Here is a 106,354-nt window from a genome sequence, read left to right as displayed (position 1 = left end):
ACCCAGCACCGTCATCGACCTGCTCGGCGAATAGGCACCGGCGGACAGAGACCGACGGACAGGCACCAACGGACAGGCACCTCGGTGGGCCCGGCGTGCCCTCGCGTCACCACGCAGGGCACGCCGGTGGGCACACGACGTCGCACAGGCGGAACCGAGGGCGACCAGCCGGGAACAGAATCGGCTTTGCCGGCACGAAAAACGGCTCGGCTGGCACAGAAGGGTGGGGTCGGAAACACGAACGACCCCAACCTTTCACCAACGCTGGTGGTGGAATGGCGCACGCCACGTTACGGTGTGCGCCATGCCGCTGTCGGGACTCGCCTGGCAGACTCTCCCGGATGCGGGGGCGTTGGCCCTGGTCGACACAAGTTCACGGCGGGCTGCAGCACTTGCCCGTCCCCATCCCAACGAGCTCCCCATGATTGACGTGGTCGACGTCGAACGCCTTGTCGTGGCGTGGCTGTCGCCACACACCCGGTATGCCGCCGAACAACACCTGGCCGAACGGGCCGATGACGATCCACACCGAACGATGGGGGCGTTGTGCTGGCTGCTCGCCATGTGGACGGTCACGATCCACCTGCGCACCGGGCAGTCCCCGTCCGCGGTGATCTCCGCGATGTCCTACCGGACGGTGTGGCGCAGCCCGGAGGCGCCGGAGTCGGAACGGGTCTGGGAGATCCTCACCGACCGGATCAGGCTCGGCACCCTGGCCGCCCTGACCGCGGACCGTGACACCGCCGTCGAGTTCCACTCACGCGTCGACAACCCGCGCGGGCTGGCGCCCGTGCTGCTGCGCCACGCACTCGGCGTGATGGCGGGTGTCGTCGATGACATGAACATCATCGGCGTGGACCCGCAGGACATGGCGGGCACCCTCGCGCTCTACACGATCGACCCCGACGGGCCGACCGTGCCGTGCTTCCGACCGCTCACCTGAACGGACAGGGCGCGCGCCGCGCCGCCCCGGGCGACCATCCGCGCGGCGACGGATCCCGTGGTGACGCTCCACGACGGCCGGGCCGGCCGCCCGTTTCCTGTGCGGGCGGCGCGCCCGCCACGGCCGCCCCGTGCCGCCACCGACCGCCAGCCGCCGGTGCGGGCCGCCCGGGGCGCCGGCTGCGCACCGGCGCCGTGCGGGCTCGCGGGCGGGGAGTCGATGTAGACCGCTCTCGTCATCCCGGCGTGGCCGTGGATGGCGAGCAGCGTCTCCATCGACGGATAGATCGCGACCGACCCGTGCTCGGAGTTCCACCACAGGACGCAGGTGCCATCGGGAGCCTGCGCCCCGAAGGCGACCGAACCCGTGCCGGACACTCCGGACACGTCGACATCACGCTCGAGATGAAACCGCCGTACCTGGCGAGCGGACATACTGGCCGACCTCCTCGCGGGTCACATCGCCGTGCCCCTGAGCGTTGCCCTACACCCCACCGGCGGCCACCCGGCCACCGGCTGGTCGGGCCACCGTAGCCGCCGGTGTCGGCGGCGGTCACCCGTTTCGCCGCGCCGGGCCGCGGCGCGCCCGCACGTGCAGGGCGTCGCCGCAGGTCACACGCGCACGCCCACCTGATCAGACCACAGCAGTGTCCACCCTGACAGCCCTGGCACATCATGGGCTCCCCAAGCTCCGCGGACGCCGTGGGCCCTGGCGGGCTCCGAAGGTACGGACCCCGAAGGCCCGCGGAGCCCGCGGGCGCTCAACCGGCGGCGTGGAACAGCGCCTCGGGAAACCGGCGGGCGGCGGCCGGGGTGAGGAACGAGTCGTAGGTGGTGGCCCCGAGCAGCCGGCGCTCCAGGAACGCCACCGTGTAGTAGGTCGTCAGGCGGTGGGCGCGGTCGATGTCGACAGCCGGCGGCCGGCAGGTCACCTCCGCCGTCACCTCCAGCCGCACCCGCACGCCCTCGGGCACCGGGCGGTCGCGCACCGCCGCGGCCTGGGCGCAGATCTCGGTGAACGAGTTGTGCATCCCGCCCGTCACCGTGACCAGGTAGCGCGGGTGCGCGCCGTGGAGCCCGTCGAAGGTGCGCCCGGCGTTGCGCTCCACCGGCGCCGCCAGGTCGTCGCTGCCGCCGACGAGCAGCACCGGGACGCGCACCCGGTCGAGTTCCCGCTCCGGTACGACCTCGGTGGCCGGCGCGATCCCGACCACGGCCCGCACCCGCGGGTCGGCCGGCGCCCGCAGGAAGCCCACGGTCGAGACCGCCGAGGTCAGCCCGCCGAAGGAGAACCCGACGACGCCGACCTCGTCCGCGCGCACCATCCGCGACAGCGGGCAGTCCGGCTTCGTGAACGCGCTGATCACCGCCGAGACGTCGAGCAGCCGGTCGCTGGCGAGCTCGACGAGCGGGGCCTGCCGGCCCTCGGCCGCCTCGATCATGGTGTCGCCGGGATGGTCCGGCGCGGCCACGACGAAGCCGTGCGTCGCCAATGCCTCGGCCAGGTAGGCGAGCTGCACCCGGCTGCCGGCGCTGCCGTGCGATACGACCACGAGTGGGAAGCGGCCCGGCGCCACCGGTATCTCCTCGTGGGCCAGCGCCGACGACACGTCCACGCCCGGCACCACCGGGTAACGCGCCACCGGGTACTGCGCGGCCGGGTACTGCGCGGCCGGGGGCAGCGCCACCGGGCCGAGGCGCGCTGGAGCGCCCGGGTACCAGACCGAGGTGGTCAGCAGCCGGCCCGGGCGCCCCGGATCCGAGACGGTCAGGGTCTGGTAGCCGGCGGTGAACGGGCCCGGCTCATCGGGCGCCGCGGGCGGTGCCACGCCGGTGGACCCGCCGGCCAGGACCACGCCTGCCCGGGCCGGGCCGGCGGGCGGCGGGCCGGACAGGCAGAGGAGCAGCCCCAGAAGCAGGGCGGCCACCAGCAGGGCACGCGGCACGGCCGCGCCGCTTCCGGCGCTTCCCACCATGCGGCTGACACTACGCACAGTGACGGCACCCGGTGCGCGGCGCGGCCCTTCTAAGCCGCATCGCCCCGTCTGCCCGGCGTGCGGCCGCTCAGAGGACAGCCGTCACCGCCGGTTGCCGAGGCTCATCACCGTCGTGACGTCGTCGCCGTCCGGGCCGCCGAGCAGCTCGGTGAGGCGGCGCGGACGGCCGACGTGATAGCCCTGCGCCAGGCCCACACCAAGGTCGAGCAGCACCTGCGGCAGCGACGCGCGGTCCACCCCCTCGGCGATGACCAGCATGCCGGCCGTCCGCGCGATCTGGACGACCGCCTCCACCAGGGAGCGGTCGCGCGGGTTCGCGTCGGCGTTGCGGACGACGTTCGCGTCGATCTTCACGGCCCACAGCGGGAGGTTGCGCAGCGCGACGACCGCGCCCGTCTGCATCCCGAAGTCGTCCAGCAGGACGGGGCAGCCGGCGGCGCCGAGCTGCTCGGCGAGCCGCCGGGCCGCGTCCGGACTGGCCACCGCCGCGCTCTCGGAGATCTCCAGGCCCAGCCGGGAGGGGTCGACGCGGCCGTCCCGCAGGGTGGAGAGCACGAAGTCACCGAAGGCGGGGTCGTGCAGGGACCGCGCGGCCAGGTTGACGTACAGCCGGCCCGGCACGCCGCTGACCAGGGCGTTGACCGCCCGGAGGACGACCCACCGGTCGAGGTGCAGGCCCAGGTCGGTGTGCTCGGCCGCCGCGAGGAAGCCCCGCGGCCCGAGCTCGGGCCACACGCCGTCCCGCAGCCGGGAGAGCAGCTCGAAGCCGACCACCTCGCGGCTGGCGAGATCGACGAGGGGCAGCACGTCCAGCGACATCTGCCCGCTGTCGAGCGCGGCGGCGACCCGGCTGGTCACCGTCACCCGCAGCGCGGCCTCGTCGTACTGCTCCCGGGTGAACAGCCGGGCCCGGTTGCGCCCGGCCCGCTTCGCCTCCCGCAGCGCGAGATCCGCCCAGGCGAACGCGGCCTCGCTGCCGGCCGCCAGGTCCAGCGGGACGACGCCGATGCTGACCGTGGCCCGGGCCGGGAGCTCGCCGGGCGCGACGGGCCTGGTGGCGAGCGCGGCACACAGCCGCTCGGCGACGGCCAGCCCCTCGCCGCCGCCACCGGTGGGCAGGAGGACGGCGAACTCATCCCCGCCGAGCCGGCCGAGCATCGCCTCGGGCAGCTCGGCGCGCAGGCTGTGGGCGAGCCCGCGCAGGACGGCGTCGCCCGCGGTGTGGCCCTGCAGGTCGTTGACGTCGGCGAGGTGGTCGACGTCGAGCAGCAGCAGGCAGCCCGGTGGGCCCGCCGGGCCCGAGGTCTCCGCCTCGACCGCCGTGCCGGCGGCGGCGGCGGTTGCCGCGGCCGCGATACGGCCGTCCAGCTCCTCGGCCATGGCGTACCGGGTGGCGAACCCGGTGAGCGGGTCGACGGCGGGGGCGGCCGGGAGTGCGCCGCCGGCCGCGTGGTCGACGCCGTGGTCGGCGACGTGGTCGAGGGCGTTGTCCGGGTGGTCGAGGGCGTACCCGGCATCCGCCGCTTCGGGGCCGCCGCCGGGCTGGGCCGAGGACGGCGCCTCGGTGCCCGCGGCCAGCACGATCGCCGCCGCGGCGTCGAGCCAGGCGGCATCCTCGGGATCGAGGCCGCCCGCCGCGTCGGTGTCCCGGCCGCCGGCGGCCGGGCCGGAGGACCCGGCGGGCGGGAGATCCTCCGCGAGGCCGGAGTCGGCGGGCGCCGGGCGCTGGCCGGCCGCCAGGGCGGCCAGGGCGGCCTCGGTGACGGCGACCTCGGCGGCCCGCGCGGCGTCGGCGGCCTCGCCGGTGAGGTCGACGATCTCGAAGAGCAGCAGCTCCGAGGGCTGCCCGGCGCTCATGTCGCGGCAGCTGATGCGCAGCCGGCGCGGCTCGCCGTCGGTGCCGGCCCAGTCGAGGACGGCGGGCGGGGCCGCCGGATGCAGCCCGGTCAGCGGCAGGCCGGCCTCGGCGACCGCGAGCCGCGCCTCGAACGGCGAGTCGGGGTTCCGCGTCCCGGTGACGAGGTCGACGAGGGCGTCGTTGACCCACGCCACCCGGCCGTCCGCAGTGACGATCAGCATGCCGACAGAGGAAGCCGCCGCGGCCAGCCCCGCAACCCCAGCGATCACCGCACCTCCCGCACCGCGCCGCCCGGAGTGCGCAGTCTAATGTCCGAAAGGACCCCAACCGTCGTTCACCGCGCCGCGCCGGGCACTACTTCCACTGGCGGGCCGGCCGCGGCGGAGCGCAGCTCGGAGTCCAGCCCGGCCCGGCTGGCGAGCTCGACGGCCAGCTCACGCGCCCACGGCAGGACCGGCCCGAGATCGACGGTGGCCAGTCGCCCGTCGACGACGACCCGCTCACCGGCCACCCACACCCCGGTGACGTCCCGCGGGGAGGCACAGTAGACGACCGCCTGGTAGGGGTCGTGCACGAGTGCCAGCGACGGGCTCGCCTCGGCGAGGTAGACCAGGTCGGCGGCCTTGCCGACCTCCAGGGAGCCGACCTCGTCGGCGAGCCCGAGCGCCCGCGCACCCTCGATGGTCGCCATCCGCAGCACCGTCGGCGCCGTCAGGGCCGTCGCCTGCAGGTGGTGCACCTTCTGCAGCAGGGCGGCGATTTTCGCCGTCTCCAGCATGTTCTGGCTGTCGTTGCTCGCCGCGCCGTCCACGCCGAGCGCGACGGTGAGCCCGTCGCGCAGCAGCCGCGGGACCTGGCACACCCCGCTGGCGAGGATCATGTTCGAGACGGGGCAGTGCGCGACCGCGACCCGGTGCCGGCGCAGCAGTTCTACGTCGGTGTCGTCGAGCCACACGCAGTGCGCGGCCACGACCTGCGCGTCGAGCAGCCCGCGCCGCGCGGCGAACTCGATCGACCCGGTGCCGCGCGTCGTCCGCGACGCGGTCACCTCCTCGCGGATCTCGTGCAGGTGGACGTGCAGCCGGCCGGTCTCCGCGACCAGCCGGGCCGTCTCGTCGAGCAGTTCGTCGCTGCTCGACGGCACGGTCGCCAGGCCCACCCGGAAGGTGGTGCGGCGCGAGTTGCGGGCCGCGTCGGCGAGCGCGGCGTGCTCGGCGAGGACGGCCGCGACCGGCCGGGGGTTCGCCGAGTCCGCCGGGCCGAACGACACATCGCCGCGCAGGCCGACGGCGTCGAGGGCGTCGACCACCCCGGGGGTGACCGGGGTGGTCCCGGCCGCCGAGCAGAACATGTCGGCGACCGTCGTCACCCCGGAACAGGCCAGCTCGGCCGCCTTGAGCAGCGTCCCGACGTAGGCCATGTCCCGGGTGAGGTGCCCCTCGATGGGCTCGACGACGCGGACGAACCACTCCCACAGCGTGTGCGTCTCACCGATGCCGGTGACGAGCCCTTCGGAGAAGTGGCCGTGCGCACTGACCAGCCCCGGGATCAGGATCCCGCCGCCGTCCCCGACCACCGGCAGGTCCGCGAACCGCGCCCGGACGTCCGCCGTGGTGTCGACGGCGGCGATCCGCCCGCCGACGACGGCGACCGCGGCGTCCCGCAGGTGGCCGCGGGGCCCCATGGTCAGGACGTGCCGGGCCCGCACGACGAAGTCGGCGGGCAGCGGAGCGGGACCCGCCGGTGGTGGGGTCACTTGAGGCCGATCGAGGTGTCGATGAACTCGTTCGTGAACAGGTCACCGGGCGCCAGGCCGGCCTTGAGCTCCTTGCGCTGGCCGGTGAAGATCGGCTCGAGGATCTCGATCATCCGGGTCAGCCGGTCCTCCTCCATGTCGCCGACGGCCGCGTTCGGCCCGTTGGCGACCAGGCCACGCTCCTTCATCGTGGTGACGGCGAACTCGGCCAGGCCCGGCGAGTAGTTCCACACCGAGACGTCGTCGGCCTGCACGGCCTTGATGATGAGCGCGTTGGTCTCGGCCGGGTCGCTCACGAAGTCGACCTGCGACTGCTGAACGATCGGGATCAGCTTCTTCAGGCAGGGAGCGAGGGTCTCCTTGTCCCCGGTGCGGATCGACAGGGCCTGCCCGTACACCGGGTACCCGGTGTCGTTGATCAGCTGGAGGTCGACGTCGTAGCTGCGCCCGTCATCCAGCTCGTTCTTGTAGATGTAGGGCTCGGAGGTGGCGAACCCGCCCTGCGCGACGGCGCCGTCCTCGGTCACCCAGCGCGACGGGCCGCCGTCGTAACTGCCGTCGACCTGGGAGGCCCGCAGGATGCCCGCTCCGAGCAGGTACTGCATGTAGGTGTCGGTCTCGTAGTACAGGACCTTCGTGTCGGTCTGGCCGATGTCGACCAGGGTGTGGAAGTTCGGGTTCTTCGCCTTGTCCCACATGATCATGATGGGGCTGACCTCGAACGGGGCGAAGACGGCCATGGTCGGCTGGCCCTTGGAGTTCTGGATCGCCTCGTCCGAGGAGACCAGGCCCAGGTCGATCTCCGGGTCGAGGTAGAGCTGGGAGCTGACCTGCTCGAAGCCGATGGCCGGCCCGCCGAAGCGCACCTCGACGTTGACACCGGTGTCCTTGCCCTGGGCGACCAACGAGCCGGAGATGCGCTTGCCACTGGTGTCGATCTTGGCGTCCGGGCCGATCAGCTCGTAGAGGAAGCCGTACTCGGACTCGGCGAACCAGTCGGTCTGGATCACCACGTTCTCCGGGCAGACCCCGGCGAGGTCGAGGGCACCACCCGCCTCGGCCGCCGGCGCCCGCTCACCGCCGGAACCACTCTCGCCCGTCGTCGAGTCCCCGGAGCAGGCCGCCAGTGCCAGTGCCGCCGTCGCGCCCAGGGCCACCACGCCCAGTTTTGTTCGTCTCATGTTCTCGCCTTTCAGGGAAGTGTGCGTTTCACGGGGTCCAGGAGGGCGCCGGCACAGTGGGAGACGGGCCGGATCCGGCGGGGCGAGGCCGACTGACCGCGGTTGTCCGGCCGACCTCTGTTGTCCGACCGACCAGGGCGGTTCGGCCGAATCCGGGCGCGGGCCGCCCGAATCCAGGGGCGGGCCGGACGAATCCGGGGCCGGTCCGCCCGCGCCGGAGCACGCACACGTGGGGTCTCGCGCACACGGTGTACCGGCTGCGTCTCAGGGGATTTCGGAGCCGTACCAGGCCCCGGTGACAAGCCGCGACAGGTAGCCGAAGAAGACGAAGACGGCCACCCCGAGCAGCGACGCGAGAATGACCGCGCCGAGAAGCTGCTCCGTCATCAGCCGAGCCCGGTACAGATCTATCAGTACACCGATCCCTGGGTCACCCTGTTTGAAGAAGAAGTCGCCGACCACGGCACCGACCACGGCCAGGCCGGCCGACACCTGGAAACCCGAGAAGGTCGCCGGCAGCGCCGCGGGAAGCCGCAGCTTCACCAGCAGCACCCACCTCGGAACACGGTGCAACGCGAAGAGGTCCAGCATGCCGCGATCGACGGACTGCAACCCGAACAGCGTGCTGCTGATGATCGGGAAGAGGGCGATCAGCACGCAGACGATCACTCGGCTGACAAAGCCGTAGTGGAACCAGAAACCGATGAGCGGCACCATCGCGAGCGTCGGAATCGTCTGCAGGACCACGGCGTACGGATACACCGAACGCTCGATCCAGCGCGCCTGGCTCATGAGGACGGCCAGCGCCATGCCGAGGACGATGGAGATCCCCAGGCCGGTCAGCGCGACCGAGGTGGACAGCCACAACGCACGCAGCAGCTGTTCGAGGTTGTACCGGTCGAGGAAGGCGACGTCCACGACGGCGTGCGGCGGGGGCAGCAGGAACCGGCGCTTCGGGTCGAGCAGCACCAGGCTCACCAGGTACCAGACACCGATCATGAGCCCGAACATCGCCACGGGGCCGAGGACGTCCACCGACCGCCAGAACGGGCGGCGCCCGGCCCGTCCGGGGCCGGCGATCGCCGCGGGGGCGGTGGTGTCCTCGGGGGCGGTGGTGTCCGCGGTCATGCCGGCTCCGCCGCGCGCAGCAGCCGCGAGACGCGGGCCGTCAGCCGGGTGAACTCGTCGGTGAAGCGGATGTCCGCCGGCCGCGGGTAGGGGAACGGGACGTCCAGCTCGGCGACGATCCGGCCCGGTCGGGGAGACATCACGATCACCTTCGTCGACAGGAACACCGCCTCGGCGACCGAGTGCGTCACGAAGACAGCCGCCCCGAAGCGGCCCAGGCCGAACAACCGGAGCAGCTCGTCGTTGAGCCGCTCGCGGGAGAGCTCGTCGAGGGCGCCGAACGGCTCGTCGAGCAGCAGCAGCTCCGGGGCGAGCACCAGTGAGCGGGCCAGCGAGACCCGCATCCGCATGCCGCCGGACAACGACCTCGGCCGGTGCCGCTCGAACCCGGCGAGACCCACCAGCTCGATGAGCTCGGCCGCGGTGGGCCGATAGGCGTCCCGGGGGACGCCGGTCACCTCGGCCAGCATCTCGACGTTGCGCCGCACGCTGCGCCAGGGCAGCAGCGTCGGGTCCTGGAAGACGTAGCTGATCCGGTCCGTCCCCCGGTCGACCGCGCCGACCGTGGCCTCGGTGAGGCCGGAGGCCAGCCGCAGCACCGTACTCTTCCCGCAGCCCGAGGGGCCGACCAGGCTGACGAAGTCACCGCGGCTCACGGCCAGGTCGACGCCGGTCAGGGCGGTCGTCCCGTCCGGGAAGCGCTTGCCGGCCGCCGTGAGCGTCAGCAGCGGCGCGGGGCCGGTGGGGGATGGTTCGCTCGGTGTGGACACCACTCATCCCTCGCTGCGGGCGTCGGCGCGGCCCGAGCCGGTTCCCGCGCCCCCGCTGGAGCCGGTGGTCGCGCCCGCGCCGGCGGGTCGGCCGCCGGGGTCCGTCGCCGGCCAGGCGAAGGCGGCCGTGGCGAGCTCCCGCGGGTAGACCACGGCGAACCGGCTGCCAGTGGCCTGCTCGACCACCGTCGCGGCCAGCGCGTTCTGGTGCGTCACGTCGAAGCGGACGCCCTCCCAGGGCATGACCGTCTCCGCGCCGGGCACGTTCGTCGCCACCAGCGCCGACCTGATCCGCTCCGGCTCGAGACCGCCCGCGGCGCCGATCGCCCGGGCCAGCACCATGACCGCCGTGTACGCGGCCGCGGCGGCCTCTGTCATCGGCCCGCCGTAGGCGCTCTGGTAGCGCTTCGACACCTGGGCCGCCAGCGGGTTCGCCTGCGCGACCAGCGACGACCACCCGACCTGCCGGCTCACCCGCCCGTCGAGACCGGGCATCGAGGCCAGCGGCACCGCCTCCGCCGCGGCCCCGTATACGACGATCCCGGGCGGGGCGTAGCCGAGGCCGCTCAGCGCGTCGCCGAGCACACGGCCGGCACCGGGCAGCGCCCCGAAGAGCACCATGTCGGGCGCGGCGGCGCGGATCCTGCCCACCTCGTCGGTGAGGTCCCCGTCGCCCAGCGCGTAGCGCTCCTGCGCGACCAGCTGGACGTCGGTCTCCTCGGCCAGTTCCTGGAGCATGGCCTGCAGGTCGTGGCCTTCCGGCCGGTCGCCGTAAAGAACGGCCACCCGCCGACGGGCGACGCCGTCCCGTTCCGCGCCACGCAGCAGGGAAAGGAACGCGCCACCGAAGCTCCGCACGTCCGGACCGGAACGGAAGAACCAGCTCAGCCCACGTTCTGTTAGCGCACTCAACGGAACGTCACCGCTTACGAATGGTGTTCCGAGGCGTTCGGCGCGTTGGCTGGCATCCAGCGTCGCCTCGGCGTCGAACGCGCCGACCATGCCGGCGACACGCTCTTCGGCGACCAGGCGGTCTGTAGCATCAACCGCACGCTGCCGATCGCTTTCTGTGTCCATTGTCACGATGGACAGCGAGGCGGCGCGGCCGGCGCCCCAGATGCCCGTCGAGGCGAGATCGGCGTCCGCGCCGGCATTGACGACCGAGGCGGCGAGATCCGCGCCGCGCTGAGCGTCCCGGCCGGCTTCCGCGTTCGCTCCGCCGAGCGGAGCCAACAGGCCGATCTTGACGACGCCGGAAACCCCGGTACCGTTGGAATTCGAATCCCCGGAGCAGCCGGTCGCCAGCAGCAGAACCGCTGCGATCGCAACGCTTAGGACGCGCGACCGCGACACGATGGCCATGGCTCGTCCCCCACGTCGTCATCTTCCAGGCGCACGTTCAGACACGCGGTACAGCGCTCCACGCGGTACAGCGGTCAGAGTACCGACGGCGCGGCGCCGACAAGGACCCGCGCAATGCGAGGCCACTCTAGCCAGTTCACCCCCCGACAAGAACAACGGGAGGCGGATCAAGCCCCAACAAAGGAAGGTTCCTTCCGGCTCGCCCCCCTCGCATAGTGTCGACTGCACCGGGAAATACGATTTCCCGGCCGGCATGGTTGAACGTGCGTGGAGCCAGTAGGGCGCACGGACCCCGAGAGGTGGGCGACGTGGTATTGCTGCGCGGCAGAGGGCACGACGCGGCGGCGGTCTGCCGGCGGCCGTCGGGCCACCGGCCGACGCCGCCCACCACATCGGACGGGGGAGCACGATGACCGAGGCAGCCGAGCTTTCCAGCCTTGGGCAGGCCGCCCCCGAGGCATCCGCGGCCCCGGGCACGCAGGGAGCACAGGGCACCCCCGGGGCTCCCGGGTCCCGGGCCGACCGGCGCTCCCGGGCGCCTCATCGCGCCGGGTCCGGCAGGTCTCCGCGGACCGTCCGCCCCTCGGCGCGGCGCCGGCGCGCCACCCGGCTGACCCGGGTCGCCCGGGCCGGCCGGCGGGATCTGGGCGGCCGGGTCGCCGACCTCCCGGTGCGTCGCCGGCTGCTGCTGTCGATCGCGATCCCCGCCGCGGCGTTCCTCAGCGTCGCCATCCTCGGCGCCGTCACCTGGATCTCCGACGCGGCGAGCTACGGCCGCGGTGTGCACGCGGCCACCCTGGGCCGCGACATCGCGGCAACGGTCCACGAGCTCCAGATGGAACGGGACCTCGCCGCCGGTTTCGTCGCCGGCGGGCGGCAGAACCGGCCGGACGGCGAGCAGTGGGTCAACCGGCTGGCGGCGCAGCACCGCTCGGTCGACGCGGCCGTCGCCACCGTGCGCGGCGCGCTGGCGAAGGCGTCCGACAACTTCGGCCCGGCCGCCGGCCCGGCTGCGCCGCGCGCGCGGCGCCGCCTCGACGAGCTGCCGCGCGCCCGCGCCGCGGCCGACGGCGCGGGCCTGCCCCTCGGGGCGGTGCTGAACCAGTACTCCACGACCATCGCCGACCTGCGGGAGGTCGACCGGCGGATCGGGCCGGACCGGGTCGACGGCGACCTCGGCTACACGACGACGGTGCTGCGCGACCTGTCCGAGGTGAAGGAGGTCGAGTCGCAGGTCCGGGCCGAGCTCTACGCCGTCGCCCAGGTCGGGCACTTCGACACCGGGCAGGCCGACGCGCTCTCGAGCCTGCTGGCGCAGACCGACGCCGCGCGCGCGGCGTTCCGGGACGTCGCCGACGCCGACGACCGCGCCCGCTACGACCGGGTGGTCAACGGCCAGGCGGTGCTCACCGTCGAACGGATCTCCGACCGAGCCATCAACCGCCAGCACCTGCTCGACCTCGACGTCGACCCGGAGCAGTGGTTCGCCGCCGGCACCACCCACATCGAGCTGCTGCGCACCGTCGAGTCGGGGCTGTCGCAGAACGTCATCGACGAGGCCGACAAGCTGCGCGCGGACGCCTGGGCGCGCACGGCGCTCATCGGCGGTTTCATCATCGCGATCACGCTGGCCGCGGTGCTGCTGACCATGGCGATCGCCGCCACGATGACCCGTCCGCTGCGGGCACTGCGCGACGGCGCGCACGACGTCGCGCACGAGCGGCTGCCGCGCATCATCGAGCAGCTGCAGACCGCCGGCGCGGGCCAGGTCGACACCAGGATCCACTCCATCGGCATCCGGTCGAAGGACGAGATCGGCGAGGTGGCCCGGACGTTCGACGACCTCCAGCGGGAGGCGGTGCGGCTGGCCGCCGAGCAGGCCGTTCTGCGGCGCAGCGTCAACACGCTGTTCCTGAGCCTGTCCCGCCGCAGCCAGAGCCTCATCGAGCGCCAGCTCGCCCTCATCGACCGGCTGGAACGGGCCGAGGAGAACCCCGCGCAGCTCGAGAACCTGTTCCGGCTCGACCACCTGGCCACCCGGATGCGGCGCAACAGCGAGAACCTGCTCGTCCTGGCCGGCACCGGGCCCGGCCGGCGCCGCGCGACCCCGGTGTCGATCGCTGCCGTCCTCCAGGCCGCCGTCGGCGAGATCGAGCAGTACCAGCGGATCCAGATCGTCGAGGTGGTCGACGCCCGCATCACGGCCGGCGCGGTGAACCACGTCGTGCACCTCATCGCCGAGCTGCTGGAGAACGCCGCGCAGTTCTCGCCGCCGCATCGGCCGGTGGAGGTCGTGGCGCGCCGCTCCCCCGACGGCGGGATGGTGGTCTCGATCACCGACCGCGGCCTGGGGATGCCCCCGGCGGAGATCGCCGCCGCCAACGAGCGGCTCGCCCACCCGCCGCTGTTCGACTTCTCCATCGCCGAGCGGCTCGGCCTGTTCGTCGTCGCCCGGCTCGCCGAGCGGCACGAGATCAGCGTCCGGCTCGACGCGGCGTCGGGCGGTGGGGTGCAGGCGCTGGTCGGCCTGCCGGCGAACCTGCTGGCGAGCGCGGCCGTCCCCCGGCACGGCGAGGAAACCGGCGCACCGCGCGGCGGCGCGGCGCTCGCGGCAGGCGTTCGGGGACAGCCGCTGGCGCTGTCCCCGAACGGGAACGGCCCGAGCGCGCCAGCGTCACTGAACGGCCACGGCCACGGCCACGGTGCCGGTGCCGGTGCCGCCGGCCAGGTGCACCCGGGCGTACCTGGCCCGCTCCCCCAGCGGCCCCGCACGGCGTCCTTCGACTCAAGCGAACGCGGCGGGACGACCGATGAGTTCAACCGTCTCCTCGCGCTGAACGGGCTCACCGACAGGCCTGCGGGGATGCCGGCCGCCCCCTTCACCCAGCCGCCCGCGGCGGCGGCCCCGCTCCCGCCCCCCGCGCCAGCCGCGCCTCCGGAGGTTCCGGCACAGCCGGCGCCTCGCTTCCCGGCCACCCGGACGCCGGCGTCGCATGGCCTGGCTCCGCTGCCCCCGGTGGTGCCGAACCCGCCTGTGGTCCCGTGGTTCAAGCCCCGCGGGACGGCGTCCAAGGCCGAGGGTGGCATCCCGGGCACAGCCGCCGCCTCCGCCGCGGCCGCAGCGGCGACGGGTGCATCCGCCGGCGCCGCGGGCGAGTCGGACCTGCCGCCGATCGAGGAGGTCGTGGCCGGCCGCGCCCGCGAGCGCGAACGGGCCGCGCCGGACCCGGTCACCGCCGGCCCGCCCCCGCCTGACTCGTCTGTTCCTGGCGAACCCTCGCCCGGCTCGTCCGCATCCGGCTCGATCACGCCGGACCCGCTGGTGCCGGACCCGCTGGTGCCGGATCTGGTGGGCGGTTCCGCGGCACCGCTACCGCCCGAACCGCTCCCACCCGAACCGCTCCCGTCCGAAGCGCCCGAGACACCGTTCACCTGGTTCGACCGGCCGGCGACGGGCACGGGCACCCCGGCCGGCCCGCCCACGGTGCCCCCCGCGGCCGCCTTCGCGTCCACCCCGCCCACATCACCCACGCCCGGCTTCGCGCCCATGCCGACCGCGCCCCCCGCGGCCGGCTTCGCGCCCACGCCGCCCACCCCCGCCGACCCGACGACGTCCATGCCCGCCGGAGCACTGCCCACCCGGCCCGCCGCGGCGCCGCTCCCGCCGCCCGTCCGCCCGGTGGTTCCGGGTGCCACCGACCGCGTGGTGCGCAGCGGAGCAGGGTGGACGGTCGCGGGCGGCGCCGCGTCCACGGGCCCGATCCCACGGCTGCAGGGCCCGCCGGAGCGGGTCGATCCCGCCGCGCTGCCAACCACCCGGGCGGGGCTGCCGATGCGCGTCCCAGCGGCCGGTGGCACCCGGTCCGGCGGCACGGGGGCGGAGCACATCCCGGGCCCGGCGGTACGGGGCGGCACGCCGGACCGCTCCGGCTGGGGGCAGCCCGCGCCCGAGGTACGGCCGGAGTGGATCCGGGGCCGGCTCTCCCGGCTGTACGAAGGTGTGAACCACGCCCGCGACACCGATGCCACCGATGCCACCGATTCCCGTACCACCGGCTCCCGCGGCCTCGGGGGGCCCGGCGCGTCCCCTCCGGTCGTGCCCCCCGGCGCGACCCGGGCCGAACGTCCGTTCGGCTCACCCCTCGATAGGCTGGAGGACGAGTGACCGAGACGATCCCCGACAGCCCGTCACTGGACTGGCTGATCAACAATTTCGTTGATCAGGTACCGGGCGTCGCCAACGCCATCGTCGCGTCGTCCGACGGGCATCTCCTCGCCGTCTGTGACGGTTTCCCACGGGAGCAGGCCGGCCAGCTCGGCACCATCGCCTCCGGTCTTTTCAGCCTCACCCTGGCGGCGGCCGAGTTCGTGGACGGGGGCTCTGTCACACAGACGATCGTGGAGATGGCCCAGGGCTCGATGCTGTTGATGGCCGTCGGCGACGGATCGTGCCTCGCCGTCCTCGCGAGCAACACCTGCGACATCGGACTGGTCGGCTACGAGATGACAGTGCTGGTCAAGCGCACCCGCGACGCCTTGACCCCGGCCAGACGCCACGAACCACCCGCGGGCCTCTAGCGGGACGGGAGCTCGCACCCGGTGACCGACGACTGGTCAGATCCATCCGGCGAACTCGTCCGGCCCTACACAGCCACCCGCGGGCGGGCTCACGCCAGCCGCCTGCTCGCACTCGAGGCGATGGTCTGCACGACCGCGCACGGGCGGCGCCGGCATCCGGAGCTGCTCCTCGACGAACGTTCGATCGTCGAGATGTGCCTGCGCCCGCAGTCCGTGATCGAGATCGCGGCGGAGCTTCGGCTACCGGTCGGCGTCGTGCGGGTGCTGGTGACGGACGCCGAGTCGGCGGGTCTGGTGGAGATCTCGCAGCTCGACACGACCGACGCGACCCAGGAGGTTGGGCTGCTCGGCCGGGTGCTCACCGGCCTGCGGCGCCTGTGACGCCTGTGGCGCCTGGGCTCCCGGGGATGTCGGTGCCGTCTGGGACGTGCTGACCGGGACGTGCCACGCGGCGCCGGTTCCCGACCCCATGTGTTACAGACTCATGACGGACAGGTAATTTCCCGAGAACCCGCGTGTTCTGCGACCATCCACACTCGGCACGGGCACGCGTGCCTCACACCGAGCCGAGGACCCGGGTCACCTCGATCTCCACCACGACCCGGTCGGGGTTCACGCGAGGGGTGCGGTACCGCTCGGCGTAACGGCGCTCCGCCTCGGCGACCGACGCGGGATCGTCCCGGACGACCGCCAACCCCTCAAGCGTCGACCACCGCCCGCCGTCGACCTGACACACCGCGACCGGCACACCGACCCGACCCGACGCCGCCACGGACGCACCGCCAACCGGCTCCACACCTCGGTCGGCCAGGGAGTTCCACAGCGGCCGACCGGGCATTTCTCCGTCAACAGAAGGCTTTTCGCCCGCGCCGGAAGTCGTGGGAGGAACCGCCGCGACCCGCGAGCCCGCGTCCGCCACCGCGACCCGCCCGGCTGCGTCCAGCCCGCCGCGCCCGGCCAGCAGCCTGACCTTGCGTGACCGGCGGGATGTGATCACTCTGGCGACACCGGCCTGCGCGTCCAGCGTGACGCCCACAGCGATGACGTGCGGCGTGCCGTCCAGGCGCACCGTCGTCAGGGTGCACAGATGCCGCTCACGCCAGAAGTCGAGGAACGCGGCGCCCCGGCCGCGCAGGTCGTTGGACACCCCTACACCCTCTCACCAGGCGCGACAGCGGTTACCTATCCGTAAACGCGGCACATACACCACTCAGAAACCGCGATTGCGGCTGTATCGTGCATCCGTGCCGATGATCCGAGCCTCTCGCAGGTCCACCCGCGTTTCGCGCCTCGCCGTCCCCCTCGTCCTCGTGCCCGCCCTCGCGCTCGCCGCCGCCGGCTGCGGGTCCGACGATGACACCGCGACCCCGGCCGCCACGACCACCGGTGCCGCGCCGGAATCCCACTCCATCACGGTCTTCGCCGCCGCGTCGCTCACCGAGACGTTCACCGAGCTCGGCAAGCAGTTCGAGGCCGCCCACCCGGGGACGAAGGTCGAGTTCTCCTTCGCGGCCAGCTCCGCGCTGGCGCAGCAGATCAACTCGGGTGCCCCGGCGGACGTCTTCGCCTCGGCGAGCCCGAAGAACATGACCGAGGTCGTGGACGCGGGCCACGCCAAGGACCCGACGACCTTCGCGACGAACTCACTCGAGATCGCGGTACCCAAGGACAACCCGGCCAGGATCGACGACATCGGCGACCTCGACACGCCCGGCGTGAAGGTCTCGCTGTGCGAGGCACAGGTGCCCTGCGGCGTCGCCGCCACCACGGTCCTCGACAAGGCGGGCGAGAAGGTCACCCCCGTCACCTACGGTCAGGACGTCAAGGCCGTGCTGACGTCCGTGCGCCTCGGTGAGGTGGACGCCGGCCTGGTGTACCGCACCGACGTGGCCGCCGCCGGCGCCGACGTGGTCGGCGTGGAGATCCCGGCGAACGTCAACGCGACGACCAGCTACCCGATCGCGGTGCTGACCGACTCCGACGAGACCGAGACCGCGCAGCAGTTCGTCGACTCGCTGCTGTCCACCGAGGGCGCGAAGGTGCTCACCGAGGCGGGATTCGGTCCGCCGGCGTGACTCTGGGCCGTCCGGCACGGCAGGTGGCCGGTTCGACACCACCCGTGCCCGCCGCGGTGACCGGTGGTGTCGAACCGGAGCTCCCCCGACGCGGCGACGGCGCCGGCCGGGGCCGGCGGGGCAGCCGGCGGGGCAGCCGGGGCGCGCGGCGCGAGGTGCGCGTCCGCGCTCCCTGGCCGCTCGCCGTGCCGGCGGCGCTCGCCACCGTGTTCCTCCTGCTGCCACTCGTCGCACTGATCATCAGGGCTCCCTGGGAGGCGCTGCCCGATCTGCTGAGCGATCCCTCGACCAGGCACGCGCTGTGGCTGTCGGTGCGCACCGCCACCGTGACGACCGTGCTCTGCGTCCTGTTCGGGGTGCCGCTGGCCTGGGCGCTGGCGCGGGGCTCCTTCCCGGGGCGGGGCCTGCTGCGCGCGCTGGTCACCATCCCGCTGGTGCTGCCGCCGGTCGTCGGCGGCGTCTCGCTGCTGCTCGTACTGGGCCGGCGCGGCCTCGTCGGCAACCGCCTCGACGACTGGTTCGGCGTCACGATCCCGTTCACGACCAACGCCGTGATCATCGCGCAGACCTTCGTCGCGCTGCCGTTCCTGGTGCTGTCGGTCGAGGGCGCCCTGAGCGCCGCCGACCGCCGCTTCGAGGACGCGGCGGCCACCCTCGGCGCCGGCCGGGCGACGGCCTTCTTCCGGGTGACCCTGCCGATGGTCGCGCCGGCGGTCGCCGCCGGTGCCGTGCTGAGCTGGGCGCGGGCCCTGGGCGAGTTCGGCGCGACGATCACCTTCGCCGGCAACTTCCCGAAGACCACCCAGACGATGCCCCTCTCGGTCTACCTGGCGATGGAGACCGACCCCGACGCCGCCGTGGCACTGTCTCTGGTGCTGCTGGTGGTCAGCATCGTCGTCCTGGTCGCCCTGCGTGGCCACTGGTGGGACGCCCGACGAACGCAGCGCCTCGCATGACGGAGAAATCCACGGGCCTGGACGCCCGCATCGGCGTCGACCTGGGCACCCTGCGCCTCGACGCCGCGCTGACCGTCGCCCCCGGGCGCACGCTCGCCGTCCTCGGGCCCAACGGCGCCGGCAAGACCACGCTGCTGCGCGCGCTGGCCGGCCTCGTCCCGCTACGCCACGGGCAGATCACCCTGGACGGGACGGTGCTCGACGAGCCGGCATCCGGGCGGTACGTCCCCCCGGAGCGGCGCGACGCCGGCTACGTCTTCCAGGACTACCTGCTCTTCCCGCATCTCAGCGCGGTCGACAACGTGGCGTTCGGGCCCCGGGTCCGCCACCGGACCCGGCGCGGCCCGGCCCGCGCGGCGGCGCTGGAATGGCTGGCCCGCCTGGGCCTGGCCGAGTTCGCGCACCTGCGCCCCGCCGCGCTGTCCGGCGGGCAGGCGCAACGGGTGGCACTCGCCCGGGCCCTCGCCCCCGGGCCCGGGATGCTGCTGCTCGACGAGCCCCTCTCCGCCCTGGACGCCGGCACCCGGCTCGAGGTCCGCGCCGAGATCCGCGCCCTGCTCCCCACCCTGGACGTCCCGGTCGTGATGGTCACCCACGACCCGGTGGACGCCCTGACCCTGGCCGACGAGGTGGCCGTCCTCGAGGGCGGCCGGGTGGTCCAACGAGGCGAGCCGGCCGAGGTGATCACGCGCCCGCGCACGCCGTACGTGGCCCGCCTCGCCGGCCTGAACCTCTACCCGGGAACCGCCGCGAACGGCACGGTCACCCTCGGCCCGACAGCCGGCGGCGACCCTCGCACCGCCGGTGCCGGGGGCGGCGGAGGTCTGCCGGGCGCACCGGTGCACGGGGCGCTCCGGGTGGCCCCGAACGCTCCGCCCGGAGCGGTGCTGGTCGCGTTGCGGCCCGCCGAGGTCGGCGTCCACCTGCGGGAGCCGCCGCCCGAGACCCGGGTGAACGTCCTGACCGGGCCGGTGGCCTCCGTCGAGGCGCTCGGCGACCAGGTCCGGGTGCTCGTCGCCAGCACCCCGGCCGTGCGGGCCGAGATCCCGGCCGCGCGACTGGGCCTGCTCCGGCTGGTCCGCGGAACACCGGTCTGGCTCACGGTGCACGAGGACGCTCTCGACGTCTACCCCAGCAACGGCGCCACAATGTGATCCCGCCCACAGCCGCAACTCCCGTCAATCAGACAAAAGCTCCGCACATCGGGCGGCCCGCTCGCCCTTTGATTTCCTTCTCGCCCTTTCGGACCGGATTCGGCCGAGATCGGCCCCCGAAACAGCGAGGAAGAAACCAAAGGGCGAGTAACTGAGCCGAGTTTTCGGTCAGGTTGTGATCGGCCCCGGTAAACGGCGGGGTTTCGGTCGCGCCGGATGGCAGGGTCCGATGGCTCGGTGGGCCTGGGGCCGCTGCGTCTCGCGGCGAGGTGCCCCTGGTCGCACCCTGCCATGCAACGACTGGAACCCTGCCAGTTACCGAGGGTGATCACACTTCATACCCCGGCCCTTCAGCATTACGTGCTGTGCGCCGAGCCTCCCCGTGTGTGTCACGGGCTGTCGGGTACCTCATTGCAATGATGTGCGTCAGGAAGGCCCTCGTCTGCGTCATGACAGCCGGCGTGCTTGGCGTCGGAACACCCACGGCGTTCGCTGCCAGCACCGGCCTGGACGCCGCCACCGCGGAAAGGATCATCAACGACGCCCAGGTTGCGGCACTGGACTACACCGGCGGCGGTCATGTCCAGAGCGTCAGCCTCGACCCCGACTACGTCACGGTCAGCGTTCTCAAACTCGACGGCGACGAAGCCACCATCACCATGAACCGGGACTACAGCATCCAATCCGTCTACATCAGCTGATCGGGCGGCCGTTGCTACGCGACGATCGTCGACAGCCCCCCGGGCCGGGGGCACGCCCGCGGGATCGTCCTCGGCTGACGCACCGCGGGCAGCGTAAGCGAGATCCCCGACAGGGCGGAAGTACGCTGCCCGTGGTCCCTGGGGCGTGCCACCGAGCCCCCTCCGTAGACCCCGCGTAGGGGGCTCCGAACGTCCTCCGGCTCCAAGAGCCGGAGGACGTTCGCCGGCCGTGGTGGTACTGGTCAGGGGCAGTGCGGGGTCCTCCGCAGCTCGCCCAGACTCACCGCCGTAGAACGTGACGGAGCGTCGCTCCTTTTCAGGCGTCGCCGTATCTGGCCTCGCGTCGGTGGTGGTGGCCCGTCGCTGGTCCTGCGTCATCGGATCTGACCTGGTCGCCCGTCAGGAGAGTTGACGCACAGCGCCACCCCGATGGTCAACGCGTTCCGAGGTGTGACCGCTCTCGGTGGTTGGCAGGGATCCGGTCACGCTGTTCGGCGAGGGCAGTGCGACCTTCAAGATCGCCGGCAAATTGTGTGGCGGGGCGTGGCGGTCTCTGCTCAGGTTGTCAGATGCGACGGCGCTACGACGATTTCGCTGACTGGTACGACGCTTATGCGACCCGGGGTGTGGGACTGCCGTTCGCCCGTGCCGCGGACCGCCTCCTGGCGAGGCTCCTCGGCCCCGGCCGCGGCCGCCTGTGCCTTGACCTGGGCTGCGGCGTCGCCAGCGCCGAGCGGCTCCCACTCCGTGACCGGTCCGTCGACGCCGCCACCATGATCATGACGAGCACCGACTTCGACGACCTGCCCCCGGTGTTCGCCGAGGCCCACCGCGTGCTGCGGCCCGGCGGACACCTGGTGGTCGTCGGCGCGCATCCCTGCTTCGGCGGCGTCTTCGTCGAACGCGACAGCCGGGGCACCTGCACCGTCCACCCCGGCTACCGCCACCACCAGCGCGTCGAGCAACATCCTCTGCTCGGTGACGGGATCCGTTCCCGGGTCGGGGTCGTCAACGTCCCGCTACCCGTGCTGCTGAACGCGTTGACGGGCGCGGGGCTCGTCCTCGAAAAGACCGCGGAAGACGACGGCGACCAGCCGGTCCCGGAACTGCTCGGACTTGCAGCCGCCCGGCCAGGCCACTGACGAACCCGACCACCCGACCAAGCTCGCCAAGTCCGGCGACTCGATCGGCGAGTTCACCCAAACGCTCCAGCCACCACCCCGAAGCTCCGCTGGGGCTACCACCCAGAAAAAAGCCAGATCCAATGACGGCCTCCCACCCCGGCCCCGACAACACGGGCGGCAGACCCCCAGCTCACCCCGCCCCAGCAGGCCAGTTCAAACGCCGCCTGACACTCCCCTGGAGGGGTCGGTGTCGGTCTCTCCGCGACGTCGGCGTTCGGCCTGGTAGGCGGTCCAGGCCCGTTCCCCCTGATCGGTGGAGCACCACGGGGTGCCGGTGCGCTCGCAGAACGCGGCGAAGGTCAGATCTGGTTCGGCCATCCGCCGGCGGCGTTCGGCACGGGGGTCCTCGCCGAGCGCGGCGGTCTGCAGGTCGGTGACGCGGCGGGCGCGGGCGAGTTCTTCGACGTCGTAGGCGGTCCGGCGCCGGATCGCCGCGACCCGCGGCAGCCGGACTGCGACGACACACGTGTCTGGCCAGTCGTCCTGTGGCATTGCGCCTCAGGTTCCGGGGGCGGGCTCGCCGTTGACCAGAACCGTGATCCCCTTGCCGAGGAACGACACCAGCCCGGCGATCCCGGCCGACTCCGGCAGCGGTGACGGGTAGTACCAGGCGCCGTCCGTGATCACCTCGCCGCCACCACGCACCGTGTAGTACGACGCCTGGCCCTTGTAGGCGCACACCGTGTGCGTCCCGGAACCCTCCAGGGCCTCGGCCCGGACGTCCTCGAGCGGGATGTACCAGCGGGGCGGCAGGGACGTCTCGAAGAGCTTCACCGGGCGCGTGGTCCGGGCCACCGCCTCACCACCCACCAGCACCTCGACCTGGTCGGAGGCGCGGCGGGTGTCCACCCGGTGGTAGGGGTCCCTGGGGTGGCCGAAGACCTGCTCGTCCTCCTCGTACCAGGCGTCCAGGCGGTCGAAGTAGAACGCCGCCAGCCCCGCTATGGGCGGGGCGCCCGGCACCGGCTCGGGGTAGGACCACAGCACGTTCTCCTCGACCCGGTCGCCGACCCGCAGCGTCCAGTACGAGGCGGTGCCCTTGAACGGGCAGTAGGTGTGGTGATCGGTCGGCTCCAGCAGGTCCTGCCGGATGTCCTCGAGCGGGACGTACCAGACGCCCAGATGGTTGGTCTCGTACAGGATCCTGGCGCGACGGGTGTCGAGCACGGTCTGGCCGGCGAGCTCCGCCCGGACACGCTGCGCCACGTCCTCGAGGTAGAGGACGTGCGCGGGCGCGGCGGTGTCCAGGTCGAAGTTGAAGGTGCCGGCTCGGTGGCTGGCGAACGGGCCGGATCCGAGAGTCAGGCTCATGCCAGGCCCAACACGGCGGGTTCGGCACACCTTCCTGCCGTTCCACCGCCGCGGCGAACGACATCTACATGATCCGCCATCATGACCACGCGCGGCCTCGGTGGACGACCACCGGACACCCCCGGCACGACGTACCGACCACGGCTCCGGCCGTCGTGGCGGCTGGTTGTCCGGTTCGCTACAGTTCCAGACGTTGCGAGGGGGGAGATCACCCAGAGGAGTCTCCATGGCCCCGGTCCGTAAGACCGTCGCCAGCGCAGCTGCCACGGTCGCCCTGCTGGCGGCCGTCGCGTCCTGCCGGCCGGCCCCGGGCGGTCCACCAGGTGGTGGGTTCCCGGTGCCGACAGCAAGCACGAGCACGTCGCCCACGGCCACGCCGACGTCGTCGGCGCCGCCCACGGTGACACCGCCCCCGTCGACACCGACGGCGGCGCCCACCACCACGGCTCCCACACCGCCGGCGCCGACCACGGCACCGCCGTCCACCCGGCCGCCCCGGCCGACCGATCCGCCCGGGCCGACCGATCCGCCGGTTCCCACGAACCCGCCGGTCACGTCCGCTCCGCCGGCCCCGCCGGGGACGAGCCCTCAGGCCGACGAGGTCGTCCGGCTCACCAACGTCGAACGCGAGAAGGCCGGCTGCGGACCGCTCGCCGTCGACACCCGTCTCACCGCCGCGGCGCAGGCGCACACCGCGGACATGGCGGCGAACGACTACTTCAGCCACGACGGCCAGGACGGCAGCTCGCCGGGCGACCGGACCAGGGCGGCCGGCTTCCCGTCGGGCTTCGTCGGCGAGAACATCGCCGCCGGGTCGACCACGCCGGCCGCGACCCTCCAGATGTGGATGAACAGCTCGGGGCACCGCGCGAACATCCTCAACTGCGGCTACACCCACATCGGCGTCGGCTACGCCCAGGGCGGCTCGTACCGCTACTACTGGACGCAGGACTTCGGGAAGCTCTGACCCCGGTCTCCGTCCAGGGACCGCCGGAGCCCAGGGACCGCCGGAGCCCAGGGACCGCCGGAGCGCCAAGGCCCCGGCGGTCCCTGGGCTGCGGGCGTCGACGGTGGCCGATCGACACCGGCCGGGGTGGCCGAAAGTCGATGCGGTGGCCCGCCGGGCGGCCGAGGTCGTAGACCTCGGAGGGATGCGGCGGCGCCGGCCGGTGACGCTGCTCCTGCTGAGCTGGCCCACCGGGCTGTTCTCCACCACAGCGTCGGCCGCGTCGGTGGTTCTGTTGTTCACCGTGGCCGTGCACTGCCGGCTGCGCACGACCTTCCTGCTGGCGGCCGTCTACTGGACGCCCGGCCTGGTGTACTTCGCGATCTGGCCGGATCCCGACCTGCCCTACGCCGGGGCGGTCGTCTTCCTGATCGTCATGCTGGCGCTGACGGTCGGCTGGGGGGTGTTCGTCCGCTCCCGGCGCCAGCTGCTGCTGTCGCTGCGCGAGCGGGCCCGGCTGGCCGAGGCCGAGCAGCGGCGCGGGGTGGCCGCGGCCAGGCAGCTCGAGCGCACCCGGATCGCCCGCGAGATGCACGACGTCCTGGGGCATCGGCTCTCGCTGCTCACGATGCACGCCGGGGCGCTGGAGTTCCACCCGGGCGCGCCACCGGAGCAGATCGCCGGTGCCGCCGGGGTGATCCGGGAGAGCGCCCACGAGGCCCTGCGGGATCTGCGGGCGGCGATCGGGGTGCTGCGCGAGGGCCCCGAGGACCCGGCGGCCCGGCCCCAACCGACCCTGGGCGACCTGCCCGAGCTGGTGGACGAGTGCCGCCGGGCCGGCATGGAGATCCGGACCTACATTCACCTGGTCGAGGCGGCGAGCGCCCCCGCGATGATGGCCGGCAGCGCCTTCCGCATCGCGCAGGAGGGGCTGACCAACGCCCGGCGGCACGCCCCCGGCGCACCGGCCCGGCTGATCATCGACGGGTCACCCGCCGACGGACTGCACCTCGAGATCCGCAACGCCCGCCAGCCCGGCTCCGAGCCGCCGTCCCGGACCGGGCTGCCGTCCTGGGCCCGGCCGGCCGGGCCGGGGCTGCTCGGTCTCGCCGAGCGGGCCGCGCTGGTCGGCGGGCGGCTCGAGCACGGCCCGACCCCCGAGGGCGAGTTCCGGCTCTACGCGTGGCTGCCCTGGGAGGGATCTTGACCACCGGTCCGTCCGACGGCGACGCGCCCGTCCGGGTCCTGGTCGTCGACGACGACGCGCTCGTCCGCTCCGCGCTGGCGATGATGTTCGACGGCGCCGACGGCGCGTGCATCGTCGGCGAGGCGACCGACGGTGACGAGGTCGCCGCGGCCGTCGACGCGCTGCGCCCGGACGTCGTCCTGATGGACATCCGGATGGCGCGGATGGACGGGCTGCGGGCCACCGAGCTGCTGCTCGCCCGCGACCAGCCGCCCCAGGTCGTCGTGCTGACCACCTTCGACGCGGACGACCAGGTGCTGCGCGCGCTGCGGGCCGGCGCGAGCGGCTTCCTGCTCAAGGACACTGCGCCGCCCGAGATCGTGCGGGCGGTGCTGCGGGTGGCGGCCGGGGAGCCGATGCTCTCCCCCACCGTCACCCGCCAGCTCATCGCCCGGATCGCGGTGGTGGAGGCCGCCCCGCCACCGGCCACCCCGCCACCGCCCGTCGCGGCACAGGCCGTGGCAGCGGAACGCTCGGCGGCCCGCCGCACGGCTGCCCGCCGGGCCGTCGCCCAGCTCAGCGCGCGGGAGCGGGAGGTGGCGCTGGCGGTGGGCCGGGGCCTGTCGAACGCGGAGATCGCCGGCGAGCTGTTCATGAGCGTGGCGACGGCGAAGTCGTATGTCTCCCGGCTGCTGACCAAGCTCGACCTGAGCAACCGGGTACAGCTCGCCCTGCTCGTCCACGACGCCGAGGAGCCCGCGGGATGACCGACGAGCGGGCCGGGTTCGCTGTCGAGGTCACCGACCTCACCGTGCGGCGCGGCGGGTCCCGTCTCGTCGACGGGGTCTCGTTCGCACTGCGTCCGGGGGTGGTCGCCGGACTGCTGGGCCGCGGCGGCGCGGGGAGGTCCACGATCCTGGCGATCCTGGCGGCCTACGGGCGGCCGAGCGCTGGCACGGTGCGCGTCGACGGCGCCGACCCGTTCGAGGACCCGCGCCTGATGAGCGAGATCTGCCTGGTCCGCGAGCAGGCGGACGTCGAGCGTTCGCTGCCGGTCGGCGAGGCGCTCTCGATCGCCGGTGACCTGCGCCCGCGTTGGGACGCCGCCCTCGCCGACCACCTCGCGGCGCGGTTCGGCCTGGACCGGCGGGCCAAGGTCCGCGATCTCTCCCGGGGCGGCCGCACCGCCCTGTCGCTGGTCATCGGGCTGGCCGCCCGGGCGCCGCTCACGATCTTCGACGAGCCGCATCTGGGCCTGGACGCCCCGTCGCGGGCCGCGTTCCACGAGGAGCTGCGCGCCGACGACCGGCGCCATCCCCGCACGGTCGTGCTCTGCACCGACCTGATCGACGAGATCGCCCCGCTGCTCGAGGAGGTCGTGATCCTCGACCGGGGACGGCTGCTCCTGCACACCACCGCGGACGAGGCCCGCGCGCTGGGCCACGAGATCACCGGGCCGGTGGACGCGGTCGGGGCGCTGGTCGGCGACGCGCGGGTCCTCGCCCGGCGCCAGCTCGGGTCGACCAGGTCCACGACCGTGCTCGGCCCGATCCCGCGGCTGGCGGCGGCGCCACGGGAGGTCGAGATCGGCCCGGTCTCCCTGCAGGATCTGGTCAGCCACCTCACCGGCGGGGAGACGACGCGACGATGAGCGATCTCATGGTCCCGGGACCGGTCGCACCACCGGCGGCGCGGCGCGGCGGCGGGCCGGCCCCGCTGGTGCACACCGCGGCGGTGACGACCGGTGGCACGCTGGCCTGGGTGGGCTGGGTGTGGCTGCTGGCGGCGCTCGGCTACGGCGCCGCGGTCGCCGTCATATCGTTCGTCGGCGAGCGGGACACCTCGCTGTGGCAGGTGGCCGTCGCCACCTGGCAGCGCTGGCTGATGCTGGCCGCCGGCACGACCATGACCACGACGTTCGCGCCGATGCTCATCACCAACGGCGTCACCCGGGCTCGGCTGGCCCGTTCGGTGGTCGTGTGCGCGGTGGCGGTCGGCCTGCTGGGCGGGCTCTTCCTCGGGGCCGGGTTCGCCGTCGAGAGCGTGGTCTTCGCCGGGTTCGGGTGGCCGCGGGCGCTGTCGAACGGGGTCTCGTTCGACAGCGCCGCGGCGGTGTGCCGGCTCGGCGCGGCCTACGGCCTCGGTCTCTCGGCCTGGTTCGTCTCCGGCTGGCTGGCCGGGCTGGCCCGGCACGTGCGCGAGTCGGCGTTCGCGATCCTGCTCGTCCCGGCGCTGGTGCCGGCGGTGCTCGCCGAGGGGCTCGTGCTCAGTGTTCGACGTGGCCCAGCGGCCGGCCGGGGGCGATCCTGTCCCGCAGCGCGCGTTTGACGGCGGACGGCTCGGGGAAGCCCTGCTCGCCGCGGTCCCAGATCACCTCACCGCCCAGCCGGACGGTGAACACCCCACCGGTGCCGGGCACGAGGGCGACCGCGCCGAGATCCGCCTCGAACGTGGTCAGCAGCTCCTGGGCGAGCCAGGCCGCCCGCGGGAGCCATCTGCACCGGGTGCAGTACTCGATCTCGACCCGGGGCCGTGTGCCGGCCGAGCCGTCAGTCTCCACGGCGCTCACCCCCGCTGTGGTCCATACCCGCCACGCGGGCGGTCAGGCGCCGAGCATCGCCAGCCACTGCCGGGAGCTGGTCGGCCGGAAGACGTAGTTCATCTTGCGCACCACGCCGAGCTCCGCGGCGGACTCCGCCGAGTACCGGTGACCCGGGTAGACGGTGACGTCGTCGGGCAGGGCGCCCAGGCGGCGCAGGCTGTCGTACATCGCCGCGGCGTCCCCGCCCGGGAAGTCCATCCGCCCGCAACCCTCGAGGAACAGAGTGTCCCCGGCGACGAGCCGCCCGTCCACGAGGAAGCACTGGCTGCCCGGGGTGTGACCGGGGGTGTGCAGCAGGCGGATGTCCACCGCGCCGACGGTGACCACGTCGTCGTCGCCGTGCTCGACGAGCTCGGCGGCCCCCACGCCCGTCCCGCGCCGCACCCACTCGGCCTCGTCCCGCTGCAGGTGGATCGGGACGGACGTGCGCTCCAGCAGCTCGCGGATCCCCTCCAGCTCGATGCCGAAGGCCGTGCCGCCGACGTGGTCGGCGTGGTGGTGGGTGACCAGCGCCCCGGTCAGCCGCATGTCGTCGGCGGCCAGCACGTCGAGCAGGTCGCCCACCCGGTAGGCGGGGTCGACCACGACGGCCTCGCCCGTCTCCCGGTCACCGATGAGGTAGACGAAGTTGACCATCTGGGTCGCGGCGGGATCACCCACCGCGAAGTCACGGCCGGACAGCAACTGGCGGAAGTACAGGCGATCGCTCACACCGCGAGCCTACGGAGCGCCGGGCCCGCACTCCAGAACCGGTGGAGCGGGCGGACCGTCACCCACCACGTGCCATCGCGGGGCGGGGCGGTGTGGGCCGAGGCTGGTGAGCCCCGCACGCCGGTCGAACCGACACCAAACAAAAATAAACTCACTCAACAAAAGATGTATTGAAATCACGCCGAACCTACGATGAGGTCATTCGTCTCCGGCCTGCGGAGGTGGACCGACGGGGACCTCGGCACGTTCCGTTCGGCGTTGCCCGCGCGTGACGCCCTGGGTGGTCTATCTCGTCGGCGGTGTCGGATACTTCGTCCTGTACACGCTTTTCGTGGCACACGAGATCGGAGCGGGCACGATCCTCACCCGCGCGGGCGTGGACGTTCCCGTCGGCCCGGAGACGCAGGTGGCCCTGCGGTGCCTGCTGACCGCGTCGACCGTCGGAGCGATCGCCCTCGGCGTGCGGAGGTGGCGCCCCGAGCCCCGCGCGCCGTGGGTGCTCCTTGCCGTCGCCCAGGGCCTTTACACCGTCGCCGACGCCATCTTCTATACAAATCTCATCGTATTTCACAATTCAACATTTCCATCGCTGGCCGATCTGTTCTACATCGGCCGCTACCCGTTCGCGATCGCGGCGCTGGCACTTCTGTTCCGGCAGCGGGCACCCGGCCGCAATCTCTCGGCGGTGCTGGACACGACGTCCATCGCCGTCGCCGTGTCACTGTTGTACTGGCTCTATGTGATCACACCCCACGAGCGGGCGGCCTCAGGGCAGCTCGCCCAGCTGGCCTCGGTCGCCTTCCCCGTGATGGACCTCGGCCTGCTCGTCATGTCGCTGATACTGGTGCTCGCGCCCGGCCGCCGGCCGGCCTCGTTCGTCCTGCTGGTCGCCAGCCTGGTGGTCACTCTGGCCTCCGACATCCTGTACACCATCTCGGCGCTGGGCGGCAGGTACGTCGTCGCGGACGTCACCGAGTCCCTCTGGGCCCTCGGGGACGTGCTGGTCGCCGCCGCCGCGCTGCACCCGTCGATGGCGGACCTGTCGTGCTCCCCGCAGGCCGACGACCGACGGCTCGCTCCCGGCAGGCTCGCCGCACTGCTGGCGGCCGCGCTGATCGCTCCGGTGCTCCTGCTGGTCGAGGCGGACCGGTCACCCACCCAGATCAGGATCATCGCGGTCGCCTCGGCCGCGCTCGCCCTGCTCATCGTGGCGCGACTGGCCGCGCTGGTCGCCGAGCAGCGCCGGCTCGCCACCACCGACGTGCTCACCGGGCTGCGCACCCGGCGGTTCCTGCAGAACCAGCTCCCAGCCGCGGTCAGCCGCGCGGACCGGTCCGGGCAGCCCTTCGCGCTGCTCCTCGTGGACGTCGACAACTTCAAGTCGATCAACGACCGGTACGGCCACCCGTGCGGGGACACCGCCCTCGCGGAGATCGGCTCCCGGCTGGCCGCGGCCAGCCGGCCCGGCGAGCTGCTGGCCCGGCGAGCTGCTGGCCCGCTTCGGCGGTGAGGAGTTTGCCCTGCTCGGCCCCACCGTGGGGCCGGAGACCGTCGGCGAGCTCGCCGAACGGCTGCGGCGCAACGTGGCCCACGACCTGATCGAGCTCGACAGCGGAGCCCGGCTACGGGCCACCGTCTCCGTCGGCGCCGCCGTCTACCCGGTGCACGCGCAGGACCAGACGGACCTGCTGATCGCCGCCGACCGCAACCTGTACGCCGCGAAGGCGGCGGGCCGCAACCGGGTCGTGATCGGTTGCGGCGCGGTGATCGAGTCCCGGAGAACCGCGGACGACCCGGCCGCGCCGCCGCCCCGTCACAGCTGACCGCCCCGTCACAGCTGATCTGCGATGTCCGCCAGCAGGCGCCGCCGGCTGCGCGCGCCGACCAGCTTCGTGACCGTCTCGCCGCCCCGGACGACCACCAGGGTCGGCATGGCCAGCACACCGTAGGCGATCGCCGTCTGCGGGCTGGCGTCGGCGTCCACCTCGACGACCCGCAGCCGGTCGGCGAGGTCGGCCGCGATCTGGGCGAGGACCGGCCGCATCATCCGGCACGGCGGGCACCACTCTGCGGAGAAGTCGACGAGGACGGGTAGCGGCGACCGCAGGACGATCTCGTCGAACGTGGTGTCGTCGGCGTGCCACACGGTTCCGGCGGACGCGGCCGGCGCCGACCGGTCCTGGACATCGGACGTGATCATGATCAGCTCCTTCGTGGTCATCGGGTCTGCGGTGGGTAGAGCGAGCACCCCGGGATACCCTGCGGCGGCACTGCCGGCCGGGGCGGGCCGTCAGCCGGTTCGGCTCCGGGCGGCTCGGCCGTGTCCCGCGCCATCGCGAGCTGGGCGGCGAGCCGTTCGCGGGAGCGCAGGAGCCGGGCGACGTAGTCGTCGATCTGGGCGATCTTGCGCCGGTAGCCCTCGATCGAGTCCGGGCAGGAGGCCGCCGTCTCGTTCCCGGCCCGCAGGCACTCGACGAACGGACGGGTCTCCTCCAGCGCGAACCCGTCCGCGAGCAGCGCCCTGATCTCCTCGACAGCTCGCAGGTCCGCGTCGCTGTAGTCCCGGTAGCCGTTGGCCAGCCGCCGGGCGGCGAGCAACCCCTGGTCCTCGTAGTGCCGCAGCGCCCGGGGACTCGTCCCCGCCCGTCGTGCCAGCTCACCGATGCGCATCCCGACCTCCTCCGCACCGACGCTAGACGTTGACGTCCGTGTGAAGGCAAGCTCTGTCTCCGCCCCCGTGGGTGCGCGCCCGCCCGGTGATCCGCCCGAGTGCCCGGCCCGTCAGGAGTGGCGGGCGCGGTGGGCGGCGGCGCGGGCACGGTTCCCGCAGGCCCGGTCCGAGCACCACCGGCGGCGTCCCGGCCGGGACGTGTCCAGGAACAGCAGTGCGCAGTCGTGGCTGGCGCACTCGCGTACCCGGGTGATGTCCGGCCCCCCCAGCAGGTCGACGGCGTCGCGGGCGACGGTCGCGAGGGCGTCGGCGGCGGGACTGCGCCCCGGTCGCAGCTCGACGGATCGCCGCGCGGTGAGCTGGGGGGCGAGTCCGCCCCGGCGGGCGTGGGCGTTGATGACCCGACGGTCGCCGTCCACGCCCGGCTCGTCGCGCGTACCGGCCAGCGCGGTGCGGTAGATCGCCTCCCGCAGCCGGCGCGCGGAGCGCAGACCCTCTTCGGTGACGGCCGGCGGGACGTCCAGCAGGCCGGCGGCGACGAACCAGCGCCCGAGGTCGGCGGGCTGGGGCAGCCGCTCGAAGTTGCGGCGCCACCGCTCCCCGACCGTCGCCGTGAACGACAGACACAGCCGGCCGGACAGGAAATGGAAGTTCATCTCCCAGGCGGGCAGACCGTCGACGACCATCCCGTCCGTGTTGGTTGCCGTCGTCTCCACATAACGACTATAAGTCGTTACATGGAGAGTACGAACAGGGCCGGGATCGTGGACGCGCGCGCCTCGCGGGCCCGGCGCGTCGAGTTCGACCAGGCCGCGCGCGCGTTCACGGACCTGGCCGGTCGGGCGTCCACGAGCGACCTGGCCCTGCCCGCGCTCGGCGTGTGGACGGTGCGGGACCTGCTCGGCCACGCCAGCCGGGCACTGTCGACGATCGAGGCGTACGTACCGTCGACGGCCGTTTCGACCGGCCCGCCCCCGGGCGGCTTCGACCTGACCAGCCCGGCGGACTACTACGTGTCGGCCCGCGCGGTACTCGCCGACCCGGCCGCGGTGACCGAACGCGGCCGGGCCGCCGGCCGCGCGCTCGGAGCCGACCCGGCCGGCGCCGTGCGGGAACTGGCCGACCGGGTCCTGGCGCTGGTGGCGGCGACCCCCGACGACAGCCCGGTCGGCAGCCCGGTCGGCACGATGCCGTTCATCCAGTACCTGCCGACGAGGACCTTCGAGCTGACGGTGCACTGCCTCGACCTGGCCCGGGTGCTGCCCGACCACCACGGCGCGACGCCCGTCCCGGCGCTGGGACCGGCAATCGCGTCGGGCCTGGGGCTGGCGGCCGAGCTGGCCGCCGCCGGCCCGCACCCCGCCGACCTGCTTCTCCTGCTCACCGGACGGACCGGGCTGCGTCCGGGTCTCAGCGCGCTGTGACCAGGGGCCGCGGACCACGGTCAGGCGGCGCACCGGCCGGTGGACGCGTCAGTGCCCGGCGAAGAAATCCAGGATGGCGGCCGTCGCCTGGTAGGAGCGGCCGGCCGGGGAGTCGACGCGGTCGGCGAGCGCGTCGGGGCTGCTCGGCCACGCGTGCGTCCCGCCGACGACGGTGTCGAGGACGACCTCGGCGCCGCCCGCGCAGCCGGTGTGGCGCATCCGCTCCACTCCCATCCCGGCCACGGTGCGCAGCACGGCGGGCGCGCAGGCGTATCGGCGTGCGTACTCGTCGATCACCTGGGTCGCGGCCGGGACCCGGGTGGTGGAACCGCTGATCACGCCCCCGGCATACGGCACGGACGGGTCGGCCGTCCCGTGGACCGCCATGGTCGCGGGAGCGGCGCCGGGCGGGCAGGTCGCGAGGCTGGTCGAGGAGACCATCGCGACGCCGGCGAACCGTGGCGCCTGGCGGCACACCAGCGCGGCGGCGAACTCGGCGCCGTTCGAATGCCCCGCGGCGTAGACCCGGCCGGGGTCGAGACACAGGTGGGCACCAAGGTCGTCGAGCAGCGCGGCGACGAAGCCGAAGTCGTCGGCCGCCTCCGGCGCGGCCGGGGTGTTCCAGCGGCGCGGTTCGCCGAGCGCGTCCGGTGTCACGACGACGAAGCCGCGATCGGCACCGAGCCGGCCCATTCCGCTCCGGGCCTCCTGGGTCTCCTTGCTCGCCTTGAAACCGTGGAAGTCGACGACGACCGGCGCCGGGGTCCGTCTGTCGTAGCCGGTCGGCAGGGCGAGCAGATAGGTGCGCTCGGCGGCGTCGTGCGACAGGTGCCGCGGGCCCACGGCAGGCGCGGCGGCGGGGTCCGCCGCGCAGCCGGCCGTGCTCGCCACCGCCGCCCCGGCCGGCGCGGCAGCCCGTCCCGGGGCGGACCGGGCAGGCGGGGACTGGGCGGACGAGGCAGGCGTGACCGCTCCCGCGGAACCGGGCTCGGCAGGCCGGCCGCCGCCCGCGCCACACGCGGTCAGACACGCCAGGGCGGCCGTCGCGCACAGGATTCGGCTGATCCACCTGTCACCCGATTTTCCGGCCACGTCCGGACATTACGTCCCATCCCCCGGGGAATGATCCCCCCGGCGAGGACACGAAGCCGACAACAAAGGCAACCTCGGACGAGCCGGCCGCCCGGCGGAGAGCTACATTCGCCGGGTGACGGACCAGGTGACGGGGCCGCCGGGCGCAATGCCCGCGCCGATTCCGGAACAGCCTGTCCGCCCGGACGACGACGTGCCCGAGCCGATTCCGGCGGCGGGCCAACCGATTCCCGCGGGCTCTGTTCCGGCCGGCTCTGTCCCCGCGAGCCCTGTTCCCGCGAGCCCTGTTCCTGCGGGCCATGTGACACCCGGCCAGCTCGCCTACTGGCGGCGTTCCGGCCTGCTTCGCCCCGGCCGGGGCGAGCTGACGCAGGCGCGGGCGATCGCGGCACTGCGCCGGGCCGGGCTCAGTCTGCGTCACATCCGGGGGGCCGCCGAGCGGCTGCGCCTCCTGCCCGGCGCCGAACCGGCCGCCGGCTGGGATCCCGCCCGCCACGGGATGGCGGCCGCCTACGGCGGGGCCGCGGTGCACGCCGGTCGGGCGGAGCCGTCCCAGCTGCGGTTCGCCGTGCACGGCCAGGAGCTCTTCGTGCAGCGCGACGGCGGGGCGTGGGAGGGCGACCGCGCGCCCGGCCAGCTCATCCTGGACGGCGTGGTCCCGTTCGTCCCGGTGGACGGCGTGGCGGTGGGCCCGCTGCCCGGCGGGGTGCCGCCGGGCGGGCCGGACCCGGCCGGCCCCCGGCGGCGGGCGGCCGGCGCGGTGCGCCGGGTCCGCGCCGCCGCGCCGTCCGACCGCGACCAGATCCGCCTGTTCCTGACCCGCGAGCGCGACCTCGACCTCGGCGACTTCGTGATCGATGACGCGACCCGCCCGGACGTCCGCGAGTCACGCCCTCCGGCGTTGCGCGGCGATTCCCGCGCGAACGACGTTTCCGCAACGAACTTCGCTTCCGGCGCAAACATCACGGAGCACCCGGGGCGACCGCTGCACCGGAACTAGACTGACCGCGTGACCGGACGCAGGCGACGCATCGAAACACTCCCGGCAACCCACCCGGCGCGTTGATGGCGGCGGGCGAGAACCCGGCCGGCCAGGCACATCCAGGCTCCGGCGACGGCCAGGGTGAGCGCGGCAACCCCGGCGGCGGGCGCGGTGCCCCCCGGGCCGTGCTGCTGACCGTCGACGACGACGTGAGCGTCTCCCGCGCCGTCGCCCGCGACCTGCGCCGCCGGTACGGCGGGACGTACCGGATCGTGCGTGCCGAGTCGGGGGCGCAGGCGCTGGAGGCGCTGCGCGAGATCAAACTGCGCGGCGACGCGGTCGCCGTCCTGCTCGCCGACTACCGCATGCCCGGGATGAACGGCATCGAGTTCCTCGAGCAGGCGATGGACCTGTTCCCGGCCGCGCGGCGCGTGCTGCTGACCGCCTACGCCGACACCGAGGCCGCGATCGACGCCATCAACGTCGTCGACCTCGACCACTACCTGCTCAAGCCGTGGGACCCGCCGGAGGAGAAGCTCTACCCGGTGCTCGACGCGCTGCTCGACGCGTGGCGCGCCACCGACCACCGGCCGGTCGCCGAGACCAGGGTGGTCGGGCACCGCTGGTCGGCCCGCTCGTACGAGGTGCGCGACTTCCTGGCCCGCAACCAGGTCCCCTACCGCTGGTATCTGGCCGACGAGCCGGAGGGCGCGCGGCTGCTCACGGCCGCCGGCGCGAACCCGGACTCGCTGCCCTGCGTCATCACGACCGACGGTTCGGCGCTGACCGACCCGACCGACACCGAGCTCGCCGCCCAGGTCGGTCTCGCGACCGCCCCCACCGGCGACTTCTACGACCTCGTCGTGGTCGGCGGCGGCCCGGCCGGCCTCGGCGCGGCGGTGTACGGCGCCTCCGAGGGCCTGCGGACGGTGCTCCTCGAGCGGCACGCGACCGGCGGCCAGGCCGGCCAGAGCTCGCGGATCGAGAACTACCTGGGCTTCCCGGACGGCGTCTCCGGCTCCCAGCTCACCGACCGGGCCCGCCGCCAGGCCGTGAAGTTCGGCGCCGAGCTGCTCACCGCCGCCGACGTCGTGACACTGGAGGCCGCCGGTCCGGCCCGCCGGCTGCTCCTCGCCGACGGCGGCCAGATCGACGCGCACACGGTGATCCTCGCCACCGGCGTCTCCTACCGCCAGCTCGCCGCCCCCGGCCTGACCGAGCTGACCGGCCGGGGCGTCTTCTACGGCTCCGCGCTGACGGAGGCGCCGAGTTGCTCCGGCCAGGACGTCTACGTCGTCGGCGGGGCGAACTCCGCCGGCCAGGCCGCGATGTACTTCTCCCGGCACGCCCGCTCGGTGACGATGCTGGTGCGCGGCAAGTCGCTCGAGGCGTCCATGTCGCACTACCTCATCCAACAGATCGCGGCCGTGCCGACGATCACGGTCCGGGTGTGCACCGAGGTCGTCTCCGCGCAGGGCACCGACCACCTGGAGAGCCTCGTCCTGCGGGACAACAGCACCGGTCAGACCGAGCAGGTCGACTCCCAGTGGCTGTTCGTCTTCATCGGTGCCGCCCCGCGCACCGACTGGCTGGACGGCGTCGTCGTGCGCGACGAGCACGGGTTCGTCGTCGCCGGGCCGGATCTCGTCGTCGACGGGCAGCGTCCGTCCGGCTGGGATCTCGACCGCGACCCGTACCACCTGGAGAGCAGCGTGCCAGGCGTGTTCGTGGCCGGCGACGCGCGCGCCGAGTCGGTGAAACGGGTGGCCTCGGCCGTCGGCGAGGGGGCCATGGCCGTCGCGCTCGTGCACCGTTACCTCGCGAAGCGCTGATACCTCGCGAAGCGCTGACCACGGAAGGCGGAGTGAGCACCATGGCGGACGACGCGGTTGGCGCCACCCAGGCCTGCGCCCAGGGCCAGGCGATGCCCTGCGATCTCGACGAGCTGCGCACACTGTTCCTGTTCGAGAAGCTCACCGACGACCAGCTGGACTGGATCTGCCGCAACGGCCACGTCGAGCTGATCGAGCCGGGCGTCGTGTTCCGCGAGGGCGAGCCGGCCACCTGCTTCTACGTGCTGGTCGAGGGCGGCCTGGTGCTGACCCGGCGGGTCGGCGACGACGACGTCGAGGTCAGCCGGACGACCCAGCGCGGCGTGTACTCCGGGGCGTGGCACTCCTACCTCGGCGACCGCGTCCCCCAGCTCTACACCAACTCGATGCGGGTCACGATCCCGTCCCGCTTCGTCGTGCTGGACGGCGCGGCGCTGGCGCGGCTGATGCGCGAGTGGTTCCCGATGGCCGTCCACATGCTGGAGGGGCTGTTCTTCGGCCTGCAGAGCACCCAGGCGCTCACCGGCCAGCGGGAGCGGCTGCTCGCGCTCGGCTCGCTGTCCGCCGGGCTGACCCACGAGCTCAACAACCCGGCGGCCGCCGCGGTGCGGGCCACGGCGTCGCTGCGGGAGCGGGTCGCCGGCATGCGGCACAAGCTCGGCCTGATCGCCGCCGGGCCGTACGACCGCAAGGCGCTGGAGACCCTGATCGGCCTGCAGGAGGAGGCCGCCGAGCGGGTGGCGAAGGCGCCGACGCTGACCCCGATGGAGACCAGCGACCGCGAGGACACCCTGACCGACTGGCTCGAGGACCACGGCTGCGACCAGGGGTGGGAGATCGCGCCGACGTTCGTCCAGGCGGGGTTCGACGTCGACTGGCTGGAGCGGGTCGCGGCGACGGTGGCGCCCGAGGTGCTGGAGGGCGCGATCCGCTGGCTGTACTACACGGTCGAGAGCGAACTGCTGATGAAGGAGATCGAGGACTCCACCACCCGGATCTCCACCCTGCTCGGGGCGGCCAAGCAGTACTCCCAGCTCGACCGGGCGCCGTACCGCAGTGTCGACGTCCACGAGCTGCTGGACAGCACGCTGGCCATGCTCGGCGGGAAGCTGTCGGGGGTGCGGGTGGTGCGCGAGTACGACCGGGCGCTGCCCGAGATCGCGGTCTACGCCGGCGAGCTCAACCAGGTCTGGACGAACCTCATCGACAACGCGGTCGCCGCGATGGCCGGCTCCGGGACGCTGACCGTCGCCACCTCGGCGGACCACGACAACCTGGTCGTCGAGGTTCGGGACTCCGGGCCCGGCGTGCCGCCGGAGATCCGCGACCGCATCTTCGAGCCGTTCTTCACCACGAAGCCGGTCGGCGAGGGCACCGGCCTCGGGCTGGACATCTCCTGGCGCATCGTCGTCGGCCGCCACCACGGTGACCTGACCGTGACGTCGGAGCCCGGCGACACCAGGTTCCGGGTGACCCTGCCGATGCATCCCGACTTGCTGATGCCCGCCGAGGCCGCGCCCCACGAGGAGCCCGCGGTCCCGGCCGACACCGATCCGGCTTAGCGGGTCACAGGTAGCGCTCGACCTTCAGTACGTAGTTCCGCAGTCCGTACCCACCGTGTCTGAACAGGATTCTTGACAGCAGTCAAGAATGCTCCTCGCCCATCACCTCGGCTGGGCCGTGGCGGCCTTGGCGACCGTGTCCAGCGCCACGGCGAGGGAGTCGGCGGCCTTCTGTCGAAAACCGGCCAGCCGTGGGACGTGCTCCGACTTGGTCAACTCGGCGTGGACGAAGGTGAGGTCGTCGGCGAGACCGAGCATGCCGAACGCCGCCCTCAGGTACGGCTCCTGGAAGTCGGAGCCGGCGCGGGGCGTACCCGGCCCGTAGGCACCGCCACGCGCGGTGACGACCACGACCCGGGTGCCACTCAACGGTCCCTGGTTGGTCGCGTGGTCGACGATGAGCGACGGGATCGCCACCCGGTCGAACCACGCCTTGAAGCTCGACGGCACCGAGAAGTTGTACATCGGCAGACCGATCAACACAGTGTCCGCGGCGGTCAGTTCCTCGACCAGAGGCCAGGTGACAGCCCAGCTCGCCCGCTCGGCCTCCGTGGTCGCCGCGGTCCGCGCGGCGACCAGCTCACGTACGCCGGTCGCCTCCATGCGGGTCATGATCTCGATCTGGGCGGAGTCCACGTGCGCGAGCGGTTGTGCCGCGAGATCGCGGTAGGTGCGTCGGCCCGTGGGGTTGTTCTCCTGCCAGACCTCGGCGAAGGCGGCGGAGAGCCGACGGGAGACCGATCCCGGTCGCGCGCTGGCGTCGAGGTGGAGTAGATGACTCACGAAGTTCTCCAGGGACACGAAGTTCTCCAGGGAGTGGAATGCCGATCGGCGGCGGGATGCCCGGTGTCGGTCCATACACGAAGCGGCACACGGAGCAGCACACGGAGCGGCCTTCCTGCGTGCCGGCCCGCCGTCCCATCAAACCCATGCCCGAACCGTTCCCAGGCGTAATCTGCCGTGACGATTGATGACGCTGACCGTCAGTGGGAGTGACGCATGCTCGACCTGCGCAAACTGATGCTCCTGCGCGAGATCGACGCTCACGGCTCCATCGCCGCCGCCGCGCGGAACCTGTCCTACAGTCGGTCCGCGGTCTCCCAGCAGATCACCGCGCTGGAACGTGAGGTCGGGACCCCGCTGCTGGAGCGGACCAACCGCAGCGTCGCGCTCACCCAGGCCGCCCGGGTGCTGGTCGCCCGCACGGAGACCGTCCTCGCCGAGCTGGAAGCGGCCGAGACGGAGATCGGGAAGACGGCGGGCACGCCCAGCGGTGCCCTGCGCATCGGAGTCTCGCTGAACCACGGCCCGCCGTTGCTCGCTCGGGCACTCGTCCGGGTGCAGCGGCGGTACCCGAGCCTGCGGATCACGTTGCAGGGCGTGGCGGCCGGGGAAGGCCGGCGGGCCGTCCGCCTCGGGCGACTCGATCTGGTCCTGGCGTTCCGGTACGACCAGGTGCCCGAGCCCCGGCTCCCCGGCCTGCTGGAGATCCCGCTCGGATCCGATCCGATCCGGGTCGCCGTCGCGGCCGACCACCCGCTGGCCGGTACAGGCCCTCGGCATCTCGCCGAGTTCGCCGGGGAGCGCTGGGTCCTTCAGCCGGCCTCGGCATTCGGCCAGCTGACCCTGCACGCCTGCCACGTCGCCGGCTTCGAACCGGACGCGGCCGCGGAGATCGACGACCTGCAGGCGGCCCTGGGCCTGGTCGCTCCGGGGTGGGCGGTGAGCCTGCTGCCGGACCTCGTACCGTCCAGGCCCGAGTTCCCGGTCGCCCGACTCCCCCTCGCCGACCAGCAGCTGCACCGGCACATCGCGATCGTGGTACGCCGGGGAGTCTCCACGGCCCCGGCCATCGAGGCCTTGGTCGACGAGGTCCGGGCCCAGATTCCCGAACAGCCGGGGCCGGTGGGCGCCAGCGGTGTGGCCGTGGCGGGAGATCGCATCTGATGGGTTGCAGGAGAACAACGCGGCCCGAAGATCCGGGGCGACGTTCAGATCTCTGCCCCGGGCGCACGACACCGCCGGACGATGATTTCAGTCGCTGTGGTGGTCGTCCCGCTTCCAGGTCGCGGCAGGCTGGCCGCCCCCGCATTCGACCTTCGCATCGGGCGACAACCGTGCCACCAGGTGTGCCGAGCGCGCGGGGCGCACCCCCGCCGCCGGCGACCCACGTGGCGGGCGACGAGGACAAGGGAGCCGCGGTGGCGAGGTCCCGGGCGAGCCGCGCCTCGCTGATCACCTCGCCGGACGGGTCGGTGATGCCGTCGCCGATCACGCTGATCGCGGCGAGGCCGGTCAGCGTCGCCGCGACGGCCGCGACCAACCAGCCCACGACGGCGAGTGTGGTGCGCCGCCTCCTGCCACCGACCCGCGCCGCTGTGGCCCGGCTTCTGCTGATCGAGGATGATCCGGCGATCTCCCGCCTGCTGCTGCGCGCGCTCCGGGACTCCGGTCACACGGTCGCGGTGGCCGGGACGGCCATGGCCGGCCTGCGGGGCGCGCTCGACGACCGGCCGGATCTCGTCGTCCTCGATCTGGGCCTTCCCGACCTCGACGGGCTGGAGCTGCTGCGGATGCTGCGGGCCGTCAGCCGCGTCCCAGTGATCATCTCCACCGCCCGCGACGACGAGGCGGAGATCGTCCGGGGCCTGGACGCCGGCGCCGACGACTACCTGGTGAAACCGTTCACGGCCGGACAGCTCGACGCGCGGGTACGCGCCGTGCTGCGCCGCGGCGGCGACGGGGCGGCCGGGCCGCCCGAGCTGCGCGAGGTCGCGCACGCGCTCAACCACCTGGCCGACCGCAGCAACCTTCCAGGGCTTTCTCGTCCCAGCTCATCGTTTGCATGGTCAGCGGTGGGGCCTGATCGCGCTCGATGACGAGGCGCGTGTCGCTCCGGGAACTGAACCGAGAGCTGCGGACCCGGACGAAGGTGGCCTGCCGCAGGTCGGAAAGCGGGACTCGGAGTGCGGTCGGGGCCATCTACCAGGGAAGATGCCGTCTCAGCCTGCGGCCGACCCCTTCTCTGCGTTCTCCAGGTCGTAGACATGGCGGGCCTGGGCGATGGTCGTCCGGTGACGTTCCGCCCACTCGGTGAGCGCGGTCAGCGGGCCGAACAGCTCGCGGGCGGCGCTCGTCGCCGTGTACTCCACCTTCGGCGGGACGGTCGGGTAGACCTTCCGGACGAGCAGGCCGTCGCGTTCGAGCCGACGCAGGGTGAGGGTCAGCATCCGCCGGCTGATGCCGTTGACGGTGCGTTCCAGCTCGGTGAAGCGAACCGGACCGTGGGCGGCCGCGACCAGGATGCCGATGCTCCACTTGCCACTGACCTGGTCGAGGACCTCCATGATCGGGCACGCCTCGACAAGCGCCGGGGCGAGCTCGCCGCAGGTCTCGGCCGGCGACGGCTGCGCCGACGGCGGCTGCGCTGGCAGGGGCCGCGCTGACAGGGGGTGGGCCGCCGGTGGCCGTTCCACGGTCACATCCGTGTGCCGCTGGGACATGAAAGTGCCTTCTTCCGCTGGTCCGGCCGCTCCCGCAGCATGGTCACAGAACATGATCCCCGGAACATCCCGTGGCGTCAGTTACAAACAATGCCCCAAGGAGAGTCCATGTCCCAGTCCCTGTCATCACCGGCGGGCACGACGACGAACCCGACCGTGCCGGACCTGTCAGACGCTCCCGACCGGGCGGACGCGAGTCCGGCCACAGCCGGCCGGACATCGCCGCATCCCGACGTGGGAGCCCCGCCTGCCGCCGGCTCCCGGTTGCTCGCGCTGATCGTGCTGTGCGCGTCGATGCTCATGGTCATCCTGGACGGCACCATCGTCACCGTGGCGCTGCCCACCATCCAGGACGACCTGGGCTTCTCCACGTCCGGTCTGGCCTGGGTCGTCAACGCCTATCTGGTCGCCTTCGGTGGTCTGCTGCTGCTCGCCGGCCGGGTGGGGGATCTCGTCGGCCGCCGGCGGGTCTTCGTCGCCGGGCTGGTGCTGTTCACCGTGGCCTCGCTGCTCTGCGGGCTGGCGACCGGCGCGGGCATGCTGATCGCCGCACGGTTCGTGCAGGGCGTGGGCGGGGCGCTGTCCTCGTCGGTGGTGCTCGGGATGATCGTGGTGGCCTTCCCCGAGCCCCGGGAGCAGGCGCGGGCGATCGGGGTGTTCAGCTTCGTCGGCGCCGCCGGGGCGTCGATCGGCCTGCTCGCCGGCGGCCTGCTCGTCGAGACGCTGACCTGGCACTGGATCTTCTTCGTGAACGTGCCGATCGGCGCGGTCGCGGTCGTGCTGTCGCTGCGGGTGCTGCCCGCCGAGCGCGGTCTCGGCCTGCGCGCCGGCGCGGACGCTCCCGGGGCGGCGCTGGTCACCGCGGGTCTCATGCTCGGCGTCTACACGATCGTCGGCACCGCCGACGCGGGCTGGGCCTCCGCCCGGACCATCGGCCTCGGCGCACTCGCCCTCGCCCTGCTGGCCGCCTTCGCCGCCCGCCAGGCGACGGCGGCTCACCCGTTGCTGCCGCCACGGCTGTTCTCCTCCCGGCCGCTGACCGTCGCGAACATCGTCCAGACGCTGATGGCCGGCGGGCTGTTCGCCTTCCAGTTCGTGCTCGCGCTGTTCCTGCAGCGTGTCCTCGGCTACGGGCCGGCCGAGACGGGCCTGGCGTTCCTGCCCATCGCGGCGACGATCGGCGCGTTCTCGCTCGGGCTCTCGGGACGGCTCGCCCACCGCTTCGGCGCGGGCCTGGTGCTGCTGCCCGGTCTCGTCCTGCTCGGCCTCGGCCTGTGGCTGCTGTCCCGCCTGGCCCCGGACGCGGCCTACGCGACGGACGTGCTGCCGGTCGCGGTCGTCCTGGGGTGCGGGGGCGGCCTGACGCTGCCGGCGCTCACCCAGCTCAGCATGACCGGGGTGCCGCCGAACGACGCCGGGCTCGCCTCCGGCCTGGCCAACACCACGTTGCAGGTCGGCGGGGCGCTGGGGCTGGCGGTTCTGACCACGCTGGCGGCGTGGCGCACCGGGAACGCGGCGGACGGCGGCGCCGGGCCGGCGGAGGCCCTCACCGCCGGCTACCACCTCACCTGGATCGGCGGCGCCATCCTGATGGTCGCCGGACTGCTCCTCGCCGTCGCCTTCCTCCGCCCGAACGGTGCGGCGGGGAGCCGGGTGCCTTAACGGCCCCTTAGCGTCCGGAAAGCGCGGCCCTAGCGTGATCGGCGCGAACCTCAGTGCCAGACGAACGCGACGGACGGCACCGTAACCAGGCGGGCTGCCTGTCCGGTGCGGCACACAGGAGGTTCACATGGCCAGCAGGATCAACCCCCGCTCGTCCGCCCGGCAGGTGCGGGCGTTCCGGAAGGGACGGCTGACCGCCGGGCCGCCTACTGGAGGTAGCCCTCCACCTGGTTGCCCGAGCCGGCGCGGGCCTCCTCCGGATCCTCGCCGGCCGCGCGGGCCGCCCGGCGCCGGCGCAGCAGGTCCCAGCACTGGTCGAGGGTCTGCTCCAGCTCGGCCAGGCGGTCGGACTCGGCGTCCGCGTCGATCTGGCCCTGGGTGCGCCGCTGGCGCAGCTCGTGCTCCTCCGCCACCAGGGAGTCGATGCGCTCGAAGATCTTCGTGTCGTCCATTGGTCTGAGCCAACCACGGGGCCGGCCGGCATTCCACTCCGAGGTCAGCTCCGAGGTCAGCCGGCGGGCCCGCCCGGGACGGCGGGCGGGCCCGCGGGGGACCCCGGGCCCGGTGTGGCCCGCAGGCCGGGTGCGTCCAGTGGGCAGCAGACCCGCTCCCCCGCCTGCCGCCCGATCCGCGCGGACGCCCGCTCCGCCGCCGGCAGCTCGGTGGCCGGCCGGCGCGGGTTGCGGATGCCGAGCGCGGCGACCAGGCCGCCGGCCGCGCACACCAGCGCCGAGATGACCATCGCCCGGCGGAACCCGCGGTCGAACAGGGCCGGGTCGAGGTAGGCGGTGCCACCCAGCCCGGCGAGGGCGGGCAGCACGGCGACGGCGACCAGGCCGCCGGTGCGCGCGACGTCGTTGTTCACCGCCGACGCCGCCCCGGCATGATGCGCCGGCACCGCGGCGAGCGTGGTGGACGTCAACGGGGCCACGCAGGTGGCGAGCCCGAGGCCCAGCACGACGGCGCCGGGCAGGACGTCCGTGAGGTAGAAGGCGTCCGGGCCGGCCCGGGTGACCAGCAGCAGGCCGGCGCCGGCGACGACGGGGCCGACCGTCATCGGCAGCCGCGGCCCGACCCGGGTGGCCAGCGCGCCGGCCCGCGCGGAGAACAGCAGCATCATCACGGTGACGGGCAGCAGCGCCGTCCCGGCGGCGAGCGGGCTGAAGCCGCTGACCTGCTGGAGCTGAATCGGCAGCAGGAACAGCGCCCCGCCCAGCGCCGCGTACTGCAGGAAGGTGACGGCGTTCGCGGCCGTGAACTGCCGGGAGGCGAACATCTCCAGCGGGACCACCGGGTCGGCCGCCCGGTGTTCGCGGGCGACGAACCCGGCCAGCAGCGCGACCCCGCCGACCAGCCCGACCAGCACCGGGGCGGACGTCCAGCCGCTGGCCGGGCCGTCGATGAGCGCGAACACGACGCCGACCAGACCGGCGGTCACCAGGGCGCCGCCGAACAGGTCGGGCCGCCCGCGGACGTCGGGGTTGTGGCTCTCGGGGACGTGGCGCACCGCGACCACGACCACGACCGCGGCCAGCGGCAGGTTGATCAGGAAGATCAGCCGCCAGGAGAACGCCTCGATGAGCCAGCCGCCGAGGAAGGGTCCGGCGGCCGTGGCCACCCCGCCGAGCCCCGTCCACGCGCCGATCGCCCGGCCTCGGTCGGCCTCGTCGAACGACGCCTGCAGGATCGCCAGGCTGGCCGGGGTGAGCAGGGCCGCGCCGACGCCCTGCAGCGCCCGGGCGGCGACGAGGATCTCCACGTTCGGTGCCAGCCCACACACCAGGGACATCAGCGCGAACCAGACCACGCCGACCGCGAAGACCCGCCGCCGCCCGTAGCGGTCGCCGAGCGAGCCGCCGACGAGCAGCAGCCCGGCGAGCGCCAGCGCGTAGCCGTTGACCACCCACTGCAGGGCGGCAAGGTCGGCGTCGAACGCGCGCCCGAGCGCCGGCAGGGCGATGCCGACGACGGTCGCGTCGATCGACGCCAGTGCGGAGCCCAGCACCGCCGCCGCGACGACCCAGCGTCCCTGGCGGCCGGCGAGGGTCAGTCGGCCGACTTCGCCAGCTTCGACGGCCACCAGATCTTCTTCCCGATGTCGTAGCTGAGCGCCGGCACCAGGATGGAGCGGACGACGATCGTGTCCATGAGGACGCCGAAGGCCACCGCGAACCCGACCTCGGCGAGGAAGACCAGCGGCAGCACCCCGAGGACGGCGAAGGTCGCCGCCAGCACGACCCCCGCCGAGGTGATCACGCCGCCGGTGACGGACAGCCCGCGGACGATGCCGGACCGTGTTCCATGCTCGAGGGTCTCCTCCCGCACCCGGGTCATCAGGAAGATGTTGTAGTCGATGCCGAGGGCGACCAGGAACACGAAGGCGAACAGCGGGAAGCCCGGGTCGGCGTTGGCGAAGCCGAAGACGTGGTTGAACACCAGCGCGCTCACGCCGAGCGTGGCAGCGAACGACAGCACCACGGTGGCGATCAGCAGCAGCGGCGCGACGAGCGCCCGCAGCAGCACCCCGAGCACGATCAGGATGACGACCAGCACGATCGGGATGATCAGGTTCCGGTCGTGCGCGGACGCCTGCTGGGTGTCGTAGTTGATCGCCGACTGCCCGCCGACCAGGGCGTCGGCGCCCGCGATCGGGTGCAGCGCGGCCCGTAGCGCCTTGACCGTGTCGTAGGCCTCGGGCGTGTCGTAACGGTGGGTGATCGTCGCCTCAACGGCGATCCGCCCGTCGACCTCGGAGACCTGGAGGCTGGCGGGCAGGCAGCCGTCCGCCCCGGGCCGCAGCTGCGGGCTGCCCGTGGCGATCGCGCGGGCCACCTTGGCGTAGTCGATCTGGACGCACACCGCCCCGGGGTCGGTGGACACCCCCGGGACCTTCTCGGCGGCGGCGATGACCTCGTCCTTGCGGTCAACGTTGGCGGTGATCACCGCCGGCGCGCCGGAGCCCTGACTGAAGTGCGCGTCGAAGATCTCCTGGCCGAGGATCGCGTCGGGGTCGTTGGTGAAGCTGTCGGTCGTCGACAGGCCGTCGACCTTGAGCGTCGTCATCGCGCCGGCGCAGGCCAGCAGGACGATCGCGGTGGAGACCCAGGCCATCCGCGGCCGGCGCACCAGCCCGCCGGCGAAGCGCGCCCACACGCCGTGGCTGGCCAGGTCGGCCTGCTGGTCGAAGTGGGGGATGCGCGGCCAGAACACCCACCGGCCGCACAGCACCAGGAACACCGGCAGGAAGGTCAACATCACCAGCGCGGTGCAGGCGATGCCGATCGCGGTGACCGGCCCGAGGCTCTTGTTCGAGTTCAGCTCGCCCAGGTACAGGCACAGCAGGCCGAGCACGACCGTGACGGCCGACGCCGCGATGGCCGGCGCCGCACCGCGCCACGCGGTGATCATCGCCTCCACTCGGCTGGCGTGGGTGTGCAGCTCTTCTCGGTACCGGCTGACCAGCAGCAGCGCGTAGTCGGTGCCGGCGCCGATCACCAGGACGAACAGGATGCCCTGGCTCTGCCCGTTGAGCGTGAGCACGTCATGCTTGGCCAGCGGGTAGATGATCAGGACCGAGACCCCGAGGGCCAGCACCGAGCTGAAGAGCGGGAAGAACCACAGCACCGGGCTCCGGTAGACCACAAGCAGGATCACGATCACGACCAGGCCGGCGGCGAGCAGCAACACGCCGTCGATGCCCTCGAACGCCTCGATGAACGCCACCAGCAGGCCACCAGGCCCCGCGCTGTGCACGGTCAGGCCGTCGGGGACGTCCTTCTTCGCGATGTCGACGACCGCGTTCTCGACGTCGACCAGCTCGTCGCCGGTGACCTCGACGTCGCCCTTCTTGCCGACGAGCGGGACGGAGACGTTGGCGGCGGTACCGTCGGTGGAGAACTGGGGATCGGCGGACTGGTCCGGGTCGACGCCCGGGACGGCGCGGAACGCCTCGGCGTCCGCGGCGATCTTGGCCTTGTCGGCGGCGGTCAGGCCGCTCTCGCGCTGGTAGACGATGAATCCCGGCAGCGTCTGGACGGACCGGAACTTCTCCGACTCGTCCGCCACCCGGGTCGACTCGGCCGACCCGGGCAGGAACGCGGCGTTGTCGTTCTTCTGCACCTCGGCGAGCTTGGCCTGGTACTGGCCGCCGAACATGCCCAGCAGCAGCCAGAGCACCGCCAGGCCCGCGAACAGGTAGAGAATCCGCGGCCGCCGCGCGCGGCCACCGCCGGTTCCGTCGACGGTGGCCACCGCCGCGACGGCCCCGGCCGGCAGATCCGACGCCGGCACGGGCGTGGACGCCGCAGGGGTGGCCGGCGTGGGTTCGGGCGGCGTGGGCTTGTCCGCCGCGCTCACCGCGGCGGGACCGGCCGCATCGGGCGCCGTGCTGTCGGGCGCCGCGGTGTCGGCCGCGGCCTTGTCGGCCGGCCCCTCGGCGGGCGCGGCCGGCCCGGAGGCCGCCGTGCCACCCGAGTGGTCGTCGTCCCGGGGGCCGGGCACGGCGTGAGACTCGTCGGTCTCCGTCGGCTGGGCTCCACCCTTGTCGCTCATCTCGCCGTCCTCGATGCAGGTGGCCTACCCGCGCGGCCGCCCCCACGGACGCACACAGGTGTGGTCCGGGGCATTGTGGCGTACCGTTCATCGGCCGTACGCCGCGCCCCGCCTCCTGTCCGTCACCGTCCGGCCCGGCTCAGTCCTCGCGGATCTGCTGGGAGAGGTACTCGGTCGCGCCGAGCTGGGAAATGAGCTCAAGCTGGGAGTCGAGCCAGTCGATGTGCTCCTCTTCGGAGGTGAGGATCTCTTCCAGGAGCACGGCCGAGCCGATGTCGTTCTTCGTGCGGCTCAGCACGATCGCCTCGCGCAGCGTGTCGACCGCGTTCGTCTCGTGGGTGCGGTCGAGCCCCAGCTGCTCGGGCACGGTCTCACCAATACGCAGCGTGTGCAGCCGCTGGAGATTGGGCAGTCCGCCCAGGTAGAGCACGCGGTGGATGAGCTTGTCCGCATGCTTCATCTCATCGATCGACTCGTGGTAGTAACGCTCTGATATGTACCGATATCCCCAGTTACGCTGCATTCTCGAATGCAGAAAGTACTGGTTGATCGCGGTCAGCTCGTTCGTCAGAACAGCGTTCAGGCTCTCGACGATCTGTTCGTCGCCACGCACCGCCGGTTACCTCCGCGAGGGTCGCCCGGAGCCGCCCCCGGGACGACTCGGCCGACGTCCGGCAGCGATGTCGTCACCGGCGCGGCAGACGAACCCGACCACTCCGCGACGCAAGCTCGCGAGTGGTGCGGGAGGCCCTGCGGCCGGCGGCGGAGATCCACTCCGGGCCACCGAGATCACATCCCAGAAGGCCCCGGTGGGTCACTAGGCTGATCTGGCAACCGGACACCGCCGACGCGACATCGCCTCGTCGAGCAGCTCGTCGATCTCCTCGAGACATCCGCCGCATCCCGTGCCGGCGTCGCACCTCGCACCGATCTCGTCAGCGTCATAGGCGCCCGACGCGATGACGCTCCGTAGCGTCCGGTCGGAGACAGCAAAGCATGAGCAGACCAGCACCGCACCTCACCACGCCCGGACTGGCCGGCGTCGGAGCCGCCGGCAAACGTTTCTTCGCCGTTCCGGGAAACTCCGTCGCGCCAAGGATCAGGCTTAGCTAAGGCTTCCCTTATCGATAGAGTGCCACGGAACGGGCACCGGACGCAAGAGAGCCTTACCTACTTCACACACCTACCGCTAGCAAGCGGGACCGACAGTGACCGCCGGGCACGCGATTCGCCATCACGCGAACGCTGCGCACAACCAGCGGCCACCGTCGAGGCCTGGCGACTCAGGCCTGGCTGGCCGGACGGTCCGTGCTCGACACCAGCGCGACCGCCGCGTCGGGCTCGGTGACCCGGAAGCTGAAGCTCTGCTCCAGGTACAGCTCGACCTCCTCGGCGGTGTGCGAGGAGTAGCCGACGGAGAGGTCCTGGCCCGACTCGAGGATGAAGTCACCGCCCCGCTGGCTCAGCACCACCGCGCCGCGCACCCCCGGAGCCCGCACCACAGGGCCGTCGAGGATCTGCTTGAGATGGTTGAGCAGCAGATAGCCGCCGTGCTCGGTGGCCTCCAGGATCGCGGTGTAGCCGTCCGGGTCGATGGCCAGCCCGTACGGCCCACCGATACCCGCCCGGCGCAGCAGGGCGACCGCCTTGGCGACCGTGCGCGGGTAGCTGTCGGTGTCGGCCCCCAGCTCAAGCACCGGGTGGGACGACGCCTCGGTGATGCCGATGATCCCCGCCTCGGCGTAGCCGTGGAAGACGACGGAGTTCTCGGTCGTGGCGACCCGGCGGGCCGCCTCCTCCAGCGCCGACAGGTCGATGTCGTCCGCGCCGCGGTCGATCGCGTCCAGCTCGCCGCGGTCGATGGAGAACGCCGCCCGCAGCTCCATCACGGGCAGGACCCGGCGCAGCCGGGCACGCACGCCCTCCCCCGGCGGCGCCTGCAGCGCCGTCACCCGGCCGATCGGCGTGGCCGAGTACGCCCACCCGTGCGGTCCGGCGAAGTCGATGAGCTTGCGGGCGGCGAGGTTGGTCGTGAGGCGGGAACGGGCCTCCTCGTCGACGGCCTTCCAGGCTTCCTCGCTCAGGGGCGCATGCCCACGCAGAAGATGGTTCACTCGCTCACACCTTTCAGGCTACCGATCCCCAGCGAGCCGTCCACCGGCTCCGTGGCGCGCGCGGCCGCGTCGCCGTCGGGTCCCTCGTCGCTCATCGCCTCTTCCTCGACCTCCGTGACCGGGACCGAGGTGAACAGATACGTGCGCAGCTGCGAATCGAGGACGGGGTCGCGGCGACGCAGCCACTCCAGCGTCATCGCCGCGTGTTCCTTCTCCTCGTCCCGGTTGTGCGCCAGCACCGCGGCCAGCTCCGGATCCGTGGCCGCCTGCACCCGTTGGTCGTACCAGTCGACCGCTTCCAGCTCTTCCATCAGCGACGTGATCGCCCGGTGGCGATCGACGACGCCGGGCGTGAGCGCGTCCGCCGGCTCGTGTAGCCCCATACTTGAGTCGCCCATACGGCACTACCTACCACGCCCGGCCCCACCAACCCGCCGGGACGGCATCGGTTCACGAACAGTCGACGTCCCGATATGAGGCGATACGTCCAACTTTGTTCGTCACCGGGCGCTCGCCGGAGCCCCGGCGGACGCTCGCAGGACCTCCGCTGGACACCTACCGGACCTCCGGTGGACAGCGGTTGCGGACGTTCGCCAGACGCGGGCTCGGACGTCCTCGGTGTTCGGTGCTCGGAGGAGTCAGTCGGCGACCGGTGTCACGTCGACCCGGCGGTTCGCCGCGCGGCCGGACGTGCTCGCGTTGTCCGCGATCGGCTGATCCGGGCCGAAGCCGGCCGCACGGATCCGCTCCGCGGGAACCCCCCGCATCACCAGGTACTCGCGCGCGACGCGGGCCCGGTCGATCGAGAGCGCCTGGTTGAGGGCCCGCGGACCGGTGCTGTCGGTGTGCCCGCCGACGATCACCGTCAGGTCACCGGGCAGCAACGCGCGGGCCACCTTGTCCAGACCGGAGCGCGTCGAGGCGCCGAGGACGGTGTCACCCACCGGGAAGGTGAGGGCAGTGCCGTCGAGCGCCGCCCGCAGCGCCGCCCGGGTGCTGTCCGCGCTGCCAGCGGCGGCCCGCCCGGCGCCGCCGGTCGTGCCGGGCGCCGGCGCGGTCGCCGGGGCCGGGGTCGGCGCCGACCGTGGCGCGGTGGCCGGGGCCGGCGCGGCCGGCCGGAGGATCTCGCCCGTCGCCGGGTCGAGGGCCACGGTCGCGCCCGAGCCGACGGCAAGCCGGTTCTCCAGGGACGCGCCAGGGATCGACTGCCGGGCCGCGGCCAGGACCGCCGCCCCGATCGACGCCCGTGCCGCGTCGTCGGGGGCGCTCCCCCACAGCACGACCGACGAGCCGTCGATCGTCACCGAGCGGACGCCCGGCCCGGTGTCCAACGCCCTCGCCACGTCACCGAACGCCTCCACGGCCGGCGTCGCGACCCGCGGGTCGACCGTGACCGTCGCGGAGACGACGCCGCCGGCGGCGTCCGCCGCCGCGCCCAGCAGGGCGGCCCGGGTCGCACTGTCCGGCACGGTCGCACTCAGCACCACCCCGGCCGGCGCCCGGCCGGCGCGCTGCTCCACCCCGACCACGAGGGGCTGCGCCGGCTCCGAGGCGATGACGGCGTCCGCGGCCAGCCGGACGGAGCTGCTGCCCGAGACGGCGGCCGCCGCCGCCGCCCGGCGGGCGTCCTCGGCGCTGTCGAAGCGGCCGTGCAGCACGATCTCCCGGCCCTCGGCGCTGACCCGCACCTGGGTGGCGCCCGCGGAGCGGACGGCGTCCGCCGCCCGGCCGGTCAGGTCATTCTCGATCGGCCCGCGCCGCAGCCAGAGCGCCCCCAGCCCGAGCAGCAGCCAGGCGATGATCAACGAGACGGCGAACGCCACCAGACGGGGGCGCCGCGGGAACGCCACCGCGGGCGAGGACATGGATGCTCCGTGCTCGATGTCGAACGGGACGGTGGAACAGGCCTGTCGGACGGGACTGTCGTGCGGGATGATCTGTAGCCGTGCCGAGCAGGATCACGAGGAGCCCGCCCGGGGCGCGGCGCCGACCCGGCCAGACGCCCGGCAACCCGGCCGGCGACGCGGATCATCGCAGCGCAAAGCAACTTTCGCACATCCCCGACATCGGGAACGCACCGGGGGAAGGCAGCGAAAAAACTACCGATCGGACGGCCACGGAACGCCACCCGCCCGCAGGGCCTACCCGCGGCCCGGCGGGCCGCCGACCCCCAGCCACCAGCCTTGAGCCAGGCTCCCGGTCAGCCCGAGGCCTGGCCCACGTCAGGCTCCAGGCCCGGGCGCCCGGCCACCTTGGTCCCGGCGGCCCTGTCGGCGGCCCTGTCGGCGGCGGCCCTGTCGGCGGTCGCCACGTCGACCGTCGCCGTCTTCGCCACGGCGGGCAGATGCACCGCGGCAGGCCGGTGCACCGCGGCGGTGGCCGGAGCGGGAGTCGGCGGAGCCTCAGCCGGCCGGCGTCGGCCGCGGGCGGTGATGGCCAGCGAGAGCAGCGTGCTCACGCCGAGCACCGCCCAGCCGGCGACGGCGTCCAGGATGTAGTGGTTCGAGGTTGCCATCACGACGAACACGGTCGCAGCGGGATAGAGACAGCCGATCATTCGAACGAGGGGTGTGCGGGCGAAACGGGCCAGCATGAAGCCGCACCACAGCGCCCACGCGCAGTGCAGCGAGGGCATGGCCGCGTACTGGTTGGCCAGCCCCTCGAGGCCGTTCGGAGCGGCGCTGGCGCCGCCGCTCCACCATCCCCATCCCTCGAAGTGCGACATCGTGTCGACATACGAGGTGCCAGGCAGGAGCCGGGGCGGGGCGGTGGGGAACAGGAAGAAGCCGCACAGCGAGATCAGGGTGGTGAAGACCAGGGCCCACCGGGCCCGGATGTAGCGGCCGGGGTGGCGACGGTACATCCAGACCAGCAGCGCCGGCGTGACGACGAAGTGCAGGGTCGAGTAGTAGTAGCAGGAGGCGACCGCCAGCGGCGGGATGCTCTGCAGCCACCGGTTGAGGCTGAGCTCGATGTCGAGGTGCAGGTGCTGCTGCAGGCGGAGGATGTCCCAGCCCATGTCGGTCGCGGCGCCGACCGACGAGCCCGCCACGCCACGGGTGGCCGTGTAGACGTAGTAGAGCCCCACCAGGACGACGGCCTCGACCCACAGCCTGGGCAGGCCGGTCGCCGGGTTGCGGAACCGGCCTGTCCCCGGAGGCGTCGGCAGGCCCGCCGGCGCCTCCGCGCGACGTTCCCGGTCCACCCGCTCCCCCCGGTCCATCCGATCCGTCCCGTCGCTCCGCGCCACCCCGCCGGCGGTAGCGGCCCCGCCACTCCGAGCCGCCCCGTCGCTCGGAATCGTCAGATCGTTCTCCTCCGGCAGGCCGGCACGGTCCGCTTCATCCACGCGGGCCGCGTGACTGTCCGGGTCCGTTGGAGCTTCCCGTTCCGCACGACTGTCCCGGTTCGTCCGATCCACCACGCCTCGACTTCCGGTCCGTCCGCCATCGTCACCCCGTCCAGCTTGCGCCGTCCAGCCAATCACGGACGGCAGATCTCGAACGACGAGGGCGGGTGGGCCCGGCGTCGGTCCTCCGGGGGCCCCCCCCCGCGGTGCGGGGGCGGCTGCCGGTCAGGTCCGCCCGGCGGGCAGCCCCGCGCCGGGCGCAGCGCCCGCCAGCGCACCGCGGGCCGCGGGCTGCTCAACGGGCCGCGCGCGGCCCGCCTTCCAGATGTCCCACGGGACGGACCACTCAGTGCCGAGCTGCCGGGTATCCGCCGGGCGACCGGTGTTGCTGATGTCGATGATGTCGCCGAACTGACTGAAGTTGTAGAACCACTGCGCGTCCGCCGGGGAGGCGTTCACGCACCCGTGCGAGACGTTCGCCCGGCCCTGCGACGCCACTGACCACGGAGCGGAGTGCACGTACTGCCCACCGCTGGTGTAGTGGACGGCCCACTGCACCTCTTCGTAGTAGTACTCCGGGTGGCCCTTCGGCACGCCGACCGTCGCCGAGTCCATGATCACCATCGGGGCCTTGCCCAGCACGTTGTGCGGGCCCTCCATGGTCAGGAACCCGGGCTTGCCACCGCTGATCGGCATGGTCCGCACGAGCTGGTCGTTCTGGAACACCTGCATCACGTGGGTGGCCGCGTCGACCTTGCTGATCTGGGCGGCCCCGATCGCGAAGTCCATCGAGCGGTCCTTGACCCCGATCCAGCCGGTGCCGGAGTCGAAGCCCGCGAGGTTGGCCTCCACGTGCACCTTCGTCCCGGGCGCCCAGTACTGCTGCGGGCGCCACACGGCCATCCGGTCCGACATCCAGTTCCAGGCGCCGAGGACCGGCGGGTCGGCGTTCACCGCCAGGCGGCTCTGCACCGCCGCGCGGTCCTTGACCGGAGCGCTGAAGGTCAGGCTGATCGGGGCGCCGACCCCGACGGTCTGACCGGCGACCGGCTCCCACGACACCTTGAACGCCTTGTCCGGGACGCCGGTGGTGAAGCTCGACGTGATGTTCCTGGTGCCGTCCAGCCCCTGGACCGGCGCGGTGGCCGCCTGGATGTCGTAGCGGGTGTCGGAGAACAACCCACCCGCGGACGTCCAGGTCCGGCGGTCGGCGGAGAAGGTCCCCTCCAGCGTGCCGGGGTCGGTCTTCTCCGTCGGGCTCGCGCCGCGGGCCACGGTCACCGACGCCAGCGGCGCGTTGCTCTTCAACACGATCGACTCGGTGAGCGCGATGCCGGCAGCGCCGTCGGCCGGGGTCACCGTCACGGTCGGCACGGCCGGGCGCGGTGGCTCGTTCTGGGCCGGGCCGGCGCCCCCGCCGCCCCCGGAGGAGCAGGAAGCCAGGACCACGGCCGCGGCGAGCACGCCGGAGGCCGCGGCGAGCCGCGACCGGATGATCCCGGCGGGCCGCACGGCCTCCGACCGGCGCCGGACCAGCGGACGGCGGGTGGCGGGCGAGCACCTCCGGTCGGAGGCCCGATCCTGATCAGAACCGGAACCGGACGGAACGGCGCCTCGGGGCGCGCGTATCAAGCTCATCATCGAGCGGGACATGCGTGGCCTACTTCCGAAGACCGAACCGGTGAGGCGGGGCAACGCATCGCGCCGGTTCGTGGCTTGCCGGACAGCGGGCCGCCGTGACCTGCGGACACCGCGCGGAGTGCGGGGATGACGAAACGCGATGTCACCACGGAAAGCGACGTCTTGGAAGCAGAATGTGCGCTCGCTCGACCACTCACGAGCGGACCGTACCCACAGCCCAGAACCACGTCCCGTCGATCACGGGAAAACCCCACCGCACTCGCCGGACAACTACTTTTCGTCAATACTTCGACTGCGGAGAGCGACACTCTCCGGCTAGCTGCCATAAACCCCTCCCACGCCGGTTGATCCGACGCACGACTCTTATCCGACGTTGCGCGCCAAGGCTGCACCGGGCCCGGCACGGAAGCCCCTCACCGCCACATTGTCGGTAATCAGACAGCGATGGCAACGATAAGTGCCACAAAAATCACGGAACGAAGCCAGCCTTTCGTGCCATGCGACGGATACGCCGGCACCGGCCCACCGGCCGGCGCCCGAACGCGCGCTCCACGGCTGCCATCCGCCGGGACGGCGGGCCCACCCGGGAGAGATCAGCCGCGCCCGATCGGGAAACGGCGCCGAAACGGTCCCCCAACCGAACCGCACCCGCGGTCGCACCAGAATGGGGCGTCCGGCGGTCGGGGCCGGGCCGTGGCACCGCCACGGCCGGTGCGCCACGGCCCCGGCCGGCCCGCCCCGCTCGATCACGGAAGGTGCTCATGGCCATCGTTCTCGGACCGAACCAGTACGGCAAGGCCGAGGTACGGCTCGTCCACGTGGACCGGTCCACACCGGCGCACCGGATCACCGACCTGACGGTCTCCACCGCGCTGCGCGGCGACTTCACCGCCGCCCACACCCGCGGCGACAACAGCCACGTTCTCACCACCGACACCCAGAAGAACGTCGTGTACGCCTTCGCCCGGGAAGGCGGCGTAGGCGAGATCGAACAGTTCGCGAGCCGGCTGGGACGGCATTTCACGACCACCGCCGACTGGATCACCGGGGCGCGGATCGAGATCGAGCAGCACGAGTGGGAACGGATCACGGTCGACGGGCGGGAACACGACCACTCCTTCGTCCGGTCGGGACGCGGAACACGAACGACCGTGGTCACGGTGGAGGCGGACGCCGTCCACGCCGTGTCCGGACTCGCCGGGCTGGTCGTTCTCAGGTCAACCGGCTCGGAGTTCCACGGATTCCCGCGCGACCGGTACACCACCCTGGCCGAGACGTCCGATCGAATCCTCGCCACCGAGGTCACAGCGCGGTGGCGTTACCTGGACGCGGACGGCATGTCCGGCGCCGACTTCGCGCGTCTCGCCGCCGGGATACCGCGCGCGCTCGTCGAGACCTTCGCGGCCGAGCACAGCCTCGCGCTGCAGCAGACCCTGCACCAGATGGGCGAGGCCGTCCTCACCGCTTTCCCGGAAGTCGCCGAGATTCGCATGTCGATGCCGAACAAGCACCATTTCCTGGTCGACCTGGAACCGTTCGGCCTGGACAACCCGAACACCGTCTACCTGGCCGCGGACCGTCCCTACGGGCGGATCGAGGGCACGGTGCGGCGCGACGACGTCCCGGAGGCCCCCGCCGCCTGGTACGGCACGCCCGGCTTCTGCTGAGCCGCCCTGTTCCCGCTGAGCCGGCCGGCTTCGCCTGAGCCGGCCGGCCTCCGCTTCCGCCGTCAAGCCGGCGGGCTCAGGCCGGGGTGATGATCACCCTGTCCCCGGGTACCAGCCGCAGGCTGCGCGCCGCGTCGCCGTCCCGGCGGGCCACCGCGACCAGACCGCCCGAATCCAGGTAGAGCACCAGCTCCCCGGGCTCGACGGAGCCGAAGGTGACGCCGACGGCGAGCTCCACCGGCCCCGCCGGCCCAGGCACGAGCTCGGGCTCGGGCTCCCCCACGGCTCGCCGCTCGCCGGACGGCCGGATCTGCCCGCCGGTCGGCGGAACCCGGTCGACGGACGGCCGGGCCCGCTCGGCGGTCAGCCGGACCCGGTCGCCGGGCCGCAGGCCGGCCTGGGTGAGCAGCTCCGCCGCCGCGGCCAGTGCCACGTTGCCGAAGCCGTCCACGGTCAGGACATCCGCCTCCAGCCGGGACCCGGCGGGCCCGCGCAGCACGCGGGCGAACGGCTCGGGCAGCCGCACCACGGACGCGGGATCGATCCGCTCGCCCAGCGCGTCCAGGGGGCGGCCGGTGGCCAGCGCGGCCGCCGCCGGCGCGAAGACGTCCCGGCCGTGGAAGGTCGCCGGGATGTCCTCGGGCATGGTGAGGTCCACCGCCGCCAGCAGCCCGCCCAGGGCCTCTGCGGCGGGCACGAGCAGCCCGTTGTCGGGGCCGACCACGAACCCACCGGGCGTGCGCGCGGCGAGCGCCCGCCGGGAGGTGCCGACCCCCGGATCGACCACGGCGACGTGGACCCCACGCGGCAGATGCCGCACCGTGGAAGCGAGGACCGCGGCCCCGCGCCGGACGTCCCCGCGCGGCACGAGGTGGGTCACGTCCACGATCGGCACCCCCGGGGCCAGCCGGAGCAGGACGCCGTGGCACGCGGCGACGAAACCGTCCAGCAGGCCGTAGTCGGTCGTCAGGCTGACGCAGCTCATGCCGCCCGAGCGTGCCAGAAGGCGCGCCGGCGGGAGGCGGGGCACGCTTCTCGTCCGCCCCGGGTCTGTCTCCGGGGTCCGGCGTCAGATCGCGCTCCGGGGTCCGGCGTCAGATCGCGCCGACGGCGCGCAGGTCGGCGATCTCGGTCGGGTCGAGGCCGAGTTCGCCGAGGATGCGGTCGGTGTGCTCGCCGAGCGCGGGCACCGGGCCAAGACGGGCGTCCTCCCCGGGGAACTCGACCACCGGCCGGGTCTGGCGCACCGGGCCGACCGGCGAGCCGACCTCGACCCAGCGCCCGCGGGCGGCGAGCTGGGGGTGGGCGAGCACGCCGGCGACGGTGCTCACCCGGGCGTACGCCACCCCGGCCGCGGCAAGGCCCGCCTCCAGCTCGGCCGTGCCCAGGGTGGCGACGACAGCGGCGACCACGGCGTCGGTGCGCTCCCGGTTCCGCACCCGGGCCTGGTTCGTCGCGAAGTCGGGGTCGTCCGCCAGTTCGGGGCGGCTCAGCGGGCCCCGGGCGAGCCGCGCCCACTCTCCGTCGTTCTGGACGCCGATGAGCACGTCGTCGCCGTCCGCCGTCCGGAAGGCCTCGTACGGCGCGATCGACTGGTGGCCGATCCCGGACCGGGCCAGCTCGACCCCGGTGTGCTCGACGGTCTGCACCGGGTAGCCCATCCATTCGGTGAGGGCGTCGAGCATGGCGATCTCCAGCACGGCGCCGGCGCCCGACCGCTCCCGGCGCAGCAGCGCGGAGAGCACACCCTGGATCACGTAGCTGCCCGCGGCGACGTCACCGGCGGCGAACCCGGCCTTGGCGGGATGGTCCGGGGTGCCGGTGACGGCGATCAGGCCCGCCTCGGCCTGGACAAGCATGTCGTAGGCCTTCCGCCCGCGGTAGGGGCCACTCGGGCCGTAGCCGGACAGGTCCACCGCGACGAGCTCGGGACGGCGGGCGACGAGCGTGGCCGCGTCGAGGCCCAGCCGCGCCGCGGCTCCCGGCCCGAGATTCTGCGCGACGACGTCGGCCCGCTCGATGAGACGATCGAGCACGGCCCGGGCGCGGGGCACCTTCAGGTCGAGGGTCAGCGAGTCCTTGGAACGGTTCAGCCAGGAGAAGTGGGCCGACATCCCGCCGCGCACCGCGCGGTCGTAGTCGCGCGCGAAGTCCCCCTGCCCCGGGCGCTCCACCTTGATCACCCGGGCGCCCAGCTCGGCCAGGTGCCGGGTCGCGAACGGCAGCGCCACGGCATGCTCCAGGCTGACGACGGTCACACCCGCGAGCGGAAGCACACCGGCCAGGCTAGCGGCCCGGCCGGGCCTCACCGTCGACGATCCGGCCGTTGACAACCTCGCCGTCCACGACCTCGGCGTCGGCGGCCTTGCCGTCCTGGAAGCCGCCGTCGACGAGGTCACCGTCCAGCACGTCGGCGTCGACGATCCGGTGGCCGCCCGCGGCGAGGGCGCGGGGCTCGTCGCCCGCGGTGGTCTTCGGGGCGAAGCCGGCCTGCCGGCGGTCCGAGCGCGCCGGGCCGCCGTTGGCGATGACGACCGCGATCCACGGAAGGATGATGGCGAGGCCCACGGCGACGAGCCGCAGCCACCCGGTGAACACGACGACGGCCAGCACGAAGCAGACCACCCGGACCAGCATCGTCAGGATGTAGCGCTGCTCCCGGCGCCGGATCTCCGCCGGCCGGGCCTCCTCCGCCGAGGTGATCAGCACGGGCTCGGCCCGCCGCCACCTCACACCGATCGCCCGCTCACAGTGCCCACTGCCCGCTCACGACGTCCATGGCCCGCTCAACGCCCATCGCCGAGGATCCGGAGCGGGACGGTCGTCCCCTCCTGACGACATCCTGCCCACGCGGGCGCGGACGGAACAACGATCCCCGTCGCGAGATCCGACACCTGGAAGAGTTCCCACCCCACCAACCTGTGTCCGAATGTTTACGCGGTGGACGGATGATGGTCCTCGCCTGGGCGCTGGTCGCTGCCACCGTGCTCGTGTGCGAGTCGCCGTGGTCAGTGAGTCGTTTCTACCCCAGGTCGACGGCGTGACGAACTCGGTGTGCCGGGTGCTGGAGCATCTGCGCGACACCGGTCACGAGGCGCTCGTCGTCGCCCCGGCGCCGGCTCCGGCCGCCCGCCGGACCGCCCCGCGCAGCTACGCCGGGGCCCCGGTGCTGTGGAGCCCGTCAGCGCCGATGCCCGGCTACCCCGAGTTCCGCTTCGCGACGCCGTGGCCGGGGCTGGCCGCGGCGCTACGCGAGTTCCGCCCGGACATCGTCCACCTTGCCGCCCCGGCCGGCCTGGGCGCCCAGGCCGCGTACGCCGCGCGCCGGCTGGGCGTACCGAGCATCGCCGTCTACCAGACCGACATCGCGGCGTTCGCGACCCGCTACGGGCTCTCCGCGGCCGAGCGGACGATCTGGCGCTGGCTGGCCAGCGTGCACCGCCTCGCCGCCCGCACACTGGCGCCGTCCTGGGACGCGGTGGACACCCTGCTCGCCGAGGGCGTGCAGCGGGTCGCCCGCTGGAGCCGGGGCGTCGACCTCGAGCGCTTCCACCCCGATCACCGCGACGAGCGGCTGCGGGCCGCCCTGGCGCCGCGCGGCGAGGTCCTCGTCGGGTATGTGGGACGGCTCGCCCGGGAGAAGCGCGTCGAGCTGCTCGCCGGCATCGCCGACCTGCCGGGGGCGCGACTCGTCGTCGTCGGCGACGGGCCCTGCCGGCCGGCGCTGACGAGGGCGCTGCCCGGGGCGGCGTTCCTGGGCTTCCGCACCGGCGCCGACCTGTCGGCCGCCGTCGCCAGCCTGGACGTCTTCGTCCACACCGGCACGCATGAGACGTTCTGCCAGGCGGCGCAGGAGGCGAAGGCCAGCGGGGTCGCGGTCGTGGGGCCGGCGGCCGGGGGGCTGCTCGACGTCATCGAGCACGAGCGGACCGGCCTGCACTACACGCCCGGCGACCCGCACGCACTGCGCCGCGAGGTCACCCGGCTGGTCGAGGACGGCGAGCTGCGGGCCCGGCTGGCGAGCGCGGCGCGCGCCTCGGTGGCCGGCTGCGACTGGTACGCCATCGGCGACGAGCTGCTCGGGCACTACCGGGACGTGCTGGGCACCGCGCAGCCCGCGGCCGGGCGGCGCCACCGCCTGCCCACCCGGCTCACCCGGGCCCGCCGCGGGCCCGGCGGCACGCGGATCGCCGGACCGGCGGAGGCCGCGCGCCCCGCGTGGACGGCGATGACACCGATGACCGCGGTGCCGGCGCTCGCCGTGACGACCGCGACGACCGCGACGACCGACGGGTGGCCAGGATGAGGATCGTGCAGGCGGCGAGTTTCGTCGCGCCGGCGTCGGGCGGCATCCGGACGACGCTGCGGCACCTCGCCGCGGGGTACGCGGGGGCCGGCCACGAGGTGGTGCAGATCGTCCCGGGCGCCGCGGACGGAGAGGAGCGCACCGCACACGCGCGGATCATCACCCTGCGCGCGCCGCTGCTGCCCGGCACCGGCTACCGGGTGCTGGCCGAGCCGTGGCGGGTGGCCGCGGTGATGGAGCGGGAGCGCGCCGACCGGATCGAGATCCACGACCGCGCGACGCTGCGCCCGCTCGGCCGGTGGGCCCGCCGGCAGGGCGTCCGCTCTCTCGTGGTCAGCCACGAGCGGCTCGACCGCCTGCTGGGCCTGTGGACGCCCGCTCCGCTGCGCGGGGTGCTGCCGGTCCGGGCCGCGGCCGACCGGTCGAACCGGGCGCTCGCCGCGGGCTTCGACACCGTGGTCGCGACGACGGGGTGGGCGGCCACCGAGTTCGTCCGGATCGGCGCGCCGAACCTGAGCCAGGTCCCGCTCGGCGTCGAGCTGGACCGCTTCCAACCGGCCAACCACGACCGCACGCTGCGCCGCGCGTTCGCCCGGGACCGGGAGATCCTGATCGTCGCGGCGACCCGGCTCTCCCCGGAGAAGCGGGTCGACATCGCGCTCGCCGCGGTGGCCGAGCTGGTGCGCCGCCGGGTGCCGGTACGCCTCGTCATCGCCGGTGACGGAGCCAGCCGCGCCCGCCTGGAACGCCTCGCCGCGGGCCTGCCGGTGGCCTTCCTCGGGTTCGTCGCCGACCCGCGGCGCCTCGCCGGCCTGCTCGCGACCGCCGATCTGGCCTTCGCCCCGGGCCCGATCGAGACGTTCGGCCTGGCCGCACTGGAGGCGATGGCCAGCGGGACGGCGCCGGTCGTCCACCACGCGAGCGCGCTCGCGGAGCTCGTCGCCGACCCCGCCGGCGACGGGGCCGCCGGGACGAGCGCCGCGGGAACCGGGTTCACGTTCGCCGACGCCGCTCTCGACCTGCTGTCGATCGACCCCGACCGCCGACGGGACGCCGCCCGGGCCCGCGCCGAGCGGTTCCCGTGGAGCGCCACCATCGACGGGTTCCTGCGCTGCCACGACCTGCCCGCCGCGTCCCCCGCGGTGGACGCGGCTCCCGCGGCCGGTCCGGTCTCGGGCCCCCTCGCGGCCTGACGCCACGACGCCGCCGTGGACGACACCGCCGTGGACGACGACCCGCGCACCGCGCCGACGCGCCCGCTCCGCCTGGTCCGCCCGGACGGCGTCCTCGGCTTCGTCGCGCTCGGCGACAGCCTCACCGCCGGCCTGGGCGACGGAGTCAGCATGGGCCGCGACCGCGGGCCGGGGGCGCTGGCCGGCCGCGGCTTCGCGGCGCTGCTCGCGGCGGCGCTGGCCCCGCCCGGGCTCGTCCACTACGAGAACCTGGCCCGCACGGGCGCGACCGCCCGGGACGTCCGCGTCCGCCAGCTCCCCGTGGCCCTGGCGCTGCGGCCCGCGCTGGCCTGCGTGGTCGCCGGCATGAACGACGTCTTCAAGCCGACCTTCGACCCGCTGCGGCTGCGCCAGGACATGGTGTGGAGCATCGGCCGGCTGCGCACCGACGGCATTGTCGTGCTGACCGCGCGGCTGCCCGATCCGGGTGGTCTGCTGCCGCTGCCCGGCCCGATCGAGCGGCTGCTCGCCGAGCGGGTCGGACATCTCAACGCGGCGGTCGACGCCGCCGCCGCGCGCGACGACGGGGTGCTCGTCGTGGACCTCGGCCGGCACCCGGCCGTCCGCCGGCGCTCCACCTTCGACGTCGACCTGGTGCACCCGGGACCGCACGGACATCGCCTTATCGCAGGGGCCTTCGCCGAGAAGCTGCGGGAGGCCGGGATGGCTGTCGGCGAGCTGCCGGACCCCCGGCACGTGCCCCCGCCGCCGGGAACCGCGGACCACCTGCGCTGGGTCGCCACGATCGGGATCCCCTGGCTGCTGGGCCGCGCGCACGCCCCGCGGCGTGATTTGCGTCCGCGAAACCACGGTTTCCGGCGACTCGGTACCGCGTTTGGCCGGTGAATTCCCTACGGTAGGCATGTGCTTGCCGACCTGCCCGCTTCCCCGCGCTCCGGCGTCCTCGCCGGCTGGGGCAACGCCTGGCTGGCCGGACTCGTCGGCCTCGACGACGTCATCACCCAGGTTCACGAGGCGCTGGGCGGCAGTGCGCCGCACACCGTCGGTGACGAACCTCTGGTCCTCGGCCTCGGAGCGCTGCGCCGCGCCGGAGCCGAACGGATGCGCCTGGTGCTCCCGGTGCCCGGTGACGTGAGCGGCCTGCCGGGTCCGCCCGACGTGAACAGGGACGCGCTCACCGCCGGCGAGGCGCTGGTGGTGATCGGGCCCACGCCCCCGCTCGTCCTCGTGCCGTCCGTGATCGTGCACGGCCCGGCCGTCGAGGGCGGCCTGGAGTCCGTGCACTGGCGGGTGCTGCGGGCCGGCCGGGTTCCACCGCCACCCGCCGGGCTGCGCGCCGCCGACCACGAGCTGTCGGTCGCGATCAGGCAGACCACGGCGGCGCTGGTGGACCTCGACATCGCCAGCGCCCGGCCGGAGGTGCTGGCCCTGCTGCGCGACCGCGGCGAGCCCGAGCCCGGCCCCGGGCTGGGGCCGGGCTACCCGCCGAACGCGCACGCCCTGCTCGCCCGCGCCGAGCGGCTCGCCGAACTGCTGGAGCTCGCCGCCCGCGACGACGGCGCCGCGGTCACCGCGACCGAGGTCAGCCGCCGCTCCGCGGCCCTGCGGGGCCTGTCCGGCGCCGTCCGGCGGGCCTACGAGGCGGCCTACGACGCCTTCGACCCGGCCTACGCCAGCCACTGATCCGCGCAGGCCGCTGACCCCGCCCGCCGCGTTCCCCGCCAGTCGCTGATCCGCGTGGCGGACGTCCGCTCGGCACGCGGGGGCCTACCCGACGCGCAGGCCGTCGGGACGCATGAGCCGGCCCAGCGCCGGGAGGCTGGCCGCCGTCGTGACGAGGACGACGACGAACGCCGTCGCGCAGACCACCACGATGTTCGTCCAGGGAACGGTCGGAGCCACGCCGGCCACCCGGAGCAGGGCGGCTCCCAGCCCCAGGCCGGCCCCGAGGGCGAGCGGCACCCCGAGGATCATCGGGATGGCCGTCTGCCACAGCACCCACCCGGCCACGGTGCGCCGCCGCGCGCCCACCGCGGAAAGCACCGCCAGCGCCCGCCGCCGTTCCCGGGACTCCTCCACGACGGTGATGACCAGGCCGGCCCCGACCGCACCGAACAACGCGACGATCACGAGGTCCATGGCGGTCCGGACCGGCGCGTAGGCGGGATCGTCGCCGAGCAGCGCCCCGGACGGCGACCGCAGCGGGGCGACGCCCGCGATCGCGTTGGCCACGTTGTTCGCGGCGTCCGGGTCAGCCAGGTCGATCCGGACGATGCCGGTCACCGTCGACGCCGGCCGGAGGTCGCCCGCCAGGGCCCCCGGGGTGACGAACAGGCTGCCGAGCAGGCTGTCCGCGGTCCCGAGAAGCGCCCCGGAACGGACGGTCGCCACCCTCATGGTGGCGGGAACGGTCCAGCGTGGATCTCCGGGGGCGGCGACGGTCACGGTCACCCCGGGCCCGGGGATCAGCGGATCGCCGCCCGCGCGGGTCACGACATCCGGGTCGGTGAGCTGGTCGACACCGACGACGGACCTCGTCGTGGCGGGCGCCGCGAAGACGTCCCCGTCCACGCAGTCCGTGACGATGAGCAGCTCCTTCAACGTCGGGCAGTCACCGACGACCAGCGGTGTGAACGCCCCCCAGTCGAACGCCTGATCTCCACCGACCGACTGCCCCCAGGACACGCTGGACGTCGAGTACGCATGGACGGAGCGGACCCCGTGGGCGGCGGACAGCACCCGCGTGAGCCCGTCCGCGGTCGCGGCGGTGGCGGGTACCTCGACCGCCAGCAGATCGCGGTCGCGGGCCGGGTCGACGCCGGCCAGGTACTCCCGGTCCGCGGCCGAGAAGAGCATCTGCAGCGCGACCACGCCGGCGATGGTGACCGACACCGCGGCCACGGTCCGCACCGTGACGCCGCCACCGAGCTGGAGCCGGCGTACGGCGAACGTCCAGCCGAGCGGTCCGCCGGGCAGCCGTCGAACCACCTTCTCCACCAGCCACGGCGTCAGGGCCGCGATACCCAGCAGCGTCAGCACGGCGCCCGCGACGAGCTGGACGTCGTCGCGCGATCCGCCGGACCAGCCAAGCCCCTCCGGAAGCGTGAGCAGCGAAGCGACCCCGGCGGCGAGGGCCGGGAGGCGCCACCACAACCTCCGGCGGCCGGCCCCGACCCGCCGCGCCACGCCCAGCGGCTCGGCGACGACCCGGCGCAGCGCCACGAGCGCGGCAGCGACCGCGGCGGCCGGCACCGCGAGCAGCACCGCGGCTACGAAGAGCGGGCCGGGCCAGACGTCCGAGGCGAAGACGCTGGTGCCTATCAGGGCGAGGTACCCGGCGGCACCACGCCCGGTGACGAACAGCGCCGCCCCGGCGGCGCACCCAAGCACAGCGCCGGGCAGCGCGCCACCGACGGCGATCCAGCGGGCGGTGCGGGCGTCCGCGCCGAGCAGGCGCACCGCGGCGAGCTGACCGTCACGCGCCCCGCCGCCGAACCGGGTCGCGGCGACGGTGAGCATGCCGACCGGCAGCAGGAGCACGACGACGCAGAGAAGACTGAAGATCCTGATCAGGACGGACGGGGGCCCCTCGACCGACACGACCCCCGAGTCGGAGGCGGGCCCTTCGATCACCTCCATCCCGAAGTGGTCGATCCGGACGGGTCTGAAGTTCGTGGTGAACAGCGCGCCGGGGCCGCCGGCTTCGAGCTCGGCGTCGAGCTCGGCGCCCGCGTAGAAGTACAGCTCGTGCGGACCCTGGAGACCCGCCTCGCTGATCGTCCCCACCTGGCGGTAGGGCAACCGGGGTGCCAACCGCGGCCCGTCCCGGCCGGCGAGGAACTCGGCCAGCGCGGGTGAGACGATCATCTCCCCCGGCTGCGGGAGAGCGGTGACCCCGGGTGGCAGCGGCGGGCGTGTCCCGTCCGGGTCCAGCAGGACTCCCTGCACCGTTCTGTCCCGACACCAGGTCACGAAGGTCTGCGCGATCATGGTTGTGTCGGCCGCGGCGAGGCTGCCATCCGACCCGGGCAGCTCACGGGCGATCCACCGTTCGAACTGGCGGTCCTGCACGGTCGGTATGGCCGCCGCCGCCAGCAGAAACGCGACTCCGAGGCTGACACCGACGGCGGTGAGCGTCGTCCGCAGCCGTTCGGATCGGCCTCCCGCGACCGAGAGCCGGGCGCCGAGTGCCAGGTCGGCCCACCGTCGGCGGGCCGGTGGCGAGTCCCGCGCCGGGCCTGGCGGGCCGTCCCCGCCGGCGACATCCTGGCCGGCGACATCCCGGCCGGACGGGCGGCCCGCGGTGACGCTCACGCGGACACCGGCCGGGTGCGGCCGTCACGGACGACGATCTCGCGGTCGGAGTAGGCCGCCACCCGGGGCTCGTGCGTGACCAGGACGAGGGCGGCCGCGGACTCCCGCGCCGCCTGGGTGAGCAGTTGCATGACCTGCTCGCCGTTCATGGAGTCCAGCGCGCCGGTCGGCTCGTCGGCGAAGATCACCTTCGGCTCGCCGACGAGGGCGCGGGCGACCGCGACCCGCTGCGCCTCGCCGCCGGACACCTCACCCGGCCGCTTGCGGGCCAGCCCTTCGAGGCCGAGCCGGTCGAGCCAGCCCAACGCGCGGCGGTGGGCGTCGCGGCGGCCGGCGCCGTTCAGCTGCAACGGCAGCGCGATGTTCTCGACGCAGGACAGCTCGGGCACCAGCTGACCGAACTGGAACACGAAGCCGAACTCGCGGCGACGCAGCGCGCTGCGCTCGACGTCGGACATCCCGGAGATCACCCGGTCGCGGTAGCGCACATGCCCGCGCTCCGGCCCGATGATCCCGGCCAGGCAGTGCAGCAGTGTCGACTTGCCGGCCCCGGACGGGCCCATCAGCGCGATGACCTCACCCGCCCGGATCTCGAGGGACGCCCCGGCGAGCGCGGGTGTGGCGCCGAAGCTCTTGTACAGGTCGACCGCGCGCAGCAGCGACGTGACGGCCTCGGCAGGGCCCGTGGCAACGCCTGCGGCGGCGGTGTCGGTCATGAACGGACCTTCGCCGCGAGCTGGTCGAGGCGGGCCGTGGCCAGCTCCAGGAACCGCAGATCGGCCTCGAGGTGGAACAGCGCGTGATCACAGACGAGCTGGTCGGCCAGGTCTCCGCCAGCCTTGCGCCGGGTGAGCTCCCGCATCAGCCGAAGGTGCTCGGCGCGCTGGGCGTCCAGGAGGTCGACCGCCGGCCGCCCGGTCAGCAGCGCGAGCACGATCTTCGTGTAGAGCGTGCTCTGCAGGTAGAGATCAGGCTTCTCCGGCTGGGCCAGCCAGTGCTCGACGTCGGCGATACCGGTGTCGGTGATCGCGTAGCGCTTTCGGTCCGGACCGCCGCCGGGCGTGACGCCCTCGACCTCCACCAGGCCGTTCTTCAGCAGCCTGGCCAGGGTCGCGTAGACCTGCCCGTAGTGGAGCGGGCGGTCCTGCCCGAACCGGTCGTCATAGGACCGCTTGAGGTCGTAGCCGTGTCGCGGGCCGGACTCGAGGAGCCCGAGCAGCGCGTGTCCAATCGACATGATCGCGACTATACATTAGGCGTATACATGCCATGTATAGAGGGGCGCGGGCCGGCGGACGCTCCCACGACACCGTCGTCAACCGCCAGGCGGACCGTCGATGCCGGGCCACAACCCGCCGTACGCCCACAGGCCGCCCGCCGAACGACCGCAGGGCTCAGCGGGCGGCCAGCTCGCTGTTTGGTTTCTTCCTCGCCGTTTCGGGGGTCGATGTCCGCGGATTCTTGCCCGAAAGGGCGAGAAGGAAAGCAAACGGTGAGCAGGCCGCCTGTCGCGACGGGGGTTTTGTCCGGTAGATGGCGGTCTGGGACTGGCCGTGACGATCGACGACCGAGGCGGCCCTCCGCGGTGGGGACCGCCGGCACCCCGCGGAGGCCCGGCAGCCCGCGGCGTTGCCGCCGGGCGGGCTCAGTTCAGGCGCGGGCAGAAGTGGCCGGACGGGCCGTCGGGGCGGCCGCAGAGCACGCACGGCGGGCGGCCGGCGGCCACGATGCTGCGGGCCCGTTCGATGAAGGCCTTGGTCTGCTCGATCGAGAGGCCGACGCGCAGCGAGTCGACGTCGCTCTCGGTGTCGGTGATCCGCGGCTCGCTCGAGGCGAGTCCGGCGGCCTCGACGAACACCCGCTGCCCGTCCCACGACACCGTCAGCTGGCCGAGGTGGAAGTCCTCCTCGAACGGGGCGTCGAGGGGGGCGAGGTCGACCTCGACGTCGGAGGCGGCCGGCAGCGCGATCCCCTGGGTCTGGCCCACCTGGCCGAGCAGGGCCGTCAGCCCTTCGGCGAGCGCCGTCACCTCGGTCTTCTCCAGACCCACCGTGACGAGTTGCCCACGAGCCGCCGCCTGGAGGAAGAACACGCGGTCACCGGGCTGCCCGACGGTCCCGACCACGAACCGCTCCGGCGGGTCGAACACAAATCGCTGCATGTCTCGGATCGCTCCGTCTTATTCGCCTGCGGGGTGAGAGTCGGACCGCGACGTACCTGCCCGCTCATCCACCAGTATCGTCGCTTCGTTGCGCGGTTCACCATGCCGGGAGCGCTCCGCGTTCGCCGGCCTGCCCGGCTGTGACGCCGTCACGCCGGAACGTGCCGGGCCGTGCGCGCACAGATCCGCCGGGACACCGGCGGCCGCCGGGCGCCGAGCGCCCGGGTCACAGCAGTGCAGCGGGCAGACGTCGTGCGACGGCCCCTCGCCGCTCAGCGCGGGCCGCTCCCACTCGGGGGAACGGCGCTCGGCGACCAGATCGGCCACCATCGCGACGAAGCGGGGATCCGTGCCGACGGTACCCGCCCGGGCGACCGCCAGGCCGCGTTCCGAGGCGGTGCGCACCGCCTCGACGTCGAGATCGTAGACGACCTCCATGTGGTCGCTGACGAAACCGACCGGCACGATCACCGCGGCGCGCGCGCCGCCGTCCGCGAGCGCCGCCAGGGCGTCGTTGACGTCCGGTTCGAGCCAGGGCACGCTCGGTGGGCCGCTGCGGCTGCAGTAGGCGACCTGCCACTCGTGCCGGGTACCGACGCACGCGGCGACGCGCTGCGCGATCACACCGGCGGCCGCGCGGAGCTGGCGCTCGTAGGCTCCGCCGTCCGGCCCGCTCGCGGCCGCCTGCGAGCGGGGCAGCGCGTGGGCGGTGAACACCAGCCGGGCCTCGTCGCGCACCGCCACCGGCAGCGTCGCGAGCGCCCGCACGCAGTGGTCGACCATCGGCTCGACGAATCCCGGGTGGTCGAAGAACAGCCGCAGCTTCACCAGGTCGGGGGCGCCCGGGCCGACCTGCTCCAGGGCCGCCGCCAGATCCTCCCGGTACTGCCGGCACCCCGAGTAGGACGCGAACGCGGACGTCACGAAGCAGGCCGCCCGGCGCACGCCGTCGGCCCGCATGCGCGCCACGGCGTCGGCGAGGTACGGCTGCCAGTTCCGGTTGCCCCAGTACACGGGCATCGGGGCCAGCCGCTCCCGCAGCGCGGCGAGCAGCGCCCGGTTCTGGTCGTTGATCGGGCTGCGCCCACCGAAGCGGTCGTAGTGCGCCGCGACCTCGGCCAGCCGCGCCTCGGGCACGCCGCGGCCGCGGGTCACGTTGCGCAGGAACGGCAGGACGTCCTCCGGCCCCTCCGGACCGCCGAAGGAGACGAGCAGCAGCGCGTCCACGTCGATCCCGCGGCCGTGGCCGGCGGCGTCCGTCGGCACCGTCATGTCCCCTTTCCGTGTACGTCGCCCCGTCGTACGTCGTACGTCGCGCCCGTCCGCCAGCCGGGCCCGCGCCGTCAGCGCGGCACCCGGCCCCGGATCTCGTCGAGGTACGTCGGGAAGTACCGCGAGATCGTCGACAGGTCGAACGAGCGCAGGATGTCGCCCGCCGGCTCGCGGGCCAGCAGGAACGCGAAGGACTCCCGGACGAGGGCGGTCAGCGCCGCGTCGTCGTCCGGGTCCAGCCCCAGCGCGTCGACGACCTCGTCGTCCACCCGGACGGCGTAGGAGAACGCCAGCCCGTGCGCCCCGGGCGCGGTCTCCTCGGCGACCTCGACCTCGTAGCCGCGGCCTCCCCGCGACTCGACCCTGATCATGCTCACGGCGCCACCTCCACCGGCCCTCGCGCACCCGGCCCTCGCGGCGCTCCGGCGCGCCGCGCTGGGGGACGGCCGCCCGCCCGGCGATCCGTCCACTCCCACCGTGGCCCATCAGCACCCGCCGCGTCGACCCGTGGGCCGCCCGGGCGGGCGGCGCGCTCCCCGCCGGGGGCGTCGCCACGGACCGTGGCCGGCGACGGGCGGGCGGCACCGTCCGTCACTGTCATCTCACGGCTGCTGTCATCTCAGGGCTGCAACGCCACGCGCCGGGCGCGTCATTCCGCTGGCCGCGCCGCCGACGCGCGCCGGTTGCCGGTGTGGGCCGTCAGTGGCCCATGCCGGCGCCACCGTCGACCGGGATGACCGCGCCGTTCACATACGCGGCGCCCTGCGACGCGAGGAAGACCACCGCCGCGGCGACCTCCGCGGGGTCGCCCATCCGTCCGGCGGGGGTGGCGGCGACGAGGAACTCGCGCTGGGTGTCGGTGAGCGCGTCCGTCATGTCCGTGCGGATCGGACCCGGGGCGATCACGTTCGAGGTGATCCCGCGGCCGCCGAGCTCGCGTGCCAGCGACCGGGCGAAACCCACCAGGCCCGCCTTGGAGGCGGCGTAGTTCGACTGCCCCGGACCGCCGGAGAGCCCCACCACCGACGAGATGAAGATCAACCGACCGTTGCGGCGCCGGATCATCGAGCGCGACGCGCGCTTCGCCACCCGGTAGGCCCCGAGCAGGTTGGTGTCGACGACGTCGCGGAAGGAGTCCTCCGACATCATGAGCATCAGCGTGTCGCGCACGATGCCGGCGTTGGACACGACGATCTCGACCGGGCCGAGCGCGGCCTCGACCTCGCTGAACGCCTTGTCGACGCTGTCCGCGCTGGTGACGTCCATCCGCACCCCGAGCATCCCGTCGGGTGCCTCGCCACCGCGGCTGGCCACGGCCACCCGGTCACCCGAGGCCGCAAGCGCCGCCGCGCACGCGGCGCCGATCCCACGGTTGCCACCGGTCACCAGTGCGACTCGACCTTCGTTCTCGACCATGGCCGGGATCGTAGCGGCCCGCCGGGTGGCACGAGCCCATGCCACCCGGGACACTCCCCGCCCCGTGCCGCCGGCCCGTCGGGGACGATGGGCGGGTGCGCGTAGCGATCCGGGTGCGTCCCGCCGCCGACCGGACGGCCGTGGGGCCGGCGACGTCCGACCCGACCCACGGCCGGCTGCTGGTCGTGCGCGTACGGGAACCGGCGGTCGAGGGCCGGGCGAACGAGGCGGCGCTGCGCGCCCTCGCGCAGGCACTGGGTGTCCGCCGGTCCGACGTGGCCCTGATCCGCTCGATCGGCAGGGTCAAGTTCATCGAGGTGGACGCTCCGGACGACGTCATCACGCGGCGAGTCGAGGAACTGGCGCAACATTCCGACCCGGCCGCACGTCTGGACTCCAGGTAGGTCGTCGAGGCGATGGGACGGAGGCGGGGGTTGCGCAGGACGGACATCCGAGCCGGCGAGTACACGCACGGCCACGGCCGCCGGGACGACCTGACGATCGATCCCGCGATGCCGGCCGAGTCGCCCGCCGACGACGCCGCGTCGGGCCGTGACGGCCGTGACAACCGCGGCGACGCCGGCCGCGCCGACACCGGCCCCGGCGAGGTACGCCCCGGCGGGTCAGGTCCCGGCGACGCGGCCGGTGCCGCTACGAGCCTCGGTGACTCGGCCGGGCACGGTAACCGGAGCGGGCCCGATGCCATGGGCGGGCCTGGCGGCGCGACGGGTGCCGCCGGGGAAGACGCCGGTGGCGGTTCGGAGGAGGCGGCGCGACTCGGCGAGATCGTTCCCGGGCCGCCCGGCGGCGTGCTCGACCTCGCGGCGCTGGCCGCCGTGGAGGCCCGGCTGCGCGAGCTCGCGGCGGCAGGCATCGACCACGCCGTCTCGACCGGCGCCCGCGGCCCACGAGGGGCGGCCGCCGACCGGGCCATGTGCGAGGCCGCGTCCACGATCGCCGCGGCGCTGTGGTTCGACACGCTGCGGGTCGCCGACCGGGTCTCCGCCACCCCGCACGCGGGGCCGCTGCTGGGAGCCGTCCACCAGGTCCTGCGGTCCGCGCTCGACGGTGACGAGCCGCCGATGCCCGGCGGCCCTCCGCTCGCCGCCGCGTTTCCGGTCGCCGCCGGCCTTCCGGTCGCCGCCGGTCCGCGGCCACCCGACCGCTTGCCCTCCCTCGACCGGGTGGACGGCGCCGCGGCGGCGGGGCCGTCCACCCGGCGGCCGCCGCGCGCGACCGGGGCCGGCAACGTCGGGCCGAACGGGACCATCTGGTCGGCGCTGGCCAGCCGCTTCGCGGGTGAGCGCTTCGACCGTGCCCCGAGCGGCCGCCAGATCTGCCTGATCGATTTCGCGGAGCTGCGCGACTCCGCGGTCTGGGAGGCCGTGACCGACGAGCGGGTCTCCCACCTGGGCGAGCTGTTCTGGGTGGTCCTGGTGACCGGCGGCGCGCCGACCGACTCCGGGGCGCCGGGGACGCCAGCCGGCCCCGGCCCGGGCGGGCCGCCCGGTGGCGTCGGCGGGCCGGCCCGGGCGGCGCGGATGTTCGAGGCCGCCGGCTGGCAGGTGCTGACCCTGCGCTACGGCCGCCGGCTCGCCGCCCTGTTCCGGGCCCCCGGCGGCGCGGCGCTGCGGGCCCGGCTGGACGCGATGTCGCCCGCCGAGTACCTCGCTCTGCTCCAACTGGACGGGACCGAGCTGCGGCGCCGGCTCGCCGGTCCGGGAGCCTCCGGGGCCGGTGTCGACCGGCTGCTCGACGGACTGAGCGACGAGCAGATCCACGATGCGCTGCGCGATCTGGGCGGCCACGACCTCGCGCTGATCATCGACGCGTTCGACGAGGTCGAGGCCGGGCGACCGACCGTCCTGTTCGCCTACACCGGCCCACTGCCCGCGCCCGCCCGCCCGGCCGCGCCGCCCACCGCCCCGGCACCACCGCCCACCGCACCACCGCCCACCACGGCACCGCTACCCGGGGCATTGCTACCTGGGGCACCCTCGGCCGCGCTGGTGCCGGCGGGGCCGAGGCCTGGGGCCGGGGCGCCGGGGCGGCCGTCCGCGGCACTGCCCGTGGCACTGCCGGCGGGCCGGCTCGCCCGGCACGTGGCGGCCTACCTCGACCGCGCCCCGCAGTCGCTCGGCGCGGCACCTGCGGTGCCGGTCGACGCCGGCCGCCCGCCGACCGGCTGGTGGTCGACGCAGGAGGCCTTCGGTGCCACCCTGCGGGACCTGCCCTCGCTCGCCCCGGAGGCCGCGGCGGCCGTCGTGACGATCTCGACCCGCGACGCCGACCGGGTGCTCACCGGATGGATCGAGGCCGCCCGCGGCGGTGCGGCCCGCGGCGGTGCGGAACCCGTCCGGGGCGCCCCCGTCCTCGGCCGCCCGGCGGGTGCCCGCCCCGCCGAACCGGCTGGCCCCGCCCGCTCACCCGAACCGGCGGGGCTCCCAGGGTCGGCGGGCCCCGCAGGGCCGGCGGGACAACCAGGCCCTGCGGGGCCGGGGCCGGAGGGGGCTCGTTCCGGCGGCGGACGGCATGTGGCCGGCGGCCTGTCCGCCGGCGCGTTCGGTGGGGTGCTGGCCTCGCTCGGCGTGGCGTGGAGCCGGCTGGGTCTTCCGCTGCTGCCCATCGGGGTGAGCGACGAGATGTCGGTCACCCGGGTACTGCCCGGATGGGCCTCCGGCGGGGCGGCCGACGGACGCTCCCTGCTGACCGTCGCGGACACCGGTGTCGACCCGGTGCGCCCGGGCGGGTGGCGCCACGGCGCGATCGGCGTCCCGGGTATCGCCTGCTGGGAGCCGGCCTTCGCGCAGGACCTGGTCTGGTGCCTGCTCGAGGCGCTGCGCCGGCTCGGGCGCGTCGACGGCGCGTCCAGCCTGATCCGGCTGAGCGCGCGGCCCGTCGACCAGCGGCTCGCCGGGCTGCCCGGCGACGCCGCCGGCTGGTGGCGGCGTCGCGCGGCGGTGCTGGCCGGCGGGTACCGGCTGCGCCCGGGCGAGCCGTCCGCGCCGCTCACCCTGGTCGGGATGGGCGCCGTCATGCCGGAGGTGCTGCGGGCCGCCGACGAGCTGAGCTCCGGGCTGCGCCGGGAGATCGGCGTGGTCTGCGTGACGTCCCCGGACCTGCTCTTCGACGCGCTGCAGGCCCGGCGCGGACTCGCCGACGGCGACGACGCCGTCCTCGGTGAGCTCTTCCCACCCAACCGCCGCGGCCCGCTGCTGACCGTGGTCGACGGCGACGCGCGGACGCTGGGTTTCCTCGCCGGTGTGCACGGCGAGCACGTCACGACACTCGGCTCGGCCGCCCCGATCCCGACCGCCCCGGGCCAGACCGCGCAGGTCCCGAGCGCGCCGGCCGATCCCCGCTCCCCCTGTGGTCCCGCCGCCGGCGGCGCGGGTGCCCCGGTGGACACCGCGACCATCGTCGGAGCCGCGCTCGACCTGATCGACGAGGCCGCCGCGTACTGAGCCGCCGCCTGCCGGGCCGGGACGCGTCAGCCGTCGGGAGAGACACCCGGATCGACTGGCTCGACCCGGCCAGCCCGTCCCGACAGCGCTCGGAACCCGTTGGGAACGCTCGGCGTTGAGGGTGGGACGTCCGAGATCCGGCACCGGGACCGGTGCCGGGAAACGGGGTCGTACGACGCCACCCAACCCACCGAAAGCCGAGGGGATGCCGCATGCCGAGCCGCACCGCGACGTTGAGCACCGCCGTGCGAACCGACGAGGTCGACCCGATCACGGAAGGAACCGGTGGCTGGCCCGATCCACTCGACCAGGCGTTCAACAGGCAGGTAGCCGGCCTGGTGCGGTTGGGGTACCCCGAGCTGGCGGGGATGTCTCCGGCCGACTTCGAGGCGCTCTGCGAGCCGCTGCGGACGGTCGCCCACGCCGCCGTGCCCGGCCCGTTCCGGCCCGCGACCCGGTCGTGGATGCCCTTCGTCCTGGTTGTGTCGGGGGAGCTCGTCCGGGCGGAGGAGATCGTGCCGCTGCTCACGCTCGCCGGGCGCGCCGACACCGGGACCGTCGACCGCAACCACGGCGAGGAGGGCCTCGCGCCCTACCGGCCGCTGCCGGAGCTGAACGTGCCCCACGCGGGTGTGTACCTGCTCACCGACGTCGAGCGCGGGGAGGAGTTCCGCGGCATCCGGCCCGCGGACGCGCTGCCACCGATCCTCGAGCGCGGGCGCTCGCCGCTGACGATCCACGAGGGGATCGCGGTGGTCACCCACTTCCCCGAGGCGCTGGAGAAGAACAACTGTTTCATGCTGTCCGGATCACGCCGGGGCGACCGCCGCGTGCCGGCGATGTGGATCTCGGGCCGGGCACCGAAGCTGGGCTGGTGCTGGGAGGGCAACCCGCACACCTGGCTGGGCACCGCCTCCGCCGCCACCCGCCACGCCGCCCGCTGACCCTCGCCCCTCCTCGCCCTTTCCTCGGCTCCTCGTCCTTTCCGGAGCCCCAGACCCCGAATCCGCTCCGGAAACGGCGAGACCGCCACAAAAGGGCGAGGAGGCGAGGCAGTGAAGAGATAACTGAACTGATGGAATTCCGATGCCCCACCGCCGGGCCGCGGTTTCACGGCCCCGCGGCCGGGCTGTGGTTTCAGGGGCCGGCCAGGGCTGCGTGGGGCGCCGTCCCGGAGGTCAGGCGCCGACCGCGTGGAAGCCGCCGTCGACGTGCACGATCTCGCCCGTCGTCGCGGGGAACCAGTCCGAGAGGAGGGCGACGCAGGCGCGCGCCGCGGGCGTGGTGTCCGCGATGTCCCAGCCGAGCGGTGCCCGGGTGCCCCAGACCTCCTCGAACTTGCTGAACCCGGGGATGCTCTTGGCCGCCATCGTGCGCAGGGGACCGGCGGCGACCAGGTTCACCCGCACTCCGCTGGGGCCGAGGTCCCGGGCCAGGTAGCGGGCGGCGGAGGCGAGCCCGGCCTTGGCGACCCCCATCCAGTCGTAGGACGGCCAGGCGACCGAGGCGTCGAAGTCCAGGCCGACGATGCTGGCGCGCTCGCCGAACAGCGGCATGGTCGCGCGGGTCAGGGACGCGAGCGACCAGGTGGAGACCTGAAGCGCGGTACCGACCTCCGACCAGGCCGCCTCGACGAACGGCTTGCCGCCCAGCACCGATTCCGGCGCGAACCCGATCGCGTGCATCACCCCGTCGAGGCCGTCGACGTGCTCGAGAACCTTCGCGGAGAGCTCGGCGAGATGCTCCTCGTCAGTCACGTCGAGCTCGACGACCGGCGGCTCGGTGGGTAGGCGGCGCGCGATCCGGCGGGTGAGGGACAGGCCGCGGCCAAACCCGGTGAGCACCACGGAGGCACCCTGCTCCTGGGCGATGCGAGCAACACTGAACGCGATGGACGCCTCGGTCAGGACGCCGGTGACGAGAACGCGCTTGCCTTCGAGAAGTCCACTCATGGAGCGTCATCCTGCCAAACATCGTCGGGTGAATCCCGCCAGCCCGGCCGAGATTCGCGCGCCGGCGCCCAGCCGCGGGTCACACGGCCCGCGGCAAGGCGGTCACGCGCCGCGCGCGGTGGCGGGATCCGGTGGCCTGCGGGCCTGTGACCAGCGGCGGATCGTTCGCACGACCGGTTCGACGAACCGCGCCGCCAGCGGGCCGAGTACCGCCATCAGCAGGACGTAGCACGCGGCCAGCGGCCCGAGCTGCGGGTTCACTCCGGCGGCGACCGCCAGCCCGGCGATGACGATCGAGAACTCGCCGCGGGCGACCAGCGCGGCGCCGGCGCGGTAGCGGCCCATCGTCGCGATGCCCGCGCGCCGCGCGGCCCACCATCCGGTCACGATCTTCGTCGCCACGCCGGCGAGCGCGAGCAGGGACGCGGCGAGCAACACGGGCGGGATCTCGACCGGATCGGTCTGCAGGCCGAAGAACACGAAGAACACGGCGGCGAACAGGTCGCGCAGCGGCGTCAGCACCTCGTGCGCGCTCTCCGCGACCGGCCCGGACAGCGCGATGCCGACCAGGAACGCGCCGACCGCGGCGGAGACCTGCATGCGCTGGGCGACGCCGGCGACGAGCAGGGTCAGCCCCAGCGACCGCAGCAGCAGGACCTCGTCGTTGCGGTCCGCGGTCGGGCTGAAGACGAGCAGGGTGACCTTGTCGCTGTGCCGCAGCGCGACGTACAGGACGGCGACGAGCGCACCCAGCGCCACCCCGACTGTCAGCGAGCCCCGGGCGACGGTGTGATGGGCCAGCAACGCGGTGACCACCGGCAGGTAGACGGCCATCGCGAGGTCCTCGAGCACGAGCACCGACAGCACGACCGGGGTCTCCCGGTTACCGATGCGGCCCAGATCCCCCAGGACCTTGGCGATGATCCCGGACGAGGAGATCGCGGTGACGCCGCCCATGACCACCGCCGCCAGCGGCCCCCAGCCGAGCAGGAACGCGGCCGCCACGCCGGGGGCGGCGTTGAGCGTCAGGTCGAGCACCCCGGCTGGGGCCTGTCTTCGCAGGCCGTGCAGGAGCTCCTCGGCGGTGTACTCCAGGCCGAGTGTCAGCAGCAGGAGGATGACACCGATCTCGGCGCCGATCTCGATGAAGTCCTCGCTGGCGCCCAGTGGCAGGACACCGCCGTGCCCGAAGGCGAGACCACCGATGAGATACAGCGGGATCGGTGAGATACCGACCCGCAACGCAAAGTGGCCTAGCACCCCCAGGACGAACAGGACGGCACCCAGCTCGAGGAAGGTCGTCGCCGTGTCGTGCACGTGTCGTCGGTCGCCCGTTCTCCGTCAGCCCGTGCGCAGGAGCTGGGCGACGGCCGCGGTGTTCTCCGGGGTGCCGACGACGACCACGATGTCCCCGGGGTGGAACTGGAAGTCCGGCCGCGGCGAGGCGAGGACCTCGTGGTCGCGGACGACGGCGACGATGGACGCACCCGTGCGGGTGCGGGCCTGGGTGTCACCGAGCGTGCGGTCCGCGTACGGGGAACCCGCGGTTATCTCGAGTTGCTCGCCGACCAGCCCGGCGAACGCGCGCGAGAGGTCGGCGAGCTTCTCCACGATGTGCGGAGCGCCGAGCAGCTCGGAGAGCACGTCCCCCTCCTCCGGGGTGAGTGTTATCGACTCGCGGGATGCGTCCGGATCCTCCGCATCGTAGATGACCAGGTCACGACGTCCGTCGTGGCGGCTCACCACGCCGAGCCGGCGGCCCGAGCGGGTACTGAAGTCGTGCCGCAGCCCGATCCCGGGCAGCGGGGTCTCCTCGACGTCCACTTCTTCCTGAGCCTCCGTCAGCACTGACGCGTCGTTCCGGGAGGACGCCGACCGGGCCCGGGACACCCGGTCGGGCGCTGACGCGCCCCCGCCGCCCGCCGGGCCCGCCGCCGGTCCCGCTTCCGATCGTCACAGTAACCCGCCGGGGACCGATCGGCCCCGGTCCGTCCGATCCGGGCACCCGGCATACCCGCGGAACCGGCACCGCCCGCCCCGCCCGCCCCGGTCCCGCCCGCCCGCCCGCCCGCCGGCCGGCCGGCCGGACCGGTGACGTGATGTCGACAGCCTTTGTGCCACCCGTGGGGCCACAAGGTGGCGCAAACTGCAGGTGGACGCAAGCTGCGGGTGGATGTGGTCGGAACCCGGTGTCCCGCCGTCCGGCGGCGTGCCCAGGCGGCGCGCCCCGACAGCGTGCCCCGGCACCACCCGGACGGGCCGTCCGAAAGCGGGCGGCGGATTCGCGCGGCAGTCAGCGGGAACGCCGTTCACACAGCGGGCCGTTGCACGTGCGGAGGACGTGGGCCGCCGGCGGCACCGTGCCACGCGCAGGAACCGGCGCCCGGACAGGCTCCGAGACAGGCCCCGCTCCGCGGGCCCACGACGCAGGCCCGGTTGCGGGCCGGGAAGACGGCATCGTGCTCAATCGAAGCGCACGGCTGGCCCGGCGAGTCGCCCTCACGATCCTGGGGCTGGCGGTGCTCGGCCTCGGCGTGGCGATGCTCGCGCTCCCCGGCCCCGGTTTCCTGGTGGTCGCGCTCGGGTTCTTCATCCTGAGCCTGGAGTACGAGTGGGCCCGGCACCGCTTCGAGCAGGCCCGGCAGAAGGCCGCCGACCTGGCCGACCAGGCCGCCGCCAACGCGTGGTCGACGGCGTTCACCGTCGTGTTCGGCATCGGGATGATCGCCGCCGGCATCGTCTGGATCGTCGTCGACACGCTGCCCGCGTCGTCGCCGTGGTCGGGCGGCAGCCTGATCTTCTCCGGGCTGGTGGTGCTCTCGACGATGTTCGTGAGCCTCTGGCAGGCCCGGCAGGCCCGCGAGGCCGGGCTGCCGACACCGGCCGAGCTGATCGAGCAGCGCGAGCACGCCGAGAAGCTCGAGCAGGACGGGGAGTTCCAGCACGGCGGGAAGCCCGAGCACGGCGTGAACTCCGCGCCCGCCGAGCCGAGCCGGCAGCGGGCTACTGGCCCTGCGTGAACTCGCTGATGCCGATCACCTTCGGCTGGCCCTGCACGCACTTGTAAATCGCCGCCCTGTCAGCCGAGGAGGCCTGCGAGATGTCGTAGCGCAGCGGGTAGGCCCGGCTGGTCGCGAGGTTGTTCGTGTCGGGCGGCTCCTGGCGCGCTCCCCCGACGGTGGGACAGGCGGCGCGGACCGCGTCCTTCTCCGCGGCCGTCGCGGCGGGGTCGAAGTACACCACCGCCTCGACCTTGGGCGGCGGGCCGTCGATCACCGCGTACACGCCGAACACGATCAGCCCGACCGTCGCCAGCCCGCCCAGGACCACCGCCGCTCGGCGCCGCGGATCGGTCAGGTACCCGATCGTCTGGCGGATCCAGTGCGGGGGGGCGGACGTCGTCATCAGGCGATTCCTGTCACAGCGGGGCACGAAATCTGGTCCGGCGGGCGCCACGGAGCGGCGTACACCGGGACCCTCAACGTATTCCGTCGGACGGGTCCGTAAGGTGAACGACCTTGTGCGGCACAGCACGGTAGCCGGCCCTGGTAACTAGGAGAGAACGTGCCATCCCTGATCGAGGATTACGCGCTGATAGGAGACACTCACTCGGCGGCGCTGGTCTCCCGCGACGGCTCGATCGACTGGCTGTGCCTGCCTCGGTTCGACTCCCCGGCCTGCTTCGCCGCGCTGCTCGGGGACAACGAGTCCGGCCACTGGAAGATCGCGCCGGTCGAGCCGGTGATCGGGGTGAGCCGCCGCTACCGCGGCGACACCCTGGTGCTCGAGACCGACATGACCACCGCGTCGGGCACCGTCCGGATCGTGGACGCGATGTTCCCCCGAGCGGGGGCGCACGTCGTCCTGCGGCTGGTGGAGTGCCTGCAGGGCACCGTCCGGCTCCGGTCGGAGACCCGCTTCCGGTTCGACTACGGCTCGATCGTGCCGTGGGTGCGCCGGCTCGACGAGCACTCGGTCGCCGCGATCGCCGGCCCCGACTCGGTGACGCTGTGGACCACCGCCCCGATGGAGGGGCACGACATGGCCACCTACGCGGAGTTCAGCGTCTCGGCCGGGCAGTCCGTCCCGTTCTCGCTCACCTGGCGGCCCTCGCACGAACCGGCGCCGGCCCCGCAGGATGTCCGGCGGATGATCTCGCAGACCGAGGCGTGGTGGTCGGACTGGATGGCCGGCTGCACCTACGACGGCCAGTGGCAGCCGGCGGTCCGCCGGTCGCTGATCACCCTGAAGGCGCTCACCTACGCCCCGACGGGCGGCATCGTCGCCGCGGTCACCACCTCGCTGCCCGAGCACATCGGCGGCGTCCGCAACTGGGACTACCGCTACTGCTGGCTGCGTGACGCCACGATCACCCTGCTGGCGCTGCTCGACGCCGGCTTCACCAGCGAGGCGACGGCCTGGCGGGAGTGGCTGCTGCGCGCCGTGGCCGGCGACCCGTCCCGGGTGCAGATCATGTACGGGGTGGCCGGTGAGCGGCGGCTGCCCGAGTACGAGGTCCCGTGGCTGCCGGGCTACGAGAACTCCTCCCCCGTCCGGGTGGGCAACGCCGCCGTCGACCAGTTCCAGCTCGACGTCTACGGGGAGGTCCTCGACGCCCTGCACGTGGCCCGCGTCGCGGTGGCGAACCGGCGTCCCGGCTCGGCCCGTGACGGTTTCCTCGCGGGGATCCACTCCTCCGAGGACGACGGCCGGGACGGCTCCTGGCAGCTGCAGACCAAGCTCATGGACTTCCTCGAGACCGGGTGGCGCAAGGCCGACGAGGGCATCTGGGAGGTCCGCGGGCCGCGGCGGCACTTCGTCCACTCGAAGGTCATGGCCTGGGTGGCCGCCGACCGGGCCGTCCGGGGGATCGTGGAGTCCGGGCTACCCGGCCCGGTCGAGCGGTGGTCGGCGCTGCGGGACGAGATCCACCACGAGGTGTGCGCCCGCGGGTTCGACTCCGACCGCAACACGTTCACCCAGTTCTACGGCTCGAAGGAGCTCGACGCGGCCCTGCTCTACATGTCACTCGTCGGTTTCCTGCCGGCGACCGACCCGCGGGTCGTCGGCACCGTCGCCGCCATCGAGCGCGAGCTGATGGAGGACGGCTTCGTCATGCGCTACCCGACGGCCGAGGACGGCGCCGTCGACGGCCTGCCGGCCGGGGAGGGTGCCTTCCTCGCCTGCACCTTCTGGCTGGCGGACAACTACGCGCTGTCCGGGCGGGTGCACGAGGCGCAGGAGCTGTTCGAGCGGCTGCTGGCGCTGCGCAACGACGTCGGGCTGCTGGCCGAGGAGTACGACCCCCGGCTGGGCCGGATGACCGGCAACTTCCCACAGGCGTTCAGCCACGTCCCGCTGGTCAACACCGCGCGCACGCTCACCGACGCGCTGCGCGGCCGGCCGCGCTCGCGCACCGACCGCGCGCACCCGCCGGGCCACTTCTTCGGCTGACCACGGCACCGGCCGCCGGCCGGGCCGGCACCGGTCACGGACGGTGTACCGGGATACTGGAGCGCAGGTGGACGCCGCGCCGCGGACCGCGGGCGGCCACCCGGACCAGGCGCGGCGACGCCGTCCGTGACGGGGACCCACCCGGACCGGTGGCTCATGGCGCCGCCGGGCGGTGACGGATGGACGAGTGGAGGCGGCACGGGTGGCGGAGCGGATCGCGGTCATCGGCGGCGGGATCCTCGGGCTCGCGGTGGCACGCAGGCTCGGGCAGGTCGTGCCCGGATCGACGGTCACCGTGTTCGAGAAGGAGCATGACGTCGCCCAGCACCAGACGGGGCGCAACAGCGGCGTCGTTCACGCGGGCCTCTACTACAAGCCGGGCTCGCTGAAGGCGACGCTGTGCCGCCGCGGCGTCGGCCTGCTGCGCGAGTACTGCGAGGCCCGCGGCATCCGCTACGAGGAGTGCGGCAAGGTCGTCGTGGCCGTCGACGACAGCGAGCTGGGCCGGCTCGACGACATCGCGCAGCGGGCGACGGCCAACGGCGTGCCCGACACCCGCATGCTCGACGCCACCGAGCTGCGCACGATCGAGCCGCACGCCCGCGGGGTCGCCGCGCTGCACTCCCCGACCACGGCGATCGTGGACTACCCGGCCGTCGCCCGGGCGCTGCGCGCGGACATCCTGGACGCGGGCGGCGCGGTGCGCACCGGCGCCGAGGTGATCGGCGTGGACGACGGCCCGGCGGGCGTCCGGCTGCGGCTGCGGGTGCGCGGCTCCGCGCCGGTCGCGCCGAACGGGAACCACCACACGGCGGCGGTCGACGGCGGGACGGTCCGGGTGGTGTCGGAGTCGGTCGGCCCGTTCGACCGGCTGATCTCCTGCGCCGGCCTGCACTCCGACGAGGTCGCCGCGCTCACCGGAGAGGACAGCTCACCGCGGATCATCCCGTTCCGCGGCGACTACTGGCTGCTGCGCCCCGATCGGCGCGACCTCGTCCGTGGCCTGATCTACCCGGTGCCCGACCCGCGCTACCCGTTCCTGGGCATCCACCTCACCAAGCGGGTGGACGGGGAGATCCTCGTCGGCCCCAACGCCGTGCTCGCCACCGCCCGCGAGGGCTACACGGTGGGCACCGTCGACCGGGGTGACCTGCGGCAGACCCTGTCCTGGCCGGGCTTCCAGAAGATGGCTAAGACGCACTGGCGCACCGGCGCCAAGGAGATACTGCGCACCGCCAGCAGGCGCGCGTTCGTCGCCGAGGCCCGACGCTACGTCCCCGAGCTGCGCACCGCGGACGTCGTGCGGGGCCCGGCGGGAGTGCGGGCCCAGGCGGTCGCGCGGGACGGCAGCCTGGTCGACGACTTCGTCCTCGCCGTGCGCGGACGGGTCGTCCACGTGCGCAACGCCCCGTCCCCGGGTGCGACCGCGTCGCTGGCGATCGCGGAGCACATCGTCGCCGACGCGGTACCCGAACGCACGTCCTGACCGTCAGGGCGTCCCACCCGGTCCCACGGCAGGGCTGGCGCTGAGGGCGGCGAGCACGGGGAGCAGCACGGCGCAGGTCGGCGTGGGCACCCCGAGCCGCCCGCCCGTCCGGACGACCGCTCCGAGCAGCGCGTCGTGCTCCAGCGGGCGGCCCGCCAGCCGGTCACGCAGCATGGACGTCCCCGCGCCGGGCGGCTGGTGGCCCAGCCGGGCGAGCGTGCGCTCCGGGGCGTCCGCGGCTATGCGTGCGCCGGCGGCCCGGGCCACCGAGGCGGTCTCCCGCATGACCGCCAGCGCGAGCTCGCCGACATCCGGGCGGGCGAGCACCTCGAGACCGCGTGCCGTCAGCGCCGTCAGCGAGTTCGCCGCGCTGTTGCTGAGCAGCTTCGACCAGGCGGCCGTGGCGAAGTCGGGGACGAGCCGGACGTCGCCGGGCGGCAGCACCCCGGCGAAGCGCTCGCCCAGCGGGCCGTCGGGCACCTGCAGCACCCCGTAGGCCAGATGCCGGACCACACCCGGCCGCTCCAGCTCGGCATTGAGGTACACCACCGCCGGCAGGACGGCGTCACGCGGGACGGGCGGGCTGACCCGCTCGGCGTGGTCGACCCCGTTCTGCGCGACCACCACTCCGGTCCCTGCTCCCAGGCCGGCACGCAGCCATCCCATCGCGGCCGGGGTCTGATGGGCCTTCGTGGCCAGCACGATCCAGTCCACCGGCCCGCCGAGATCGGCGGGGTCGCGAACCACCGGCAGCCGCAGCTCGGTGACGCCTCCGCCGGCCGCGGGGGCGGCCCGGACGATGCGCAGGCGGTCGAAGCCGCCGCCGCGCACGCAGAGGAGCACCTCGGCACCGGCCTCGGCCGCGCGCGCGGCGAAGTACCCGCCCACCGCGCCGGCACCGACGACCGCGACCCGGCGCCGCCCCGCCGCCGCGCCACGCGTACCGGACGGGCCGGGCGGGAGCACCCGCCCCTGGAGCACCGCGGCGTCCCGCGCGGGCACGACGTCCATGCGCAGAGCCTGCCACCATCTCGCGGGTCCGCCGACCGGTCGGGGCTCACCCGTCCGGTGCCTGGCGACCGGATCCGGCCCGGACCGGCCGGGCAGCTGCGACGCTGACCACATGGAACCGCGCCGGAGGACGATCCCCGCCCTCGATGCCGACCGGGCCCGCCTGAGCCGCGGGCACGCCGTCGTTCCGGAACCCGAGATCGGCCGTCGCTGGCGCGCGGCGCGGGCGCGGGCGGGCGTCGTCCACCTGGACGCCGCCGCGGCCGCCCGGCCGAGCATCGCGACCGTCACCGACCAGACCGACCACCTCCGCCAGGAGAACCTGGTGGGCGCCTACATCGCCGAGATGGAGGCCGCGGAGGTCCTCGCCGGCGCGCGGGCCCGGCTCGCGACGCTGCTGGGCCCCGGGCTCATCGCCGACGACGTGGTCTTCCAGCATTCCGCCAGCACCGGATTCGCCGCGCTCCTGGCCGCCTGGCCACTGCCCCCCGGTTCCCGCGTCGGCGTCGTGCCCGGGGAGTACGGGTCGAACCTGCTGCTGCTGGCGACCCGCGCGGCCCGCGACGGCCTGGAGCTGGTCGAGCTCCCGGTGGACCCGCTGGGCCGCATCGACCTCGACCGCCTCGACCGCGTGCCCGGCCCGGCCCGCCTCGAGGACCTCGCCCTGGTGACGTTCCCGCACGTCCCGAGCCAGCGCGGCGTCGCGCAGCCCGCGGCGGAGATGGCGGCCCGCTGCGCCGCCGCGGGCGTCGACCTGATCCTCGACGTGGCCCAGTCGCTCGGCCAGGTCGACCTCGCCGGCATCGGGGCGGCCGCCTACGTCGGTACCTCACGCAAGTGGCTGTGTGGCCCCCGCGGCGCGGGCTTCACCGCGGTGCGCCCGGACGTCGTCGACCGCCTCGGCCCCGGGGCGCCCAGCCTCCACTCGGCCCACCCCCACGACCTGCGGGCCCATCCCGCGCTGCCCGCGCGACCGCTGCCGGGCCCGTCCCGGATGGCGGTCGGCGAGGCGGCGGTGGCGAGCCGGGTCGGGCTGGCCACCGCGCTGACCGAGCTGCTGGCCGAGGACCTCGGCGCGATGCGCGACCGGATCACCGCCCTCGCCCGGCACGCGCGCCGCGCCCTCGACGGAGTCGCCGGCTGGCGCCTCGGCGAGGAGGCCGACTCCCCCACCGGCATCGTGACCCTGCGCCCACCGGCCGGTGTCGATCCGCTGGCGGTCTGCCGGGCGCTGTACGTCGAGGCCCGGATCCTGACCAGCCCGATCCCGGCCGGCCGGGCACCCGAGCTGACCGCACCGGTGCTGCGGGCGAGCACGCACGTCTACAGCAGCCCCGCGGAGATCGAGCAGCTCGCCGAGGCCCTCGACAGGTGGGGCCGCCCGGGGCCGTGACGGGCCGCCGCCGGCAACCCGTCAGCCGACAACGCCCGCTGACCCACCGAGACGGACACCGTCAGCGATCACATGGTAACGATGATGACGGGCCGCGCTCGCGGCCACCGACAGCTACCACAACGCCCGCCACCCACGGTCCGTAGTCGAATTCGAGCCACCCGTAAGATCGGCTGGTAGGCGAGACGGCAATGATCGGCCCAGCGCTGCTTCTCCGGTGCGACGCCCGCCCCGAGACCCGCCACCGCCCGGTCGCGGACGGCACGGTCGGTCACCGAACTGGACCGGAATGCCCGTCGGACCTGATGCGTCCGGGAACCTGTTGGTAACGCCAGGTGCCGGTCTGCTGAAATAGCTGCGTTGCAGGCAAGGTGTCCGGTGGCGTTCCGGTGGGGGAACGGACACGTCACGCGTATGCCCGACGGCGGGCAGAACGGGAGCGACGTGACCCACAGCGCAACGCAGCGGGAGTCGACCACGCGGTGAGCAGGCTCATCTCGGTCGCCGCTGTCGACGACCACCCCATCGTGCTCCGCGGCCTCGCCGACGTCATCGAAGGGCTCGACGGCCTCACCCTTCTTGCCACGGCGACGTCGATCGCCGAACTGCTGGCCGGCCCGGGCCGGAAGGCGGACGTCGTCCTGCTCGACCTCGACCTCGGCGACGGCTCGGAGGCACCCGACAACATCCGGCAACTCACCGGCATCGGCGCCTCGGTGATCGTCTTCAGCGCGCTCGGCGACCCCAAGGCCGTCCGCGGCGCGATGCGCGCGGGCGCCGGTGGCTTCGTCACCAAGACCGACGACGTTGGCGAGCTGGCCACCGCGATCCGCGCGGCCGGGGCGGGGACCGGCTGGGTCTCACCCCAGTTGGCGTTCATGCTCCTGACCGACGAGGCGCCCGACCGGCCGACGCTGTCGCTCAAGGAGCTGGAGGCCCTGCGCCTCTACGCGACCGGTATGCCGCTCAAGACCGTCGCCCGCAAGATGACCGTCTCCCCGGAGACCGCGAAGCAGTACATCGAGCGGGTGCGGGTGAAGTACCGCAAAGCCGGCCGCCACGCCGACACCAAGATCGATCTCTACAAGCGCGCGAAGGAGGACGGCCACCTCGACTGACCGGAGCCGCCCACGTGCAGCACCCTCAGACCACTCGCATCCCAGCGCACTCGCGACGAATCGCTCGACCAGACGGTCTCCCTCCGAGCGCCGACACCCCATCCCGACGCGCCCTGTGCCACGCGGGGAGCAACCCTGCTGCCACGACCCCACAGCCCCACCGGCAGGACGGGCCCGCGCACCTGTGGGCCGGGCGCAGTGGGCACCGGCCCGGGCGGCCGGTGCCCACTGCCCGGCGCACGCCGGATCCCCGCGTCCGGCGCACGCCTCGCGCCGCCCCTGCCCGATGGAACGCGCGCTTCGGGCCAGCGGGTGTGATCGGACGCCGGTCCCCCCGGTCCGAACGTCCCACCCCCCGTCACCTGCTGTGCCGTCACAGAGTCTGCCAAGACGGGGCTATTCCGTCATGACCCCAAAGACATCCTCGGGCTGACCCCCGTACGGGGGTCAGCCAGCTGGGGGTGAACCCGCAGCCGCGCACCTGATCCGGACCGCCGCTGGGGCGGTCAGTCCTCCGCGATCGCCGCGGGGCGGGCCAGTGGGGTGTAGCGCACGAGCACACCGACGAGGACCAGCACCACCCCGCTGAAGCTGATCACCCACAGGCCGGGACCGAGGTCGGTAGTTGCGTCGAAACCCGTCCCGGAGAGCAGGCCGCCTCGGCGGAAGCGGGCGACGTCGACGACGGCCGTGAGGATCAGCATGAGGCCCGCGATCACGGCGAGCATGCGGCCCCAGTCGACACGCCGCCCCGCCAGCAGCAGGCCCGCCACCATCGCGAGGATCCCGAGCAGCATCGTGAGCTGGCCGTGCTGGTCGGGATCCGTGCCGTGGATGGCGAACTCCACGATGCCGAACGCGCGCACCGTGGCCCACGTCATCGTCGAGCCGATGACCGCCGCGCCCCCGGCCAGGACCACCAGCGGCGGGCAGAGGATCGCCAGCAGGCGCCGCAGTGAGCGCGCCGGGGCGGCGGCCTCCGGGCCCACCGGCCCCGGGCCGGACGCTCCCGGCCAGGCGGCGTCCACGACATCAGCGGCCCGAGGGGCGGTCTCGGCGCCGTTGCTCGCCGGGACGCCTGGCGATGTCTCACCCGCGGCCCACCGGCCCCAGACCACCACGGCTCGCCCAGCCTCCGGCTCGGCCGACGGCCTGCCCCAGCGGGGATCGGCGGTGGCCTCTGCCGCGGCCCGCCAGGCCGCCAGGCCCGCGTCGACCCGTGATCTGTCGTCCGGCGTGACGTTCTCGCCGCCGGACGGACGGGCCCACGGGCTCCGCTGCCGATGCTCGCCCACCCGGTCCTCCCGCCGTCCACCACCGAAGCCCTGGTGCCGGTCGGGCCGGCGGACGGGCCCGGCCTCCCCGCGCCCCGTGACGGTGGTACCACGCGCGGACAGCGGCCGCATGCCGCCCATCGCAACGGCACACGGCCCGCTGGGCACCTCACGTTCCCCATGTCACCCACGATAGAACACATGTTCGAGTCCCGGTCGCGGACGACGTGGTCTCCTCGGCGGGCGCAACGGCGCCGCCGCCGGCCGCGCATGGCCGGTCAGCTGGGCCGCTACCGCCCGGACCGCGGGCGCGCCACCGCGACCAGCGCCACGAGCCCGGCCACCAGAGTCACGACCACGCCGATCTGCGGCCGGACGGCTATCACATCGGCGGAGATGGCCCGAAAGGACGACAGGGACGGCGGTCCCAGCGCGAGATCGAACCCGGAGACGATCACGAGCAGCAGCGCTGACGCCCTCGCGACGAGGAGATCGGCCTCCGGTCCGGCCGGACCGGCCCCGCCCGCCCGGCGGCCACGGCCGCGCAGCGACGCCAGGCCGATCAGGGCCATCACCAGCCCGGTGACGAGCGTCAGGCGCCCGTCACCGATGGTGATGCCGGTGAACGTGCGGGTCTCGTCCCCGCTCGTCAACGTGCTCCAGGGGAGGAAGGCGGCCACCGCCGCCACCGCCCCGCCGAGCGCGAGGAGGGCCATGTCCCGGCGACCGCGCACCGCCATCGGCGCGGCGGCGGTGCGGTGCTCGCGGCGGGTCTGCCCGGCACGGTTCCCCAGATCCTCCACCGGATCCACCGCCGGGCCGGAGTCCGCGGCCGGGCCGGGGCTCGGGGCCGCCGGCCGGGGCTCCGCCGGTCGTTGCCGATCGGTCGCCGCACGCTCCCCCGCGGACGGCTGCCCGCGCCCGGTCGTGTCCGAGGTCCGATGCGGCGCGGCGTCGGGTGTCCACGCCGGATCGGCGGACCGGCCGGGATCGTCCGGTCGTCCCGGCTCCGTGGGCCGCCCCGGGTCGGCCGTGCCCGGCACCGCCGTGCCCGGGTCCGGTCGATCCTGGCGCCGCCGGGTCGCCGGCTCGGCGCCGCGGCCGGTCGCGGGACGCACGAAGCCCGTGGTGGGGGGCGAGTCCGGCGGGATGCCCGGGTCCGCGTCGAACGTCCGCCCGCCCGTCTGCTGCTCGGGCACGGCAGGGGCGCTCGACTCCGCGTCCGGCCCCGATGTGGGCCGCCGGCCGGCCATGCGGCGCAGGTCCACCCGCATGGTCGGCGGATCGAGGGCCTCGCGGGCGGTCGTGGACGGTTCCGTGTGGGTGGGCTTCGCCGCCGGCGTCGCGGATGTCGCGCGAGCGGACCGCGCACCGCCACCGCCCGATCCGGCGGACCGCGATGGTGCCGTGGACCGCGACGCGACCGACTGTGACGGCGCCGCGCTCTGCGACGTGGCGGACTGCGGCGCGGCGGACTTTGGCGGCGCGGCCGGCGAGGAGGGCACGGCGGTGGACGGCGCCGCGCCCGACGCCGTGCCTGTCGATGCCGAGGATGTCGATGGCCGCCGGTCCCCGAGCGGCGCCGCGGGCTGGTCGGAACCGCCACCGGCCGCCTCGGGGGAATCCGTCGCGCCCGCCGACGCCCGCTCGAACCACGTCGGGCGGTCCTCGCCCGGCGTCCGGGCCGGCGCCGGGCTGGACCGCCACGTCGGCGCCACCGGAGAGGCCTGCGAGCCCGAACGCGCGGACGGATCAGCCGACCGCGCCTGGCTCCCCGGTGCCGTGTGCCATGTGGGCGGCCCGGTGGGCCGGGCTGGCGGGACGGGCGGCGCCGGCGGAGTGGGCGGCGCGGGAGGCGTCGGCGGGGTCGGCGGCGTGGCCGGTGGTGTCGGCGGGGTGGGCGGAGTCGGTGGCGTCGGCCGAAGCGATCGGGACGACGGCGTTGTAGTTGTAGCGGACGGGCGCGGAGCGAACAGCGGCCGGGGACGCTGGTCCTCGTCCGGCCCGCCGGTGGCCCGGTCCGCCGGCGCCGGCGGGGTCGTCTGGTCCGTCGAAGGCGCGGACGTCCCCGCCGCGGCGCGGGCCGATGGTTCCCTGGCACCGGGCGGACTCGAGCGGTCCGGAGCCGCGCCGGGCTGCCCGCCCGGCTGTGCCGGCTGGTTCGGCGCACCCGTCCCGGTGTTCCGCGGAACCGCCGGGGCCCGCCGGGCAGCCGGTGCCGACTGTCCCTGGTACGGGCGCAGGGCGTCCCGCGCCGGGGGTGATTCCGGGCCGGAGCCGGGCTGCCCGCGGCCGGCACCCGTCGCCGGAGCGGGAGGGGGACGCAACGTCTCGGGGCGGTTCACCGATCCCGCCGCCGGGGACGCCGGCCGCAGCGGCGAGGGCCACGCGGACCGCGCGGAGCCGGGCGCCGCGGAACCGGAGGACGGCGTGGTGCCAGAAGACGGCGAGGTGCCGGAGGAGGGCGCGGGCGAGCCGGGCTTCGACGTCGAGGCCGGCCTCCCCGCACCCGGCGCCGAGGCCGGCCTCCCGGTGCTCGGCGCCGAGGCCGGCGTCGCCGGCTTCCCGGAACCCGGCGGCCGAGTCGATCCTGGGTTCGCCGGCGCCGCATTCTGCGGCCCCGGGCTCTGCGACGCCAGGCTTTGCGACGCCGGGCTTTGCGTCCCTGCGCCCTGTGTCCCTGCGCCTTGTGGCCCTGCGCTCTGTGGTCGTGGATTCTTCGACGTCGGTTCCGGTGCGGCCGGTTTGGCAGACGCCCGCGACTTCTCCTGGCCCGCGGACGTGGTGGGCGGCTTCGTCGCGGCGTGCGGCGTCGCCGGCGTCGTGGCCGCAGGCCTGGCCGGCGGCGCCGCTGATGTGGCCGACGCCGACGAGGCTGCCGACGTGGCAGGCGTGGCCGGGCCGGACGGTTTCGTGCCAGCCGCCGGCCGCGCCGCCATGCCCTGGCCGGCGGGCCCGGACGAAGGCGGGCGCGCGGGTGATCTTGGTGGAGGAGGCGGCATCTCGGGCCTGACCGGCGCCGCGGGCTTCACCGGCCCGGCAGGCGCCGGCTCACCGGGCTTGGCCGGTCCCATGGGCTTCACCGGCGCCGCCGGGTTCATCGGCCCGGCAGGCTTCACCGGCGCCGCGGGTCCCGCGTGTGTGGTGGGTGCCGGGCTACCGGGTACCGATGGCTTCTCGGGCGTGCCTGGCCGTGCCGGCGGTGCCGCCTGGGGCGATGCCGGCTGCGTCCCGCCGCGGGCGGACGTCCCGTCGCGAGGTGGTGGGCGCACACCGGGGCGGGTCGGCGCCACCGGGCGGGACGGGTTCGCCGGAGGCGGCGGTGCGGCTCCCGGCCGTCCGCCGCGCTCCGGCGCCGAGTCACGCCCCGGTGCAGGCGGGCGCCGATCGCCGGATCCCGGTCCGCGGTCGGCGGGCTGGCGGTCAGCCGGGCCCTCGGCGCGTCCGCGGTCGGCCGGTTGGCGGTCGGGGGCTGGAGCGGAAGCGAACGCGGGCGGGCCGCCCGGGCGGGGACCGCCGGATCGGCCACGCTCACCCGGCGGCTCCGCGGCGGGCACCGGCTTCTCGGCCGGGTCGCCCTGGTCGGCCATGCACTCACTCCTGACGCGCAGCGCTTCCATCCGGTGCCCTGACGGGCTACCGGCGAACCGGGCGACGGTATCCGTCCGTGCTCTGACCAACGGAAGGCGGCCCGGGTGAATCGTCCTACTTCGCCCAGGCATGCGCGGGCGGGGCCGGTCGAATCGACCCGCGCGAAGCGGCACGGATGACACGCCGGAGACGTGCTTCGCGGTCGCGCCCGGACGGCGCCGTCGTGGAGCCGCTGGTCGCGCGCGCCGACGGTAACGGATGGGATCGCGCGGGACAACCCCGCGCCCGCGCGGCGACCCACTTCCGTACCCGTGCCCGGGCCCGTACACAGGCTTTCCGCCGGAGCGGGCGGCGCGGGGTGGGAACGCGGCGTCACCACTGGCACGGCCACACGGCCCGACGCGCAGGACCTATTACACACAGCAGTGTCACTCAGGCCTCGGCTACCATACCCGCACAGTGTGTCCCTGCCAGGCGACAGGCGTGGTCGACGCGCCCGAGCTCCCAGTTCCTCAGGAGCCTGTTCTGAATCCTGCTTTCGATCCGCGAACCGCGTCCCAACCGGGTATCGGGGGGAGAACCCCTCGCGCGATACCGGTGCTGGTCGGCGCGCTCCGCGCAAAGCGCCGGGTCGATCGTTCCTCCCCCCGCGAAATGACGATCGAGGGCATTTTCCGGAACCACGCCCGGGCGTCCGGCAGCCGGCGGAGCCACCGGCCGCCCGCCAGCCGGGCACGCTGTTCACGCTGCACGGCCCACACCCGATGATTGGGAGGATTCCCGTGTCGACGTCCAAGGCCGTCTCGACGGACCTGTCCGTGACCCGGAACTACGTTCGCGACGGCAAAGTGATGCAGATCGCGACGTTGGCGGGTGGCGGCGAGCCCGCCGTCTGCAACCTCTGGTACGCGAGCTCGTTCGAACCGGACCGTCTGTTCTTCATCTCCAGGCCCGACCGCACCCACTGCAGGAACATCAGAGCCGATCGTCGGGTGGCCGGCGCGATCGTCACCATCGAGCTCGACGGGCTGGGCCAGGAGGTCCAGGGCGTGAGCTTCGCCGGTACCGCGGAGGAGGTACCGGTGGCGGAGGCCGACGCACTGCTGCCGATCTATCACGGGCGGTGGCCGCAGGGCAGCGAGCTGGCGAACGTGGAGATGATGCTGGCGGACGGTAACGCCCACCGGCTCTACGAGATCCGGGTCGACCGCTGGATCCTCTTCGACGAGATCAACCATCCGGACGACCCCCGGCGCGTCATCGACTTCGCCCGGGCGGGCTGACCGGACGGCGGCTCGTCCCAGCCGGCAGCTCGACAGCTCGTCCCAGCCGGCAGCTCGTCCCCGACCACGGCTCGTCCCGCACCGCGGCGGCCCGCGACCGCAAGCTCGCCGCTCAGCAGTTGTCGTCGTACCCGGCACCGAAGGTGCAGCGCGGGAAATGGGGTGGCGGGCGGCCGCGGGCCACCGGGTCGAAGCCCGGTGGCCCGGCGCTGTTCGCTCCGCCACGGCCGGCGCCACCACGATCGTGCCGTTCCAGCCCGCCACGGGCCACCGATCGCGGGCGACCGGCGGCGGCACTCCCGCGGCGGGCACGGGCCCGCGGGCCCGGTCAGACCGCCTCACCGATGCGGTGCACCCGCATCATGTTGGTCATGCCGGCGACACCCGGCGGAGTACCGGCGACGACGACCACCAGCTCGCCCGGCCGGCAGTGCCCGATCTGCTGCAGGGCCGTGTCGACCTGCCTGACCATCTCGTCGGTGCTCTCCGCGAACGGCACCAGCACCGTCTCCACACCCCACAGCAACGCCATCTGGCTGCGCACGCCGGGGATGGGGGTGAAGGCGAGGACGGGCACCGAGCTGCGGTATCGGATCAGCCGCCGGGCGGTGTCCCCGCTGAGGGTGTGGGCCACCAGGTAGCGGGCACCGACCGCCTCCCCGACACTCACCGCCGCCTGGGCGATCGCGCCGCCGAGGGTGCGCGGCGGGGTCCGCAGCGGGGGGATGCGGCCGAGATCCGCCTCGGCGGTCTCGATGATCCGCGCCATGGTCGCGGCCGACTCGACCGGGTACGCCCCGACACTGGTCTCGGCCGAAAGCATGATCGCGTCGGCGCCGTCCAGCACGGCGTTGGCGCAGTCGCTCGCCTCCGCGCGGGTCGGCCGGGGCGCGCTCACCATCGACTCGAGCACCTGGGTGGCGACGATGACCGGCTTGGCCCGCTCACGCGCCTGGCTCACGGCCCGCTTCTGGACGAGGGGGACGTCCTCGAGCGGCAGCTCGACACCGAGGTCACCGCGGGCGATCATGAGGCCGTCGAAGGCCTCGATGATCCCGTCGAGCTCGTCGACGGCCTGCGGCTTCTCGATCTTCGCGAGGACGGGAACCCGGATCCCGACCTCGTCCATGATCGAGCGGACGGCCGCGTAGTCCTCGGCGGACCGGACGAACGACAGCGCGATCATGTCGACGCCGAGCTCGAGCGCGAAGCGCAGGTCGTCGGCGTCCTTCTCGGACAGCGCCGGCACCGTCAGCGCGGCGCTCGGGATGTTCATCCCCTTGTTGTCGCTGACCTTGCCGCCGATCACGACGGTGGTGCGGACGTCGGTGTCCTCGACCCCGTCGATCCGCAGGTTCAGCCGGCCGTCGTCGACGAGGATGGTGTCCCCGGCGGCGACGTCCCGGGTCAGGCCCGGGTACGTGGTGCCGACCTGTTCCTGATCTCCCAGGACGTCACGGATGGTGACGGTGAAATGCTGCCCGGGCAGCAGGGTGACCCCGCCGTCGGCGAACCTGCCGAGGCGGATCTTCGGCCCCTGCAGGTCGGCCAGGATCCCCACGCTGCGGCCGGCGGCCGCGGCCGCCTCGCGCACCAGGGCGTACGCAGCGGCGTGCTGCTCGTGCGTTCCATGCGAAAAGTTGAGCCGGGCAATGTCCATTCCGGCGTCGACGAGGGCCCGGACCATCTCGGGAGAGTTGGTGGCCGGGCCGAGGGTGCAAACTATCTTGGCTCTTCGTGGCACGGTCAAAGCCTAGGTAACGAACGCCCGGGATAGGACATGGGCCCTGGTGACACACTCGATCCGGCGGTTCTGGGCCACTTAGTCCCGAGAGGTTCTGTGACCGTTTCGCACCCGGGCGTTCGGACACATGCTGCGCGCAAGGGCACAGCAGGCGTACCTTCGCATGGTCCACCCGCAAGAGCGGGTGAAGCGACAGTTACGGGAAAGCTGGCAACGGCGCCGCACGATCCCGGACGTCCAGACCGCGGCATGTTACCGCCCTGAAACAACCTGGAGCCCGGCCATGACCAACAATCCCGCAATTCACCGGCGGCCTTCCGGCGACGTGGACATCGCGCTGCCCCACGAGGCCCTCGAGCCCGACACCGCAGCCACGGACACCGTGTCACTGGACGCGGCATCCGTGACAACCGGTTCGCCGACCGGCCCGGCCGGTGTGACCTCCGTCGCCCAGGCGGCCTGAGCGGCAGTCAGCGCGCGGCCGGCAGGGCCGCCACCCCGCCGTTCGGCGGGTCGAGGGTGACGCGGGCACCGGAGCTCCAGTCGGCCGGCGGCCCGGTCACCCCCGCGGCGGCCGGGGCACCCGCCTCGCCCACCTCTCCCACGACGGCAGCATCGTCCGTATCGGCAGCGTCATCCGTATCGGCGGCATCGGCGGCGGCCCGCGAACCCGGCCGTCCGCCGGTCCCGGCGTCGTCCTGCGTGGCGAACTGGGTGTGGTGAAGCTCGGCGTAGAGGCCGCCGAGGGCCATCAGCTCGTCATGGGTGCCGCTCTCGACGATCCGCCCGCCGTCGACCACGAGGATGCGGTCGGCCCGCCGGACGGTCGAGAGCCGGTGGGCGATCACCAGCGACGTGCGCCCGGCCAGCGCCGCGGTCAGCGCCCGCTGCACCGCGGCCTCCGACTCGCTGTCCAGGTGGGCGGTGGCCTCGTCCAGGACGACCACAGCGGGCTCCTTGAGCAGCAGCCGGGCGATGGCCAGCCGCTGCTTCTCACCGCCCGAGAGCCGGTATCCACGGTCCCCGACGACCGTGTCCAGCCCGTCGGGCAGGTCGCGCACCGCCCGGCCGATGTGGGCCGCGTCCAGCGCCGCCCACATGCGCTCCTCCGTCGCGTCGGACCGGGCGAACAGCAGGTTGGCCCGAATCGTGTCGTGGAACAGGTGCGCGTCCTGGGTGACCACGCCGACGGCCGCGCGCAGCGAGCGGCCGCTGACCGCGCGGACGTCGAGCCCCCCGATCCGGACCGCGCCGTCCCGGGCGTCGTACATCCGTCCGACGAGTTGGCTGATGGTGGTCTTCCCCGCGCCGGACGGGCCGACGAGCGCCACGAGCTCACCGGGGCCCACCCGGAAGGTGACGTCGTGCAGCACCGGCTCCGGCGTCCTGCTGTCGAGCACGGCCGTGGACTCCAGCGAGGCCAGTGACACCTCGGTCGCCGCCGGATAGCGGAATCCGACATGGTCGAACTCGACGGCCACCGGCCCCGCCGGCAGCTCGACGGCGTCCGGCGCGTCCTCGATCGCCGGCCGCAGGTCGAGAACCTCGAAGACCCGCTCGAACGAGACCAGCGCGGTCATCACGTCCACATGCACGTTGGACAGCTGCGTCAGCGGGCCGTAGAGCCGGGTGAGGTAGGCGGTGAGCGCGACGACCGTGCCGACCTCGAGGCTGCCCCGGGCCGCGAAGGTACCGCCGACGCCGTAGACGATCGCCGTCGCCAGCGAGGCGACCAGCGTGAGGGACACGAAGAAGATCCGCCCGTACATCGCCTGGGTCACGCCGATGTCACGGACCCGCCCGGCGCGGCGGCGGAAGGTGCGCACCTCACGGTCGGGCTCGCCGTAGAGCTTGGTGAGCATCGCCCCGGCGACGTTGAACCGCTCGGTCATCATCGTGTTCATCTCGGCGTTGAGGCCGTAGCTCTCCCGCGTCAGCGCCGCCAGCCGGGGCGCGAGCAGGCGCGCCGGCACGACGAACACGGGCAGCAGCACGAGCGCGACCACGGTGATCTGCCAGGACAGGCTGATCATCGCGATCAGGACGAAGGCGACCGACAGGATGTTGGACAGCACGGCGGACAGCGTGTTCGTGAACGCGGACTGCGCTCCGAGGACGTCGTTGTTCAGCCGGGTGATGAGCGCGCCGGTCTGGGTGCGGGTGAAGAAGGCGATCGGCTGGCGCTGCACGTGGTCGAACACCTGCGAGCGCATCTCGTAGATCAGGCCCTCGCCGATGCGGGCGCTGAACCAGCGCTGACCCAGCCCGAGCAGCGCCTCGCCGACGGCGAGAGCCGCGACCACCCCGGCGAGCGTCTGGACGACCCCGGCCCGGCCGGGCACGATCCCATCGTCGATGATCGCCTTGAAGAGCAGCGGGGTGACGGCGCCGGTCGCCGCGCCGAGCACGATGAGGACGCCGAAACCAGCGAGCAGCCGGCGGTAGGGGCGGGCGAAGCCGACGATGCGGCGGACGGTCCCCGGGCGCAGGCTGGCCCGCGTCACCGAGCGGTCCCGTTGGAACGAGCGCATCGTGGACCAGTTGTCGACCGCAGTTCTCATGGAGCCTCCGACGCACCGCTACGTGTTACTACGTAACGGTGTAAGCGAGGGTTTGCTAGCCCGCATTCCCGGCGGTCGTGGCGAGGACCCGCGCGAGGGCGTCGTCCTCCGCCGCGCGGCGCTGGCTGCCCGACCGCTCGCGGGCGCCGGCGAGCAGCGCCTTCGTCTCCGCGCTGACGTCGGGCGGCACCGCGAGCAGGCGGTCCACCAGGCGGCCGACCTCGGCGTCGAGGTCCCGGCGGGGGACGACGAGCGCGGCGAGGCCGAGCCGGAGCGCGTCCCGCGCGCCCACCGGCCTGCCGGTCAGACAGAGCGCAAGCGCGCGGGCGTAGCCGACAGTGTCGACGAGGGTACCCGCAACGCCCAGGCCCGGCACGCGACCGGCCGTGGCCTCGGTGAGGCACAGGGATGCGTCCTCGGTCAGTACCCGCAGGTCGCAGGCGAGGGCCAGTGCCAGCCCCGGGCCCGTCGTCGGCCCGGCGGAGACGGCGATGCTGAGCAGGTCCGGCCGCTCGGACAGCCGGCGCGCGACCCGGGACCACGTGGCGAGGTTCCGCCCGGTCGCGACCCCGCCGGCGGATGGGCCGGCCGTCGGGCCGGTCTGGTGGCCGACTTCGCGATCGGCTCTGTGATCGATTTCGTGGCTGGTCCTGTGGTCGACCTTGTGGTCGGCCGGAGCTTCGTGGCTGGTCTTGTGGTCGACCGGAGCCGACAGACGGTGTACGGCGTTCACGACGACGACACGGACGTCGCCGCGCAGGTCGCGCAGGATGCCGTCCATCGCCGCGGCGATGGACGGGAGGGTGGGCGTGTCGCCCACCCAACCCGACACATCTTCACTCACAGTGAGCGAGACGCAAGGGCCAGCTGCGAGTACGCCCAGCCCGGCCGCCGCCGGGTCGGCGGCGGCCGGCATGCTCATGGTCAGGCGCTTTTCTTCTTGGTACCCCGGGTCGCGCCCCCACGTCCGCGCAGCGTCGTGCCCGACTCTGACAGGATCCGGTGGACGAACCCGTACGAACGACCCGACGACTCGGCAAGCAGGCGAATGCTCTGTCCGGACTCGTACTTCTTCCGAAGTTCGGCAGCGAGCTTGTCCCGCTCCGCCCCGGTGATCCGGGTTCCTTTCCTAAGCTCGGCCAATGTGGCCCCCTCCGTGTTCGATGATCTGCGAACCGATCTTCACCCAGCTTCGGTGTCCGCGCCACTCGAAGCCCGTGTGATCCATCACACGCGATGGTGCAGTCGCCGGGACAACCTCGCACGCGTCCGAGGCGCACGCCGACGAGCCGACTCCGAGCAGTCACATAGCCCCTGACCTGCTACAGCGCGCCCGAAGCCCGAGTTCGACGACACAGCGGCCAGTCTTGCGGCCGGCTGGGATCCGATCGGGCAGGGGCTCCCGCGCGGCGCGTCGAACATCGTCACCGACGGTACATCCGTCTCGGCTCCCCCGCGGGGATCCGCGGGCCGCCGGGACTGGTTACGGTGCATGCATGGTCAACGGCCGGCCGACGAGGGCGGCGCCCTCACCGGCGCGGCTCACACCCAGCGCCCGGCAGGAACCCACGCGGCACATCCGTACACGCAAGGTGACCGGAACGCTGCCCCGTCGCGCCCCGGCCCTGTCCGCGCTGCGGGCCGAGGGGGTCGATGTCGGGCTCTGGTGCGCGGCGGCCGGGTTCGGCCTGCTCCTCAGCGGGCTCATCGCCGCCACCGACGTGGACCTCGGCTCCGCCGCGCCGTTCCCGGTCGGCTGGCGTACGCCCCACCTGGCGCCGGCGACGCTGCTCCCGGTGCTCGTGGCGATCGTCACCCTGGCGCTCGCCCGCCGGGCCATCCGCGCCCGCTGGCCGCTCCTGCTCCTGTTCGGCTTCGCCGGATCACTGTGCTGGAGCCTTGCCCTGGCCGCGGCGGCCGGCCCGGGCCTCACCGATGGCCTGCGCCCGCCTCCGGTGTACCTGACCGCCGCCGGCGCCGTCGGCGACGACCCGCTCAGCTACCTCGCCGGCTGGGTCGCCCAGTCCGTCGACGGGCCGGTGTCCGCGGCACAGGCCGGCGCGACGGACCTGCCGCGGGCGCCCTCCAGCCTGCCCACAAGCCATCCGCCCGGCCCTGTGCTGCTCGTGTGGGGGCTGGACCAGCTCGGGCTCGGCGACCTCGCCGACGGGGCTGACGGGGCCGGGAGTGCGGTGCCGCTCGGGCTGGCGCTGACGGCGCTGACCGCGCTGGGCGTCCCGCTGGTCGCGGTCGCGGTGCGCTCGCTGTGCCACGAGACGGCGGCGCGCCGGACCATCCCGGTGCTCGTGCTGACGCCGTGGGCGCTGTGGGCCGCCGCGTCGCCGCGGGCCGTCGCCATCCTGCCGGCGGCGGCGGCGGTCGCCGTGGGGGTGCTCGGGTGCGAGCCGGGCCGGCGATGGCGGCTGTCGTGGGCGCTGCTGTCGGGCCTGCTGCTGGGGGTGAGCGGCCTGTTCGACTACGCCGTGGTGTGGCTGGGCGTCGCCGTCGCGGCCGCGTACTTCGTCCGGCGCCAGCCGCTGATGAACGTGTTCACCGGACTCGGCGCGCTGCTCCCGCTCTGGCTGTTCTTCGCCTGGGGCTTCTCCTGGCCGGACGGCCTCACCCAGGCCCGGGTCGACACCGGGCCCGCCACGATGCTGGCCTGGCTCGCCCTGGACGCCGTCGTGGTGCTGCTGGCCGGCGGGCCGGTGCTGGTCCGCGCGCTGCGCCGGATCCGGCTGACCCCCGGTTGGCCGTTCCTGGTCGGCGCCGGCGCCGCGGTGCTGTTCAGCCTGTGCGCGGGGCTGGCCTGGGGTGGGGTGGAGCTGGCCTGGCTGCCGCTGGCGCCGTGGCTGGCGGTGGCGGCGCTGGCCCCGCGCCCCCGCCCGGACGGACCGGGCGACACGGTGCGTGCGGGTGACCTTCCAGGCCTGCTGATCGGGACGGGCGCCCTCGCCGCCATCGTCCTGCGGGTCTTCCTCGGGAACGGCTGAGCTGCGCGGCCCCGGCCGGAGAACGCGCCCGAATGCCTCGTGACCCAGGCGGACTCGGCGACCAGGCGGACTCGGCGATCAGGCGGACTCGGCGATCAGGCGGACTCGGCGGCGGCGGGCGGCACCGGCTGGGCCACCTCGCCCCGCGGCATGTCGGGTTCGAGGTAGACCCGGCGCGCGGTGGGCACGGCGTCGCGCAGCAGCGCCTCGGCCTCGTCGATGGCGGCGGCGACCTGGGCCATGGTCAGATCCGGGTCAAGCCCGATCTTGGCCGCGACCAGCAGCTCGTCCGGGCCGAGGTGCAGGGTCCGCATGTGGATCACGGTGGTGACCGCCGGCGCCGAGCTCAGCGCCTGCCGGATCACCTCGATGGTCTGCGGGGTGGCGGCCTCCCCGACCAGCATCCCGTAGGTCTCCATCGCGACGATCACGGCGACGGCCAGCAGCAGGATGCCGATCGCGAGGGTGCCGGCGCCGTCCCAGAGCGGTTCGTCGAGCAGCAGCGTCAGGCCGACCCCGGCGAGGGCGAGCAGCAGGCCGCACAGCGCGGCCAGGTCCTCCAGCAGGACGACCGGCAGCTCCGGGGAGCGCGCGTCCCGGATGAAGCGCCACCACGACCCCGAGCCCTTGAGATGCCTCGACTCCTTGATGGCCGTCCGGAACGAGAAACTCTCGAGCACGATCGCGACGGCGAGGACCACGATCGCCACCACGCCACTCTCCAGCTCGTGGGGGTGGCGCAGCTTCTCCACGCCCTCGTAGACGGAGAACAGCCCGCCGACGCTGAACAGCACGATGCCGACGAGGAAGCCCGCGATGTAGCGGGAACGCCCGTAGCCGAAGGGGTGCTCCTCGTCCGCCGGCTGGCTGGCGTTGCGCTGCCCGAGCAGGAGCAGCGCCTGGTTGCTCGAGTCGGCGACGGAGTGGATCGACTCGGCGAGCATGGACGACGAGCGGGTGAAGAGGAACGCCACGAACTTCGCGACCGCGATGCCCAGGTTCGCGAGCAGTGCCGCCACGACTGCCTTGGTGCCGCCTTCTGTGCTCACGTGCTCCCGCTCTCGTCCCGTGTTCTGTCTCCCGCGCGCCGATGGGCGCCCGGACCGAGGGCCCAGTGTGTCAAGGTGGCCACCTCCGGGCGCCGCCGGGTACTCCCGTGGTATCAGGCCAGGGTGACGAGATCGGCGAGGTCGGGCGACCAGGTGTCCTCGACGCCGTCCGGCAGCATCAGGACCTTGTCGGGGCTCAGTGCCTCGACCGCGCCCGGGTCGTGCGTGACGAGGACAACCGAGCCCCGGTAGGTGCGCAGCGCGCTCAGGACCTCGCCGCGCGACGCCGGGTCGAGGTTGTTCGTCGGCTCGTCGAGCAGCAGCACGTTCGCCGAGCTGCAGACCAGGCCAGCCAGGGCCAGCCGGGTCTTCTCACCGCCGGAGAGCGTCTCGGCGAGCTGTTCGACCGCGTCCCCCCCGAACAGGAATGCGCCCAGGATGCGACGCAGGTCGACGTCGGAGGCGGTGGGCGCCGCGGCGCGCATGTTGTCGAGCACCGTGCGGGAGGTGTCGAGCGTCTCGTGTTCCTGCGCGTAGTACCCCAGGCGCAGGCCGTGCCCCGGGTGCACCTCGCCGGCGTCCGGGGTCTCCTGGCCGGCGAGCATGCGCAGCAGCGTCGTCTTGCCGGCGCCGTTGAGGCCCAGGACCACGACCCGGGTGCCGCGGTCGATCGCCAGGTCGACGCCGGTGAACACCTCCAGCGAGCCGTAGGACTTCGACAGGCCGGTGGCGGTCAGCGGCGTGCGGCCGCACGGAGCCGGATCGGGGAAGCGCAGCTTGGCGACCCGGTCGGCGACCCGGACCTCGGCGAGGCCGGAGGCGAGGCGCTCCGCGCGGCGGTCCATCTGGTGTGCCGCGCGCGCCTTGGTGGCCTTCGCCCGCATCTTGTCGGCCTGCGCCCGCAACGAGTCGATCTTCTTCTCCGCGTTGGCCCGCTCCCGCCGCCGGCGGCGCTCGTCCTGATCGCGCTGGGTGAGATAGGTCTTCCAGTTGACGTTGTAGACGTCGAGCGCGGCGCGGTTGGCGTCGAGATGGAAAACCTTGTTCACACTCTTGTCCAGCAGGTCGACGTCGTGGCTGATGACGATCAGGCCGCCGGAATGGGCGCGCAGGAAGTCACGCAGCCAGGTGATCGAGTCGGCGTCGAGGTGGTTGGTCGGCTCGTCGAGCAGCAGTGTCGCGTCGGAGTTCCCCGAACCGGCGAACAGGATCCGGGCCAGCTCGACGCGGCGGCGCTGGCCGCCCGAGAGCGTTCCGATCTGCTGGCCGAGAACCCGGTCGGGCAGGCCGAGCGAGGAGCAGATCCGCGCCGCCTCCGCCTCGGCGGCGTACCCGCCGAGCATCCCGAACCGCTCCTCCAGCCGGCCGTAGCGACGCACCGCGGTGTCGCGGGCCGTCTCGTCGACGAACTCGGCCATCTCGAGCTGGAGCTTCTCCATCTCGCGCAGGATCACGTCGAGGCCTCGGGCGGCGAGCACGCGGTCGCGGGCGGTGTCGGCGAGGTCGCCGGTGCGCGGGTCCTGCGGCAGGTAGCCGATCTCGCCGCGGATGTCCACCTTGCCGGCGAAGGGCAGGGTCTCCCCCGCGAGCGTCTTCAGCATCGTCGTCTTGCCGGCGCCGTTGCGGCCGACGAGGCCGATACGGTCACCCGGCTGCACCCGGAACGAGACCGGCTCGATCAGTGTGCGGGCTCCGGCGCGGAGCTCGAGCTCGGACACGATGATCATGAGGGTCGGCCTCTTTCGTACATCGGATTCGTGCGCGTATCAGGTGTCAGCGGTTGGCCACCACGACACCGGGGTGCCTGGGAAACGCCCGCCTCACGACGCGGCAGAGGTCATGTCCTCCAGGGTACGGGCCGCGGCACCGCGCCCGACGGGCGTCCCGCGCCGGACGGTCGGTGACTACCGCCGCGCGGGTGCGCCCACCAGGCGTTGCGGGTACGCCTTTCCCAGGTCACGGGCACGAGCCCCGGCTCACGGACGCCTTCGGGCCAGACACGGGGAGGTCACGATGACAACCACGTATCGACAGAACCGGGAGACGCAGCGCCCGAGTTCGCTGTGGTCGGCCCTGGTCATCCTCGGAATCGCGGTCACGGTCCTGGGGTTGCTGCTCATCACCAATCCCTTCACCACCGTCGGCGCGCTGGCCGTCATCGCCGGTGTGGCTCTTCTCGTCTCCGGCATCACCGAGATCGTCTCCGCCGTACGCACCGAGAACAGCAGCTCCGCCATCTTCTTCGGCGCGCTGACCGCCGTCGCCGGCGTGGTGATCCTGCTGTGGCCGGGGGTGACGCTGCACGCGATAGCGCTGATCGTCGGTGCGGCCCTGATCGTCGCGGGGGTGGTCCGGGCACTGCTGGTGCTGGCGAGTCGGAACGGCCAGGCCGGCCGCACCGGCAGCGTGGCCCGTGGCCTGCTGATCGCCGCGCTCGCCGTGGTCCTCGGGGTGCTGGCCCTGGCCTGGCCGTCCTCGACCATGGTGGTGCTCGCGGTGCTGTTCGGCATCCAGCTCGTCGTCACCGGCGTGACCGAGGTGGCACTCGGCCTGGCCCTGCGCCCCTGAGTATCCTGCTCGCCCTTTAATTTCCTTCTCGTCCTCTCCGAGCGAAATCCGCCGCCAGCGACCCCCGAAACGGCGAGGAAGAAACTAAAGGGCGAGTAACTGAGCCGGACTCCCCGGCCAGCCACCGAGGCCAGGACCGTGATGCGCTCGCCGAGCGACGGCAGAAGCCCTCCCCGAGCGACGGCAATGGTCGCCCCGGACTCAGCCCAGGATGCGCTTGCGCCAGAGTTCGACGGCCTCGGGCCGGGCGCCGCGGTCGAGGAACCAGCCCTCCGGGCCCTGCGGGTGCCCGTCGATGATGGTCAGCACCTGCTCGACGGCGGCCACCGAGACCTTGGTGACCTCCTTGTCGACGACCCGGCCGTCGGGGAGGATCGCGTGCCCTCGCAGGCGGCGCAGCACGCCCGGCATGTTCTCGCCGGTAACCAGGTAGTCGGCGACCACCTGCTCCGGGACGACACCGGCCAGGCGCAGGAGGAGGGCGACGACCACGCCCGTGCGGTCCTTGCCGGCCGCGCAGTGCACCAGGAGCGGACCGGGGGCCTCCGCCGCCAGGTCGAGGATCTCCACCAGCCGGGGTGTCGCGATGTCGAGCATCGCGGCGTACAGCGTGCGCAGGCCGCCCGCGAGCGCGTCCGGCGGCAGGGAGTCGCTGACCCGGCCGGTCTCCTCGCCGAGCAGGGGCATCACGTGGATCTCCGAGCCGATCAGCGACAGCGGGTGCGGGGAGCTCCCCCGCTCGACCGCGGAGCGCAGGTCGACCACGGTCGGCGGGGGCCAGGTGAACTCCGCCGCCGGCCGGGCGTCCTCGACCCGGTGCATCTCGCTGCGGTACAGCACGCCCGTGTTGGTGACGCGGCCGTCCGCGGTGGTCATGCCGCCGACGTCGCGCAGGTTGGCGAGCCGTTCCGTGGCGAGATCTTCTGTTCCCATCCGATGTCCTCCCGAGAGCGCGGTGCACGCAGGGTCCCGGCTGCCTCCGTCGGGCGGGTGGCCGGGCCGGGCGGGCCATGCCCGACACAGCGACGGCCACGGCGAGGACCAGACCGGACCTGGCCGTACCGGTCCTTACAGGGCCGGGCCAGGCCCAGACCGGACGGCCCCGACCGGCCAGGCCAGGTCAGGCCCTGGCCTCGGTGTCATCGCCGCGCGTGCGGACCCACGCCATCCTCGCCGAAGAGGCCGACCTCATGCGGGGCGATTACCCCCACACCGGGCGGCGGCTCGGCGACGGAGGTCGGCCCGGCGACGGACGCTGACTTGGCGACGGGCGTCGCTCGCCCGGCCCGCCGGGCCCGGGACGGGCCGGCGGTGGCCGGCGGACCGGCAGCGGCGGCTGCCTCCTCCGGGTCGACGTCGACGGGGTCGACGAGGTGACGGCCGGTGTTGCGGACGCTGCCGACCTCGGGTGAGACCGGGTGCGCGGCGAACACCCCGGCCGGAGCGGGCCGCAGGATCCCGGCGAGCGCCTCGGGATCCCGCAGCGTCGGGTCGATCCACCGGGACCAGGCCGGGCGCGGCACCACGACGGGTGACCGGTCGTGGATGAACTCGGTGCCCGCGGCCGCGTCGGTGGTGAGAATCGTGAACGTGGTCAGCGGCTGCTCGCCCTTCGACCAGACCTCGTAGAGCCCGGCGAAGGCGAACAGGCCGTCGGCCCCCGGGTGGCCGGCCGGATGGATGTAGTAGGGCTGGCCGCGGCGCGAGCCGCCGGGCCGCCGCCACTCGTAGAAGCCGGTGGCGGGAACGAGGCACCGGCGGGCGGCGAACGCAGCGCGAAACGCCGGCTTGGACGCGACCGACTCGGCGCGGGCGTTGATCAGGCGGCTGCCGATCGCCGGGTCCTTCGCCCAGAACGGGACCAGACCCCAGGTGGCCAGCCGCAGGACCCGCCCACCGCCCGCGGCCTGCGGCCCGCCGCCCCCGCCTGTCTCACCAACCTCGCCGCTTTCGCCGGCCCCGCCGGTGCCAACGCCAGCCGCCGGCTCACCGTGCCCGGTGCCGCCCGGTGGCCGACGCGCGACGACGATCGGCATCACCGTGGTCGGGGCGACGTTGTAGCTCTCCGTCACCCGGCCGCCCGTCTCGTCCGCCGCGGACATCGCCGCGGCGAGATCGTCGGCGCTCAGAGTCTGGGTATACCTGCCGCACATGTCTGAGCAGTCTTCCAGCTCCCACCGACACTTCCGGCCAACCAGCACCGGCCCCCGCCGACGGGCGATCAGAAGGGCCGTCCAGAAGGGCCGTCCAGGAGAGCCGTCCACGAAGGCCGTCCAGGAAGACCGGCCAGGAAGACCGGCCAG

The 106,354-nt window shown here is 73.8% G+C and carries 94 protein-coding genes and 1 pseudogene; 41 read left to right on the top strand and 54 right to left on the bottom strand.

The window, feature by feature from the left end; genetic code table 11:
* Positions 1-304: 304 nt before the first annotated feature.
* Entirely contained in the window at positions 305-943 is a 639-nt protein-coding gene (locus AC559T_RS16705) for a hypothetical protein (protein WP_112107098.1), read from the top strand.
* On the opposite strand, the gene AC559T_RS16700 is transcribed toward AC559T_RS16705, so the two are convergent.
* From AC559T_RS16700 to AC559T_RS16665, 8 genes are all read right to left on the bottom strand, one after another.
* Entirely contained in the window at positions 889-1,377 is a 489-nt protein-coding gene (locus tag AC559T_RS16700) for a hypothetical protein (RefSeq protein WP_071067062.1), read from the bottom strand. The genes AC559T_RS16705 and AC559T_RS16700 overlap by 55 nt on opposite strands.
* Before the next feature lie 326 nt (positions 1,378-1,703).
* Positions 1,704-2,918: an alpha/beta hydrolase family protein gene (locus AC559T_RS16695; protein ID WP_498869324.1), complete on the bottom strand. Its 1,215-nt coding sequence runs from the start codon at positions 2,916-2,918 to the stop codon at positions 1,704-1,706.
* Positions 2,919-3,020: 102 nt separating this feature from the next.
* Positions 3,021-5,066 carry an EAL domain-containing protein gene (locus AC559T_RS16690; RefSeq protein ID WP_498869323.1) on the bottom strand — a complete coding sequence of 682 codons (2,046 nt, stop codon included), beginning with the start codon at positions 5,064-5,066 and terminating at the stop codon, positions 3,021-3,023.
* 65 nt (positions 5,067-5,131) lie between these two features.
* Complete coding sequence (locus tag AC559T_RS16685) at positions 5,132-6,553, bottom strand: amidohydrolase family protein (protein ID WP_498869322.1); 1,422 nt, start codon at positions 6,551-6,553, stop codon at positions 5,132-5,134.
* On the bottom strand, positions 6,550-7,734 hold the full coding sequence (locus AC559T_RS16680) for a hypothetical protein (RefSeq protein WP_498869321.1): 1,185 nt from the start codon (positions 7,732-7,734) through the stop codon (positions 6,550-6,552). Before AC559T_RS16680 ends, AC559T_RS16685 begins: the two co-directional genes overlap by 4 nt.
* A 264-nt stretch (positions 7,735-7,998) precedes the next feature.
* A complete protein-coding gene (locus AC559T_RS16675; RefSeq protein WP_112107102.1) occupies positions 7,999-8,862 on the bottom strand; it encodes an ABC transporter permease in 864 nt (287 codons plus the stop codon).
* Positions 8,859-9,632, bottom strand: coding sequence for an ABC transporter ATP-binding protein (locus AC559T_RS16670; RefSeq protein WP_131625795.1), 774 nt, complete (start codon positions 9,630-9,632; stop codon positions 8,859-8,861). Before AC559T_RS16670 ends, AC559T_RS16675 begins: the two co-directional genes overlap by 4 nt.
* 3 nt (positions 9,633-9,635) lie before the next feature.
* Positions 9,636-10,994: an ABC transporter substrate-binding protein gene (locus AC559T_RS16665; RefSeq protein WP_498869320.1), complete on the bottom strand. Its 1,359-nt coding sequence runs from the start codon at positions 10,992-10,994 to the stop codon at positions 9,636-9,638.
* A gap of 409 nt (positions 10,995-11,403) precedes the next feature.
* Between AC559T_RS16665 and AC559T_RS16660 the strand changes: the two genes are divergently transcribed.
* From AC559T_RS16660 to AC559T_RS16650, 3 genes are read left to right on the top strand one after another with little or no spacing between them, the layout of a single operon-like run.
* The gene (locus tag AC559T_RS16660) at positions 11,404-15,159 is read left to right on the top strand and encodes a sensor histidine kinase (protein WP_498869319.1); all 3,756 of its coding nucleotides are present in this window, start codon (positions 11,404-11,406) and stop codon (positions 15,157-15,159) included.
* A complete protein-coding gene (locus AC559T_RS16655; RefSeq protein ID WP_071067053.1) occupies positions 15,156-15,572 on the top strand; it encodes a roadblock/LC7 domain-containing protein in 417 nt (138 codons plus the stop codon). Before AC559T_RS16660 ends, AC559T_RS16655 begins: the two co-directional genes overlap by 4 nt.
* Positions 15,573-15,593: 21 nt before the next feature.
* The gene (locus tag AC559T_RS16650) at positions 15,594-15,953 is read left to right on the top strand and encodes a DUF742 domain-containing protein (protein WP_071067052.1); all 360 of its coding nucleotides are present in this window, start codon (positions 15,594-15,596) and stop codon (positions 15,951-15,953) included.
* A 175-nt stretch (positions 15,954-16,128) separates the two neighbouring features.
* Here AC559T_RS16650 and AC559T_RS16645 read toward each other — a convergent pair whose 3' ends face one another.
* Positions 16,129-16,719, bottom strand: coding sequence for a pyridoxamine 5'-phosphate oxidase family protein (locus AC559T_RS16645; protein ID WP_071067051.1), 591 nt, complete (start codon positions 16,717-16,719; stop codon positions 16,129-16,131).
* 103 nt (positions 16,720-16,822) lie between these two features.
* Here AC559T_RS16645 and modA point away from each other — a divergent pair, with 103 nt between their 5' ends.
* The 5 genes and pseudogenes from modA (at position 16,823) to AC559T_RS16620 (ending at position 21,600) form a co-directional block, all read left to right on the top strand.
* Entirely contained in the window at positions 16,823-17,647 is an 825-nt protein-coding gene (gene modA / locus AC559T_RS16640; RefSeq protein ID WP_498869329.1) for a molybdate ABC transporter substrate-binding protein, read from the top strand.
* Positions 17,644-18,603 carry an ABC transporter permease gene (locus tag AC559T_RS16635; protein ID WP_498869318.1) on the top strand — a complete coding sequence of 320 codons (960 nt, stop codon included), beginning with the start codon at positions 17,644-17,646 and terminating at the stop codon, positions 18,601-18,603. The genes modA and AC559T_RS16635 overlap by 4 nt, the downstream gene beginning before the upstream one ends.
* Before the next feature lie 44 nt (positions 18,604-18,647).
* Positions 18,648-19,757 (top strand): annotated as a pseudogene (locus AC559T_RS16630) (ABC transporter ATP-binding protein); the annotation flags it as partial.
* A 449-nt stretch (positions 19,758-20,206) separates the two neighbouring features.
* A complete protein-coding gene (locus AC559T_RS16625; protein WP_071067049.1) occupies positions 20,207-20,458 on the top strand; it encodes a hypothetical protein in 252 nt (83 codons plus the stop codon).
* Between the two features lie 569 nt (positions 20,459-21,027).
* Positions 21,028-21,600, top strand: a complete 573-nt coding sequence (locus AC559T_RS16620) for a class I SAM-dependent methyltransferase (RefSeq protein WP_498869317.1) — start codon at positions 21,028-21,030, stop codon at positions 21,598-21,600.
* A gap of 195 nt (positions 21,601-21,795) precedes the next feature.
* Here the strand turns inward: AC559T_RS16620 and AC559T_RS16615 are convergent, their stop codons facing one another.
* Both AC559T_RS16615 and AC559T_RS16610 read right to left on the bottom strand, forming a co-directional pair.
* The gene (locus AC559T_RS16615) at positions 21,796-22,134 is read right to left on the bottom strand and encodes a hypothetical protein (protein ID WP_498869316.1); all 339 of its coding nucleotides are present in this window, start codon (positions 22,132-22,134) and stop codon (positions 21,796-21,798) included.
* A 6-nt stretch (positions 22,135-22,140) separates the two neighbouring features.
* Entirely contained in the window at positions 22,141-22,953 is an 813-nt protein-coding gene (locus AC559T_RS16610) for a DUF427 domain-containing protein (RefSeq protein ID WP_498869315.1), read from the bottom strand.
* A gap of 226 nt (positions 22,954-23,179) precedes the next feature.
* Here AC559T_RS16610 and AC559T_RS16605 point away from each other — a divergent pair, with 226 nt between their 5' ends.
* From AC559T_RS16605 to AC559T_RS16585, 5 genes are all read left to right on the top strand, one after another.
* Positions 23,180-23,920, top strand: a complete 741-nt coding sequence (locus AC559T_RS16605; RefSeq protein ID WP_243657492.1) for a CAP domain-containing protein — start codon at positions 23,180-23,182, stop codon at positions 23,918-23,920.
* A 145-nt stretch (positions 23,921-24,065) separates the two neighbouring features.
* The gene (locus tag AC559T_RS16600; protein ID WP_498869314.1) at positions 24,066-25,106 is read left to right on the top strand and encodes a sensor histidine kinase; all 1,041 of its coding nucleotides are present in this window, start codon (positions 24,066-24,068) and stop codon (positions 25,104-25,106) included.
* A complete protein-coding gene (locus AC559T_RS16595) occupies positions 25,103-25,852 on the top strand; it encodes a response regulator transcription factor (protein WP_498869313.1) in 750 nt (249 codons plus the stop codon). The genes AC559T_RS16600 and AC559T_RS16595 overlap by 4 nt, the downstream gene beginning before the upstream one ends.
* On the top strand, positions 25,849-26,736 hold the full coding sequence (locus AC559T_RS16590; protein WP_498869312.1) for an ATP-binding cassette domain-containing protein: 888 nt from the start codon (positions 25,849-25,851) through the stop codon (positions 26,734-26,736). The genes AC559T_RS16595 and AC559T_RS16590 overlap by 4 nt, the downstream gene beginning before the upstream one ends.
* Positions 26,733-27,413: a hypothetical protein gene (locus AC559T_RS16585; protein WP_498869311.1), complete on the top strand. Its 681-nt coding sequence runs from the start codon at positions 26,733-26,735 to the stop codon at positions 27,411-27,413. The genes AC559T_RS16590 and AC559T_RS16585 overlap by 4 nt, the downstream gene beginning before the upstream one ends.
* On the opposite strand, the gene AC559T_RS16580 is transcribed toward AC559T_RS16585, so the two are convergent.
* Both AC559T_RS16580 and AC559T_RS16575 read right to left on the bottom strand, forming a co-directional pair.
* Positions 27,352-27,654 carry an Rdx family protein gene (locus tag AC559T_RS16580; protein ID WP_083390919.1) on the bottom strand — a complete coding sequence of 101 codons (303 nt, stop codon included), beginning with the start codon at positions 27,652-27,654 and terminating at the stop codon, positions 27,352-27,354. The two genes, AC559T_RS16585 and AC559T_RS16580, sit on opposite strands and share 62 nt — an antisense overlap.
* Before the next feature lie 33 nt (positions 27,655-27,687).
* Positions 27,688-28,398: an MBL fold metallo-hydrolase gene (locus tag AC559T_RS16575; RefSeq protein WP_071062485.1), complete on the bottom strand. Its 711-nt coding sequence runs from the start codon at positions 28,396-28,398 to the stop codon at positions 27,688-27,690.
* A gap of 268 nt (positions 28,399-28,666) precedes the next feature.
* On the opposite strand from AC559T_RS16575, the gene AC559T_RS16570 reads away from it, so the two are divergent.
* Positions 28,667-29,908 carry a GGDEF domain-containing protein gene (locus AC559T_RS16570; RefSeq protein WP_498869310.1) on the top strand — a complete coding sequence of 414 codons (1,242 nt, stop codon included), beginning with the start codon at positions 28,667-28,669 and terminating at the stop codon, positions 29,906-29,908.
* Between the two features lie 25 nt (positions 29,909-29,933).
* A complete protein-coding gene (locus AC559T_RS16565; protein ID WP_498869309.1) occupies positions 29,934-30,221 on the top strand; it encodes a GGDEF domain-containing protein in 288 nt (95 codons plus the stop codon).
* An 8-nt stretch (positions 30,222-30,229) separates the two neighbouring features.
* On the opposite strand, the gene AC559T_RS16560 is transcribed toward AC559T_RS16565, so the two are convergent.
* From AC559T_RS16560 to AC559T_RS16550, 3 genes are all read right to left on the bottom strand, one after another.
* Positions 30,230-30,598 (bottom strand): thioredoxin family protein, encoded by a 369-nt coding sequence (locus AC559T_RS16560; RefSeq protein ID WP_112108005.1) that lies wholly within the window; start codon positions 30,596-30,598, stop codon positions 30,230-30,232.
* A 17-nt stretch (positions 30,599-30,615) separates the two neighbouring features.
* Positions 30,616-31,068, bottom strand: coding sequence for a MerR family transcriptional regulator (locus AC559T_RS16555; protein WP_071062492.1), 453 nt, complete (start codon positions 31,066-31,068; stop codon positions 30,616-30,618).
* A gap of 111 nt (positions 31,069-31,179) precedes the next feature.
* Complete coding sequence (locus tag AC559T_RS16550; RefSeq protein ID WP_200835405.1) at positions 31,180-31,785, bottom strand: CGNR zinc finger domain-containing protein; 606 nt, start codon at positions 31,783-31,785, stop codon at positions 31,180-31,182.
* Positions 31,786-31,806: 21 nt separating this feature from the next.
* Here AC559T_RS16550 and AC559T_RS16545 point away from each other — a divergent pair, with 21 nt between their 5' ends.
* Positions 31,807-32,493: a maleylpyruvate isomerase N-terminal domain-containing protein gene (locus AC559T_RS16545; RefSeq protein ID WP_071062493.1), complete on the top strand. Its 687-nt coding sequence runs from the start codon at positions 31,807-31,809 to the stop codon at positions 32,491-32,493.
* 48 nt (positions 32,494-32,541) lie between these two features.
* Here AC559T_RS16545 and AC559T_RS16540 read toward each other — a convergent pair whose 3' ends face one another.
* Complete coding sequence (locus AC559T_RS16540) at positions 32,542-33,384, bottom strand: CE1 family esterase (protein ID WP_498869308.1); 843 nt, start codon at positions 33,382-33,384, stop codon at positions 32,542-32,544.
* Positions 33,385-33,886: 502 nt separating this feature from the next.
* Here AC559T_RS16540 and AC559T_RS16535 point away from each other — a divergent pair.
* From AC559T_RS16535 to AC559T_RS16525, 3 genes are all read left to right on the top strand, one after another.
* Positions 33,887-34,585 carry a hypothetical protein gene (locus AC559T_RS16535; protein WP_071062497.1) on the top strand — a complete coding sequence of 233 codons (699 nt, stop codon included), beginning with the start codon at positions 33,887-33,889 and terminating at the stop codon, positions 34,583-34,585.
* 65 nt (positions 34,586-34,650) lie between these two features.
* A complete protein-coding gene (locus AC559T_RS16530; protein ID WP_498869307.1) occupies positions 34,651-36,399 on the top strand; it encodes an NAD(P)/FAD-dependent oxidoreductase in 1,749 nt (582 codons plus the stop codon).
* Positions 36,400-36,440: 41 nt separating this feature from the next.
* Entirely contained in the window at positions 36,441-37,961 is a 1,521-nt protein-coding gene (locus AC559T_RS16525) for an ATP-binding protein (RefSeq protein ID WP_200835407.1), read from the top strand.
* A 102-nt stretch (positions 37,962-38,063) separates the two neighbouring features.
* On the opposite strand, the gene AC559T_RS16520 is transcribed toward AC559T_RS16525, so the two are convergent.
* Positions 38,064-38,762, bottom strand: coding sequence for an FMN-dependent NADH-azoreductase (locus AC559T_RS16520; RefSeq protein WP_498869306.1), 699 nt, complete (start codon positions 38,760-38,762; stop codon positions 38,064-38,066).
* A gap of 198 nt (positions 38,763-38,960) precedes the next feature.
* Between AC559T_RS16520 and AC559T_RS16515 the strand changes: the two genes are divergently transcribed.
* Positions 38,961-39,908: a LysR family transcriptional regulator gene (locus AC559T_RS16515; RefSeq protein ID WP_368952505.1), complete on the top strand. Its 948-nt coding sequence runs from the start codon at positions 38,961-38,963 to the stop codon at positions 39,906-39,908.
* Positions 39,909-40,090: 182 nt separating this feature from the next.
* A complete protein-coding gene (locus AC559T_RS16510; RefSeq protein ID WP_235014423.1) occupies positions 40,091-40,840 on the top strand; it encodes a response regulator transcription factor in 750 nt (249 codons plus the stop codon).
* A 123-nt stretch (positions 40,841-40,963) separates the two neighbouring features.
* Here the strand turns inward: AC559T_RS16510 and AC559T_RS16505 are convergent, their stop codons facing one another.
* Positions 40,964-41,464, bottom strand: coding sequence for a winged helix-turn-helix transcriptional regulator (locus tag AC559T_RS16505; protein ID WP_498869305.1), 501 nt, complete (start codon positions 41,462-41,464; stop codon positions 40,964-40,966).
* A gap of 108 nt (positions 41,465-41,572) precedes the next feature.
* On the opposite strand from AC559T_RS16505, the gene AC559T_RS16500 reads away from it, so the two are divergent.
* On the top strand, positions 41,573-43,126 hold the full coding sequence (locus AC559T_RS16500) for an MFS transporter (protein WP_235014420.1): 1,554 nt from the start codon (positions 41,573-41,575) through the stop codon (positions 43,124-43,126).
* A gap of 206 nt (positions 43,127-43,332) precedes the next feature.
* On the opposite strand, the gene AC559T_RS16495 is transcribed toward AC559T_RS16500, so the two are convergent.
* The 10 genes from AC559T_RS16495 to AC559T_RS16450 all read right to left on the bottom strand — a co-directional run bounded on the left by AC559T_RS16495 (position 43,333) and on the right by AC559T_RS16450 (position 54,793).
* Positions 43,333-43,578 carry a DUF2630 family protein gene (locus AC559T_RS16495; RefSeq protein WP_071062507.1) on the bottom strand — a complete coding sequence of 82 codons (246 nt, stop codon included), beginning with the start codon at positions 43,576-43,578 and terminating at the stop codon, positions 43,333-43,335.
* A 56-nt stretch (positions 43,579-43,634) separates the two neighbouring features.
* Complete coding sequence (locus AC559T_RS16490; protein WP_498869304.1) at positions 43,635-45,206, bottom strand: DHA2 family efflux MFS transporter permease subunit; 1,572 nt, start codon at positions 45,204-45,206, stop codon at positions 43,635-43,637.
* Complete coding sequence (locus AC559T_RS16485) at positions 45,173-47,677, bottom strand: MMPL family transporter (RefSeq protein ID WP_498869303.1); 2,505 nt, start codon at positions 47,675-47,677, stop codon at positions 45,173-45,175. The genes AC559T_RS16490 and AC559T_RS16485 overlap by 34 nt, the downstream gene beginning before the upstream one ends.
* Before the next feature lie 139 nt (positions 47,678-47,816).
* The gene (gene bfr, locus AC559T_RS16480; RefSeq protein ID WP_498869302.1) at positions 47,817-48,290 is read right to left on the bottom strand and encodes a bacterioferritin; all 474 of its coding nucleotides are present in this window, start codon (positions 48,288-48,290) and stop codon (positions 47,817-47,819) included.
* 204 nt (positions 48,291-48,494) lie between these two features.
* On the bottom strand, positions 48,495-48,689 hold the full coding sequence (locus AC559T_RS16475) for a (2Fe-2S)-binding protein (protein WP_248832888.1): 195 nt from the start codon (positions 48,687-48,689) through the stop codon (positions 48,495-48,497).
* Positions 48,690-48,960: 271 nt separating this feature from the next.
* A complete protein-coding gene (locus AC559T_RS16470; RefSeq protein ID WP_020459849.1) occupies positions 48,961-49,791 on the bottom strand; it encodes a family 1 encapsulin nanocompartment shell protein in 831 nt (276 codons plus the stop codon).
* Positions 49,788-50,189 carry an encapsulin-associated ferritin-like protein gene (locus AC559T_RS16465; RefSeq protein ID WP_498869301.1) on the bottom strand — a complete coding sequence of 134 codons (402 nt, stop codon included), beginning with the start codon at positions 50,187-50,189 and terminating at the stop codon, positions 49,788-49,790. Before AC559T_RS16465 ends, AC559T_RS16470 begins: the two co-directional genes overlap by 4 nt.
* 240 nt (positions 50,190-50,429) lie before the next feature.
* The gene (locus tag AC559T_RS16460) at positions 50,430-51,656 is read right to left on the bottom strand and encodes an OmpA family protein (protein ID WP_498869300.1); all 1,227 of its coding nucleotides are present in this window, start codon (positions 51,654-51,656) and stop codon (positions 50,430-50,432) included.
* A gap of 335 nt (positions 51,657-51,991) precedes the next feature.
* Positions 51,992-53,140: a phosphatase PAP2 family protein gene (locus tag AC559T_RS16455; protein ID WP_498869299.1), complete on the bottom strand. Its 1,149-nt coding sequence runs from the start codon at positions 53,138-53,140 to the stop codon at positions 51,992-51,994.
* Positions 53,141-53,365: 225 nt separating this feature from the next.
* Positions 53,366-54,793 (bottom strand): L,D-transpeptidase, encoded by a 1,428-nt coding sequence (locus tag AC559T_RS16450; protein ID WP_498869298.1) that lies wholly within the window; start codon positions 54,791-54,793, stop codon positions 53,366-53,368.
* 749 nt (positions 54,794-55,542) lie between these two features.
* On the opposite strand from AC559T_RS16450, the gene pucL reads away from it, so the two are divergent.
* Positions 55,543-56,448 (top strand): factor-independent urate hydroxylase, encoded by a 906-nt coding sequence (gene pucL / locus AC559T_RS16445; protein ID WP_020459844.1) that lies wholly within the window; start codon positions 55,543-55,545, stop codon positions 56,446-56,448.
* 76 nt (positions 56,449-56,524) lie between these two features.
* On the opposite strand, the gene AC559T_RS16440 is transcribed toward pucL, so the two are convergent.
* The 3 genes from AC559T_RS16440 to AC559T_RS16430 form a co-directional block, all read right to left on the bottom strand.
* Positions 56,525-57,433 carry an SAM hydrolase/SAM-dependent halogenase family protein gene (locus tag AC559T_RS16440; protein WP_498869297.1) on the bottom strand — a complete coding sequence of 303 codons (909 nt, stop codon included), beginning with the start codon at positions 57,431-57,433 and terminating at the stop codon, positions 56,525-56,527.
* Positions 57,434-57,542: 109 nt separating this feature from the next.
* Entirely contained in the window at positions 57,543-58,724 is a 1,182-nt protein-coding gene (locus AC559T_RS16435; protein WP_498869296.1) for a CaiB/BaiF CoA transferase family protein, read from the bottom strand.
* 10 nt (positions 58,725-58,734) lie between these two features.
* Positions 58,735-59,181: a DUF3099 domain-containing protein gene (locus tag AC559T_RS16430; RefSeq protein ID WP_498869295.1), complete on the bottom strand. Its 447-nt coding sequence runs from the start codon at positions 59,179-59,181 to the stop codon at positions 58,735-58,737.
* A gap of 259 nt (positions 59,182-59,440) precedes the next feature.
* Between AC559T_RS16430 and AC559T_RS16425 the strand changes: the two genes are divergently transcribed.
* Genes AC559T_RS16425 through AC559T_RS16410 form a run of 4 tightly spaced genes read left to right on the top strand, consistent with a single transcriptional unit; the run spans position 59,441 to position 63,630 of the window.
* Positions 59,441-60,754: a glycosyltransferase family 4 protein gene (locus tag AC559T_RS16425; RefSeq protein ID WP_498869294.1), complete on the top strand. Its 1,314-nt coding sequence runs from the start codon at positions 59,441-59,443 to the stop codon at positions 60,752-60,754.
* A complete protein-coding gene (locus AC559T_RS16420; protein WP_498869293.1) occupies positions 60,751-61,947 on the top strand; it encodes a glycosyltransferase in 1,197 nt (398 codons plus the stop codon). Before AC559T_RS16425 ends, AC559T_RS16420 begins: the two co-directional genes overlap by 4 nt.
* A 30-nt stretch (positions 61,948-61,977) precedes the next feature.
* Positions 61,978-62,832, top strand: coding sequence for an SGNH/GDSL hydrolase family protein (locus AC559T_RS16415; RefSeq protein WP_498869328.1), 855 nt, complete (start codon positions 61,978-61,980; stop codon positions 62,830-62,832).
* A gap of 18 nt (positions 62,833-62,850) precedes the next feature.
* Entirely contained in the window at positions 62,851-63,630 is a 780-nt protein-coding gene (locus AC559T_RS16410) for an Rv1486c family protein (RefSeq protein WP_198541270.1), read from the top strand.
* An 84-nt stretch (positions 63,631-63,714) separates the two neighbouring features.
* Here the strand turns inward: AC559T_RS16410 and AC559T_RS16405 are convergent, their stop codons facing one another.
* The 7 genes from AC559T_RS16405 to fabG all read right to left on the bottom strand — a co-directional run bounded on the left by AC559T_RS16405 (position 63,715) and on the right by fabG (position 71,110).
* The gene (locus tag AC559T_RS16405) at positions 63,715-66,261 is read right to left on the bottom strand and encodes an FtsX-like permease family protein (RefSeq protein WP_498869292.1); all 2,547 of its coding nucleotides are present in this window, start codon (positions 66,259-66,261) and stop codon (positions 63,715-63,717) included.
* On the bottom strand, positions 66,258-66,977 hold the full coding sequence (locus tag AC559T_RS16400; protein ID WP_498869291.1) for an ABC transporter ATP-binding protein: 720 nt from the start codon (positions 66,975-66,977) through the stop codon (positions 66,258-66,260). Before AC559T_RS16400 ends, AC559T_RS16405 begins: the two co-directional genes overlap by 4 nt.
* Entirely contained in the window at positions 66,974-67,498 is a 525-nt protein-coding gene (locus AC559T_RS16395; RefSeq protein WP_498869290.1) for a PadR family transcriptional regulator, read from the bottom strand. Before AC559T_RS16395 ends, AC559T_RS16400 begins: the two co-directional genes overlap by 4 nt.
* 408 nt (positions 67,499-67,906) lie before the next feature.
* Positions 67,907-68,422, bottom strand: coding sequence for a DUF3090 family protein (locus AC559T_RS16390; RefSeq protein WP_071062528.1), 516 nt, complete (start codon positions 68,420-68,422; stop codon positions 67,907-67,909).
* An 18-nt stretch (positions 68,423-68,440) separates the two neighbouring features.
* Positions 68,441-69,694: a ferrochelatase gene (locus AC559T_RS16385; RefSeq protein WP_498869289.1), complete on the bottom strand. Its 1,254-nt coding sequence runs from the start codon at positions 69,692-69,694 to the stop codon at positions 68,441-68,443.
* A 71-nt stretch (positions 69,695-69,765) separates the two neighbouring features.
* Positions 69,766-70,071: a hypothetical protein gene (locus tag AC559T_RS16380; RefSeq protein ID WP_041254001.1), complete on the bottom strand. Its 306-nt coding sequence runs from the start codon at positions 70,069-70,071 to the stop codon at positions 69,766-69,768.
* 322 nt (positions 70,072-70,393) lie between these two features.
* On the bottom strand, positions 70,394-71,110 hold the full coding sequence (fabG, locus tag AC559T_RS16375; RefSeq protein ID WP_071062534.1) for a 3-oxoacyl-ACP reductase FabG: 717 nt from the start codon (positions 71,108-71,110) through the stop codon (positions 70,394-70,396).
* A 95-nt stretch (positions 71,111-71,205) separates the two neighbouring features.
* On the opposite strand from fabG, the gene AC559T_RS16370 reads away from it, so the two are divergent.
* The 3 genes from AC559T_RS16370 (at position 71,206) to AC559T_RS16360 (ending at position 75,518) form a co-directional block, all read left to right on the top strand.
* On the top strand, positions 71,206-71,514 hold the full coding sequence (locus AC559T_RS16370) for a DUF167 domain-containing protein (RefSeq protein ID WP_071062536.1): 309 nt from the start codon (positions 71,206-71,208) through the stop codon (positions 71,512-71,514).
* Between the two features lie 12 nt (positions 71,515-71,526).
* Positions 71,527-74,574, top strand: a complete 3,048-nt coding sequence (locus AC559T_RS16365) for a pyruvate dehydrogenase (RefSeq protein WP_498869288.1) — start codon at positions 71,527-71,529, stop codon at positions 74,572-74,574.
* Positions 74,575-74,786: 212 nt separating this feature from the next.
* Positions 74,787-75,518: a DUF5701 family protein gene (locus AC559T_RS16360; protein WP_083390925.1), complete on the top strand. Its 732-nt coding sequence runs from the start codon at positions 74,787-74,789 to the stop codon at positions 75,516-75,518.
* Between the two features lie 234 nt (positions 75,519-75,752).
* Here the strand turns inward: AC559T_RS16360 and fabI are convergent, their stop codons facing one another.
* The 3 genes from fabI to AC559T_RS16345 all read right to left on the bottom strand — a co-directional run bounded on the left by fabI (position 75,753) and on the right by AC559T_RS16345 (position 78,350).
* On the bottom strand, positions 75,753-76,526 hold the full coding sequence (gene fabI, locus AC559T_RS16355) for an enoyl-ACP reductase FabI (protein WP_020459827.1): 774 nt from the start codon (positions 76,524-76,526) through the stop codon (positions 75,753-75,755).
* A gap of 102 nt (positions 76,527-76,628) precedes the next feature.
* Positions 76,629-77,843 (bottom strand): cation:proton antiporter, encoded by a 1,215-nt coding sequence (locus tag AC559T_RS16350; protein ID WP_112109028.1) that lies wholly within the window; start codon positions 77,841-77,843, stop codon positions 76,629-76,631.
* Between the two features lie 24 nt (positions 77,844-77,867).
* Positions 77,868-78,350 carry a cation:proton antiporter regulatory subunit gene (locus AC559T_RS16345; RefSeq protein WP_200835494.1) on the bottom strand — a complete coding sequence of 161 codons (483 nt, stop codon included), beginning with the start codon at positions 78,348-78,350 and terminating at the stop codon, positions 77,868-77,870.
* Positions 78,351-78,985: 635 nt separating this feature from the next.
* Here AC559T_RS16345 and AC559T_RS16340 point away from each other — a divergent pair.
* A complete protein-coding gene (locus AC559T_RS16340) occupies positions 78,986-79,546 on the top strand; it encodes a PGPGW domain-containing protein (RefSeq protein WP_071062547.1) in 561 nt (186 codons plus the stop codon).
* On the opposite strand, the gene AC559T_RS16335 is transcribed toward AC559T_RS16340, so the two are convergent.
* Positions 79,530-79,931, bottom strand: coding sequence for a hypothetical protein (locus AC559T_RS16335; protein WP_071062549.1), 402 nt, complete (start codon positions 79,929-79,931; stop codon positions 79,530-79,532). The genes AC559T_RS16340 and AC559T_RS16335 overlap by 17 nt on opposite strands.
* 159 nt (positions 79,932-80,090) lie before the next feature.
* On the opposite strand from AC559T_RS16335, the gene AC559T_RS16330 reads away from it, so the two are divergent.
* Both AC559T_RS16330 and AC559T_RS16325 read left to right on the top strand, forming a co-directional pair.
* Positions 80,091-81,980 carry a glycoside hydrolase family 15 protein gene (locus AC559T_RS16330; RefSeq protein ID WP_112104868.1) on the top strand — a complete coding sequence of 630 codons (1,890 nt, stop codon included), beginning with the start codon at positions 80,091-80,093 and terminating at the stop codon, positions 81,978-81,980.
* 202 nt (positions 81,981-82,182) lie between these two features.
* Positions 82,183-83,466, top strand: a complete 1,284-nt coding sequence (locus AC559T_RS16325; protein ID WP_498869327.1) for an L-2-hydroxyglutarate oxidase — start codon at positions 82,183-82,185, stop codon at positions 83,464-83,466.
* 3 nt (positions 83,467-83,469) lie between these two features.
* On the opposite strand, the gene AC559T_RS16320 is transcribed toward AC559T_RS16325, so the two are convergent.
* Positions 83,470-84,477, bottom strand: coding sequence for a 2-dehydropantoate 2-reductase (locus tag AC559T_RS16320; protein WP_498869287.1), 1,008 nt, complete (start codon positions 84,475-84,477; stop codon positions 83,470-83,472).
* Positions 84,478-84,589: 112 nt separating this feature from the next.
* On the opposite strand from AC559T_RS16320, the gene AC559T_RS16315 reads away from it, so the two are divergent.
* Positions 84,590-85,870, top strand: coding sequence for an aminotransferase class V-fold PLP-dependent enzyme (locus tag AC559T_RS16315; RefSeq protein WP_112104870.1), 1,281 nt, complete (start codon positions 84,590-84,592; stop codon positions 85,868-85,870).
* A 482-nt stretch (positions 85,871-86,352) separates the two neighbouring features.
* Positions 86,353-86,988, top strand: a complete 636-nt coding sequence (locus AC559T_RS16310; RefSeq protein ID WP_071062556.1) for a response regulator transcription factor — start codon at positions 86,353-86,355, stop codon at positions 86,986-86,988.
* A 506-nt stretch (positions 86,989-87,494) separates the two neighbouring features.
* Here AC559T_RS16310 and AC559T_RS16305 read toward each other — a convergent pair.
* On the bottom strand, positions 87,495-88,394 hold the full coding sequence (locus tag AC559T_RS16305; RefSeq protein ID WP_498869286.1) for a hypothetical protein: 900 nt from the start codon (positions 88,392-88,394) through the stop codon (positions 87,495-87,497).
* 158 nt (positions 88,395-88,552) lie between these two features.
* Positions 88,553-89,536: a hypothetical protein gene (locus AC559T_RS16300; protein WP_498869285.1), complete on the bottom strand. Its 984-nt coding sequence runs from the start codon at positions 89,534-89,536 to the stop codon at positions 88,553-88,555.
* Between AC559T_RS16300 and AC559T_RS16295 the strand changes: the two genes are divergently transcribed.
* A complete protein-coding gene (locus AC559T_RS16295) occupies positions 89,535-91,961 on the top strand; it encodes a hypothetical protein (RefSeq protein WP_498869284.1) in 2,427 nt (808 codons plus the stop codon). The genes AC559T_RS16300 and AC559T_RS16295 overlap by 2 nt on opposite strands.
* Before the next feature lie 674 nt (positions 91,962-92,635).
* On the top strand, positions 92,636-93,136 hold the full coding sequence (locus AC559T_RS16290) for a pyridoxamine 5'-phosphate oxidase family protein (RefSeq protein ID WP_071062562.1): 501 nt from the start codon (positions 92,636-92,638) through the stop codon (positions 93,134-93,136).
* Between the two features lie 328 nt (positions 93,137-93,464).
* Here the strand turns inward: AC559T_RS16290 and pyk are convergent, their stop codons facing one another.
* Complete coding sequence (gene pyk / locus AC559T_RS16285; protein WP_112104800.1) at positions 93,465-94,880, bottom strand: pyruvate kinase; 1,416 nt, start codon at positions 94,878-94,880, stop codon at positions 93,465-93,467.
* 127 nt (positions 94,881-95,007) lie between these two features.
* On the opposite strand from pyk, the gene AC559T_RS16280 reads away from it, so the two are divergent.
* Positions 95,008-95,343, top strand: a complete 336-nt coding sequence (locus AC559T_RS16280; protein WP_020459811.1) for a hypothetical protein — start codon at positions 95,008-95,010, stop codon at positions 95,341-95,343.
* A gap of 7 nt (positions 95,344-95,350) precedes the next feature.
* Here AC559T_RS16280 and AC559T_RS16275 read toward each other — a convergent pair whose 3' ends face one another.
* The 3 genes from AC559T_RS16275 to AC559T_RS16265 all read right to left on the bottom strand — a co-directional run bounded on the left by AC559T_RS16275 (position 95,351) and on the right by AC559T_RS16265 (position 98,584).
* Positions 95,351-97,441, bottom strand: coding sequence for an ABC transporter ATP-binding protein (locus tag AC559T_RS16275; protein ID WP_112104799.1), 2,091 nt, complete (start codon positions 97,439-97,441; stop codon positions 95,351-95,353).
* 55 nt (positions 97,442-97,496) lie between these two features.
* Positions 97,497-98,261 (bottom strand): enoyl-CoA hydratase/isomerase family protein, encoded by a 765-nt coding sequence (locus AC559T_RS16270; RefSeq protein WP_498869283.1) that lies wholly within the window; start codon positions 98,259-98,261, stop codon positions 97,497-97,499.
* Between the two features lie 104 nt (positions 98,262-98,365).
* Positions 98,366-98,584: a helix-turn-helix domain-containing protein gene (locus AC559T_RS16265; protein WP_020459808.1), complete on the bottom strand. Its 219-nt coding sequence runs from the start codon at positions 98,582-98,584 to the stop codon at positions 98,366-98,368.
* 353 nt (positions 98,585-98,937) lie between these two features.
* Between AC559T_RS16265 and AC559T_RS16260 the strand changes: the two genes are divergently transcribed.
* Positions 98,938-100,434, top strand: coding sequence for a hypothetical protein (locus AC559T_RS16260; RefSeq protein WP_498869282.1), 1,497 nt, complete (start codon positions 98,938-98,940; stop codon positions 100,432-100,434).
* A 95-nt stretch (positions 100,435-100,529) separates the two neighbouring features.
* Here AC559T_RS16260 and AC559T_RS16255 read toward each other — a convergent pair whose 3' ends face one another.
* Both AC559T_RS16255 and AC559T_RS16250 read right to left on the bottom strand, forming a co-directional pair.
* A complete protein-coding gene (locus AC559T_RS16255; RefSeq protein ID WP_112104796.1) occupies positions 100,530-101,483 on the bottom strand; it encodes a cation diffusion facilitator family transporter in 954 nt (317 codons plus the stop codon).
* A 113-nt stretch (positions 101,484-101,596) separates the two neighbouring features.
* Positions 101,597-103,210 (bottom strand): ABC-F family ATP-binding cassette domain-containing protein, encoded by a 1,614-nt coding sequence (locus tag AC559T_RS16250; protein ID WP_071062576.1) that lies wholly within the window; start codon positions 103,208-103,210, stop codon positions 101,597-101,599.
* Positions 103,211-103,496: 286 nt separating this feature from the next.
* On the opposite strand from AC559T_RS16250, the gene AC559T_RS16245 reads away from it, so the two are divergent.
* The gene (locus AC559T_RS16245; protein WP_071062578.1) at positions 103,497-104,051 is read left to right on the top strand and encodes an HdeD family acid-resistance protein; all 555 of its coding nucleotides are present in this window, start codon (positions 103,497-103,499) and stop codon (positions 104,049-104,051) included.
* 201 nt (positions 104,052-104,252) lie between these two features.
* Here the strand turns inward: AC559T_RS16245 and AC559T_RS16240 are convergent, their stop codons facing one another.
* Both AC559T_RS16240 and AC559T_RS16235 read right to left on the bottom strand, forming a co-directional pair.
* Complete coding sequence (locus AC559T_RS16240; RefSeq protein ID WP_112104795.1) at positions 104,253-104,984, bottom strand: tyrosine-protein phosphatase; 732 nt, start codon at positions 104,982-104,984, stop codon at positions 104,253-104,255.
* Between the two features lie 206 nt (positions 104,985-105,190).
* Positions 105,191-106,204 carry an SOS response-associated peptidase gene (locus AC559T_RS16235; protein ID WP_498869281.1) on the bottom strand — a complete coding sequence of 338 codons (1,014 nt, stop codon included), beginning with the start codon at positions 106,202-106,204 and terminating at the stop codon, positions 105,191-105,193.
* Positions 106,205-106,354: the final 150 nt, after the last annotated feature.

This window comes from Frankia sp. Hr75.2 (assembly GCF_949319125.1).
In the GTDB taxonomy this organism is placed as follows: Bacteria; Actinomycetota; Actinomycetes; order Frankiales; family Frankiaceae; genus Parafrankia; species Parafrankia soli.
The sequence above is the reverse complement of the archived record's forward strand: the minus strand, read 5'-3'. Positions and strand labels throughout refer to the sequence as shown.

Excerpts from the sequence above, each read along its gene's own strand:
- AC559T_RS16705 (WP_112107098.1), top strand. The coding sequence starts at position 305 with ATGCCGCTGTCGGGACTCGCCTGGCAGACTCTCCCGGATGCGGGGGCG.
- AC559T_RS16700 (WP_071067062.1), bottom strand. The coding sequence starts at position 1,377 with ATGTCCGCTCGCCAGGTACGGCGGTTTCATCTCGAGCGTGATGTCGAC.
- AC559T_RS16695 (WP_498869324.1), bottom strand. The coding sequence starts at position 2,918 with ATGGTGGGAAGCGCCGGAAGCGGCGCGGCCGTGCCGCGTGCCCTGCTG.
- AC559T_RS16680 (WP_498869321.1), bottom strand. The coding sequence starts at position 7,734 with ATGAGACGAACAAAACTGGGCGTGGTGGCCCTGGGCGCGACGGCGGCA.
- AC559T_RS16675 (WP_112107102.1), bottom strand. The coding sequence starts at position 8,862 with ATGACCGCGGACACCACCGCCCCCGAGGACACCACCGCCCCCGCGGCG.
- AC559T_RS16665 (WP_498869320.1), bottom strand. The coding sequence starts at position 10,994 with ATGGCCATCGTGTCGCGGTCGCGCGTCCTAAGCGTTGCGATCGCAGCG.
- AC559T_RS16660 (WP_498869319.1), top strand. The coding sequence starts at position 11,404 with ATGACCGAGGCAGCCGAGCTTTCCAGCCTTGGGCAGGCCGCCCCCGAG.
- modA (WP_498869329.1), top strand. The coding sequence starts at position 16,823 with ATGATCCGAGCCTCTCGCAGGTCCACCCGCGTTTCGCGCCTCGCCGTC.
- AC559T_RS16625 (WP_071067049.1), top strand. The coding sequence starts at position 20,207 with ATGACAGCCGGCGTGCTTGGCGTCGGAACACCCACGGCGTTCGCTGCC.
- AC559T_RS16620 (WP_498869317.1), top strand. The coding sequence starts at position 21,028 with ATGCGACGGCGCTACGACGATTTCGCTGACTGGTACGACGCTTATGCG.
- AC559T_RS16615 (WP_498869316.1), bottom strand. The coding sequence starts at position 22,134 with ATGCCACAGGACGACTGGCCAGACACGTGTGTCGTCGCAGTCCGGCTG.
- AC559T_RS16610 (WP_498869315.1), bottom strand. The coding sequence starts at position 22,953 with ATGAGCCTGACTCTCGGATCCGGCCCGTTCGCCAGCCACCGAGCCGGC.
- AC559T_RS16605 (WP_243657492.1), top strand. The coding sequence starts at position 23,180 with ATGGCCCCGGTCCGTAAGACCGTCGCCAGCGCAGCTGCCACGGTCGCC.
- AC559T_RS16590 (WP_498869312.1), top strand. The coding sequence starts at position 25,849 with ATGACCGACGAGCGGGCCGGGTTCGCTGTCGAGGTCACCGACCTCACC.
- AC559T_RS16585 (WP_498869311.1), top strand. The coding sequence starts at position 26,733 with ATGAGCGATCTCATGGTCCCGGGACCGGTCGCACCACCGGCGGCGCGG.
- AC559T_RS16560 (WP_112108005.1), bottom strand. The coding sequence starts at position 30,598 with ATGATCACGTCCGATGTCCAGGACCGGTCGGCGCCGGCCGCGTCCGCC.
- AC559T_RS16555 (WP_071062492.1), bottom strand. The coding sequence starts at position 31,068 with ATGCGCATCGGTGAGCTGGCACGACGGGCGGGGACGAGTCCCCGGGCG.
- AC559T_RS16545 (WP_071062493.1), top strand. The coding sequence starts at position 31,807 with ATGGAGAGTACGAACAGGGCCGGGATCGTGGACGCGCGCGCCTCGCGG.
- AC559T_RS16530 (WP_498869307.1), top strand. The coding sequence starts at position 34,651 with ATGGCGGCGGGCGAGAACCCGGCCGGCCAGGCACATCCAGGCTCCGGC.
- AC559T_RS16525 (WP_200835407.1), top strand. The coding sequence starts at position 36,441 with ATGGCGGACGACGCGGTTGGCGCCACCCAGGCCTGCGCCCAGGGCCAG.
- AC559T_RS16515 (WP_368952505.1), top strand. The coding sequence starts at position 38,961 with ATGCTCGACCTGCGCAAACTGATGCTCCTGCGCGAGATCGACGCTCAC.
- AC559T_RS16505 (WP_498869305.1), bottom strand. The coding sequence starts at position 41,464 with ATGTCCCAGCGGCACACGGATGTGACCGTGGAACGGCCACCGGCGGCC.
- AC559T_RS16500 (WP_235014420.1), top strand. The coding sequence starts at position 41,573 with ATGTCCCAGTCCCTGTCATCACCGGCGGGCACGACGACGAACCCGACC.
- AC559T_RS16495 (WP_071062507.1), bottom strand. The coding sequence starts at position 43,578 with ATGGACGACACGAAGATCTTCGAGCGCATCGACTCCCTGGTGGCGGAG.
- AC559T_RS16485 (WP_498869303.1), bottom strand. The coding sequence starts at position 47,677 with ATGAGCGACAAGGGTGGAGCCCAGCCGACGGAGACCGACGAGTCTCAC.
- AC559T_RS16465 (WP_498869301.1), bottom strand. The coding sequence starts at position 50,189 with ATGGGCGACTCAAGTATGGGGCTACACGAGCCGGCGGACGCGCTCACG.
- AC559T_RS16460 (WP_498869300.1), bottom strand. The coding sequence starts at position 51,656 with ATGTCCTCGCCCGCGGTGGCGTTCCCGCGGCGCCCCCGTCTGGTGGCG.
- AC559T_RS16450 (WP_498869298.1), bottom strand. The coding sequence starts at position 54,793 with ATGTCCCGCTCGATGATGAGCTTGATACGCGCGCCCCGAGGCGCCGTT.
- pucL (WP_020459844.1), top strand. The coding sequence starts at position 55,543 with ATGGCCATCGTTCTCGGACCGAACCAGTACGGCAAGGCCGAGGTACGG.
- AC559T_RS16440 (WP_498869297.1), bottom strand. The coding sequence starts at position 57,433 with ATGAGCTGCGTCAGCCTGACGACCGACTACGGCCTGCTGGACGGTTTC.
- AC559T_RS16420 (WP_498869293.1), top strand. The coding sequence starts at position 60,751 with ATGAGGATCGTGCAGGCGGCGAGTTTCGTCGCGCCGGCGTCGGGCGGC.
- AC559T_RS16400 (WP_498869291.1), bottom strand. The coding sequence starts at position 66,977 with ATGACCGACACCGCCGCCGCAGGCGTTGCCACGGGCCCTGCCGAGGCC.
- AC559T_RS16395 (WP_498869290.1), bottom strand. The coding sequence starts at position 67,498 with ATGTCGATTGGACACGCGCTGCTCGGGCTCCTCGAGTCCGGCCCGCGA.
- AC559T_RS16390 (WP_071062528.1), bottom strand. The coding sequence starts at position 68,422 with ATGCAGCGATTTGTGTTCGACCCGCCGGAGCGGTTCGTGGTCGGGACC.
- AC559T_RS16385 (WP_498869289.1), bottom strand. The coding sequence starts at position 69,694 with ATGACGGTGCCGACGGACGCCGCCGGCCACGGCCGCGGGATCGACGTG.
- fabG (WP_071062534.1), bottom strand. The coding sequence starts at position 71,110 with ATGGTCGAGAACGAAGGTCGAGTCGCACTGGTGACCGGTGGCAACCGT.
- AC559T_RS16365 (WP_498869288.1), top strand. The coding sequence starts at position 71,527 with ATGGGACGGAGGCGGGGGTTGCGCAGGACGGACATCCGAGCCGGCGAG.
- AC559T_RS16360 (WP_083390925.1), top strand. The coding sequence starts at position 74,787 with ATGCCGAGCCGCACCGCGACGTTGAGCACCGCCGTGCGAACCGACGAG.
- fabI (WP_020459827.1), bottom strand. The coding sequence starts at position 76,526 with ATGAGTGGACTTCTCGAAGGCAAGCGCGTTCTCGTCACCGGCGTCCTG.
- AC559T_RS16335 (WP_071062549.1), bottom strand. The coding sequence starts at position 79,931 with ATGACGACGTCCGCCCCCCCGCACTGGATCCGCCAGACGATCGGGTAC.
- AC559T_RS16320 (WP_498869287.1), bottom strand. The coding sequence starts at position 84,477 with ATGGACGTCGTGCCCGCGCGGGACGCCGCGGTGCTCCAGGGGCGGGTG.
- AC559T_RS16315 (WP_112104870.1), top strand. The coding sequence starts at position 84,590 with ATGGAACCGCGCCGGAGGACGATCCCCGCCCTCGATGCCGACCGGGCC.
- AC559T_RS16305 (WP_498869286.1), bottom strand. The coding sequence starts at position 88,394 with ATGCGGCCGCTGTCCGCGCGTGGTACCACCGTCACGGGGCGCGGGGAG.
- AC559T_RS16295 (WP_498869284.1), top strand. The coding sequence starts at position 89,535 with ATGGTCGGCGGATCGAGGGCCTCGCGGGCGGTCGTGGACGGTTCCGTG.
- AC559T_RS16300 (WP_498869285.1), bottom strand. The coding sequence starts at position 89,536 with ATGCGGGTGGACCTGCGCCGCATGGCCGGCCGGCGGCCCACATCGGGG.
- AC559T_RS16280 (WP_020459811.1), top strand. The coding sequence starts at position 95,008 with ATGCTGCGCGCAAGGGCACAGCAGGCGTACCTTCGCATGGTCCACCCG.
- AC559T_RS16275 (WP_112104799.1), bottom strand. The coding sequence starts at position 97,441 with ATGAGAACTGCGGTCGACAACTGGTCCACGATGCGCTCGTTCCAACGG.
- AC559T_RS16260 (WP_498869282.1), top strand. The coding sequence starts at position 98,938 with ATGGTCAACGGCCGGCCGACGAGGGCGGCGCCCTCACCGGCGCGGCTC.
- AC559T_RS16250 (WP_071062576.1), bottom strand. The coding sequence starts at position 103,210 with ATGATCATCGTGTCCGAGCTCGAGCTCCGCGCCGGAGCCCGCACACTG.
- AC559T_RS16245 (WP_071062578.1), top strand. The coding sequence starts at position 103,497 with ATGACAACCACGTATCGACAGAACCGGGAGACGCAGCGCCCGAGTTCG.
- AC559T_RS16240 (WP_112104795.1), bottom strand. The coding sequence starts at position 104,984 with ATGGGAACAGAAGATCTCGCCACGGAACGGCTCGCCAACCTGCGCGAC.
- AC559T_RS16235 (WP_498869281.1), bottom strand. The coding sequence starts at position 106,204 with ATGTGCGGCAGGTATACCCAGACTCTGAGCGCCGACGATCTCGCCGCG.